The sequence below is a fragment of the Clostridium sp. C2-6-12 genome (assembly GCF_009928485.1).
Lineage (GTDB): Bacteria > Bacillota > Clostridia > Clostridiales > Clostridiaceae > Clostridium.
In genome coordinates this window covers 1-115,343 of the sequence record NZ_JAABNP010000009.1, presented here as the reverse complement: position 1 = coordinate 115,343, position 115,343 = coordinate 1, and the positions used below count along the sequence as shown (strand labels likewise).

Below are 115,343 nucleotides of genomic sequence, written 5' to 3'. Positions count from 1 at the left end.
TTAGAACCTGTAATCAATGATACTTTTTGCTCATTTTTTAAAGAGAAAGTATTTCTAACAGCCTTTTTCCCTAGCAAAGGATGCGCAACATTAAATCCTTCTATTTCATTTTCTTTCAAAATCACTGGATAAGCCCAATTGGGATTTTCAAAGGAAAGATTAGCTATACTGTTTAAGGCATCTATTTCATGCATTACTTCAAGCCATTTTTCAAGTTTATCACCATTCTTCTCTCTCCACTTTTCTAGGTTTTTCATTAAAAAAACATCTGAAAATAATAAAACATTTAAGATTAAATAATATGCATTGTATTTACTATTTCCTGCCCAATCTAATATTTTAGAGAATTTTTTCATTTCTTCTTTACAGCTTAAATTATCATTTTTTAATTTACTTTTTAATTTTGCTAAATATATAGAATTAAAACTTTCATCTTCTATTAATTCTAATATTTTGCTATATCCTCTTATACTTCTTTTTATTGAATCAAATAAATTAATGTCTTCTGCCATTCCTTTAGATAGTATTTTTAAAACAAGAAAGTTCACCATTAAATCAAGAAGTATAAAGGATTCTGGGACTACCTTTCTAGAAGCTAAATATATTGAAATAATTGTTACAAGTATAAAAGTGCAAGCAATTGCAACTCTCAAAGGACTTGAAGATTCTTTTTCCTTGCTCCATTTCAACAAACTTTGTAAATCTATACTAGGTGAATTGTTTAGTTTTCCTTCAACAATTATTTTTTGCCTCCACTGAGCTTTATCTCCTAATTCTTTTATAGCTTCTTGCCTTTCCTTTATTTCCGCATTATTAAAAACCTTTTCTCTCTTAAGTATTCTTACTAGCTCTTTTCTTCCACCTTTCGTTACTGTAGAGTTAATACGCTGAAAAATGGAATTGTGTCCAAATACATCTAGATCATTAATAAAAGGATGGTTTTCTTCTAAATATTCTAGTCCATTATCCTTAAATTCTTTAAATTGTCCTAATATTCTCTTAAGGCCCTTTTCGTTGATCTTTACTAATAAATCAAATCTTTCTTTATATTCAAAAATATTATTATGATAAATCACTAATCCTATAAAAATAACTATGAAAAGTATAGTTGCCATAATAATTACATATATTTTATCTTGCTTATACGAAAAATAATCCACCAATAAACATAATATTATTACAAGTAGTCTGCTCCAACCAATGACATTGACCTTAAAACTTAAAGCACTACTTGCCTCACTGTTTTTTTTCACATTGTCTTTGTAAAACTCTTCTGCTATTCTCATTATTCCTCCTTGTAATTTTATTTCTTAACTTTATTTCTAACAAGTAAATTTCTTTTATTTGTTTTTTCAGCTTCTATTTCAAATCTGTTTAAGGACAATATAAATGATGATAATTTTGAATGCCCATAATTTCTTGTATCAAAATCCGGATAACGCATGTTAAGTTTAGTTCCAACCTCACCTAGCCCTACCCAGCCTTCTTCATCTGACCTCTCAGCTATTATATTCTTTATTGATTTTATAAGTTCTCCCCGATTGGCCAAAACTTCTTTAGAAACCTGCTGCTTTTCTGACATTTCTTCATTAACACTGACATCTGTAACTAATCCAGCTAAAACTTCAAGATATTTAAATTTTTCGCAGGCTGCTATAAAAGGAGTAGGTGTTTTCTTTTCTCCCATTCCAATAACATACATTCCTGCTTCTCTTAGTCTTGCAGCTAATCTTGTAAAATCACTATCACTAGAAATTATACAGAAGCCATCTACATTTTTAGAATAAAGTATATCCATAGCATCAATTATCAATGCAGAATCCGTTGCATTTTTGCCTGTCGTATAACTGTATTGTTGAATAGGTGTAATAGAATAGTTAAGAAGCACACTCTTCCACGAAGCAAGCTGCGGCTTAGTCCAATCTCCATAAATCCTTTTATATGTTGGTGTTCCATGATTAGAAATCTCATCAAATATATACTTTATATATTTATCAGATACATTATCTGCATCAATTAGCACTGCAATTTTTTTATCATTCTCCATCTCTCATACCCCACACTATTTTAATTTAAGTTCTTATAATCATTTTATCATGGTCTACTTAACTTTGGAATTTATTCTCTATTTTTTATACAATAATTATTATTCCCCATTCTAATATATTTTCATTAATCTTTATAAAATACTCACATATCATAGCAAAACTTAGTTCATACTCCAACAATAATTATACTATTATTTGTAAATTAATTAAGCATTTTATAAATTATTCTATAGATAACAATTAAATTAAATTGAATTTTAACTTTATTAGAAATTAGTAATTAATATAAAATTAAAAATGTATCCTATAAGATAAAACGAATTTATTCTATAAGATACATTTGTTAAATTATTTTTATTTTATTCTTTTGACAAGCATCTATATATTTCATCTAAGTTATATTTAATTGCTTGTATATAATTTTTATCATCTTCCTTAGACTCTAAAGTTAATATAGGCACAACTTCTGCTCCAACTTCCTTTGCTAAGGTTTGCGAAACTTTAGGACTTGCTAAAGCTTCTGAGAAAACAGTTTTTATATTATTTTCCTTGCAAAACTTCACTAATTCTTCTAATTGTTTTGGTGTTGGCTCTCCTTCAGCAAATAAATTTTCTACTGATTTTTGAGTTAAGCCAAAGTCTCTGCATAAGTATCCAAAGGCTGCATGACCTGTTACAAAATTCTTTTTATTTAAAGAATCAAATTTAGGCTTATATTCATTATATACACTTTCTAATTCTGCCTTGAATTTATTATAATTTTCTTCATAATAGTCTTTATTTTTTTCATCTAATTTAACAAGAGTATTTTTTATATTTTCAGATTGTATTTCTGCATTTTTTACGCTTAACCAAATATGAGGATCAACAGTGTCTTCTTCTTTCCTAACATCGATACCGCTGCTTGAATCTACAATTGTTACTCCTTTTTCCTTAATAGTCTCATTAACTTTATCTACCCAAGTTTCCATACCTAAGCCATTATAAACAAAAACCTTACTTTTAGTTAAAGCTTCAAAATCCTTAGTCTTAGGTTCATAATCATGAGGCTCTACATTATCTGGCACAAGACAAGTCACTACAGCTTTATCTCCTGCTATTTTTTCAGTGAATTCTTTCAATGGATATATTGAAACAATAATGTTTAATTTGTCATCTGTTACGCTTTTAGTAGCACTCTCCGTTTTTGCACCATTACAGCCAATTAACATAAGTCCTGTTAATAAGGCTAAAGCACCTGATATAATTTTCTTTTTCATAAATCTCCTCCGCTTTTTGCATTTGATTTGCATTTGCAACCCTGTTTATTATATTACTTTTATTATTCAAATATGTCAAGCTAGAGAATTCTTTAAATTAATTATTTATTTTTGATTTAATATTACACAATTATACTGATACATATTATCATCTAAAATCTTTTGTTCTATTTCCTGACAAGTAAATAAAAGCACTTGCGCAAAGTTTTCATTAAATAAAAGTTCTAATGCTTTTTTTCTTCTGTCATCATCATATTGGACAAAAGCATCATCTAAAAATATTGGAACTTCTTTATTTTTAAAAAGCATATTAATAAAGGAAAACCTTAAAGAAAGATATAATTGGTCTTTAGCACCATTGCTCAATATGTCAGCATCAAACAACATCCCATCATTTCTCACCTTTAATTTATAATCTTCTGATATTTTAGCTTCTTCATATTCATCACCAGTCAATAAATTGAATTTCTCTATAACTTTTTTATTTAATTCAGGACCAACATTTTTCCTTATTTCATCAAAGGATTCTTGAAATAATTCGTTAGCTAATTCTACAGCTTTCAATTCCTTTTCAAGCTTTAAAATTCTCTCATCATTTATTAATATTTCCTCTTCTATTTCTGGGATTTCTCTCTTTCCTAAAAATCTTTTTTCTATAAGATGCTCTAAATCTTTTATTTCCTTTTCGACCTTTAATAATTCATCTGATTGCTTTCTTATTTCAATTTCTATTTCTTCTTCAGATTCATATGAATAATTTATTTCTTGGTTTATTATCTGCTTCATTTCTTCCTTAATCTCATCTATATTTCTATCTTTAAGTAAAACCTTGTAAGTTTCTTCAACGCTTTCAAGGGCACTTTTTATTTCCTTCATTTGATTAAGTTTATCTTTATATTCTTTTAATTTAATGTGCATATCAATTATTTCTACTTCCTCTAATCCAAGTATAGAAACTTTTTTTCTTATTTCCTCTTCTTTATCTGCTAATTGTTCATTAATATTTTCTATTTCCTTCTTGATTCCTTCAAACTCATATTCACTTCGATTAATATTAGCTTTCAACTCTTCATATATTTCTACTTGTTCAAGTACTTCTTCTAAAGATTGACATGATAATACATTAAATAGAGAAGCTATAACTCCCTTATTTCTATTATAAGTAGATTTCAATTCTGTAATATTGTATTTATTAATTTCCTCTTCTTTGTTTTTTATCATTAACATCATACTATCTTTATAATTTTTATACTTATCATATTGGGCAAGCATATTTATGAATTCTTCATACTCTTCAGTTTTAGTTTCTTTGAGATATAAATTCAACTCATTTTCGTATACTGTAATTTTATCTTTTAAATTTTCAATTTCTTCATTGTTCTTTTTAATATTATCTAAGTTTTTTATTTCTAAAGAATATTTCAAATACAAGCGAACTAGAATTATAAATACAGGAATACATATTATAACAACAGGAATCATCTGTTTTATTACTGATAAAATAAATAATAATGTACAAACAAATCCAGCTAAATAAATAAAATTTATTTTTCTCTTAGAATCCTTTAAGTTTTCTTTTATTTTAATGACACCTTGATTTTCTATTTTATATTTTAATTCTTTCAAGCCTTGTTTATATGAATCTAATAATTCTTCAATTTCTTTTCTATGTTTTTCTATAAAATCTAAATTGCCTATATCAATGGCCTGCTTATTAATTTCCATTTTAAACCTAGAGATTGTATTTTGAATATTAACAATATCCGTTAACTTTTCCTCAAGATTCTTCTGATCTACCTTTAAAGTATATATTTTTTCCTTAATGTTATTTCCCATAGAAGCTATAATCTTATAGTTTTTAACACTTTCTGTCTTTTCTTTTAATACACCTTTAAGTTCATAAAATTTATTTTCTTTTTCCTGCTTTATATCTAACAAACTCAAATATCTTGAACATTTTTCGTTAACTTCTTCTAAATACTCAAAGGTTATATATTTATCACCATTTTTAAGTTCTTCGCTTATAACTTCTTGTTTTCTTTTTAGTTCCTCGCCTTTTCTAAGGTAATTGCTTATTTCCTTATAGTCTTTTTGAAGCTTGACCTTTCTTAAATATTTTTTATATAAATCCAATTTTTGGATTTGTTCTTTAATATTTACTTTATATTGCTTTTTCTTTAATAAACTTTCCTCATTATCAACATTCTCCTCTGCTAATTTATACCCTTCCCATAATTCTGCTTTAAGAGAGTTTTGGCTTTCTTTTAATAAATCCAACTCTCCTCCCTTTCTTACTGCTGCCAGCTGTTTTTTTCTCTTTTCCAGCTTTTCAATAATTTTTCTTACAGAAGTATTTTCATCTCCGGAATTATATATATTAGTTATCTTTTCCATAATTTCTTCTTCTTTATCCTTGGATACCATAACTCCCAGCTGACTTATAAATAAAGTCTTCACAAAGGTTGCTAAATTTATACCAAAAAAATATTTTCCCGGCTCATTTTTATGTTCAATTTCTATTTCTTCACCTGTTATCTCATCTAAAATTTCGCAGATATCTTCTTTCTTGCTTACACCAAAAACTCTTTTAATAATGTAACCTTTTCCTTTGGAGACTACTAAAAGTTCACCGGATATCTTTTCTCCAGTTAAAGGCATATATTTTTTTCGCTCATTTCTACCCCTTGAATCAATACCATAAAGCCATATTTTAATAAAGTTTTCTATTGAACTTTTTCCTTGTTCATTTTTCCCATAAATCAAATTAAATCCTTTAGTGAAATCTATACTTTTTCCCTTTATTCCAGCAAAGAACTCTATGTTAACTTTCTTAATCATTACATCATTCATAAATCTTTACCTCTTCACCTGAAATACTTTGAAGTCCTATCTTTAATGCTAAAGTTATTATTTCTCTTTCTTCTTCTGTTTGTACTTCTTCTAACCGCTCATATATTTTTTTTGCAAATATACTCTTTAGTGAATATCCTTCAAGTAGTTTGTTAATATCTAATTTAAGTTCACTTTTATCTATAACCTTCGCAAAATAAAATTCATTCGCAAGTAGTTCTTCTAAGAATTCTTCATTTATTGTAAATTCTTCTGATATTTCACCTATTAAAATTATCTTATAAAAGTTCTTTTTTCTATCCTCATCTGAAATAGAGCTTATAATCTTATTTTTCACTTCATTATAGCCAAAACAACCTTGAATATTTACTTCTTTTTCATAATAATTCCTAATTGAAGTTCTAATAAAGCTAGTTTCTAAAAATTTATTTTGAAGTTCTATAAAAACTACACCTTTATCTTCAAGCTCATCAAATCCTCTTCCTTGAGGACATCCACTATAACAATAATAAGTATTTTCTATTTTTTTTATTTCTGAAAATTTATGTCTGTGCCCTAAAGCTACATAATCAACATTTGTCTTACCTATCTCTTCTTCTGTAATAGGATTATATTCATTGCCCTCCTGAGTATTTGCTATTTCCCCATGAAGTACTAGTATATTATTATAACCTTCTGCTCTTTTAACATCTTTCAACAAGGATTTCTTCACATGTGGAACATTAAATCCTGCCCCCCACACCACAGTATCCAAATCCTCTAAAATTACCATTTCCATACTACCTTTAAAAATATGAACATTATTAGGCCATTCTACAATGCTGTAAAAGGATTTTTCATTATAAGGATCATGATTCCCTGGACTTATAAATACATGTACCTTACTTATGCTCTCAAAGCAGTTTTTAATGAAATAAAGAGTGGTCTTGTTTACTGATAAATTATCAAATATATCTCCAGCAATTAAAAGAATATCTATTTCTTTTTCCAAAGTTATTTTTATTATTTTTTCAAAAACCTGTTTTAACTCCTCTTTACTTTTTAGAGCCTGTTTCGGTGTCATTCCACTAAACGGTGTATCAAAATGTATATCTGCAGTATGTAAAATTCTTATCTTTCTCATAATAATCACCTGTTATTTTTTATTTCAAGACTATTTACTTATATTTATTGAAATTTAAATTATTTTAAGCATTATATTGCGAACCTTTGTTCTAATTCTAACATGAAATCTATTAATAGTCCAAAAGTATATGATTTTGTTATAGCAATATCTTCAGTAACTAATATACAATAACCTTATACTTTTACAAACAAAAACAAGAGATGCATTACACATCTGTGTAATGCATCTCCCGTTTTAGAATATGATTATGTTATTTAATAACATATCTACATTTTGAATTAATCAAGAACCTTTTGATTCTCATTATATTCTATGCTCATATTCCTCTACCATTCTCTTTACCATTTCCCCGCCTACTGAACCACATTGTCTAGAACTTAAGTCTCCATTATATTCTTTAAATGGAACGCCTAGTTCTTGCGCTACTTCATTCTTGAATTTACTCAAGCCTTGTTTTGCTTCTGGAACTAAAACTCTACTATTACTCTTTGACATAACGATTCCCTCCTTGGCTAGTATGGTATTATCAGTAGAAAAAACTATATTTAATTCTCCCTGCCGACAATATTATTTTAACCGACAATGTATTTTATATTCTAATAAATATAAGGATAAATTTGAAAATTTATCCTTAATCGACCGAAGTAAATTGCATCTAACTTACTTTATATTAAATTTTCTTATACTTTTATATCATTAACACTTTTTGTTACCAATGCTTTTAATTGTAAGCATTTATACAACTAAATGCTTCAAGGTTGCTTCTATATCTTTTTTGATATCGACAAAACTGTTGGATTTTTCCTTTATGAAATAAGTCAACAGCTCAATAGCTATTAAATTATATTCAGTAATATCCTCTTCAGAAATTAAATTTTTATCTTTTATTTTCATGAAATATCTATTCATATCTTTAAAGAATCTGACTATTTCATCTTTAATCAATTCTTTTGATAGCACATCTTTGCTTATAGTTAATAATCTATTTTTAAGGTCTAATACCTTCATTGGAAATAATAAATACATATTCTTTTCGGATAATTGTTTAAAATCATATTTCCAACTTTTCATTACATTTATTCTATATTCAATATTCTTTCCATCTGCCTCTTCTTTGAATTCAAAAACATCTGGAACTTCAATATTAGAATTAAACATTATTAAAACTCTATTATGACTGTCTTTTGATCCTTTGCTTAAATTAGCTGAATCCTCATCCTTATATTCTTTTTTTATTTTATTGAGATTTATTATATTTGTGAAATTACTTTCTAGATTTATTTTAGATATTACTATTGCTATATTTTGATCATCTACAGTTTCTAATTTAATTTCGTATTCAAATTTTCTATAATCATCTTCCGCTAAAATTCTAACATTATAATTGGAACTTTTTAAGCTTCCTTCCTGATTATTTTTTATATATTTAATTTTAGTATCTTTACTTAATTCATCGTTGTATATAGAATTAATAAATCCTATTAATGGTAACTTATTATTGAAAGAAAAAATTCTCTTTATTATACTATTTAATTTTTTTTCGTATTTATTTTGACTGTTTTTCAAATCAAAAAAATAATTATTATTCTTTAACGAATCAAATTTTTTTTCAAAATTAGCATAAGCCTTTATATTTTTTATTTGTTCACGTTCACTATTAACTTTTTTATCTTCTAAAAATCTATTATTAACATTTGTTTTTTCTTTTCTTATTTCACTTAGTAATACCACTTTATTCATCATAGTTTTTCACCTCACAATGGATTATTACCATTTTATGATTATAATATACGAATATTGAAAATTTTGCAATGTAATTTTATTCCAGTTAGACAGTAAACGACATTTATTTTGCATGTAAACCTTTAATTTCACCATTATGTTTTATCAAATTAATATTTTTTGTTATTTTTCACAAAGAATTCGTAAGTTTTTTGTCTTTTTATTTCCTAAATGCAAAATTTTATCTTTTTAGACATAAGTTATAAATTATGTTATATTTATTTTGTTATTTTGTCAAATACAATCTAATAATGTTTAAAAACTTGATACTTCAAGTAATATGATTTTATTTGGATCACTTATTTATTTTATCTCTTTTTTGTACTATTATATGTTGACAGTTACTTAAAGTGAAGGTTTAAAATATATTCATGGAGGTACTTCTTAAATATATTCAATAAATATTCTTTGTTTTTACTGCATTCTATTTTAATCCAGTAAATTAATTAAAATTTATAAGAAGGCAAATAAATTAATGAGGAGAAAAATTACTATGAATAAACTAATGCTAATAAGTGAAGTTTCTCAAAATTATCACGTAACGAAAAGAACTTTAAGATATTATGAAGAAATTGGGTTATTAACAAATGTAAAAAAGAACAACTCTAATTATAGGTGCTACGACAATGAAACATTGGCTAGATTGGAGCAAATTTTACTTCTTAGAGAATTAGATTTTCACATCAATGAGATCAAAGAAATATTATTATCAAACGATGAAAAAATTACAAATGATATATTATTCAATAAATTAAGGGAAACTGAAGATAATATAAAAAACTTAATATCATTGAAAAATATAATTACTTCTATTATTAACATTCAAAATCAAACAGGGATGCAAAGTGTTAATCTTTATGAGATTTTAAAAGAACAAATTTATATTCATAAAAATATGGAAAGGATGTTTGAAATGAGTCAATTTGTTGGAGATATAATATTAGTTGAATTTGGGATAAATATTGTTGAATCTGCAAATACAATAATAGACAATATAAAATTATTAAGAGAAGATATAAAAGATAAATTAAATAAAGAAATCCCTTTAATCAGAATTAAAGATAATATTGAATTAAAAGATAATGAATATAGAATTATCATAAAAAATATTACGGTAAAACAAGAATTATTGGATAACATAACTAGTAATGAAAGAGCAAGTATTATACTTAGTAAATTAAAGGAATCATTGATTTGTAACATCCGAAATTTAACAGAATAAAAAATCATTAAAAAGGTTGTAGGTGGACAAGTTCACCTACAACCTTTTCTAATATTTTAATGTAATCATTTCTACTTTTATGTTATTATCCAAAAACTCACAATTAAATTTGTAAAAGCATCGCTAATTAATTATATTTATCAGAAAGAATTTTTCCATCAGATATTTCTAATACTCTATCTGCTCTTTCTGCAATCCTCTTATCATGAGTTATTATTATAAATGTAGTTTTAAACTTTTCATTCATTTCTCTCAAAATTCCATATACATTTTCTGTACTTTGAGAATCCAAGTTTCCTGTTGGCTCATCTGCCAAAATAATTTTAGGATTATTTATCAAAGCTCTTGCAATAGCTGCTCTCTGTTGCTGTCCTCCAGACATATTTGTTGCTAAATTATTTTTCACTTTTGACAACCCCACCAAATCAAGCAACTCTAAAGCCCTTTCTTTGATCTCCTTAGGAGGTTTAACATCTTTTATCATATATGGAATAAGAACATTTTCTAAAGCTGTAAAATCAGGTAAAAGATAATGAAATTGAAATATAAAACCTATCTTTTGATTTCTTGTTTCAGCTAATTCATCAGCAGTCATAAGATCTGTTCTTTGTCCATCTATATAGACTTCTCCATTAGTGGGCCTATCCAAAGTTCCCATTATATTTAACATAGTACTTTTTCCTGATCCTGATTCTCCAATAATCGAATTAAAAGATTTTTCTTTGAAGGCCACATTAATATCATATAAAACCTGTGTCTTCATAAGTTTTCCATATATTTTATTTATATTTTTCAGTTCAATTATATTTTGCTCAATATCCTTATCCATTTTTTATCACCTCTATAGGATCTAATTTTGCAGATTTTTTTGCTGGTATTAAAGCAGCAATAGAAGATGAAGTTATTGCTAAAACTGCAGATAAAATTATAAATCTAGGATTAACATATAATTGAACTATAGGTGTCCCATCTGCATTGACAGCAAATTTTGTAAACATTATAGTAAGTCCAAGTCCAAAAGCTATTCCTAAAATAGCGCCAAATACTCCTAATATAATTCCTTGAAAGAAAAATATGCGACTCGCAGGACCATTTTTTATGCCCATAGCCTTTAAAATCCCTATTTCTTTTGATTTTTGAATAACTGTAATAGCCAGTATAGATGCAATTGCTAAAACTACAGAAACAATTACAAAAAATTGTATCATATAACTAGAAGTACTCTGACCGCTTAGACCGCTTAACAATTGTTTATTTTGTTCCTTCCAATTTTCAACTTTCACGTCTTTATCATTCAAATTATACTGAATATTTTTGCTTACACCATCTGCATTAAACACCTCCTCTGCTTGTATTTGAGCTTCTATTGAAGTTATTTTGTTTTCAAAACCAAAAGTATTTTGAACTGTACTTAAATCAGTAATAATCCATGATTTATTTATGCTGCTCACTTCTAAATCATAAAATCCACTAATAGTGAAATCTTCAACTTTGCCTTTTGGTGTTGTAATTTTAATTTTTTCTCCAACCTTCTTTTTTAATTCCTTATTTAATTCTCTTCCAATAAGAACCTTTTTCCTCGAAGAATCTATGTCTCTCTGCAAAATCCAGTTACCTTCGTAAATTCTACTTTTTATATTATAAATTTTATCACTATCTTCTAATTGGAAGCCTCTCATTAATACAGGATAACTTTTAGTTCCATCTTTTATAAAGGCTGAAGCATCAAGAGCTGGTGAAACATTTTTAATTCTGCTATCACCTTCCCGAATTTTTATCATTTTTTTCTCCCAATCATCTATTGTTTTATCATCTTTAGTTGATGAAACAGTAATTTGAGGAGAATTATTTATAGTCTTATCTATTAAGCCTTTTTGAAGTCCATCAATTAATGTACCTATGAAAACCTGAACTGATACACCAATTCCTATTCCTAAAATAATAAAAAATGTTTGTAGCTTATTGCTTAATAAAAATCTAACTGCAACCTTTAACGGGAATCTCATAATATTCCCCCTTTCCTATGCATATTTATTTTTGATTTGCAGAAGTTTTGCTAGAAACTCCCTGTATAACTATATCACCTTCTGCAAGAGATTCTGGCGGATTTAATATATAACTTTCATTTTCCTCTAAACCTTCAGTAATCTCAACATAATATTCACTTTCTATTCCAGTTTTAATATATCTTTTTGAAATTTTATTATCAGCACCCACAACAAAAACATATCTTTGATTAGTTGCCTTATCTTCCTTTATTCCATCAAATCCAATGGCTATACAGTTATTTTTTTCTTTAAATACAAATTGAACATCCGACTCATAACCAGCCTTAACTTCTTCTTTTGGATCATTTATGATTACAGAAACCTTTACCTTATATTCATCATCACTACCTACTGAAGTTGCTTTAGCTTCTGCAAATTCACCTATTTCATCTACAGTTCCCATGTAATACATTTTAGATCCCTTTATATTCACATTAGCTTTTTGTCCCCTTTGAACTTTCAAAGCATCGTATTGTTTTAAATCAACAGTCACCTTATACTGTGATACATCATCTACTATAATTTCATCACCCTTAACTGGGAATTGATTTTCTTTAGCATTTATTTTTATAACTTTACCATCAATATTTGATGTAATTTTACTGTCTTCTATCTTTTTCTTATAATCATCTATATCCTTTTGAATTAACGCTATCTGATTTTTTTGACTTACAATTTTATTCTCACTGCTATTATTAGTATCCTTTAAAGAATTTTCTGCATTTTTCAAAGCATCTTTTGCACTGTTAACACCAGTTTCTGAATCCTCTAAATTCTTTTTTGATTCATATAATTGACTTTGGGCTATTGCTCCACTATTAAATAATTCCTCATTTTGTTCATATTTTTTCTTAAAATCATCATATTTTCTTTGTGCTGTTTCTAAATTATATTTAGCTTGAGAAAAAGAATTTTCCGAAGCACTTTTTTCTGAAGTTACTCCTGTCTCAAGCATTTGATTTAAAGTTAAATTAGCATTTTCTAAATTAATTAATGCTTTATCTAACTTAATTTGATAATCAGAACTATCTAATTCCAATAATAAATCACCTTTTTTAACAAGTTGTCCTTCTTTTACTGCTATTTTTATTACTTTTTGCGAAGAATCTAATGCAATATTACTCCTGTATTTAGCCTCTACATTCCCTGTAGCTATTGCAGTTTCGGAAACTGTTCTATTTAGAGCTTTGTCTATAGTTACTTGTTTAGGTTTGGGTCCACTGTTCTTTACACTATAAGCCACACCTATTAAAACAATAATTATTAAAAAAATTATTATTCCTATTCTCTTCTTATTTAATAAAAAATCTTTAGGCCAAGCTATTTTTTTATCCGAAAACATTTCTTCACCTTCTCTTTAATATAATTATTCTATATTATATGTATAATTATTAATAATGATTATCTAATAATAATTATACATTTCACAAAAGCAGTATTCAATATTTTTTTACTACTGAGTCTAAATTTTATTAAGATACCTTTAATTAACAATTAATTCAAGTAACAAAATATCTATAGAACATAAATATAATTGCAATAAAAAAAGAGTAAACTATGTTTACTCTTTTTTGGTGGAGGAAGATGGATTCGAACCATCGAAACTAACGTAACAGATTTACAGTCTGCCCCCTTTGGCCTCTCGGGAATTCCTCCATATTTTGTTTTATTAAAATATAAGTTTTCTTATATTTATATTGGAGCTGGCAATAGGAATCGAACCTACAACCTGCTGATTACAAGTCAGCTGCTCTACCGTTGAGCCATGCCAGCATATTATTTAGTTAGCATTATCAATTAATACTTTGCAGCTAAGAGTTTAACTTAACAATTAACAGCAGATACATTTTAACAAAATTCTTAATATTTTGTCAAGTAAATAATTTTTATACTTTCTTAAATGGTGGGCACAACAGGGCTCGAACCTGTGACCCCCTGCTTGTAAGGCAGGTGCTCTCCCAGCTGAGCTATGCGCCCATTTAAGTGGTGGAGGAAGATGGATTCGAACCATCGAAACTAACGTAACAGATTTACAGTCTGCCCCCTTTGGCCTCTCGGGAATTCCTCCGTATTTTGTTTTATTAAAATATAAGTTTCCTTATATTTATATTGGAGCTGGCAATAGGAATCGAACCTACAACCTGCTGATTACAAGTCAGCTGCTCTACCGTTGAGCCATGCCAGCATATTATTTAGTTAGCATTATCAATTAATGCTTTGCAGCTAAGAGCTTAACTTAACAATTAGCAGCATATATATTTTAACAAAATTCTTAGTATTTTGTCAAGTAAATAATTTTTATACTTTCTTAAATGGTGGGCACAACAGGGCTCGAACCTGTGACCCCCTGCTTGTAAGGCAGGTGCTCTCCCAGCTGAGCTATGCGCCCATTTAAGTGGTGGAGGAAGATGGATTCGAACCATCGAAACTAACGTAACAGATTTACAGTCTGCCCCCTTTGGCCTCTCGGGAATTCCTCCGTATTAAACTATTTAGAATGTGTTGCATTTGAATCAACAATGATTAGTATATCTGCAATACGCTTTTTTTTCAACCTCATTTATAGCCCATATAATGAAATTAAATCAATATTACTTCTAATTAATACTCTTTTCTTCCATTTAATACACAATCCATTTATTTTCTATGCAATATCTAAAACCATCAAAACCATCCCAACTTACAACATAATTTGCTGTCCTATACATTATGCTACGCTAATTTAATATTGAAATATAAATAGATTTTTTAATAATTTATTTGTTTACATAAACTACTTTTATAGACTATATCTCTTTTATATTTCATATATATTTTATAAAAGGGGGTATAAATCCTTGAATAAATCAAATATTAATATAAACTCAAATTTTCCTTATGATCTCGTTATGGATATAAAAAACTATATAAAGAAAGATACTGTAATAGTATGTATTGGCACTGATAAATGTATAGGCGACTGCTTAGGTCCCTTAGTCGGATCAATTTTGACTGATCATTTTTTCCCTCTACCTGTTTATGGGACTTTATCCTCTCCAATTCATGCACTAAATTTAAAAGAGCGCTTGGATGAAATACATAAAAATCATTCAAAGGCTTCAATTATAGGTGTGGATGCCTGTTTGGGTGACGAAAATGATATTGGTGAAATTCGCATAAGAGATTATGCTATTAGACCTGGAAAAGGTGTTGGTAAGGAACTTCCTGAAGTTGGTATAGCCTCTGTGATTGGCATTGTTGATTCGAGTGATAGTTCTGAACTCTTTTTTTCCCGTAGCATTAGGCTTTCTTTTATAATGAATATGGCAAAAACTATTTCTAGAATACTTATTGAAGCTTATAACTTAAATCATGGAAACTTTCCAATTATTTAGCACATAAAAATACTTCTAAATCCATATAAATTAAATTTTCCATATTTAAAAAATTTCAGACAAATTATTCTAATCTCTCCAATAAAAAAATAACAGTCAAAGCATATTTTGACTGTTATTTTTGGTTCTATTCTATAAGCACTATTTGTTGTGAATTTACTTCACTATTTAATTTATCAATATAGCTCAATACTTTACCAGTTCCCTTAGCAACACATTCAACAGAATCTTCCGCAATAGTTGTTGAAACTCCTGTTCTAAATTCTATTAGCTTATCTAATCCATGTATCAAAGCTCCGCCACCAGTCATTAAAATTCCTCTTTCAATTATATCAGAAGCTAATTCTGGTGGCGTTCTTTCTAATACTCTTTTTACTGTTTCAACTATAACATCAACAGGTTCTTTTATTGCATTTCTTATTTCTTCTGTACTGATTTCAACTTCGTCAGGTAATCCTGTTATAAGATTTCTACCCTTCATCATACATGTTAGATTTCTAGAATTTTTAAACGCTGACCCTATATTAATTTTTAAATCTTCAGCAGTTTTTTCACCTATCATTAACTTATATTCATTTCTAACATATTTTATTATAGCATCATCGAACTTATCTCCAGCTACTTTTATGGATTCTCTTTCAACCACTCCACCTAATGAAATAACTGCAATATCACAAGTTCCTCCACCAATGTCTACTACCATACATCCATTTGGTTTCGTAATGTCAAGACCAGCACCAATAGCTGCTGCTAATGGTTCTTCTATTAAATGAACTGTCTTTGCACCAGAATTCATAGCCGCATCTATAACAGCTCTCTTTTCTACTTCTGTAGCTTGTGATGGCACACAAACAATTACTTTAGGCGCTCTAACTCTTCTTGTACCACATGCCTTTTTTATAAATTCTTTTAGCATTTTTTGTGTCATATCATAATCTGAAATCACGCCATCTTTCAATGGCCTTACAGCCACTATATTACCAGGGGTCCTACCTATCATTTTTCTTGCTTCGTCACCTATAGCCAATATTTTATTATTGTTTCTATTTATAGCAACAACAGAAGGTTCTTTTAAAATTACCCCTTTCCCTTTTACATAAACTAGTACAGTTGCTGTTCCTAAATCAATTGCAATATCTGTCCCTGTTCCAAAAAAGCCCATTTTTTATTCACTCCTATAATACATATTAATACCTATGTTTACATAATTCTACTAATATTATATTATAGCCTTATTCTCATTAAGATTCAATAATTTTATACTTCATTTGTGTAGCTTTTCCGCCTCGAATATGTCTTTCTGCCTTATTTAATTCTAAAATCGAATGAGTTTCCTGTGCAATTTCAGGATTAATTTTTAAAAGTCTTTCCGTCATATCCTTATGAATTGTACTTTTACTAACCCCAAAAACTTTAGCAGTTTTTCTTATTGTAGCCTTTGAATCTATAATATATTTTGCAACATCTAAAACTCTTTCTTCAATATAATCTTTCAAAATACCACTTCCTTGATTTGATCTTTTATTATATAGTAGTTTTTTTCTTCATCTACTCATTATTAATTCTGAAGAACATTTAGTTAATTTCTTTATAGATTTATTTAGTTTTTAAAGTAAAATATTTTTCTGGATTAACTTGATCACCATTAGCATTGATTACTTGTAAACTTAAAAATTCTCCAAATTGATCTTTGCTGAATACCTTTGCAGTTTCACCAACTTTGCCAATAACCTGCTTGGCAGCTACTTTATCACCCTTTTTTATTGATAGGTTTGGATCAAGATTTCCATACCTAGTTTTTAAACCATTAGCATGTTTAATTTCTACAACCACACCTTCTTCAACTCCTGTATTTTCAGCAAATTCTACTACACCATCAGCTACTGCTTTAACTTCTGTCCCTATCTTTGCTTGTAAATTTACTCCTCTGATAGTTCTGTAGGTTCCTTCACTTATTTTTACTGGAGTAGGATAAGAATATTTCCTACTTTCAATACCATCTACTGGATTTAAAAAACTCACTTTGTTGTTTGTAGATACTGTTGCAGACTTTTCTGTCTTTGACTTTTCTATATTTTCCTTATCATTATTAGTAGCATTTTCCACTCTCTCAGCATTTGGAATTTCATTTATAGTTTTTTCATTACTATCAGAATTTATTGCTACTTCTTTATTTATATCTTCTGTCTTATTAACTTCATTATTATTAGACATCTTATAGGAAATAGTTCCAATGGTAACTATTATGCAAAGACAAAGGAATAAGGCGATGTAAAATCCCTCCTTCCTGATTAAAGTTTTAAATCTTTCTTTTAAATTTTTGTTCAATATGAACACCTCCTGTTGTTATGATTCCCTTTTTATGAAAAATAATACATAAATATATTTTTTTATTTCTATTTTTTGTATTTATATATAAAAGTAATTTTATAACTTGTATAAAATTCTGATATTCTAAATTATCTCCAGTTTTCCATTTTCTAAACAAAAAAATCCTTAAACTGAAAACTTTAAGGATTTTTACAAAAGTCATAATTATAATGCTTTTAATTTTTCATTTTTTGTTTGTGTACCTAAATTCTGTTGATATAATAGAATTTGTAATAAAGTATCTACATCGTGGGCTTACTAATTAGTAACGCGAAACAATATGTGTCCATTATTGATCTCAAACAGGCAATTAAATTGAACAATATTTAAGTTTTTGATTATAGGTAAATTTCCTATTTTGACAAAGCCACTCTTTTTATTAGTGCATAATTACTTCTATTATAGGTAAAAAGTTCTTGGTTGCAGCATAGCTGCTTTTTTATAGGTGTATATTTTAATTAAGAAAGGATGGTTAAACTAGATGAATTCTATGAAATTATTAAATGAAAAATACAGCGTATGTCGATTAAACAAAAACAATACAATCCCAACTTGGGCTATGCAAGGAGATTTTTTTTCAATAACAAAAACTGAGGATGAATTATCAATTGTCTGTTTACAAGAAAATATACCTAATAATATAAAATGCGAAAAAGATTGGAGAATATTAAAAGTAGAAGGGCCATTAGATTTTTCATTAGTGGGTATTTTGGCTTCTATAAGTAGTTTAATGGCAGAAGCTCAAATCTCTATATTTGCTTTATCTACATATGATACTGATTATATACTTGCTAAAGAAAATAAAATAGAAGCTGCCATTTGCGCTTTAACTAAAAATAATTATTATGTAATTAGATAAATTCTATATTGTAACTCTTCTATGTATTAATTAATTATTTATTTATGTAAAAAAATAGTACCATATATTAGTTAGTTATTAGCTAATATATGGTACTTGTAATCTTGCAGTTTTAAAATATTCTGCATTACCTTATCCTTAGAAAATATTAATCTATTTTTGAACACACATTAATATTTGTAGAGAAGTTCCGCATTGTGGCATAGCCTCTCTTTTTATAAGCGCATAGATACTTTTTTAGAAATGCTTTTCTTTTTTCTTTCTTAGTATAATATAGCTTAATCACAGTTCTATAGTTAAGTTCTTGGTTGCAGGAAAGATCCGTATTGCAGCATAGCTGCTCTTTATTAAGGTGACAAGATCCGTATTGCAGCATAGCTGCTCTTTATTAAGGTGTGTATTTTATTTCCTGGATTTCAACTCCATTATAGTAATGTTTAAGTATTTCATTGTATTTAGCTCCATTTTTGGCCATTGCATTTGCTCCCCATTGGCTCATACCTACACCGTGCCCATAACCAGTACAATTTATTTTTACTGATTTATCCCCAAAATCAAACTTGAAATTAGTTGAATTTAAATTAAATAAAGTACGGAATTCTGTACCTTTTATAGTTTCTCTACCTATTTTTATTTCCTTTATACTTCCACCTTCAGTATAACTTTGTATTTTTATTGATGAAGATAAATTTCCTTTTTTCAAATTTGCATTTTTGTATTGTGAATTAATTTTACTTATAAACTCACTTATTGGCACTTCTAAGGTTGTTTTATATTTAGGAGCATTTTCTTCACCTTTGCTTTCCTCTGATTTTAGATATGGTACGTTTATGGAAAATACATCTTTTGCATCTTCAGTTTTACCTGAACTTACTGAAAAGAACTGCGGATATTCTAATACTGAATTTTCATAGGTAAGAATCTGTCCCTTTGTATCTAAAACAGCTTTTTGTATTTTGTTCCAATTATTCTCTGCCTCACTTTTACTCCATTTACTGAATCTATCTGCCTTACTCATATAAACCTGACAATTGGTTGTATCACAAATTTCAGCATTTTTACTTTTAGCATCCTTACAAGGGCTATTTCTCTTGCTCATATAAAATGTCCTTGCTGCCACAGCCTGAGCTTTCAAAGCTTCTTCATTAAAATTTGCCGGTACTTCACTTGCTACTACTCCCATAATATAATCTTCTAAATCTAATTCTTCTACAGTATCTTCTGCTTTATGATAAAGTTTAACTTTCCCATTGAGAGGAAAAGTTACTTCTGAACTTTTTCTTATATTTTCACTGTTCAAATTGAATACACTTATATTTTCTTTTTCTACACCTAAAAATATTAATGGTAATATTATTAATATAATAAAAATAATTAAAGTCATAATAGTAATAATTTTCATATTTTCGCTTATTCTTATGTTTATTCTTCCAAACTTTATATTTGAACATTTTGAATTAACTACTTTCATTTAGTTCTTCCTCCTAAAACATACACCTTAAAATATATGCCTTAGTTTTTTTATTATGATAATTATGTTAATTAACCGGCAAAGTTAAAATTATAACCTCAACTCATTTAAATTTATTATTACCTTTTAAAATCCATAATAATTCCAAACATTTTAAATACATTAACATATTATTCTGATTTGAAGTAAGAAAATAATGTTAATGTATTTAATTAGTATTTATTAAACTTATGCAAAAAATTTAAGAACCCAAATAAAAAATCAGGTTCTTACTTTTTCTATAAAATATCTTCACTCTAGATCTTATATTAGAAAAACTAATAAAGCTTTTCTGATATAACTTTGAACTATGAACTCACAACTTTTAACCAAACTAAACTTCCACCCTATAAATTTCTGCTCCTAAGTTTCTAAACTTTTCTTCAATATTAACATATCCTCTATCAATATGGTAAATATCACTTATTTCCGTTTCACCCTCTGCAGCTAATCCACTTAATATCATAGCGGCCCCAGCCCTTAAATCTGTTGCTTTGACCTGACAGCCTGTAAATTTGGGTATACCTTCAATTATTGCGATTCTTCCATCAATTTTTATATTAGCTCCCATTCTATTAAGTTCAGCAACATGCATAAATCTATTTTCAAAGACTGTTTCTGTAATAACACTGACCCCTTCAACTATGGCTAGTAGTCCCATCATCTGGGCCTGCATATCTGTAGGAAAACCTGGATATGGAAGCGTCTTTATATCTAGTGGTTTCTTTGTTCCCCTTCCATCTACTACTACGGAATCATTTCTATAATCACTAAAAACGACCCCACATTCTTTTAATTTTTCTATAACAGGCCTTAAATGCTCTTCATTAGCTCCATTAATTCTTATTTTACTATTTGTAATAGCAGCTGCTATCATAAAGGTTCCAGCTTCTATTCTGTCGTATATAGGAGTGTATGTCACTCCTTTGAGAGATTTCACTCCATCTATTGTTATCTTTCCAAGACCAGCACCTTTTATTTTAGCCCCCATCTTATTTAAAAACCTTGCTAAATCCCAAATTTCAGGCTCTTCAGCCGCATTTTCTATTATTGTTGTTCCTTCTGCAAAAACTGATGCCATCATGATATTTTCAGTAGCACCTACTGACGGAAAATCTAAGTATATTCTGCTTCCAACAATTTTCTTCGCTTTCACCTCTACAAAACCATGACCTGTTATCACTTCAGCACCAAGAAGTTTAAATCCTTTTAAATGCAAGTCTATTGGTCTGCTGCCTATATTGCAGCCTCCTGGCAATGATAATTTACAATATCCAAACCTAGCAAGCATGGGACCCATAATTAAAAATGATGCTCTCATTTTTCTCATAAGCTCTTCATTTGCATCCATTTCCACTATGTTTTTTGTATTTATACTTAATCTGTTGTTAATATTTGAAATATCTACATCACAATTTAATTCACTTAACAATTTACATATAACTTCTACATCTTCTAATTTGGGCGCATTTTCTATAACTATAGGCTCTGAACACAATATAGTTGCTGCAATTATAGGTAAAATTGAATTCTTTGCTGAACTTATATCAACTTCACCCTTAAGTTCTTTTACCCCTTTTACCACTATCTTCTCCATATTATCCTCCATATTGAATTGTTAGGCATCATAAAATAATCTTCCAAATCTGCAATGCATTTCTGTGTTAAACAAAGATGTAAATTTCACCACTTCCAAGCGTAATATGATGCAATTATTCTCTTAATTTTATTTTCTTAGTATAATTCAAATATTGTCGGTGTCCCTATTATTATATTTGAACCGGTATCATACCGTATTAATGCAAAATTAATTCTCTCCCCATCACTTAAATCCCCAATTCCAGCGTATCCATTAGCAATTTCTAATACATTTGTCTTTTGTATGCCCTCTTCATTTGATAATTTATTTAAATAATAATCCATATCTCCTTTTATTTTCTTGCCTTTATAATAAAGAAAATATTGTTCATCATATGACTTTTCATCCTCTATTTTTTTTAGCATATCTTTTAAATATAATGTTTTATACTTTGGATTTTTATTAATTACTTTAATTTCAAAATAATTATATTTATCTTCTTCCCATGTTTTTATATCAATATGAAAATTATCCCTTGAGATCTCAAATTGCTTTTTACTTATTTCTCTATAGTTTCCATCATTATTATTATTTAATTGTCTTTTTATCTTAGAAATTTCTTTTTGGGCATCTTCTCTTGTTTTATATTGAAGTTTTACTCCATTTTCTTCAAATTCACTTATATTCCTCATATCTGCTTCTATAGCTCCAAATGATTTTTTTTGCTCATTTACCATATCAGTCACAGCTCCAAGGTTAAAAAAAGATAACAATAAAAAGACTGCTATACTTAATTTTACATTCATAATAATCCCCTTAACCCTCCTTTATACCTTATCCTTTTTTAATTATGACCATCTCTTTTATCTTTTATTCTATTTTAAATTATATAACCAATGTATTTTTAACATTATTATATATATTCTAAGAAACATTATTGTTCAAAATAGAACATAGGCATTAATTAAAAAGTAAGAAATAAACCTTTGTATTATATCATCATAAAGGGATTAGAAAAAAGTTCCGTATTACAGAAAAGCTCCGCATTGTGACATAACATAATCACTCCTTTTAGAAGTGCAAAGCTACTCTTTTTATAGGCGAAAAGTTCCATATTAACAGCATGTCTGCTCTTTTTATAGATGAAAAGTTCCTCATTGTGGCATAGCCACTCTTTTTATCGGTGAAAAGTTCCTAATTGCAGCATAGCTGCTCTTTTTAGAGGCGAATAGTTCCTCATTGTGGCATAGCCACTCTTTTTATCGGGGTATATTTATATAGTATAAATTTATTAGAATTTTGTGATAGCATGTCAATTATTATTAATATTTAATGATGAATAATGAATAATTGAGGTAGAATTAATTATTCATCTTTCATTTATTGTAAAAAAATAAAGCGTACATCTTTATATAGGAATCCTATATAAAGGTGTACGCTTTAAATCAAAATTATTTTCCGGATTTTTTTAATTTTATTCTTTGAGTTGCTCTAAGCAATGCTGATTCAGCTCTTTCTCTGTTATATCTTTCAGCTTCTGAAAGTCTCTTCTTCGCTCTTTGCATTGATTCCTCTGCTCTTTGAATATCAATATCTTCTTCAAATTCAGCTGCATCACTGCAGATTGTCATTTTATTTTCATTGATATATACAATTGATGTTGAAATGAATAACTCATCTTCAGCACCTTGAGCATCTTTAAATCTTGCTATACATGGAATAGTACTCGCTATCATGTTTTCATGGTTTGCTAATACTTCAAAGTCTCCATCAATATTCTTTAAAAATACTTTTTCAACTTCTCCAGTATAAACCTCATGACTTGGTGTAGTCACTGTTAGTAAAAAGGTATTAGCCATAATTGCTCATCCCCTTTATCCTAAAGTTTTTGCTTTTGCTATAACATCGTCTATAGTTCCTGCAAATAAGAATGCTGATTCTGGTAAATCATCATATTTACCTTCAAGAATCTCTCTGAATCCTCTTATTGTTTCTTTTACTGGAACGTATTTTCCTTGCATTCCTGTAAATTGTTCAGCAACTGTAAATGATTGAGATAAGAATCTTTGAATTCTTCTTGCTCTAGCTACGACAGCCTTATCTTCATCAGATAATTCATCTACACCTAGGATAGCTATAATATCTTGTAATTCTTTATATTTTTCAAGAACGTGTTTAACGTCTGAAGCTACTTTATAATGTTCTTCTCCAACTATTCTTGGATCTAATATTCTTGAAGTAGATTCTAGTGGATCTACTGCAGGATATATACCAAGCTCAGCTATACTTCTAGATAAAACTGTAGTTGCATCTAGATGGGAGAATGTTGTCGCTGGCGCTGGGTCAGTTAAGTCATCGGCAGGAACGTATACCGCTTGAACTGATGTGATAGAACCATTAACTGTTGATGTAATTCTTTCTTGAAGTGCACCCATTTCAGTTGCAAGTGTTGGTTGGTAACCAACGGCTGATGGTGTTCTTCCAAGTAAAGCTGAAACCTCAGAACCTGCTTGAGTATATCTAAATATGTTATCTATGAATAGTAACACGTCTTGACCTTTATCTCTAAAGTACTCAGCCATAGTAAGTCCTGTTAAAGCAACTCTCATTCTAGCTCCAGGTGGTTCATTCATTTGACCAAATACTAGTGCAGTCTTACTGATAACCCCTGATTCCATCATTTCATGGTACAAGTCATTACCTTCTCTTGATCTTTCACCAACTCCAGTAAATACTGATAATCCACCATGTTCTTTTGCTATATTGTTAATTAATTCTTGAATAAGAACTGTTTTACCAACTCCAGCTCCTCCAAATAGACCTATCTTACCACCTTTTTGATATGGTGCAAGTAAATCTACAACCTTAATTCCTGTTTCGAACATTTCTGGTTCAACAGATTGATCTTTAAAGCTAGGAGCTGGTCTATGAATTGGATATTGTTGTTTAATATCAACATTTCCACAATTATCAATAGGTTCCCCTAAAACATTAAATAATCTTCCTAATACTTCTTCCCCTACTGGTACAGAAATAGCTTCTCCTGTATCAACAGCTTCCATTCCTCTTTTTAATCCTTCTGTAGCTGACATGGCAATAGTTCTAACTATATCATCACCAACGTGTTGTTCAACTTCAGCTACTAATGTACTCTCTCCCATATTAATATTAATAGCATTATATAAATTTGGAAGAGAATCTGAATCAAATTTTATATCTATTACCGGTCCAATTACTTGAACTACTTTTCCTATCTTTCCAGGCATAAGATACCTCCTTACTAATTTTGAGCTGCTGCTCCTCCAACAATTTCACTTATTTCTTGAGTGATAGCACCTTGTCTAATTCTATTAAACCTAAGTTTTAATTCAGATAATAAATCTTCTGCATTCTTAGTAGCTCCATCCATAGCTGTCATTCTAGAACTTTGTTCACTACATTTAGAACTTAATAAAATGCCTCTGATTTTTCCCTTTAGATAGATATTAAGAGAATTTTCTAATACCAATTCTAAATTAGGTTCAACATGACTTTTTTGTACTTTACCTTCAACTTTTTGTATAGGTAAAATTTTCTCTGCTTTTTGCACTTGTTTAACTGGTGATACAAAATCAGAATACACAATATTAACTTCAGAAACTTCTCCATTCAGATACATTTCAAGAGCTTTATCGAATATAACCTTTGCTTCTCTTACTGTTGGAATATCTGAAATATCCACATATTCTGCTACAGTTTGAAGCTTAGTTCTCTTGATGTAGCTAAGTCCCTTACTTCCAACTACCATTACTTTAGCAGTATCTTTATCATTACCTATTACAGAATCTAAATAAGCTACTACATTAGCATTAAATCCACCACATAATCCTGAATCAGATGTCACTACTACATATAATTTATTAGGACTGTTATTTCCATCAAAATAAACGTTAGCACCTTCTTCTGACGCAGTTGTTGCAAGATTTCTTACTATTGGTTCAGTCGATTCAGTAAATTTTTTATTTACTAACAACTCTTTTCTAGATTTTCTAAGCTTTGAAGTGGCAACAAGCCCCATGGCATTTGTAATTTTCTTTGTGTTTTCTACTGACTTAATTCTCTTTTTTATATCAAGAAGTCCAGCTGCACCCATGATTTCCACCTCCTAAAGAAGGGCATAGCTCAATTTAAGCTATGCTTCTTGTAAAAATACCTTTTTAAATTCAACTATTGCTTCTTCTAATGATGATTTAATTTCATCAGTTAAAGTTTTTCCAGTAATAATTGATTTTTCAATATCTCTATAATGAGTATCTAAATACTCTAAGAATCCTTTTTCAAATTTCTTAATATCACTAACTTTAATGTCAGATAAGAAGTCATTAACTGCAGCATATAAGATTACAATTTGCTTTCCAACTTCAATTGGACTATATTGGTCTTGCTTTAATACTTCAACTAATCTCTTACCTTTTTCAAGTCTTCTGCTAGAATCGGCATCTAAGTCAGAACCAAATTGAGCAAATGCTTCTAATTCTCTGTATTGTGCAAGTTCAAGTCTTAATGTACCTGAAACTTGTTTCATTGCTTTAATTTGAGCATTACCACCAACTCTGGATACTGATATACCTGCATTTACGGCTGGTCTTTGTCCTGCATAGAATAATCCTGATTCTAAGAATATTTGACCATCTGTAATTGATATAACGTTAGTTGGAATGTACGCTGTAACGTCTCCAGCTTGTGTTTCTATTATAGGAAGTGCTGTTAATGAACCACCGCCTAATTCCTTAGATAACTTAGCTGCTCTTTCAAGTAATCTTGAGTGAATATAGAAAACATCCCCTGGATAAGCTTCTCTTCCTGGTGGTCTCTTAAGTAATAATGACATTGATCTATAAGCTACCGCATGTTTAGATAAATCATCATATATAACTAAGACATCTTTTCCTTGGTGCATAAAGTATTCACCTATACTACATCCTGCATAAGGAGCAAGATATTGAAGTGGAGCAGATTCTGATGCTGTAGCACTTACTACGATACTGTAATCCATAGCACCAAATTCAGTTAAAGTATTTACTATATGTGCAACTGTAGATTGTTTTTGACCTATAGCAACATATATACAAATAACATCTTTACCTTTTTGGTTTATTATAGTATCTATTCCGATAGCTGTTTTACCAGTTTGTCTATCTCCTATTATAAGTTCTCTTTGTCCTCTACCAATTGGAATCATTGAATCGATAGCTTTAATTCCTGTTTGTAGTGGTTGATTAACTGAACTTCTGTCGATGATACTTGGAGCATGAACCTCAATAGGTCTATTTTCATTTGTAAGTATTGGGCCTTTACCGTCTATAGGCATTCCCAATGCATTTACAACTCTTCCAATCATTGCATCACCAACTGGAACTTCAACTATTCTTCCAGTTCCTTTAACGATGTCACCTTCTTTTATTCCTTTTTCTTCTCCTAAAAGAACGCATCCAACATTATCTTGTTCAAGGTTTAAAGCCATTCCATATACTTCGTTAGGGAATTCTAATAATTCCCCTCCCATACAATTATCCAATCCATAAACTCTTGCAACACCATCACCAATTTGGATGATAGTACCAGAATCTACTGTTTTTATTTCTTTTTCATACTTTTCTATTTCTTTTTTTATAATAGAAGTTATTTCTTCTGGTTTAATATTCATGGATTCACCTCTATTCCTTCTTAAGCATTATTTCTTTCATTTCTTCTATTTTTGATTTAATAGTATCATCAATAACATCATTTCCAACACTTACATAAACTCCACCTAAAATGCTTTTATCCACTTGAGTGTCGAAGATTATTGTTTTATCATACTTTTCTTCAAATATAGCTTTTAACTTTTCTAATTCTTCTGGCAAAAGTGGTATAGCTGTTTTTACTACACCCTTTATGATATTCTTTCTTTCCAGATCAATTTTTTCCATCTGGTCAAGCTTTCCTCTTAGTTGAAGAATTCTATTCTTTTCAATTAAAACAATCATAAAAGAAAGTAAATCGTCATCTATATTGCCTTTAAAAATGTCCGTAAAAAGCTGTTTCTTTTTAGTTGTATTAACATGAGGATGTCTGATTACTTCTTGAAAATCTTTATTATTTTCAAGCAAATCACATATTGATCTCAAGTCATTTAAATATTCATCAACTCTGCCCTTTTTTTCAGCAACTTCATAAATAGCTAAGGCATATCGCCTATCTAAATATTCATACATACTACATACCTACCTTAGCAATAAAATCACCAATAAGTTTTCTATGTGTATCTTCATCAATTTTTTGATCTAATGCTTTAATTGAAAGTTCTACTGCTAAATCTACTGCTTGTTTTCTAATTTCGAATTCAGCTTTTTCCTTTTCTCTTTCAATTTCAAGTATAGCTCTTTCTTTTAATGAGTTTGCTTCATTTTTGGCATTATCAATGATTTCTTCATAAATTTTATCGCCTTTTTGCTTTTGTCTTTCAGTAATCTTTTTACCTTCTTCTTTAGCCGATTGTAATATCTGTTCATTTTTTAGAAGGTACATTCTAGCCTTTTCAGAATCTTCATCTGCCTTAGCTAATTTATCATCTACATATTTTTGTCTTTCAGCAATTATTCCTTTGATCTTATCCCAAAAGAAATATTTTAAGATTAAAATTATAGCAATTAAATTAACCCAGGTCATTATAATTGTTGATAATTCCATTTCCATATTTACCTATATCCTCCCTTCGGAGTCAATATTATTAACTCATACGAATTCATCATTTAATAATTATCTTCCCATTACCATGAATGCAACGATTAATCCATAGATTGCTGTTGCTTCTGAAAGTGCTGCTCCTAAAATTAACATTGTTTGAATTTTTCCTGATGCTTCTGGTTGTCTTCCTACAGCTTCTGCTGCCTTTCCAGTAGCTATACCTATACCTATTCCTGCTCCAATACCTGATAATACAGCAATACCAGCTGCTAATAATCCTAAACTCATTAATACTTCCTCCTTAAAATAACAATTAATTTTTTATAGTTTTTAATGTTCTGCGATTACCTTAATGTTAATCATTGTTAACATTGAGAATACAATCATTTGAAGTGCTCCATCGAACAAATCAAAATATGCGTGTACTATAATTGGCGAACCAAATTGAGCAAGCATACCAATTGAACCTAGTGCATGATACACTAATTCTACTAGTACTACTGCTGCCATCATATTACCAAAAAGCCGTAGTGATAAAGATATCAAAAGTACGAATCTTTCCATAATATTAATTGGTAACATGAATGCATATGGGTGCATAAAACCTCTACCATAAGCAACTAATCCATGTTTCTTGATAGCATTTAGATTTACAACCAAAAATGAAGTAAATGCTAATGATACTGTTACACTTAAATCTGCTGTAGGTGGTTTCACACCTAGTAATCCAGTGAAATTTAAGATAAGAAGATAAATCATCAAAGTACCTATATAAGGTAAAAACGATTCATATTCTTCGCCCATAATGCCAACTTGAAGGTCACGTATACCTTGATAAAGTTTTTCTAAAGCTGACTGCGTTTTGTTTGGCTTTAGCTTTAGATTTCTTGTTAATAGAAAAGCACCTATTCCTAAAATTAAAATAACACACCATTGTATTAATATACTTGAAGTAATATTAATGGTAATGCCAAAAATCTCAGGTGAAAATATAGGCTTTACGGATTCCAACCTAAACACTTCCTTTCCTATTTTTTATGCCCAAAACTACCAACAGTATATAGTGTGTAATAAATCCTGCGACATAAAAAATCATAAGATTCATACTTTTTGCCATTGGTATTATAGTAATTACTATAAATCCCAATCTCAAAAAATAGCTAGCAGTAATTAAAAATTGCTTTTTATTTTGCTCGAGACATGTCGAAATAACATACCCACTTACAAAATAATTTACCGCCGCTACACATATTCCCGCCAAATAGCCTCCAGCATTCATGAAAGTAGAAATTATCCCTATAACTAAAGCTATAAATAATCCGCTTCCTAAATCGAATTGTACTTGTTGCAGAAGTAGTTTATTCATTACTTTATTCATGCATAACCCCCTTTACCCTCAATATGACATATTATATCTTTTTATTTATCTTTTAACAAAACGCAATTTTAGATTAAATTTACTCCATTATGCGCCTTGAAGAAGATTAGCTTGTTAATACTCCAAATTTCTCATCTAATATTGCACTTTTCTCTATTTTGCTTCATTTTTGAAATTTTTCATTTTAAATTATTCATTTTTTTCAATTTTCTATCACATGATTTTTTTTTGTTTTTTTAGTGTTAACAGTTACATTCCATAAAATGTAATAATAAATTAAAAATATTATCGCTTTTTCAACATAAATACCATTATAATCCCTTAATACTATTGTATTTAATGTTATAGCTTTTATACTAGTGAATATATAAACTATTTCTTATTCAATATTTATTTTTTTTATAACCTTAGATTCAATCACTAATATTTTTATTCAATTCCAATAAGTCCTTGAATAAACTGCACTATAGCGTATTTAAAACGCCTTTTTAGTGTTTTTTTGTTTAAAATTTTAATATACAAAATCCAAATTAATTTAATCAATAGTTTAATTTATACATAACCACTTATAAATATTCATGGAAATTCTTTTTCAAACAAAACAATGTTTATATATTGAAATTTTTACTATTTATATAATCTTAACTAATCTTATAGTCATTTTCAATAGTTATTTCCAATTAAATTAAATAAATATATATAAAATAAATTTATATTTAACATTTTTCAATAAAAATGTTGAAATTCATCAAACATTTCTACTAAGTTCTTCTATTCTATTTCGAAATTAAACACCTATTAATGACAATTGACTTAACTCTTTCCCAGTTCAATAATCTTTGCTATTTCTATATAAGTGAAAAGGTTACTATGAATATCACAGTAACCTTTTTATTAACTAGAGCAGGAAACTTCTTATACTCTTTCAACTACAAGAGCAGTTCCCATTCCTCCACCTATACAAAGTGTTGCAAGACCTTTCTTAGCATCTCTCTTTTCCATTTCGTGAAGAAGAGTAACTAAAATTCTTGCTCCTGATGCTCCAACTGGATGACCTAAAGCAATTGCTCCACCATTTACATTAACTTTTGACATATCAAATTTTAAATCTTTAGCAACTGCTAAACTTTGAGCTGCAAAAGCTTCATTAGCTTCAATTAAATCTAAATCTTCAACAGTTAAGTTAGCTTTTTCTAAAGCTGCTTTAGTTGCATGGAATGGTCCATATCCCATTATAGCTGGATCTAATCCCTTAGAACCATAAGAAAGGATTTTAGCTAATGGCTTAATTCCTAATTCTGCTGCTTTTTCTGCACTCATAACAACGAAAGCTGCTGCTCCATCATTAATTCCTGATGCATTACCTGCAGTTACTGTACCGTCTTTAACGAAAGCTGGTTTTAATTTTGCTAAAGATTCTGCAGTTGTTCCGAATCTTGGGAACTCATCTGTATCAAATACTTTTGGTTCTCCTTTTCTTTGTGGAATAACAACTGGAACTATTTCATCTTTGAATTTTCCTTCTTTGATTGCTGCTTCAGCTTTAGCTTGAGATGCAGCTGCAAATTGATCTTGTTCTTCTCTTGTTAATCCCCATTGTTTAGCTATGTTTTCAGCTGTTTGACCCATATGATAATTGTTGAATGCATCCCATAATGCATCGTTTATCATTGTATCGATCATTTTTCCATCGCCCATTCTTTGACCAAATCTAGCTGTTTTTAAAGCATATGGTGCAGCAGACATGTTTTCCATACCACCTGCAACAATAACATCAGCATCTCCTGCTTTGATCATTTGAGCTGCTAAACTAACTGCTCTAAGACCTGATCCACAAACTTTGTTTATTGTCATAGCTGAAACTTCTTGTGGTAATCCAGCTTTAATTGTTGCTTGTCTTGCTGTATTTTGTCCAAGACCAGCTTGAATTACATTACCCATAATTACTTCTTCAATTAATTCTGGTTTAACTCCAGCTCTGTTTACTGCTTCTTTAATTACTAAAGCTCCTAAATCTACTGCTGGTACATCCTTTAATGCTCCCCCAAAACTACCTAATGCTGTTCTTACTGCACTTACAATAACTACATCTCTCATTGTTGACCTCCTAAAAATTCAAAAATTATTTTATTAACTTTCGTTAAATTATTAACATAATCTAATTATAACCATTATCAAATTTTTTATCAAGAGTTTATTGTTAAATTTTAGACAAACTTTATCTATTAAATTCTTTTACTTCTTTAGTACTTAATTCAAAGTATTTTAATATAGCATCAACTATTCTTTTTGATGCTATTCCATCACCATATGGATTGATTGATTTGCTCATTTTAGAATATGCCTCTGGATTCCTTAATAATTCATTTGCTTCATTCACTATCTTTTCAATATCTGTTCCAACTAATTTAACTGTTCCAGCATCAACAGCTTCTGGTCTTTCTGTAACATCTCTTAATACTAATACTGGCTTTCCTAAATGAGGTGCTTCTTCTTGTAATCCACCTGAATCTGTCATAACCATAAATGACTTATTCATTAAATTATGAGTTTCTTTAGTATCTAATGGAGCTAATAAATGGATTCTATCATTTCCTCCAAGCCTTTCAAACACTACATCCTTAACAACAGGATTTAAATGAACTAAATATACTAACTCTACATCTTCATTTTGTTCAACAATCTTATTTAATGCAATACAGATATTTTTAATTCCTTCTCCCCAGTTTTCCCTTCTGTGAGCTGTTATCATTATTACTTTTTTATTATTAAAATCAATATCATTCAATACATCATTCTCAAAAACATAATTTTCTTCAACAGTATGTTTCATAGCATCGATTACAGTATTGCCTGTAATATATATATCGCTTTCTGGTATTGCTTCTCTAAGCAAATTGTCTTTCGACCCCTTTGTTGGAGCAAAATGCAAATCTGCTAAGCTTCCTGTTAATTTTCTATTCATTTCTTCTGGGAATGGAAAATACTTATTAAAAGTTCTAAGCCCTGCTTCAACATGACCAACTTTAATTTGTTGATAAAATGCTGCAAGCGCTCCAGCAAAAGTAGTTGTAGTATCTCCATGAACTAAAATCATATCAGGTTTTTCGTTTTCAAATACTTCCTCTAAGCCTTCTAAAACCTTTCCAGTTATTCCTGTTAACGTTTGTCTTGTTTGCATTATGTTTAAATCAAAATCTGGTTTAATATCAAATAATTCTAAAACTTGATCTAACATTTCTCTATGTTGCGCTGTCACACAAACCTTTGATTCAATTTCTTCTCTTTTTTCCAATTCCTTTACTAAAGGTGCCATTTTAATAGCCTCAGGTCTAGTTCCAAAAATAGTAATAATCTTTTTCTTACTCAAATTATTCCCTCCATTGATTCAGTTAACAGTTAACAATTAACAGTTAACAATTATAGTAGAAATATTTCTATTCCATTTCTACCTATTTCTATTAACTGAAATCATACTGTTAACATTTATAAGTTAACTAACACTTAAAAATCTCTTAACCAATATTTGTTATGATTTTTAAAAAAATATATATATCTTATCAATTATATTTTTAATTCAATCATTCTGCTGTATTTAAACATTTTCTTAACTACAAAACATCTAAAATCAGCAAATCTAAATTAACTGTTAACTATTCTCTGTTAACTCCTAACTGACCTAATATCCTGCTTCTTTTACCATTTGTAAAGAATCATCATCATTTATCCAGGTCTCTACACTTATTTCTCTGCATTCTTCCTTTGATTCTCTTATTACTACATGTGAAATTCCTGCGTTAATAATTAATCTCTTACACATGGAGCAAGAATTGGCATCTCTGACATATTCCTTAGTCTTTGCATCTTTTCCAACTAAATATAACGTAGCACCAATCATATCTCTTCTGGAAGCACTAATAATAGCATTAGCTTCACTATGAACACTTCTACAAAGTTCATAATGAGTTCCTCTTGGAACTTTAAGTTCCTCTCTTACGCATTTGTTTAAATCAATACAATTTTTCCTACCTCTTGGTGCTCCAGTGTAGCCTGTTGAAATTATTTCATCATTTTTTACAATTATAGAACCATAATTTCTTCTAAGACAAGTTCCTCTTTCCAAAACTGTTTCTGCAATATCTAAATAATAGTTTTCTTTATCACGCCTATCCAATTTTATCTTCCCCCATAGTGTTTTTAACTAATCTAAATATATCAGATTTATTTAAAATTAACTAATCTTTATCTAATTATATTTCAGGTTCTGATTAAGTCAAAAACTTTAATCAGAACCTTATATTTATAAGTACAATTTTTCTTAAAACAAAATAAATTTATTTAGTACCAAATAATCTATCTCCAGCATCTCCTAGACCTGGCACTATATATCCATGTTCATTTAATTTTTCATCTACTGCTGCTAAATAAATATCAACATCATCATGAGCTTTTTGAACTGCTGCTATTCCTTCTGGTGCTCCAACTAAACACATTAATTTCAAGTTTTTAGCTCCTCTGTTTTTTAACATAGTAAGAGCATCTATTGATGATCCACCTGTTGCAAGCATTGGGTCAACAACTATTATATCTCTTTCTGCTATGTCTTGAGGCATTTTGCAGAAATACTCAACTGGTTGAAGTGTCTTTTCATCTCTATATAATCCAATATGTCCAACCTTAGCTGCTGGAATTAAATTAAGAACTCCATCTACCATTCCAAGTCCTGCTCTTAAAATAGGAACTACCGCCATCTTTTTACCTGCAAGCATTTTACATTTTGTTAAGGCTACTGGAGTTTTTACTTCAACTTCTTCCATGCTTAAATCTCTTGTTACTTCATAAGCCATTAACATAGAAATTTCTTCTACTAGTTTTCTAAAATCCTTTGAACCTGTTTTTTCATCTCTTAAAAACGCCAACTTATGTAATATTAGTGGGTGACTTATTTCTACAACTTTACTCATTATTTATTATTCCTCCAAATTTCACTTTTTTTATTTATAGCCCTATATATTAAATTTCAACTTATTTTACGCTTATTTTATATTTTAATTAACAATGAACAATTCTAAATAAAATCTAACGAGAATACTTTTCCTCAATAGCTGTAATTTTATCTATTCTTTTTTGATGTCTGTCACCTTCAAATTTTGATGTTATGAAAGTTTTTACTATATCTAAAGCAAGACCGCCCCCAACTACTCTTTGACCCATTGTTAATATGTTGGCATTATTGTGTTCTCTAGTTGCATGTGCACTAAATGTATCTGAACATAATGCAGCTCTGATTCCTGGAACTTTATTAGCTGCAATTCCTATTCCTATTCCAGTGCCACAAACTAAAATACCAAATTCATATTCTTTGGCAGCAACAGCTTCCGCTACTGGCAGTGCAATGTCTGGATAATCACAAGAATCTGTTGTATATGTACCAAAATCTTTTACCTCATGATTTTCACTTTCTAAGAATTTAATGATTTCTTGTTTTAACTCAAATGCACCATGATCGCATCCAATTGCAATTTTCATAATTAAATCACCCTCCGAATTATAGTTTAGTCTTAACAGTTATATATAAAATATTCTAGCGAATATTAATTAACATTTAATTATAATAGTAAATCATTAGCAACTTAAGTTCTTAATTTAGAAAGAAGTTTCTAATTTCATCCTAGCCACTTTTTACAGTTAATTATCAACGGATATAACGTCAAATCCAGCTGCCTTCTTTAATCTATTCATAATGGCTATCCCAACACCTTTTTCTTCGTAACCTTCTGCTAAAATCAAGTCAGCACCTAAATCATCACATTTTCTTAAGGCTTCAAATAAACTTCTTGCAACGGTAGATAAATTTTCTCTACTTCCCAAAACTATGCTTATTCCTTCTGTATATTGTTTTACATTTTCTTCTACAGTCAAAATACACACTTTTTTACCGTTTTCTATATTATAGTGTACCATTTCTTTAATTTTTTCAATAGTTTTTTTTCTATCTCCAGAAATTATTGTAACTTTTGCATTAGGTGCATAATGTCTATACTTCATTCCTGGTGCTTTAGGCTTTAAATCCTTGTTTGGTTTCTGCATTACAGCCTTGTCAATTTCAATTCTTGAATCCACTTCTTTAAGCATTTCTAATGTAATTCCTCCTGGTCTTAAAACCATTGGAGGGTCTAAAGTACAATCAACAATAGTTGACTCTACTCCTATATGGCTCTGTTCTCCACCTATTATGCAGTCCACCTTTCCTTCCAAATCTTCTATACATCTTTGGAAATCAGTTGGACTTGGCCTTCCACTTATGTTTGCTGAAGGTGCTGCAATAGTTGTATCTGAGAATTCTATTAGCTTTCTAGCTATTAAATCATCTGGCATTCTAATACCAATAGAATCTAAATTAGCACTAGTTACATTTGGTATTATATCCTTTTTTCTTAGAATTATAGTAAGTGGACCCGGCCAAAATTTATCCATCAATTTCTCAGCTGATTCTGGTACTTCTTTTGCATACAATTCCACATTTTTAGATGCAACATGAATTATAAGTGGATTATCTTGCGGTCTTCCCTTTGCTTCAAATATCTTCTTTACAGCTTCTGAATTGAGACCATCAGCTCCTAATCCATAAACTGTTTCTGTTGGAAATACTACAGTGCCTCCTGCTTTGATAATTTCTGCTGCTTCTCTTATTTTTATTTCATCTTCTTTTTCATTTTTAATTACAATAATTTTTGTATCCAAGCTAGTTTCCCCCCTCTTTAATTAGTAAATAATTAATGGTGAATAGCAATTTTTATTATTTTAGAAAAGCCCTTACGCTTTTCAGCCTTAAATACTAACTAGTTCTAATTTCTGAATTGCATAAAAGGTTCTAGATTGTGACAGAACCACTCTCTTTTTATAGTTTTAACTCTTAACTGATTTTTTTAAACTATAAGCTGCCCTCTGGCAATCTTTATATTTTGTATACTATCATCTGTATAAATTGCTTTAACACAGTTTTTATATATAGAATCCAGCAAAAGATATTTTTTTAAGCCGCCTCTTTTTACTATTTGAAAATAATAATCTTTTTTAGGATTCTGTTGTTTTATAGCTTCATATTGTTCACTAATCTGTGGATACTTCTTAAGAAAATTTTGATCTACTGGTCTTAATGCTCTATTTTTAAAAGCGATACTAGCAATTATAACTATTTCTAAGTCATAGTCAGATTTACCAGTATGCACCAAAGCTACCTTATCACAAATAATTAAATACTCCTTAGAAGAAATACCTGTTTTAAATATAAGTCTATTATTTGAACATCTATATTCAACTTTATAACCATTTAGCTTAATTATAATTGCTGCAATTATTAATAACTCAATAACCCCTACATAGCTAACATAAAACATACTAGTTAATCCTGTTAATGCAATTGTCATTGGAAGAATAAATGCAATAATAGCCATCATTATTAAGAATATCTTCAAATTCGATCGTTCTTTTTTTATAGCTTTATATATATCCATCTTAAATCCTCCATAGTTAAAGTCATATTAATCTATATTACTATAAATGTTATAAAATCTTAGATTCAAATAGGGACATACCTTCATTTAAATTAAATTTTCAAATCAAAACAACTAAATAATAAATATAATATAAACTACCTATTAATTTATTATTCCGACATAATTAAAAACAAATATTATTTCTCTACATACACCTAAAGCCCTACATTTTTAATGCAAGGCTTTTAGAATATCACTACACTTGTGTATTTCCCATTAGTTTCATTTTTTCAGCTTGGTCTGCTGTAATTAGGGCATTTATCATTTCATCAAGATCCCCACTTAAAAATGTTTCTAACTTATATAATGTTAGTCCTATTCTATGGTCTGTAACTCTTCCTTGTGGATAATTATAAGTTCTTATTCTTTCGCTTCTATCCCCAGTTCCAACTTGGCTCTTTCTATCTTCAGCTATTCCTTCAGCTCTTTCCCTTTCTGCTGCTTCATAAAGTCTTGATTTTAAAACCTTCATAGCCTTTTCTTTATTTTTTAATTGTGATTTTTCATCCTGACATGAAACTACAAGTCCAGTAGGTAAATGTGTAATTCTAACAGCCGAATCTGTAGTATTAACGCATTGTCCTCCATTTCCTGAAGCTCTAAATACATCAATTCTTATATCTTTATCTAAAACTTCTATTTCAACGTCATCAACTTCTGCAAGCACTGCAACTGTTACTGTTGAGGTATGAATTCTTCCACTTGATTCCGTATCTGGTACTCTTTGTACTCTGTGAACTCCACTTTCATATTTTAATTTAGAATAAGCACCGTTACCTTTAATCATAAATACAACTTCTTTGAATCCACCAAGATCTGTTTCATTTAAACTCATGATTTCTGTAGACCATCTTTGAGTTTCTGCAAATCTTGTATACATTCTAAATAAGTTGTATGCAAATAGTGCTGCTTCTTCACCACCAGCACCACCTCTAATTTCAACAAATACGTTCTTTTCATCATTAGGGTCTTTAGGTAATAATAATATTTGTATTTGAGTTTCTAATTCTGCCTGTCTTTCTGTAAGATATGCTATTTCTTCATTAAGCATTTCTCTCATTTCCTTGTCACTTTCGCTGCTCAACATATCTTTGTTAGCTTGTAAGTCTTCAATAACCTTCTTATATTCTCTATAAGCATTTACTATAATCTCTAAATCAGAATGCTCTTTACAAAGCTTTCTCCATTCATTTTGATTTTGCATTATTGATGGATCACTGATTTTTACTGATAATTCATCATATTTATTTTCTATAAATTCTAATTTATCTAATAACATTTAATCACTCCGTATATCATTTTTCACATTTCTACATTATAACACAGATTAGGTCAGTTAACAATTAACTGCTATAACCATTCTGTCTAAAGATGCAAAGTCCTTAATAACTCTTATATCTTTAAAACCTTCTTCTTCTACCAAGGATTTTATGGCTTCTCCTTGATTATATCCTATTTCAAATGCTAATATGCCATTTTCTTTTAATACCTTCTTGCTTTGAACAATTATTTTTCTATAAAACTCTAAACCATCAACACCTCCGCTTAAAGCAGTATGTGGTTCATAATTTTTAACATCCTCCATAAGCTTGCCTATTTCCGCTTCTTCTATATAAGGAGGGTTTGAAACTATTATGTCATACATTTTTCCATCTTCTATAGGCTTTTCTAACAAATCGCTCTTTATAAAATCAACCCTATCCTTCAAAGAATTTTTTTCTACATTAATTAAGGAAACTTTTTCTGGAATAGGATAATAATCTATTAAATCCACCTTTATATTCTTTCTTAAATGAGCTAGAGCTATACCAATAGCACCAGAACCCGAGCATAAATCGCAAACATTTTTTTCTTCATTTTCTTCTATGTTTTTAAGCACTTCTTCAACTAGAAGTTCTGTATCATCTCTTGGAATCAAAACACCTTCTTCAACGTACAACTCAAGACCCATAAACTCACATTTATTTAAAATGTATTTTACTGGCATCTTTTTTCTGCGTTTTTCAATAAGTGCAAAATATTTTTCAGCATCTTCCGAATTTACTGTATCATCATTGTGACTTATTAAATAAACTCTGTTTTTTTCAATTATGCTTCCAAGCAATAATTCTGCATCTAATCTTGCTGTGTCAATTCCATTGTCTTTCAACGTAACTGTACCAGTATTTATTAATTCTTCAATTGTTTTATCTGGATCTTTAATTCCTTCTGCTGCCTTTAAAGAAGCAATTGCAACTTCAATTTGAGAATCGTCTGGTTCTTTAGTTGTTAATAATTGAAGCTTAAGACCTGGATAAGCAATTATTTTAGCCAAGGCATTTTCATTTCTTCCAAGCCATTTGATAAGTTCATAGCTTATTCCTGTTACTACAGGTATCATTAATATTCTTATTGCTAATCTTTCTATAATTCCTCCCCAGCCTGTGAAAGAAAAAATTGCAATACTAACAAACATTATTAAAAATAAAAAGTTAGTTCCACATCTTGGATGAAGTCTTGGCTGTTTTCTAACATTTTCTACTGTTAGCTCCTCCATTGCTTCATAACAAAAAATAGTTTTATGTTCAGCACCATGATATTGAAATACTCGGTATATATCACTAAGTTTGCTTATAAGATACATATATAATAGTAGAATTATTATTCTTACAGCTGCTTCAATTAAATTTAGTGCCACATGGGATATTCCCGTATTTTTAAAAAATGATGCTATTCCTGTTGGCAGTGCAACAAAAAGACCTATTGCAAAAATAAATGAAACAAACATTGTAACACTTATTATTATGTCATTAGCTTTCTGACCAAATTTTTTCTCAAGCCAAATTTCAAATTTTGTAGGTTCTTCAGTTCCATCATCTATAAATGCAGCTGAATAATTTAATGAATCCATCCCAACCTTCATTGATTCTATTAATATAAAAAATCCTCTAAGGAAAGGAATATTTAAAAACGGATATTTTTTAGTTATTGGTCTATTGTCCTTATATTCTATTTCTATATTTCCTTTTGGAGTTCTAACAGCCGTAGCAAGACTTTTACTTCCTCGCATCATAACGCCTTCAATAACAGCTTGACCTCCAACATCACATCTTCTCATTACAAAAATCACTTACTCTCTTTATATTATTTTTGTTTATATTTGTAATAGCAATCTCCACATAATGATTCATATCTCACATCATCCTGCTCATCAATTGCAATTTGTTCTCCTTCAAATACAAACCTTCCATTTATTTTTCTTCCGTTAAATATAGCTTTTTGACCACATGCACATATGGTTTTCATTTCTTCTATACTATGAGCTAATAGTAACAATCGTGTACTTCCTTCAAAACCAACCATCTTAAAATCTGTTCTAAGTCCATAACAAATAATAGGAATATCCAATTTAATTGCAATTTGAAATAATTCATCTATCTGATTACTTTTCAAAAACTGAACCTCATCTACTAATATGCAGTCAATTTGTCTATTTTCATGAATAAGGCTTTCAATAATTTGAAAAACATCATCTTTATCCGAAACCAATAAGTCTACTTCTCTATTTACTCCAAGTCTTGATACAAGAGTATTTCCTCCCTTTTTATCAACTTTAGGTTTTAATATAATTACCTTCATGCCACGTTCTTCATAATTATAAGCCACCTGCATTAAATGAGTTGACTTACCAGAATTCATAGCACCGTATCTAAAATATAATTTACTCACTCTTAAAGTTCTCTCCTTTGTTTAAGGTATCATATTCGATTATATCATTTAATACTCAGCATAAAAAGATATTTTTATATTATTTTTCATCAATTATGCTTTCTACTTATTGACGCTAAAATAGGGTTATGCTATAATCTAATGGTTGTTATTGAATATAATTAACGCAAGTTTATATAATTGAAAGAGGTGAATAATAATGAGAGAAGGCATACATCCAGAATACCACCACGAAGCAGTGGTTAAGTGTGCATGTGGAAACACTTTCACTACAGGTTCTGTTAAAGAAGAACTAAAAGTTGAAATATGCTCTAAATGCCACCCATTCTTCACTGGTAAACAAAAAATTGTTGACATTGGTGGAAGAGTTGATAAATTCAACAAGAGATTCAACCTTGGCAACAAGTAAGAAACTTAGGGAAAGACATTGTCTTTCCCTTTTTCTTTAAGGTTTATTTCAAAAATCCTTTAAAATTTCTCTTTTACAATTAATATAAGATACTGTATAATCGCTAATTGAAGTATATAAATATATTTAAATTATATATCCTTTAAATTTAGTTTAAATATCAAACAAAAAAGCTACGAGCTTTTTATTCTTAACTTTTAACTTATCTAATGCTATTTTTTAATTTAATATTAATATATTGGTAAGTTAATTTTAATATTTTAAGAGTATAATAAACATGTTAAAATATTTAATATAAATATTGCGGAAATGAGTGACTTTCATGAAAAAAGTTTTGATTTTGACAACTTCCACAGGTCAGGGACATAATCAGGCCGCTGCTTCTCTAGCAGAATCTTTTGAAAATGCAGGATATGAAATTACAAAGCTTGATTTTTTGGCTAAAAACAGTACCCTTCTCAATAATTTAATCGTAGCAGGGTATGAAATTTCAGCAGCAAAGTTCCCAAGAACCTATGGATTATTTTATAAATTGACGGATAATAAATTCATAAACGACTTCTTAAAGTTTCCTTTTTTTCTTACAAAGAAAAAAGTTGCAAAGCTAGTCTATGAAATTAATCCTGATGTAATTGTTGCCACCCACGCCCTAAGTATAAGTGTTATTTCTGATTTAAAAAAGAAGGGCCTAAAAGCTCCATATATTTTAATAGTTACAGACTTTAAAGCTCATTACTTATATGTAGACTCATATGTAGACGCTTATATAACTGGAAGTAATTATACTAAACAATCTTTGGTAGACAGAAATATTAGGCCTGATAAAATACATCCTTTAGGAATTCCTATAAACAGTAAATTTTACACAGAAGTAACCACTGCTGATGATTTAAAGGATCATGAGTATTTCAATTTGCTGCTTATGAGCGGAAGTCTTGGATTAAATACTATTTTCCTCGTTCTTAAGGAACTTCTAAAAAATCCAAATAAATTAAGAATAACAGTTGTCTGTGGAAAAAATGATAATTTAAAAAATAAATTAACAAATTATTGTAGCAATCACAAATTTGAAAATAAAAAACTTCATATTCTAGGTTTTACTAAAGATGTATCTTACTTAATGGATTATTGTGACATAATAATTTCAAAGCCAGGAGGCCTTACAGTTACAGAATCTATTGTTAAAAATATCCCTTTAGTTATTCCTTTTGCAATTCCTGGTCAGGAAAATGAAAATATAGATTTTCTCACTAGTGAAGGATATTCAATATGCGTTAAAGATTTAAACAAATTAAATGATACTGTAAACCACTTAATAGAAAATCCAGATGAATTATTAAAAATGAAGAATAAACTTAAGGAATTATCCTCAAAATATTCCCTAACAAAAATCGTTGATCTTGCAGATCAGCTTATGGAAAAGAAATAAAGATGACCATCTAAAATTTTAATGGTCATCTTTATTTTTATTTTTATTTTTATTTTTTATATTTCCTTCTTAGGAAAAACATTTAAAAATTCTTCATTATTTTTAGTTTTGGATAACATATTGATTAGATTTTCTGTAACACCATCTGCATTTTTCTCTTTATACATAGTTCTTCTAATTGAAAATGCAACTTCTAGTTCTTCTTTAGAAAGAATCAAATCTTCTTTTCTTGTTCCAGATTTATATATATCTATAGCCGGGAAGATTCTTCTTTCCTGTAATCTTCTATCTAAGTGAACTTCCATATTTCCTGTTCCCTTAAACTCTTCAAATATCATATCATCCATTCTCGAACCAGTTTCAACTAGTGCAGTAGCAAGTATTGTTAAACTTCCGCCTTCTTCAATCTTTCTTGCTGCACCAAAGAATTTCTTAGGCATTATAAGCGCACCTGGATCAAGACCTCCAGATAAAGTTCTACCAGTAGGAGTTATTGTTAAGTTATATGCTCTTGATAATCTAGTTAAACTATCCATTAAAATGACAACATCTTTACCTTGTTCAACCATTCTCTTAGCTCTTTCTAAAACCATTTGAGAAACCTTAGCGTGGTTTTGTGGCTCTTCATCAAAAGTAGAATAAACAACATCTCCATTTATAGATCTCTTCATATCTGTAACTTCTTCAGGTCTTTCATCTATAAGAAGTACAATTAATTTAATCTCCGGATGATTCTTAGTAATATTTTGAGCAACCTTCTTTAATAAAGTAGTTTTACCTGCCTTAGGAGGAGCTACTATAATCCCTCTTTGACCTTTTCCTATTGGGCAGATTATATCCATTAATCTTGAAGATAAATCAGTCCCATCGGAAGTTTCTAATTTAATTCTTTCTTTAGGATATATTGGAGTTAAAGTTTCAAAATATTTTCTACCAATAGCTTTTTCAGGAGATTCTCCATTTACCTTTTGAACAAATAATAGAGCCTTAAATTTTTCCGATTCTTTAGCTTCTCTTACTTTACCTTCAACTTCATCACCTGTTCTCAAATTAAATCTTCTTATTTGAGATGGAGAAACATAAATATCTTCACTGCTAGTCAAATAATTCTTACATCTTAAAAAACCAAAACTGTTGTTTTCTAAGATTTCAAGAATACCATTTGCCATAGTTGAATCATTTATCATTTCTTTTAAAATTTCTTTTTTCTCTGCATTTTGAGCTTCAGTTGTTGTTCTAGTAGCTTCTAGATTATTATTTGTTCTAGTCTCATTAGTAGTTCTTATGTTTTCTCTATTATCAGTAGTTCTAGTCTGATTAACTGCTGTTTTTTCAACCTCAGGTTCCGCTGTTACTTTAGGAGCTATATTTTCCCTTAATATCACACCATCTTTTTTTATAGAATTTGGGGAATTTTTAATTATTTCCTCTATTAATTCATTCTTCTTATATTTAGATATATTTTTAACACCTAAATCTTTAGCAATATCCTTTAAAGATGTTAAAGTCATACTTTCATATTCTTGTTTTGTCAAATTGGCACCTCCAATTTATAGATTTAAAATCTATAAAAATCACTTTTATTATTTATATATTCTGCAAAATCAAATATAAATAAACCATATTATTCATATATAATACAACTTACATCATAATTATTAGTTAAAAAATTTAACGTACTATATTTAACAAATGATTTTGATTAATATATTTAGATTTTTGCACAATATATATTTTTTAAATTTATATTAGGAAATTTATTAATAAGATATTTAGATATGATATGAGACTTTGAATATTTAACTTTTATATAAATAATAAAACTTGAAAACAGTTTAAGTTTATGCAGATAAACTTACATATATAAATATTTTTTCTTTAGATACATGAAAATGCAAATTCGCTTTTCCCTTATACCTTAACCTTAATATAATTTTGAACTGGTAAACCCTTTTAAAAATTCACCAGTTCTTATAAATCATTTATTCAAATTTAATTATATATTAATCTTTTGAATAAAACAATTATTTTGTTTTGCTTTGTTCTAATGCAGCTTTTATAAATCCTATAAATAATTGATGTGGTTTATTGGGTCTTGATTTCAATTCAGGATGGAATTGAACTGCTACATACCAAGGATGATCTTTAACTTCAACTATTTCAACTAATCTATCATCAGGACTAGTTCCTACGATTTGCATTCCTGCTTCAGCTAATTGCTTTCTGTAAGTGTTGTTGAATTCATATCTATGTCTATGTCTTTCACTTATAAGTTCTGAATTATATACCTCAAATGAGTTAGTATCTTTTTCAAGCTTACATGGGTATTGTCCTAGTCTCATTGTTCCACCAAGATTTTCGATGTCTTTTTGATCATTCATAAGATCTATTACAGGATATTTTGTATCTGGATTTATTTCCGAACTGTTTGCATCTTCAAATCCTAATACATTTCTTGCATATTCAATAACAGCACATTGCATTCCTAAGCAGATTCCTAAGAATGGAACTTTGTTTTCTCTAGCCCATTTTATAGCTAAAATCTTACCTTCGATTCCTCTATCACCAAATCCACCTGGAACAAGAACTCCATCTACACCTTTAAGTGTTTCATTAACATCACCTTGTTCAAGTTCTTCTGCATTAACCCATTTAATTTCTACCTTAGAATCATTAGCATATCCACCATGACTTAAAGCTTCAACTACAGATATATATGCATCATGTAATTCAACATATTTACCAACTAAAGCGATCTTAACATTATCTTTAAGATTCATTATTTTATTTACCATTTGAATCCATTCAGAATTATCTATATCTTTGCAGCCTAAATGTAATTTTTCACATACTAAGTTATCTAAACCTTCATCATGTAACATTAGTGGCACTGCATAAAGATGTTCAGCATCAAGGTTTTGAATTACTGATTCCCCATCAATATTACAGAATAAACCTATCTTACCCTTTATGTCATCTGATAATTCTTTTTCCGTTCTACAAACAATGATATCTGGTTGAATACCAATCATTCTTAGTTCTTTTACAGAATGTTGAGTAGGCTTTGTTTTTAATTCTCCTGCTTTTCCCAAGTATGGTACTAAAGTCACATGGATGTAACAAACATTTTTTGCTCCAACTTCACTCTTAATCTGTCTAATTGCTTCTAAAAATGGTTGTGATTCTATATCTCCAACTGTTCCACCAATTTCAGTTATTACTACATCTACTTCTCTCTCTTTTGCTACTTGATATACTTTATCCTTTATGGCATTTGTTATATGAGGAATTACTTGAACTGTAGCTCCAAGGTATTCTCCTCTTCTTTCTTTTTCTATAACTGAACTATATATCTTACCAGTTGTAACATTTGAATTTAGAGTTAAATTTTCATCTATGAATCTTTCATAATGACCTAAATCTAAGTCAGTCTCAGCTCCATCATCAGTTACAAAAACCTCTCCATGTTGATACGGACTCATTGTTCCTGGATCTACGTTTAAATATGGATCAAATTTTTGAAGTGAAACCTTAACGCCTCTATTCTTTAATAATCTTCCAAGAGATGCTGCTGTTATTCCCTTACCTATCCCCGAAACAACTCCACCTGTAACAAAAATGTATTTAGTGCTCATCTTTATCCTCCCATGTTAAATAATATTATTATATTTATGTTGACTTTTTTTTCAACTAATGCTATAATGTGAATTACCCCATAAAATTACATATGGGTTATTTGCGTTTCTTAATAACATAGGTAATATAATATCACAGATTTTTATTAATATCTAGTCTTTTTTTTATTAATTTCGTCACATCATTTTGTCTATACTATTTTCCAATTCAAAATATTTTTCTCTAAATAATCTATTCACCAATAATTTTTCTTCTGCTAATCGTAAACTACTGTTTATGGTCTTTGAATTTTTTAATCTCAATATCTCCTTAATCTTTTCCCTATCTAAACAATTATTATTTTTTAAAATAAGCAGTAATATATACTTATCATCTCTATTCTTTATTAATTCTATAAAATTTTCTTCTTTTATCCCATAATAGCTGCATATGACTTTTAATATTTTTATATATTTTAGTTTACTTTGCATACAACACCACCTTACTTAGATCAGTTAAAAATTATGAATTTAGAGTTATAATTTTAAATATTTGGAGATATAGTTTGTAATTATTTATATTAAGTTATAAAAACTCTCTTTCTCTATCTTATTTTCTATTTTCTTAAATTATAGCCACTTTTTTCTTCTATAATCACTTTTAAATAAATATTTGCAAATTTACTAAATGTCATTTATTAATCATGATTCATGTGTTTAACTTTACAAATAAATACATATAAGACTGTTTTTTATATTTTTTTGATAGTATAATATATGAATGTAGTTATTATTAAATATAAAATTTTTACACTAATTTATTTCCTATGTCATTAGTATAAATAATTCTTCAAATATAATAGGAGGAAAAATGAGTAGATTAAAATTGATTTTACCAACCCCTAAATATAAGAAAGAAATTTTAGAATATAAAAATGAATTTCTTGAAAGTGGAGACAGCTTAGATGGTACTGCTGGTTTAAAAGACATTGAAACCTTTGATGAATGGTATGAACTCCTATGTTCTAATTCAAAAGGAGAAACATTGATAGATGGTTTTGTTCCAGCAACTTTATATATGGCCTTTTCCAAGGAAGACATGCGCTTAATAGGCATGATTCATATTAGACATTATTTAAACAACTATTTACTTAACTATGGAGGACACATAGGTTATAGTATTCGAAAATCAGAAAGACAAAAGGGATATGCTTCTGAAATGTTAGGATTAGCCTTAGAAAAATGTAAAGAATTAAATTTAGAAAAAGTTTTAATTACCTGCAATAAAAATAATATTGCTTCCGCTAAAACTATGTTAAAAAATGGAGCTCATTTAGAAAATGAAATCCAAAAAGAAAATGATACTATACAAAGATATTGGATAACTCTTAGTTAAAATAGAAGCTGTCGGCAAAGTTAAAAGGCAATTAAGAATATGTACTAGTTATGGATGAAATCCCTAAGAGGGATTTCTAAGTTAATTTCTTTTCAAAACAAATTGCATTAGGCTGGTCAACATATTTTCCATAGTTAGGAATCTTACTATATCCACTCTTCTTATAAAATGATACAGCTTTTTCATTTATTAATCTGGTTTCAAGCCAAATAGCAGAATATCCAAGCTTTTTTGCCTGCATTTCTAAATATGATAAAATTTGAGTTCCAACTCCACTTGTTTTTACTTTCGCAAACATCCTTTTTACTTCAGCTATATTTTCATCAATAGGCTCGTCCTTTTCATCATATGCGATTACAAATAGTGAACGCGGTACACAAACATCTTCTGAATTAAAGGAATTCTTCCCGCTTGCACCTGTAATAGTTTCTAAAGTCTGAGATAATTCCCCCATTAAAAGAATTGCATCTGATTCATTTGGATCTTTTTCAATAATTCTCATTTTATGTTCTCCTATTCCATATAATAAGTTCAAAATCAGCTAAATAACTTGCTTTTATAAAAATAAATTTCCAATTTCAATTTCTTATGGTATTCACGCCTTTATCCAACCCTCATTAATTAATCATAGCATATTTTTTAGTATATATAATCAATTGAATTATGCCCTAATTCAATTTTCAGTTTAATTTTCAAGTATATTTTGTTATTATTCTAATAGAAAGTTAAACTAAGTTTTTAAAGTGGTGTTAATCAAAGGATATTTAAAAGAATTTCTTATTAATTTTTAACTTAAATTTTGGAATTCTTAATAATGCTAATAAATTTGGAGGTACAAAAAATGAGTATAGAATTATTAAAAACCGATAATAAAAATACAGATTTCATTGAGCTTACAAAACTCTTAGATGAAGATCTTTGGGCAAGATATGGAGATATACAAGCGAATTATGATAAACATAATACAATTGATTATATAAATGAAGCAATAGTAATATATAAAAACAAAATACCTACTGCATGTGGTGCATTTAAAGAATATAGTCATGATTCTGCTGAAATAAAAAGGATATTTGTAAAAAAAGAAAATAGACAAGAAGGTTTAGCAAAACTAATAGTTGGTAAATTAGAGGAATCAATAAAAAAACAAGGATACAAATATTCTATCCTTGAAACTGGTCAAAAACAACTTGAAGCAATTAGATTATACAAAAAACTCGGATATGAAATAGTAGAAAATTACGCTCCATATGTGGGGGATTCAAACAGTGTCTGCATGAAAAAAGTCTTATAAATAGGATATTATTGAATCCATGCACCACTTTCATCAACTCTATATCCATCTGGAGTTGTACAATTTACATATAGTACTCCATGTTCATTAAAACAATAGCATTCTCCATCAACCCAAATCCATTCTGATTTTGCCATGGCACAATTGTCCTTGAGATAATACCATTTTTCCTGTTCTTCTAACCAAGTAGATTCTCTTGCATAGCCGAAACTATCAAAAGAATACCATATGCCATCTATCATTTCCCATGAATCCTTATAAAAATTTTTATCATTTACATTAGTATAATATCGCCAGCCTTTTAAATCCTTATTCCAGCCTAACTTCAAAATATTAGGTTCTTTAGGGATATTACTATCTATTGAATTTGAAAACATATATGCTAGTTTTTCCCATGAATATTTATTATAAATATCTATATCTGTTTGACTATCACAAAAACAAATTTCAAAGATAATATTAGGAGCACTAATATACTTCATTTCATATAAAGTTTTTGAAATTTTAACCCCTCTGTTTGTAAAACCTAAGCTACCAAAATTCATACATAAATTATTTGCTATACCATAAGCCTTGCTGTTTATACCGCTAACCCAAGCTTCTACTCCATGACCATTGCCATCACTAGCATTCATATGCAAAGATACAAATAATTCAACATTGTTACTATTAGCCTTATACGCTCCTTCTGCTAATTCTTGACCAGAAGTATTTCCATTGCTATTGCAGTCTATTACTGTATGTCCATAATTCTCTAAAACATTTTTTATTGCTGAATAATAAACTTTCATTTGTTCATGCTCATCAACTATTCCTATAGCTCCTGTACAATTATCTGAATGTCCTGCTCTTAATCCAATTTTCATAATTTCACCATCTTTCTTAATATTTAAAATTATTTTTTCTTTATTGTATAGAAAAGAGAATAACCTCAAAGGATACCCTCTTTTCACAAATGAAATAAATTATTAACCCTCTCTATTTTGATCTATTGTTTTATCAATACTTTCTTTTTGATCACTTATTCCAGGAGTACTAGGATCAATAACTATACCAAGCAAAATGAATATAGTTAATATAGTATTGAATATATCTGCCCAATTTTCTGGGAATATACTCAAACCTAACTGTTGACTTAATAGGACTATGGTACTTACCACTGATATTAAAAATGCTTTGTTAGTAAATCTCGCTTTCCAATTAATATTCATTTTTACTCCACTTCTTTCTTAATATCTTTTTATTTAGTAACTTTTCTTTATTACATAATATGAAGAAGTAACTCTAAGGGTACTCTCTTTTTATTGATTCACTAAAATTACAATATAAATCTAACTATATTTCATCACTTTATAAATTGGTGTTTTATCAGTATGAAGCCTTAATATACTCTTTCTGAATTCAGCTAATCAACAAATTTTCAAACTATACTTAAATAATATCTTTCTATTCCATTTATCACACTCTTTGTGATAATTCTTTATCTAATCCAAAAAATTATTATACTTGTTTTCTTCCATAACTTTTTATTCACTAGCTTTTTGGTCACTTATTCCAGCAGTACTAGGGTCAATAACTACACCAAGGAGAATAAATATTGTTAATATAGTATTTAGTACATCTCTCCAATTATCTGGGAATAAGCTTAGCCCTAACTGCTGTGTTAATAGTACTACAGCACTTGATAAAGCAATCAAAAATGTTTTGTTAGTGAATCTTGTTTTCCAATTAATATTCATTTCTACTTCCCTTCTTTCATAAATACTTTATTTTATTAATTTTTCTATGGAATAAATAAAAAAGCCCACCAAAGTCGTTGTTCCAAGTCCTATTAGTCCTTTTAACACGCTGGTTAAAGCTTTTAAATTATCACATAGATTTTTTAATTCAATTTTAAAACTGGCACTGTCTTGTTCTAATTTATCTAATCTGCAGCTATGATTATTTAAGCGAATTTCGTGGGTTTCTAGCTTGTCTTTTATTAGTTCTTCATTCATATTACACTTCCTTTCTTGGATTTACGTAATGAAATAAATACTTTTTTTGAATGTTTGTATAGATTTTTTGTTCATCTTATGTTAGTTCGCTGTTTCTTCCTATTGTGTAGCATTTAATTTAGTTTCTACAGCAGTTTTATATTCTGCACTCTTAATATCGCCTACCTTAAAGGCTTCATTTGTATTAGGATTAATTTCACCACTATTAATTTTATTAATTAGTATTTCTACTAAGATTGGATTAACCATTTAAATTACCCCCTCTTTTTGTAATTGTAAGTTTTCAATCATTGCAACTCTTTCCTCCAGAGTTAATTGGCGAACTGGTACCGGAAATAACTTTCGTTTTTCTTCATCTGTCATCTCTACTGGCTTATTATCAACAAGCTTGTAATTATATTTTCCTTGCAGATCTATTAAATACTTGTCTAAATAATTTCCTTGAGCATGTGAATATTTATCACCATATCCTTCATCTATTAATATCCAATCAGTTAAATCTGAAATAAATATACTACTATTTATACTTGTAATAATATTATTACTATTTACTTGTACATAAACTTTAATTGTATTTTCGTTCATCTTTCATACCTCCTAATGTATTTCTGCGTCAGCTATCCAACCAGTTATAAATCTTCCAATTCCTGTTGCCGTTGCAATACGCGATTCAACAAAACCAAATGGTGTAGCTTCTACTAATCCTGCAGTTGTTGAAAATTTGTCACTCCAGTAAACATTGCTAGTCATTGTTGGTGTAATACGCATTTCAACTGGAAATTTCATATTTGCTAAGTACGTATTTCCACTAACAACCTCACCTGCCCAATTGACACATTTACTTCCTTGTGCTGTATATGGCATTGAATTATAATATCTTAAACAATCTAAATATTCTTCTGTATAACTTTTAGAAACAAAAGGAGTAGATATAGAACCAGCTTCTAATTTCACATATTTTATAATATGATAACCAAATAAAGATGCATTTGCTGCTCTATATAATTGAAAATGACAAGCAGTTACAGAATCATCGATACTAGTTATTGTAAATGTATGAACACGTTTTGTATAACCATTAGACAATGCAGTAGAACTTGTTTTTATTGTTGCAATGTTTACATTACCACCACTAGCAAATATAATAATAGGAGTTTCAAATATGCCACCATATTCATTTTTATATTCAGTTGAAAATGTCAATGTTTTACCTACGAGTTTTCTTAATTCGGTCATATCCCAGTTATATCTAAGATTTGATGAATTAGAAACATCTTTATCAAAACATATTCTAATTCCACCAGAACATTCCTTTGTTATTGTACAATTACATGTAACGTTATACTCGTTAACTAACAGGTATCTATCAGCAGTATATGTGCCTTGTCCATTACTAACTACAAAACTTGTACCTCTTTGCCACACTTGGAAGTCACCATTAATAAGTAAATTAGGATTACTTAATTGTGCTAAATTAGCATTTGTAGTATTTAAGTCTACTTGTTTTACTTTTTCGGACAAGGACGTCTCAATCTCCTTAAAGTTTTTATTTAATTTGTCTTGAGCATCAAACTCTCCTTTTATAAATTGTTCCATTTTTATCCTCTCCTTCTTATCTTGTAATTAAATCTATTAGAATACTCATTACTGAGTCACTAAACGTTAAAACATATTGAGTTTCTCCTATACTTTTCAAAATAGGATTTTTAAGAAAATACTTATCCGGTACATATATTTTTATATTATTTCTATCTAGAAAACAGGTCTTACATTCAATAGAATAACTTTCAGTACCTCCTATTGGAGTAATTCCAAGTTTTCCAAGTCCAAGTCCATAATTTGATACAATTGCTCTTACACTAGGATAACAATTTAAATTATGATTTATAGTTATTAACTGATTGCTTGGAAATATTTCATCAGAAAGATTATCAAAATCCTTTTTTGTTATAAATATTAGTGTTTTATCTATTTCTAACTTGACAGCTTCTACATTTGAAACTGCTAAAACCAACTCTAAAGACATTTCCTTTGCTGCCCCATCAACCATCAGTGGTTTATAACTTTCAGGGCATTTTGCTATAGCTATCATATCTCCTTCATCATCGAAAATACCATATTCACGAATAAAAAAACCACCAACATTAGAAGGTAATACCAATTCAAAACAAATCCAATTAGGATTTTCTTCATTTATTTTTATGTTGTTTATTTTCCCCTCATATACTGGATGTAGTAAATCTATTTGCTGCTCTGAAGGTTCATAATATTGACCGCCTCCATCTCCAATCTTATATTTGCTAATATTAACTTTAGTTCCAAATCCAGCGCTATTAGCTATTTTAGCCTTTCCTATACTTGTTAAAATTGTATAAAAACTTTCAGACATTAACTTTTTCCCTCCTTCGGATAAATTGTCACTTTTTCCATTTGTAAATAATCACTTATAGGAACAAAAACTTGAGATTTTATTTCTATTTTTTTCGAAACATATGGATAAACTATTATTCTTTCACCAACTAAATTTCCTGCTGCAACATAAAATTTAGATTGTAATTCAGATGATATTTTATAATTCACTCTCAAATGAGCAGGCTTAACTATCTCTATAATTTCATATAAACTATCTATAGCCTTTGGAAACCCTAACTTTGTAGATAAATTTAGTTCAAAATAATATTCTGAATTGTATTGTATAACATCAGATTTTTCAAAGTAGATTTTACAAATTTCCTGTATTACTCTAACTGTAGTTGTACTTTTATTTATAAGCTTTGCTAACACTCTAGCTCTTCTTTCCACAAGCGATCTTGAATTATTAGTTGTTAAACCAATACGCTTTTCCCAAAGACTTATTCCCCATTCCGAAGCCGTTTGAGGCAGGATTTGCAAAAATAAATCTGAAATATCTACTTCTAATTTCTCAAACATATCTCCATATGCTTTAAATATTTCCTTAAAAACATAACTATTTTGTATTTCTTCAGGAACATAGCTCTTTAATTTTTCTGCACAATTAATATTTTCTGCTTCATTTTTTAGGGCTTTATTTATAAATAAATTCACTTCTGATTCCTTACTCATAAATAACCTCTCCCCATAATAAATAACATCTTCTAAAAGGCAGCTTATTCATAAGTTATACCTCCTAAAGATGCTTTATTTTCATCAAGAACTCGTATATTTTGGGTTTGATCATTTATCTTTATTGAAGCTAGATCATTCACTCCTTCTGTCATCATTATTACAGCTTCAACAGCATTTATCTTAACAGTGCCTCCAGCTGGTAACTTTTTAAAATATGAATCAAGTGATTTTTTAATATTAATCTGTACATCTTCCAAACTGAATTTATTCTCTATGATTAACCCCTGAATTTTTACATCTATTTTTATAGGAGTCACTGATATTACAGTAACCGTAGCACCTATAGGAGCCTTTCCAAATCCCTGTCCATCGTGTGGGTCAATATATTCTTTTACTTTTTGAAGTATAGTATCATCTAATTGAGTGCTATTGTCTCCTGCAACTATTATTTTTACAGTGCCATTTCCATTCCAAAGTGGTTTTACCTTAACAGACTCAACACCAGACACTTCCATTGCCCATTTTTCATAGTCATATACATTTCCACTACTACTTTCATCTCTTTCTTTTGATATTATTCTTACAAGCAGTTCCTCACTAGTTTCTGTATCAGTACCACTAGTAGTTGGATTTACATTACTTACGCTAATTATTCCATTAATTTTAATTGGAATTTGAACTATAGTATTTGATGGTACATTATATTTTGAGCCAATTTCCATTGCTTTAATTCCTAAAGTACATTTACCATTTACTATTTTCCCTTGAGCTGTTACTTGGTATCTTAATCCTTCAATAGTTTGGACAATGCTGTTTTCATTAATCATAGAATTATCAATACCAGTAAAGGTTACTTCACCTATTGAATGTATTCCTTGTTTTCGCTTTAATCCATGTCTTGCTGCATCTTTATCTATAAATTTATCGTAATCTTCTTGAGGAATATCTGGTGCTGGATCTCCAAACATTAATTTTAAAATTGTATTTAAAGCAGTGTAACATTCTGATATTTTTTTTGCAGCTGGTGCAATTGCATCATAAACAAAATATCCTTCACTTTTGGATATACCTGAATCAATACTACTTAGCATTTCCTCTTTTAAAACTTTTTCTGTATTATTTTCATACATCAATTATCACCTCCCCACAATCAGTTATTGCTGTAAATGTAATTTTTAATATATCATTACTTTTATCAGCCCTAAAATTACTAATACCTAGAATGTGTTCATTTTCTTTTAAACATTCTAAAGTTAATCTTTCCGCCTCACTTTCAGCCAAGCTTTTACTAATCCCTTTTCCAACCAACTGCTCAAATTCCTGTCCATATTTGTCACTATAAATTGGATAAATATATTTACTTGTTTTAAGAGCTTTCCATATCCAAATCTTTAAAGCCTCTATTCCTTCTACTATTTGAAACTTTCCATCCTTTAGCTTAAAATCATTCTTTTCAAAATCCCAAGCATACTCCTTTGGGATACTTCTTACTTCTGTTTCCTCTGCTGTAAATGAAGCAATTACATTTGCTAAATTTGAATTAGCTTCTGGCAATATGTTAACCATCACATTTCACCACCTTACAAAGTATTATCCATGTTTGATTATCCACCGTAGGTAAAACCGCAAGTTCGTCACCAACTTTAATTGTATCCTTAGCTGTTATTATATTTCCTGTACAATTAGGCGCTATGGATACATTTCGAGAATATCCTTGTAATAAATAATCAGCTATATAAAGATCATCCTTATATAGCTGTATATTATTTGTTTGGATTATAATTTCAGGGGGCGGCGATATAACCTTTCCAATACAAATGCTTAATGGATTAGATTCTGCACCTTTCTTTGTCATTAAATTTAAAATTTTCACATAAGGATCCATTAATTATCCACCTCCTGTAAATCCATTTTATTTGTTAAACTTACTGTCAGCTTCATAGTGTATTTTCCTGTTCCACATTCCCAAGTATGAGAATCTGCATTGATATATACTGTAGCATTTTGCAATAAACCTAAATACCATATCTTGGTCTTAGCTGCATATCCTGTTATGCAGCTATAATCCCCAATAGCTTCAATTGATATTTCTTCATTGAAGCCATATAATTTATTTTTCGCTACTGTATAATTATCCTTATCATCTTCTACTCCATAACTTGTTTGGAAAACACCATAGTTTTTTATAGCTTCTGTATTTTCAACTTTATCTACATAATTTCCATTAACATCAAACATAACAACCCTATTCACCATATTTTCCAAAGAATCTTTATAATTCAAATCTATAATGTTATTGTTGTATACATCCTTATTACTGGATTGAAGTGTGTAATTTGAAATAACTTGTCCTTTTTCAATTATGCTTAATTGATCAGCTTTCATTATAGGAATATATTGTTTTCCATTTAGTTTACTTACCTCGCTATAACACTGCATTATTATGTTATAATAGGTTTTATCTAAACATAATCTATTGATTGGAACACCTGTAGTTACTATATTCCCTTGTTTTATATTGACCTCTTCACAAGCTTTAGCTGCAACATTTTCAGGTGGCATATTTTTAATATTCATGCTCGTTGATGAATTCATAATAAATCTCATATAGTCATAGCAAGTGAAGGTTTCCTCCTGATTTGAGCTGCCTAAGGTTCTATCCACCACTTCTCCTCTAAAGATCTCTCCATGCTCCTCTTCAACAATGCTAATTAAGGTACCTGGACCTATTTGAACTCTAGGCTGCTTTTCATCTAATATTGAATAAATCATACTAAATGAACATCTTCTGGCTGGCTGATCTACAGATGCTGATAATTCAACACTTTTACATACTGGGGTTATATCTGTTAAATTCCAGCCATCATATAAACTATATATTTTAATCATATTCTTCACCTAATATCTTAAAGATATATTGGCATTTAGCTTTTTTATCTAACAATTTAATCATACGTTACCACCCAATATATTATTTGAATCTGTAAAACTAAAACTTGCCCCCCATTTACCTACAAGCTTTTGATTCAATTTGATTACCTTGTATTGTTTCAAATTCAAAGTAAAATATACATCTCTAGTACCATCTCTTTCACCATATTCAAAGGTTTCTATTGAGAATAAATCATTAATAGGTGTATTTGTGAGAACTACCCTTATAGGCTTCTTACTTTTCCTCCACTTTTCTATTTGTGCTACGCACTCAAAAGGTGTAGGAATATCTGAATATGCACAAAAATTATATTCTTGTGCAGGAAAAAAGCCTTCAAAAGATATCTCTGAAAGCTTTGAGTCTCCTAATATATTTACTTCTCCAATCGATTCAACATTAATTACTGAATTATTATTACCTAATTTAAGCGAATAACTAGAAGGTGGTACTGGCAGTTGCAGCCAGGTTCTCCCTTGATTAAACCAAAATTCTATCATATAAAAATACCTCCTATCCCATTCCAAGTGCTGTTTGAGTTAATTTGTTTGCTAGTGCTGTAGCAATTTTATCTATATCGCCTTCTTCCCTAATTATTATAGAATCCGCTAGTTTTGCTATTGTTATTGCAAAACCATTTTGTCCTGAGTCTTCCTTAGCTGCTCCTGTTGCTATTGAGTTTACGCCTACAGCTTTGCTTCCACCAGATAAATTCTTATTCATATTGGTTTTAATACCAACAGAAAGGTCTTTGACAGGATCAGTTACTAAATGAGTATTAACTTTAATACCAGTTCCCATGCCCTTCATAAAGTCTGGCATCCAGGTTTCGTAATCTGTTACAAAATTATACCGTTCCTTTCGGAATACTTTAACATTCATTTTAATCATACTAAGAAAAGCGAATTAATATATTAGTTTTATTGGCTTGTTATTTTGCTTTGTATGATTAAGAATCGGATTAGACTATCTCATGCTCTTAAAAAGAGCCCATGCACTTCCAAACTACGATTTTCACGTAGAATGTACTTCCTCTCGGAATAGTCGTTACACCTTCCTATTTCTAGGCTTGGCACGATATTGACATATTTATATTTGTTTAAAATAATAAGAGTGCTATGGTATTGCACTCTTTAAAAAATTATCTATATTCTTTAATTCTGTGTAAGGTATTCTAATCAATGTAATATTATTACTTTTGCAATAGTTTGTTTTAATTTCATCTCTAATTTGTATTATGCTTAATTTTTTTATTGCCTTTTCTCTATCCGAAAATCTATATGCTTTAAAATGTTGCTCACCATCATACTCAATACAAATATTATAATCTGGTAAATAAAAATCAAATGGTAATAATCTTTTATATTTACAATCACAAAACTTATATTCCTGAATATATTTTATTTTTTTCTTCTCTAAATAAGCGCAAATCTTCTTTTCTCCACGGCTCTCATTACATTTAGGGCACCCATACCCACTTAATATACTTGAAGGACTTACTCTCCAAGTATGATTGCACTTATTATGCCTTATAAGTATTTTACTCTTACTATTAACATATTGATCCAAAATACTATATTCATCATTATATAAATCAAATATTTTTTCTTCAAACCTTTTTGTAGTATATCTCTCATTGCCTTTACATCTAGGGCAACTAGATCCTTTTAGTAGATTATAAGGATATGCTTCCCATTCGTAACCATCAACGGAACATTTAACTTTAATTTTAGTATTTGAATTTTTATACTCTCCAATTATAATTATTTTATCTTTATATATATGGAATATCTGTTTCTTAAATTTGTCTGTATCCTTTTTTAAATTACCACCACACATTGGACATAAATGACCGGATAATAAATGTCTTGGAAGTGAATACCACTTATAATTACATTTAGCATGTTTAATAAGTATCTTATCGTTATTAGTTTTATATTCATCTAAAACTTTATACTCATCGCCAAATTTTCTAAAAACTTCTTCCATGAATTTCTCTGTAGTTTTCTTAGGAGTTCCAAAACATTTAGGACATCTTCTACCTTTTAGAAAATTACTTGGTAACACTTCATATTCATATCCACATTCATTATGCTTCATTCTAATTTTTATAGAATTTTTTTCATAATGACCAAGCACTGTATATTCATTTTTAGATAGTGAATAAACTTCATTGCAAAATTGTTCATGTGTCTTTTTTATCATAATAAACACACCTTAATTATTAATCTATTTTATTTATATAGTATACCTTTTATATATTTATTTTAAACAAATAAAACTTAGTTTTCATCGTTAGCATATGATTTTTTTTATCATACACACCCTATATTTATAGGTTCACATGGTTTTTCGAAATACATTGCTGCATTAAGCCGCTAACATTAACGGACCTTGATCTGGAACTGAAAAATGAAGGAAGGATCTTATTTTATCAGCAATTCCTGTAACTGCTTCAGTAATTCCTTCAATTTTAGATTTTATTCCATTTATAATTCCATCAACAAAATCTTTTCCCCAAGTAATTGCAGTTTTGGCCATATCTTTAAAGACTGCACCTATAGCTGTTATAATATTTTTCACTATGTCTACAGCTCCATTAAATACTGTTCCTACAGTACTTTTTATAGTATTCCATGCACCTGACCAATCTCCATTTATAATTTGCATCACAGTTTTAATTACTCCTGTAACTACACTAAGTACAGTTGAAATTATTGTTTTTATATTATTAAAAGCTGCACCTACAACTGTTTTTATAGTTTGCCCATGAGCATTCCAAAAAGACATTATTACATTTAAAACTGTTGTAATAACAGTTTTAATAGCAGTCATAACTATTGTAATAGTTTGTTTTATAAGTGGCCAGTTAGATATTACAAAGCTTATTAACTTACCGAAGATTTGAATTGCAAAAGACAAAACTGGCTTTAAAATAGAATTCCAAACTGATTGAATTCCTTTAAATACATTTTCAATTATACTCTTTATTTTAGGCATATTAGCTTGAATAAATGTTACTACTGATTTAACTACTGCTATTATTTTATTAATTGTCTGTGTCACAATATTTCCAACCTTAGCTCCAAATAAATTAGTAAATAATGCTCCTATTCCTTGAGCAGCGCTTCCTGTTTTCTTGAAGATGTCTATTGCAGCTTTTACAGCACCTGAAATTTTATTAAATACTCCCATAACTATATCTCTTATTCCACCAAAATTTGTAGCAAATGCTGCTGCTAACAATCCAACTACTCCAATTACTACTAGAAGAGGTAATGGCAATTTAGTAAAAATTCCAAATATAGATGAAAAGCTCTTTGATACTACTCCTTTAATTTTTTCAAAACTTCCAGCTAGCCCCTGTAATGGTGCTGATAGAGAAGGAGTTAACGCACCAACTTTTCCCATTGATTGTTTAGCTATATTCACGGCATTTGACACTTTACCACCAATTCCAGCTGATTGTGCAGTCTTTGATGCTTTAGCTCTATTTAATTTAGGAATTTTTTGAGCTACTTTTGAAGCTTGTTTTCCTATACCGTTAGTGGCCTTTTTAACCAAATCATTATCTTTGAAGGTTTTAAACAAATCCGATACAGTACTTTTTACATTAATAATCTCATCTTTTGCATTTATAAAATTAGTTGCCAAATCTTCAACTGTTTTTGATGCATTAGATACTGATTTAACTACCTCTTTAGCTTTCTCTCCAATATTTCCAATAGATCTTTCCCCACTGTTATCTGTAAATGCTTGTATTAAATTTGAAACAGAGGTTCTTACATTTCCTACTGCATCTTTTGTATCATTAAAGCTGTTTTTAACTTTACCTACTGATTCTGACGCTTTAGATATTGCTTGTACACTTTCCGATGCTTTTGAACCTATTGGCGCTAAACCTTCTATTGCCTTTTTAGTTTTCTGAACTCCATCAACAACTTTTCCTATTGATTCCCTTCCAGCATTCAAAACTCCTGAACCTTTACCTCCATTTGATTTAGGAAATTTTTGAGATACCTTGGAAGCCTGTTTCCCTATAAAATTAATGGATTTTTTACCCAAATCTGTACTTGCAAAAGTCTTATATAAATTTGATGCAGTGTTTTTTACATTTTCAATCTCAGCTTTTGTATTCTTAAAATTAGTTTTCATGTCATTAACTGTTTTTGATACATTAGATATTGATTTAACTACATCATTAGCTTTCTCTCCAATATTTTGAAAAGATCTTTCTCCGGTATTATCTGTACATGCTTGTATAAAATTAGAAACAGCTGAGGTTGTATTTCCTATTGCATCTCTTGTATCTTTAATGCTACTTTCAAGTTTACTTACTGATTCTGACGCTTTAGATATTGCTTTCATACTTTCTGATGCTTTTGAGCTTTTTGAGCTCCATCAATAACTTTTAACAATGCTGAATCTAGTTCAAACGCCATTAATCATCACCCCCTGAATACAAGGCTTCCATTTGTTTCATTTTTTCTTCAATTTCTTGTTCAATAAAAGCACTGATGATAATCTTTTCTCCAAATCCTCTATTTAAAGTCTCCGCTGGCCACTTATCATGTAGCTTCCAACAGTGATATAGAAGATTAACAGTTTCATCAGTGCTTATAAGTTTTTTATGTCTTCTTTTTTATTTGAGGTGGATTCTACTCCTGATATTTCTGTTACAGTATCTGCTAAAATATCAACTTCACCAGGTAGAAATATTTTATTCATGAGTTCCTTTGGCGTTGGGGCTTTAAAATGTTTCATAAGCTCTTCAGATCTAAGTTCTGAAACCCCTGCTAAAACTGTTTCTATTTTTGCTTGTGCTGTAGCAAAACCTTGAATATTTCCTTTCTTATCTACTTGAAGAACTCTTTCTTGGATTTCATTATATCTTTCCATTGAAATAGCATTACAAGTGAATGTGATTTCAGTGTTGCCTAATTTAGCAAGTTTAAGTTTTACCTCCTTTGATGGCACCTCAATTTTACCAGCATCTACTTTTAATAATTGTTCAACTAAATTCATAATATTCATCTCCACTTTCTTATAATAGTTTAAATAAAATTTTTTAACCTTTTAATAACTAGACATATGTTTTTTAACTTAATTCTATTAGAATAAACATGTATCTAATTACAATTTATCAATACTTAATTTAAAGCCTTTTAGGCACCTGAAAATAAATAAGCAAGTTCGAAGTTGCCATGACTATTTGTCATCAGACAAGAAGGCAAATTGCCCTGATAGCGGGCCTATTAAGTCAATTTGCCAATGAGCAGAGAACCAAAATCTATGATTTTGTGTGAATCGCTTACTCAGTGAGCGTAGCGAGTCGAGCTTCCTCTATGATGGAAAATAGACTGGCAAATTGACTTGTTATTTTTTGATTGTGCCTTATTGTGGCTCTATTAAGTCTAAGAAATCATATCCTGAAAAAGTAAATGGAAGTGTTTCTTCAACATTCTTTTTAACTTCCCAATCTGCTACTGTTAATTCATCAAAAGTAACATCCTTAAGCACTACTCTTTCAGCTCCCAATGCATCTGGATCTGCTAATTTAGATATAATAGTACATACTGTTTGCTTTCCTTGTTTAATGTTATCCTTCATTAAAATTGCCATCCTTGATGATACGTGGTGTAATTTCAATGTTCCCTTTCCTTCTATTCCTGTTACTTTACTTCTTTTCCATAAATCTCTTGTAAAATTAACATCTACCTTTGTTAAAGTAACCTTTGCTTGAAGAGCTGATACCTCTGAAACGTATTCTCCATTGATCCAAACTTCTCCCCATGTTCCGTTTATAACTTGTTTTGCTTGTGGCATAAATAATCCCTCCTATATTCCTATATATATATTTGAAATTTAATATCTTCAATTGCATCTAAAATAATAGCTTGTCCTCTAAGGAATACTTGAGAACCTGTATTACTTTCTTTTATTTCTTGATCCTTCATTGCTCCAATGTCTATTCCTTGACTTTTTAAATAAACTTTTTGCGCTTCTAAGTCAATTTCAGCTTTATTTTGACCTTCAATGCTGCTATCAAGTAATCCATCCAATTCTAACCCTTCAAAATAGCCATTAATAGCTGTAATAAGTAAGCACTTATGGTCATAATCATTTGGATATTTACCAATATAACTATCTTCAGCTGTTGTCTTAATATCATCATGCATTAAGTCCATAATATCTACGATTTTAATTTTCTTAAAATCATCGCCTTTATTTTCAATTGTAGTAACAAAACTGTTTACTGCTCTATCAATCTTAACTTTCTTTCCATCATTAAATAAGATTAATTTACCTGCATCAACAGCAGCATCTCTTTCCTCTTTCTTTAAATGTGGAACATCGACAACTTCTGCAAGTGGTGCAAAAGTAGCACTAATAGTTAGTGGTGTTCCTGCCAGCATCCCTGCAATTCTTGAACAGTATTCTGCTGCAGTATAAGTTTTATTTGCTGTCTTTATATCATCAGTAGAAAAATTGATAATTCCTTCATTATCTGCTGGACAATGAGGAAGTACTGCTTTTACTTTAATATCCTTAGTACTTCTTAATTGCTTAATCCAAGTAGCAAAATCTGTTGCTCTTGCAGTAATATTTGCTTCTGTATCCACCTTACCATCTGCTGTTAAACCAATTCCTGGCACTACTACATAATCCCACTTTATTGTTTCTAGGTGGCTTTGAGCATCAGAATAATCATGTGAATCTGGTGCTATTACATAAGCAAGCACTTTCTTAGGTGGATTTTGATATCCTATCATAGCAAGTTTAATTTGTTCTTTATTAAAATCTGATAAGCCTTCTGGAATTTCATCTATAGTCTCCATTTTGATTGGATTACTATAGGATGTTGGCATAGTATCCTTTAATATAAGTACTACTACTCCTCTTTCTCCTCTTTTTATTGCAGTTATTCCTGCTTGTTTAAATACAATTTCAATTGATGGTTCTCCCATTTTCTATTCCTCCTTAAAAATTTAGATTAATTTTTTCAGCTTTAGGACTTTGAGATTTATTAAAGATTCTATCTTCAGTAAATTCTAGCTTAAGCTTGAGATGTATTTCTGTATTTTTTGCCCTGCCTCTTAACCTTCTTATTTTTGCAGCTCTATCTAAAACCTTTATATATCCACTGCTGAAGGTTTCCCGCATAATATCCCAAACTTCATTTTGTGCTATCAAGTCAACATTCATAGATTCATCTAATGGTGGATAATAAATAATTTTCATAGTTATTATATTTAAATAACTATTTCTATTTAAATCTATCTGCCTGCTAGTAATGAAATGAATAAAAAAAGAAGGTCTTGCAAAATCCTTCTCTAACTTTGATGTATATACTTTTGTGTTTGGGAATTTTTCAATTAACATTCCATTAATTGAATTAATCAATTCATTAATCATGAACCTCCTCCTATAATTTTATAAGTTATAATTTAGGATTAATAAAAACTTATACTGCAAATTTCTCCCCCTTTCCTTAAGTACCATTTTTTTATAAATTCAAAGTACCTTGCTTTGAGTTCAAGATATTTTTTCAACATAAAAAGAACCCCTATTCCTAAGAGTTCTTTAAATAGATCAAATATATATGATAAGAAATAATTGTTTTGTAATATTAATATCTACATGTTTCGTTTTAGTTATCTTTATATTTTTATTTCCAACATATATAATTGCTTTAATTATTTTTATTTGCTTTGGTTTTTAATGCTTAATAAATAATAATGTTTGAAATTTATCTTTTCTTCTCACTTACTATTATATTACGTATTATTATTATTTTCTTATACACTTTATCTAATATACCTATAATTTTTCTATAACTTTTCTATACCAGCGCTATTTAGGACATTTTATAGCTTCATATTTCACTTAAATTCATATATTTATTTTTTTCTCCAATTAATAATGAATGCATCATATAAATTGCAGCCTTAATAATTTTGAATATATTATTTATAAGTAATTAGTAATATAAAAGCAATCTAATCAAACTTTCCTCCAAAATTTAATATGACTTGTGAGAGCTGAGACGGTCGTTTATATATATTGGGGAATCTAATTTGTATTTTTGGCTTGAATAATTGTGCATCTAAAAAAATTAAATTCTTATTTAACGAAAAGAAACCCACAAGTAACAATTAAGTTACTTGCAGGTTAATGTATTATTGAATGTAAGGCACTAATAAAAATTTACTGAATTATTGTTGTTATTTTCCACCAATATTAATTGACATACTGTACACATCTGCTTTTCCACTACTTTGATATCCTTCTACATTGAATGCAACTTCATACATTTTGCCCAATTTCATTCCTTTATTTGCCCATGCGTCAAAATGCTTTGTAACAGATATAGTTCCGCTTGTACGTTTTGATTGACGAACGCTCCAATACTGCTTAAAAGTAGTTTTGTTTCCTTCAATTGAAGGTTGATCAACTCTAGTAGTTTCATATATATCATACGTACCGCCATCAATATTAACGGTTCCCTTTGATGTTGCTCCAGGTGGTCTCCAGCTGCCCCAACTATCTACGATATAATATTCTACTAATGGACTAGTCGACCATCCATAAACACACAAATATGAATTACCAGATGGTTGATAATTACAACCGTAATTTACTGATATATTTCCAAGCTGTGAGTAAGTCTTGGTTTTGTCGAATAGCCTGCCTTTACGAAATAGGGCATTCCCAATATTACTCCACTGACAACTAAACGTTCCACCGTCATTAAGAGTCATACTTGTATTCCCATAATCCTTCCATAGTGAATAGTCATAACCACCATGAGTACCAACACCATTTGATGTGATTGTTTTGGAGGCTGCCTGTGCGTTTACTGAAAACGATGTAAACAAGATGGAAAAGCACATTAATTTTGCAAAAATCAACACAATTTTTTGTTTCAATTTGCTACTCATTTTAATATCACCCCTCGTATTTCATTTTTATACATCTTAATATTTTGTTTGGTAAATTGTCCTTAAGGATTGTAACAATATTAACAAGATTTATACTATTTTACAATCAATTTATCGCAAAATGGTAATTTTTAGTCTTGATTAAATACTCTCTCTTTAATACAACAAAATTTGCTATGAAACATACCTTTCCATTTTTTTAGCTGCTTGCTTCTCCAATTGCTTGATTCTTTGGTAAGATAAATTTAATTTATCTTGCACAACATAATATTTTCTACGTTCTATATGAATTATTTGTATTATATCCTTTTCTTCTTCTGTCAATATTGTCATTGCATTGTTTATTCTTTCTAGTTCTCTTTTTTTAGCTGCCTGTTCTCTATATAATTGCTCTTTCCTTTCCATTAAAAGTTCTGCTTGCTGCTCAACACTAGAAGTAATCTTATAAGTTTTTCCTGTTCGTTCTTCCATGCTTTGTCCACTTGTTCCTAAGATTTCTTCTTCCAATTCTTGAACTCTTATGTTTATATCTGCAATATCGGCTAACATTTCCTTATATCTTCTTACTTTATCTATAGTATTATTCATAATAAATACCCCCTTAAAATTTTATATTTTTCTAACTTAATTTAACTCGCCATTTATCTTATAATCTCACAAGTTATTTTGAAGTAACTTGTACTTGTACAACTATACCTATTAGTTAGTCTTTCTTCTTTCCACTTATCTTTAAATCCCTAAATATATCATCAGTAGTGCATTCATAAATTTCAGCTATCCTTTTGATTAACTTTGGTGAAGGATTTGCCCAGCCCTGCTCCAATTTATAAAAAGTACTTTTACTTATGTCTAGTAACTCTATGACCTCCTCACTATTAAAACCCAATTTTAATCTTCTTAATCTTATTGGTGTTAATTTCATTCCCACTTCTCAGCTCCTACTCTTTATATATTTATTTTTATTAACTAATCTAGTTTTCTCCTCATTAACATAATATTATTTTATCAGCAAAACTGATAATACGAAAGTATGTTCGCATTATAAATACTGATATTTTTAATAAATATATGACTATTCCTTCCATTATCTTTCATTTTCTTAAAATCTCCATTGATTTTATCAGTAAACATGATAAAATTATCAGTAAGAGGTGATTATATGTTAGGTGATAAAGTTAAGCAGCTAAGAAAAAATTTAGGGCTCACTCAACAAGAATTAGCTGCATCTATTGAACTCAGCCAATCAGCCATAGGTATGATAGAAGGAAATAAACAAGGTGCCAGCAACGATACTTTAATAAAACTAGCTCAAGCCTTAAATACAACCGTTGACTATTTACTTTCTACCGACACGGCCAAATCTACTAATGATAACACTGATGAATCTATACTAGAAATTGATGATGATATAAGAAGAATTGAAAGAGCTCGAAAGAAAATGGATCCTAAAAATAAAGAAAAAATGATGAATATTCTGAGATCTGCTTTTGATGAGTACTTTGACGATTAGATATAAATACATAAAAAATATTGTTAATGATATTTATATAAAATTAAATATCACTGAATTTCCTATAGATATATTTAAAATAATTAATTCTTTCGATAATATAAAAATAGTTTCTTATCATCAATTTATGATTGGTCATAACTTAACTAAAGAAGAAACTTTTGAAATATTAACCTCTGAAGAAGGGTGTACTGACTATTTTAAGCCTTTAGATAGATATATTATTTATTACAATGATTTAGACGATAAATCTGAAGGACGAATTAGATGGACATTAACCCATGAATTAGGTCATATTTTATGCCGACATTATTCAAATAATACAAAATTATTTTCGAAAAATTTAACTGAAGAAGAATATAGATTTAAAGAAGCAGAAGCCAATCATTTCACTGGGCTTTTACTATCAAATCCAATTATATTAAAAAAATTAAATGTTAGATGTTCATATGATATAGAAATTTTTTGTGCCTTATCTTCACAAGCTGCTAAATATAGATATGATAATTATAGAAAATGGTGTAAGCATGAAATTATGACCAGCTCTGATAGAAATATCATAAGAAATTTTCAAAATTATTTAGATAAAAAGAGACAGGATTATGAGGAATATCTCGCATTTATGAATTCTTTTTAATTCATAAAAGTTAATGGCGAATTTACTTTATCTGCTAAAACCATATTTTATTTGAATTTAATCTACTTACCTTTTGGAACTAATAAAATTTAAAATATAAAAAATAGCAAGTAAAATATCTTCATCAATTTTACTTGCTATTTTTTTGGATCAATATGATTATGAGTAAAAAACCTATTCTAGTAGTTTTACTTTTTCAATTCTCATTTTCTTTATAGTCAACTACATCAAATACTAATCTCCTACTTTTTCATCCAATCTCTGAAAATCCCTTTAAAATATAAGCTTTTTAATAGTCTTCTCTACCTTCTACCAGTTTTCATTTATAGAAAAATCCATTTAATTTATTAATTTCGTATATTTATGGAACCTACTCCAGCTTTTAAATCAAAGGTATAGGTTTGTTCACTTGAAGTTTTTGCATCAATTTTACAGCTTCCAACTCCCTTTTCCACATCAAACTTAACTGGTGAATTCTTAGGAATTGTAATATTAACATTGCCAACTCCTCCTCTATATTTAAGATTACCACCTACTTCTGCCATCCTAATGTTAGTTTCACCAATACTTCCGTTTATTGCAATATCGCCACATTTCTCATTTAAATTCAAATCAACCATTCCTACTCCTGAATTCAAATTTAATTTATCAAATTTAACTTCATTACATTGCAATTTGCCAGCTCCTCCTGAAATATCAATGTTTTTTACCTTTAATCCTTCTATATCAGCTAATCCCGCACCTTGTTTAAAAGTAAGATTTCCTTTAAATTTTGAAGGAATTAAAACATCAATTACAGATTTATCATCATCACTTTTAAAGGACCCCACTACATTATATCCCTTTTCAATAATTTCAAATTTTGAATTCTTTTTATTAATAGTCATGCCTTTACTTTTTTCAGAAAGCTTACCAGTTATCTTTATTTCTTCACCATCATATGATTTAATAGATACCTTGGCGGCTGAAACTTCAATATTAACATCATTTATTTCTTCCATGGCAATCTTTTCATCTATTGTTTCATTACTATTTATAGTAATACTTATATCTTCAGTTGCTGCTGCTTTATTGTCATTATTATCTGAGCTATTGCTTATTTCAGCACTTATATTATTACTTTCATAATTAGACTTAGAATTTTGTGTAGTTGAATTTGCATCACATCCTATAATTGAAAGTGTTATTATACTTATAATTCCTAAAACTAATATTCTTTTCACAATATTTCCTCCCCATTTTCCATTTATTATAAAATTACTAACTATATATGAAATTATAAGCTTCAAATCTTAATATACTTACATTAATTTCTTAAATTTTCCTTATGACTGTAAATTTTTAACTTACTATTTTTATACATATTTCAATAACATTTTTATCGAAAAACAATAAATATGTATTGTTTTCTAATAAAATTAGTGATATATTATTAATACCATATTTTATAAGGAGTGGTTTATTTATGAAAAAGCATTTTGCTTTAAAATTTTTAAGGGCATTATTAAACATTTCACAGTTTTCTGCAGGATTATTTTTATTAATGTTTATGATAGCGCCGTTTGTGTATAAATTTTCAATACAAATAATTATTTATTTATTGGTCTGCTTAACATATTATATGATCGTTATTTCAATTTCTGATGCTATAATTAATTATAGAGTTCCAAGTAACTTTGAACTGTTTGCAAATAAATATGGTTCTATTAAAGGAAGTTTCCTAATATATCTTGTAATAACTTGTATGGCTTTTGTTTTAGCTGAAATATTTGAAAAAGCTGTTATACTAAAGAATGAACACGATCTTACTATTTAAAGGAGTGAAACGGTGGGTATTATTATAAATCTAGACGTTATGATGGCAAAAAGAAAAATCTCACTTACAGAATTAGCAGAAAGAATAGACATTACAAATGCAAATTTATCTATATTAAAAAACAACAAGGCAAAAGCTATAAGATTTTCTACTCTTGAAGCTATTTGCCGTGAATTAGAATGTCAGCCTGGTGATATATTAGAATATCAAGATTAGATTTTACGGAGTGATTTTATGAAAAAATTAAAATTTCTAAAGTTTATTTCAATTATCTTTATTAATTATTTTATACTTAGATTAATTTCATTCTTTATTTCACACTTTTATTCTTACACCTTAAAAGATACAGCTTTCCTATTAGGATTAATCGTATTTATAATTGAATTATTCATAAATATATCTGGTAATTCATTAGGACTTTCACTTAGCTCTTTAGGGCAAGTTAACTCTCAATATGTATCTAATATTGATTTTAAAGCATATGAACATGAAGATATAAAAAATAAGCCTGAAGTAAATATTAAAAAGCTTCTTAACTCAGCTTTACTTTTTTCAAGTATATTTATTTTAATCACAGCATATTATCTATAGAACAACTTAAAATAGGAAATTCAAAGTATAATTTATAAATCAAATTTCTTTCTTATAATCTAAGAACATGAAAGCATATAATTAAAAATTTATATAAATTATGATTGGAGAAATTATTATGGTTAGTAGAATGTTAGATAAGAATTTTACACCAACAAAAGCTGAAATCTTTAAACACATTGGGAATACTGGACAACTTCTGCTTACTAAATTTGATGAAGCTTTTTCAAAGCAATATGATATGAAAAAAGAATTGAAATTTCCGTTTGGAAATAATTATGGATGGGGGTATAAATATTCTCACAAAACAAAACACTTATGTTATGTATTTTTCGAAAAAGGTCAAATAGATGTAATGCTCCAATTAAGTTCAACTAATAAAGAAAAACTCAATCAGCTAATTGAGGAAGGTCTCCCTTTAACAAAAGAATTGTGGAAAGATAAATATCCTTGCAGTGATGGTGGTTGGATTAATTACAGGCCAAAAACTGAAGAGGATATTGTTGAATTAATGAGATTGCTTGCTTTTAAAAAGAAACCTGTTTTAAATACAGTAAGTTCCATATGTTCCTAACAGCATTAGCCAAAGCAAATATGTAAAGGTTTTTTCGTAAATATCTTTCCTTGATAAAAACGTAAATAAGCAGTTTTTAAAATCACTTGGATTTAAAATGGCTGCTTATTTTTCATTTGAAGTATTTTTAATTAACTTTTATATCAATAGATAAATTAGTTTTCATGGCAGGTTGTCCACCTATTTCTAGCACATAAAGAGCATCAATATTTCCACCTTGTTCACTAACATTGATTTTTAGCTTTCTAGTATCTATTCTAATGTCCATTACACCATAAGGTGTTTTATATAAGGATGTTGTTGTTTTGTTATTTTCAAATTCCATTTTAGTTTCTGTAGTACCTTCTCTTATTAAATCAAAAGAATCTTTTCTTATTAAAATCGTAGTTTTAGTACCCTCCATTCCAGAAATCTTTGTTTCATCATACTGTACCTTATAACCATATTCTGTTTCACAAAAATCTCCAGGTGTAACTACGCTTATTGTATCCTCTTCTTCATTAAAAATAGCACTATCAACGGTGATAACTGCTTTTTTGTTCATTAATTTCCCTCCAAAATTTTAAATTCACGTTATTTTATTAATTATATACTTTATGTTCACAAATTTATATATGCATATATTGGAACAAGAAACCAAAATGACCTTAGATAGCATTAATCAATTTATAAAAAATCATTTTTCAACACACATACCAATATATAATATTAACTAAATAAAAATAATAATATTCTAATTAACTATATACTTGTCCAACTCTTCTTGAGTCATAGAATTTACTTCCTTAGTATCAGTAAATTCAGTTGATACTTTACCAAATTTAACTTTAACCAAAGCTTCATCTCGGCCTTTACTATATCTAACAGCCAATCTGCAAGCAAATGTTAAATCTTCATCGTTTGGAGTCTCACCTTCTGGAATTATAACCATAGCACCATTGAAATTACAAGTTATAAACATTATATCCTTGTTGTTTAATAATTTCTTTAATTCTTCTCCTTCTTCTCCAGTTCTTGATACTATGATTTTCGTTTTATTGTCTGTTATAAAATGTCTTCCAAATTTTAATAAGTGTAGGTCTTTTTCAGAAACCACTTCTTTTCTATCTATAGTTTCCTTTAATCTTATTGAATAATTTGGTTCTGTTAATTTACAGCCTCCTGCTGGAGATGGATAATCCTTTATTCCCCATTGCTCTGCTAATGCCATTTGTGGTTTTCTATTTCTTCCTGAAATACTTAAAAGTTTTTCTCTATCAACTAATCCATCAATCTCCATTTGAGTTTCTTTTAAATTTTTTGCACATAATGGTCTTAATATTTTATCACTAAAACCAGATTGTTTTTTTACAACATCTAATGCAGATCTATTTTGTGACATAGGTCTTTGATTTAAAACCTCACCTGTAATAATAAAATCAGCATTAAATTTTTGAAGCATTTCACCTGAATATCTCATCATCATAGAATGGCAATCTATACATGGATTCATATTTTTCCCCCATCCATGCTTTGGGTCTTTAACCATCTCAAAATGTTCCTTTGAAAAATCTATAACCTCTAAAGGTATATCTATCTGCTTTGTCATTCTCTTTGCATTTTCTTCATTGAAAAAATAAGATCTAAAACAAATTCCTATTACTTCTATTCCTTGTTCTTTAATCAACTTAGCTGCTAAAATACTATCTAGCCCGCCTGAAACCATAGCTAATGCTCTTGTCATCTGTTGTGACCTCCTAATTAAATAAATTTTTTATTAATTCTACTATTTTAAATTTTATCTGTACTTTCTCTTTATCTCCAGCATCTATTTTATCTGATTTTTCTTGATCACTAGTCTGCTTTTCTGTATTGTCCTTATTATCTTTTTTATGGTCTTGATCTTTACTATTCTTTTCCTTGTCAATTGTTTCTGATTTTTTCTCTCCACTATTTGATTTTTCATCTTCTCCATTTAAATTTATGCTAAAATCAAAGTCACCCTTTTGAGAATTTATTTTCTTTTCTGTTTTATCATATTCAACCTCTGCCTTAGTCTCATCTACAAAGCATAATGGTGGAAACATTACACACCACCAATTTTTCCCTTGACCATTCCCTATTATTATTCTAAAGGCTTCATAATTTCCTTGAGGCAAAGTTATTTTCCCATAAGACTTTTCTGGAAAGTTTTCTCTTGATAATTCAGTTTTTACACCATAACTATAATTATTATCCTTAATTACTTCTTCTGCAAGCTTTTTAACTTGCTCCATCTTATCTTTTATAATATTTCTAGATTCTTCTAAGGATTCAGAAGCATTTAAATAAGGATATAAGTAATCTATAACTTTATTTTTTATTTTTAATTTTAAATTTTGGTCTTCTTCAGTATCACTGTTAGCAATAACATGAAATCTTATTAAATTATTCTTAACTTCATCATAATCTAGAATTCTATTTTTATTTTGAGTTTTTGAATTTACATCCTTACAATCATCATCTGTATTAACCATTTTATTTCCCATATTGTTCCAGGGGTCTGTCCCCATGCTTGTACACCCTTGGAATACGCTCATAATAATGCATATTAAAACTACAAAAATCATTCTTTTTAATCTTAAAATTTGTCTCATAAACAAACCCCCTCGCAGTTAAAATTATTACCACTTAGGAGGCTTTTATACGTTATATCTAAAAATAATTTTATATTAAATAGTTCTAGTTATAAATACATCCTTATATTTCTTTTTCATATTGTCATAACACATTTGAGCCTTTAACATATCATCAAAGAAAGCAAAAACTGTAGGACCACTTCCACTCATCATAGTTCCAATACAACCATTTAATTTGACTTCTTCTTTTATGTTAGTTATAGTTCTATGCTTTTTAAGTGTTACATTTTCTAATAAATTCTTCATATTATTTGCAACAAAATAAATATCATCATTCTCCATAGCATTGATCAATTCTTCTATCCTAGGATGAAAAATCGCCCTGCTTAAGTCAAATTCTTTATAGACTTCTCTCGTTGATACTCCAAATGGTGGTTTAATTAAAATTAATATCTTATCTTTAAATGGTTTTAGTTGGGTAATTTTTTCTCCAATACCTTCACATAATGCAGTTCCTCCACTTATACAATAAGGCACGTCTGCTCCAAGCTTTAAGCCCAAAGCTTTTAATTCCTCTTCTGAAGCATTAACATTAAAGATTGTATTCATAAGCTTTAACACACCTGCTGCATCAGTGCTTCCACCTGCAAGTCCTGCTGAGACTGGTATGTTTTTGACCAAATCAATTTCAACACCTTGATTTATAGAATAAGTTTCAATAAATAGCTTTGCTGCTTTATATGCTAAATTCCTTTCATCTGTAGGAACATAATGTTTATTACATTTTAATATTATTCCTGAATCTACTTTATCAATTATAATTGTGTCATATAAATCTATACTCTGCATTATCATTCTAAGCAAATGATAACCATCTTCTCTTTTCCCTACTACATCTAAGGCAATATTAATTTTTGCATAAGCCTTAATCTTCATTTTCATATATCCTTTCAGCACATTTTAACAATATTTTATCATAGGTAAAATATCTTGTCTAATTAACTTAAGGAAAAAGATTTAGGCATATTAAAAACTAACAAATCCCAAGTGATTTTTTACTTCATTAGTTTTTTATATGCCTAAAATTACTATACAGTTTCACATTTCTTGTCTGTAATTTCTAATTCATCTATATATTCTTTGGAATCTCCTTTTACAATATCCAAAAGTGGTTCTAGCTTTTCGTAAAAAACTATAATTATATCACCTTTTTGGCTCATTCTTATAGCGTTCTTTAATGCTTCTACCTCATCTAAACACACTTTTAAATTTGCATTTTTTTTCGTATCTAATACAGCCTTTTCTAATATAGCTGCAACCTCTCCAGACTTTCTTCCTCTTTTATCCTTATCTTCCTTTATGATTATTTTATCAAAATTATTAGCACATATTTCCCCAATTTCATATCCTATATCATTACTTCTATCTCCTGGAATACCAATTACCCCAATTAAATTATTTCCTTTTTTAATCTTTTTCAAAGAAGATATTATAGCTTTATATCCTTCAATATTATGAGCATAATCTAAAATTATTTTTCTATCTCCATAGGTATATATATTAAATCTTCCACTATTATGTTCACTATTTAATTTAAAGTCCATAAATCCCTTTGAAATCATGCAATAATCAATATTTAATCCTACAAGCCCTGCACAAGCTGCCATTGCATTTTCAATATTATATTCAAGCTTTCCATCATAGGATATGGGCATTTCTTTTATTGAAACTATATCATATTTTCTATGATTATTAACTACACATATCTTGTTATCTTCAATAAATACAGCTATTTTCCCCTTTGATATATTTTCCTGTATCAATGGATTTTCTTTATACTTAGAGAAATATATTATTTCAGCTTCAAATCTGTTTATTATAGTTTTACTGTATTTATCATCAGCATTTATAACTACAAAGCCATCCTTTTTTACTGCTTCACCTACTAATGCCTTTGCAAAGCTTAACTCCTCAATTGAATTGATTTCATCTAACCCCAAGTGATCATTTGTTATATTTGTTATTATCCCTACATCAGCAAGGTTATAAGCGAGACCTCTCCTAACCAGTCCTCCTCTAGCAGTTTCTAGTACAGCAACATCTACTTCATTATTCATTAATACTGTCTTTGCACTGTCAAACCCTGTATCATCACCTTTGTGAACACACCTATCATTTAAATATACACCATCAGTACAAGTCATACCTACACGATTTCCCATCTTCTTTAGTACATGACTTATTAAACGTGTAGTTGTAGTTTTTCCATTAGTCCCTGTAATAGATATTATAGGAATACTTTGGGGATTATTATCATAAAGCATTTCTAATATTGCTTTTCCAACATTACGCTTTTTGCCCTTCCAAGGATAATGATGCATTCTTATTCCAGGAGCTGCATTTACCTCCATTATGATTCCGCCATTTTCTTCAAGCGGAACACTTATATCCTTTGTACAGATATCAATTCCACATATATCAAGGCCTAAAGCCTTAGCTGCATTTACACAACATTCTATATTTTCTTCACAAATTTCCTCTGTACAATCTATGGCCATACCTCCTGTAGAAAGATTAGCATTTTCTCGAAGCAATACTTTCTCTCCATCCTTAGGTATATAATCCAAATTTAGTTTTCTCTTTTCTAAACATGAAACCAATTCTGAATCTATTTTTATTTTGGTTAAAGCTTTTTCATGATCTTCTCCTCTTGATGGATCTTCATTTAAAACTTCAATTAATCTTTTAAGATTATCATTTCCATTTCCAATAACAAAAGGAGCTAACCTTAAAGCTACTGCTTCCACTTTGTAATTTACAAGACAAACTCTGTAATCATTACCTTCGAAATATTTTTCAATAATTATATCTTTAAAACTTTTTTGCAGATTTATATATCCCTCAACTAACTGCTTTTGATTTTTTATGTTTAAAATTACGCCTCTTCCTTTGTTCCCACATTGAGGTTTTAGCACTACTGGATAACCTATCTTTTCTGCATCCTGTAATAAACCAATTATGTTAAATACTTTAGCTCCCTCTGCTACAGGAATATTCTGCTTTTTAAGCAATTGCTTGGTTAAAAGCTTGTCGCAAGAAATATCAACTCCTACACACTTTGTACTACTTCCTATAGATGCTTCTATAAATCTACTCATTTTACCATAACCTATTTGATAAATATTGCTATCTTCTAGCTGAGTAACTGGAAGATTATATTCTTTTGCTGCATCACAAATTGCCTTTGTAGTACATCCTATATGCTCATTTTTTAATATCTCTTTTATTATATTCATTCTACCTTTAAAATCTATAGGCATTTGATTAATTAATGAATCGACCAAATCTACAGCAAGCTTAGCTACTTCAACTACAGTATTTTTATATTCATATTGAACAATAATATAATACATATCACCTTCAATTTCTCTTGCTTTCCCATAGGATACATCTATCCCTAAGTTATTTTGTATAGCAATCATTATATGTTCACAAATATGAGCCAAATAAGTTCCTTCTTCAAGTCTTTTAACAAAGCCCTCATCTTCATCAATTCCACATCTATGAGTTTTCAGCTCTGGTATCATTTTTACAAGGTTGAAATTAAAATTTGGTATATTTTTGCTTGGTATTTCACAGTAACCTTCTAAATCAACATCTATTCTTATGCACTTCTTATGAGAATAAATATTCTGTTCTTCATATATTCTCTTTTGTATTATCTTCATGACTAACCTGCTCCTCCTCAAAAGGTAACTTTTTTATTAGGTCAAATTTATTTCCATCAGTTAATATATGCAATTTTACATTGTGCATACTTAAAATTTCATCAGCTTTTAATTCTGATACATTAGTATATGTAATTGTGCTCCCATCAACAAAATAAACCGCGCCTTCCCCTATAACCTCAATAGCTCCAGACTTATTTACTACTATTCCTGTATTTTCATCTATACCTATTCCTAAAATTTCAGGGTTTTGTGCAATTCCAGTTAAAAGTCTTCCAAACCTACCTCTTTGGGCAAAATGCTGATCAATTATAACATCTTTTATCAATCCAAAACCTGGTGACATTTTTAACGTACATTTTCTTGGCGAATCCTCCTCCTTACCTTCAACTATCATTGTGTCACTCATAACAGAGGCTCCTGCTGATGTACCTACAATAAAAGTATCCTTATGACAAGCTTCTTTCAAAGCATCATAAATAGGAGTACCACCAATCAAACTTGTTATCCTTAATTGATCTCCGCCTGTAAAAAATATCAGTGAAGCTTCCTTTATTAATTCTACATTAATTTGATCAAAAGCATCCTTTCTTTCACTAATATCAAGAACTTTTATATTCTTAACCTTAAGTTCCCCAAAAACCTCTTTATATTTGACTGCTACTTCCCTAGGGTATTCAGTTGCAATTGTTGCAATTAATAATATATCCTGATCTTTATTAATTGAATTACATACCCTGTTTAATATTTCTTTTTTGCCTTCTTTGTCCTCGGCACCTCCAATAATTATCAAGTTGCCACTTAAAACATCTTTCAACTATTATCACCTCATATCATGCAATAAATATTATTACCACTGATCTGATATTTATTCAAAAAATAAATAAAAATAAACACCCCAAAATAAATTAACTACGTAATTTATTTTGAGGCATTCTCCACAAACTTAATTCTATATTATATTTTAAAAAACCAGAAAAGCTCCGCTTTTCCTCCTTAACTCTAGGCTGATTTTAAGGTCCTCGTTGCAGATAAGTTCCGCATTGTGGCATAGCCACTCTTGTCAGAAGTGCATAGCCACTCTTTTTATAGGTTTAACTCTTAACTGATTAAAAAATTGCTCTTCCAGGAATTATTAGTTTTTGTCCTTCCTGAATATGTTGCGAGTCCTCAACCTTATTTACTTTAACTAAATCTGCAACCGTTGTATTATATTTTTTAGCTAATTCCCATAAGGTATCTTCTGGTCCTACCACATAAATAGTTATACTTGCTTTTTTTTGAGACATATCGCCTTCTTCTTCAAATGCATCTGAAATGAATTCTTTATTCACTTCATATAAAATTTTACCCGATAGTATTATTACTGCTTTAACTGCTATACTATTGCCTTCAATTGCTGCCTCTATGTTCTCTAAATTTGCCTTTACTATAGACTTCATATTTTCATCAGCACCAGAAATTTCAATGGCTGCTGTAAATGGAATTTCAGCTTTAACACTTGCTAAGTATTTCTCTTCATTAGTCGTTTTATACAATATATCTGCCTTAACAATTCCTTCAACAACAACTCTGTCCTTCATGACTTGCTTATCAGTTAATATTATAGCTGCATTAGCTGAAATAATATGATCAGGTCTCATATCATTTTCTTTTAATTGAACGTTTTGTTTAACAATAGCTTCTGAATTGTTTACCCCATGAAGGATTCCAACTTCATACTCATCTTTTCTGAGCCCGATTAAACACTTATTAGAATAAGCATCCTTAATTGTATCTATGTTCTCCTTTGAAAATACTTTAACATTGGCCTTAACTGTAAACTCATCATTTATTATTCTTATTTCACCTAAATCGTCTTCCTCAAGCATCAAGTCATTATCTGATATTTCATAGCAAACAGTTGGTATCATATCAGATGATATTCCTTGAACCTCCTGTTCCTTGGATAAATAAATATCATCCTCTAATGGAATTACTTCCTTAGAATCTTCTCCCTTATAAAGGATGTTTAATTTACAATAACATCCAAGATAAATTTTATCGTCTGTAATCTTAACTTCTTTTTTGTGAAGTTTTAATGAACAATTCAATATCTTACCTACCTGAGGCTTATCCATTCCAACCCTAATCATACACTTTCCAGTTAAATCCATATCTTCATTTGCACTTATTTTATTTATTGTTTCTGTTTTCTTTAAAACCTCTACTTGATCACTACCTTGAATGTCTTTAACAAATTCAAATTCATTACTCTTATAAAGCTCCCAATCTATAGTAATTACACCTTGAATGGATATCTTTCTTTCATTCATAATTGCAGCTTCAATATGTTCTACATTACATTGCGCTTCACAAATAACCTTATATTCACCTTGATTTAAATCAATATTATTTGTGAAGTTTTGATTATAATTAACTGAATTTACAACAAGTCCATCTTCTCTAGCTAAATATATTACTGTATATTCAACCTTGCCTTCTAGGATTATTTTATCTCCTATTATTTCTTTGTTAATTATCATTGGTCTAGCTTCAACAGTTAATATTTCTTGTACATCAGGATGAGTGTCTGGAATCAAATATTCATCTTTTAATACCGTATTGGAATTACTTTCCCTAAGCAATTTTTCGAACTGTACATTTTCTTTTATAATATCTATCTCTGCCATACTTTATACCTCCATAAAATTCCTATTATTTATTTATATACATGCACCTTGAACTTTATGATTAAAAAATGACCATATTTATATTAATTTTGACCAACGATTCTATCTAATTCGCCCAATATTTCATTTTTTTAAATTTTTTTTCGTTTTTTTATTGACATATCTATTTTTTTGTCGTAATATAGTAATTGGTTATTGACCATATAACCTCTCATAAATTCTCAATACCCTTTTATACCATAGTTGAAAGATGGAAACCCACCATCTTTCTTTTTTTGTTTAAAAAATTACTAAAGACATCCTTTCTAACTATAATTATGATACATCTTTTCCATAAATGATCTTTTTGAATTTTCATTGATCAATTTTAATTTATATTATATATACATTTTTAAATACTTAGATTCTTAGGTTATATTTTATTTAATTTAAGTCAATTTCATGTATATATTTTTTCAAAATACAATTTTAAAATAAAAAATAATTATTTACACAAAAAGAAAAACTTCGATAAAATCGAAGTTTATATCCTAGTTGGAAATACCAATTGTACAGTCTTTGTTAATACATCTGAATAACTATATGTCACAGTCCTTTGGGTGTCATCTTTTAATCTTATTACAAAAATGCTTGGGTACACGCTTTCAATGATGCCATCATTAACTAAAATCTTTTTCCTTCCACCATTTGCCTTTAGAGTGACCTTTTGACCTACATGTCTCTCTATGTCGTTTTTAATGGAAGCAATAGTTTTTATTCTTTCCATGTATACACCCTCTTTCTCATACAATTATACCCCAACCCAATTATTTTGTCAAGCAAAATTAATATTTTATCATTTTCCACCTATACTTGTCAATGTAAACATTTTTCCAAATAAATATTTTTTTACGGTATTTCATTTTATTATCTGCATATTTCTAAATATTATTCTATTTAATAATAAATTTTTATAGTACATAAGTTCTAAATAATTAACTTCATAAATAATATAAAAAGCAAACTGTAGAAATAGTTTTTACAGTTTGCTTTTTATTTAACTCCATTCATATTTATCAACTAATTTTTGAACCAATTTCTTAATAGCACTTGCTTCTGATATCAAGAATATAACTAATAAGAAAATTCTTATTCTTTCCTCGTCATTAGCTTTTAAATCAAGTTCTTTTATGATTTTTTCAAATTTTTCTTCATGGTTTAACACTGGATTTAGGGGAGTACTTAAACTTTCATTTTGTACTTGTATAAATATTTTATACGTTTCTTCCCATGACAATATATCATCATTGTGATCATTTATTTCATTAAAAGCAAGTTTAAACACTTTTTTAATTTCTTCTGTTGTTAAAAGCGGCCTCATATAGCTAATTAAAATTAGTTGAATCAAATGAGTTTTAGTATAACCTCTTTTTTTTCCGTCTTCTGGTTTAGATATAACCTCACTTTTAGCATAATTTTGCACTATATTCTTTGTAAATTCTTCCTCTTCGAATTTATCATTCAAAAAATCTATAACTTGAGATAAAAATAAGTCGAATTGAGGTAAATCTTCATATGAAACTAAACTGTTTTTAGTCATTTCCTTAACTAATTGTTCTATATAATTTGAATAAAAATCCTTTTCCATATCTTAATACTAATACCTCCAGTCTCAATTAATAGTATTTTCTTTATTACTCTTTTAATTCATAAGACTTTTATCTATACCTATATTATACCGTATTAATTAACTTATCACAAATCATTTCAAACTCTATACCTTTATATTGATCACTTTATAAGATTATATTCAATGTTAATCATTAAATAAACATGATGTAGTAGTTTTATTTATTAGTATAGTTTTTACCATTTAGTAAAAAACAATCAAAAAATACTAAATATATTTTCTATTCACTTTTAATCTTTATAAGTGCAAAAACTATAGCTCCTACTGCTGCAGCTAAAATTGAAGCAATCATAATGCTTATTTTTGCTTCAGTCAATATTCCTTGATCTGCAAATGATAAAGATGAAACAAATAGTGACATAGTAAAGCCAATGCCTCCAAGTACACTTGCACCATATAAATGTCTTTTAGTTACTTGATGTGGAAGGCTTGCAATCTTTAATTTCACTAAAATATATGAAGCTCCAAAAATACCTATTTGTTTTCCTACAAACAATCCAAATATAATTCCTAGGCTTACTGGTTCAAATATACCTGTTGATACACTATTAATATCTATAGCTATACCTGAGTTAGCAAGAGCAAATATTGGCATAATCACAAATGAAGACCATGGTGCTAAAATATGCTCAAGTTTATGCAAAATTGAGACTTCAAAATCATGAACACTTTTTCCTGATGGCAGAACCATTCCAAGGAGTACTCCAGCAATTGTTGCATGTATACCTGACTTTAAAATACAAATCCATAAAACTATGCCCAAAATAATATATACCGCTGTAGATTTTACATTAAATCTATTAGCGATTATAAGTAAAGCTAAAATAATCCCTGCAATAATTAAAGCAATCCAAGAAATTTGGTTAGTATAAAATACTGCAATAACAATAATAGCACCCAAGTCATCAACTATAGCCAAAGCTGTTAAAAATACAATAATTCCTTTAGGAGCTTTCTTTCCTATTAGAGAAAGTATGCCCAATGCAAACGCAATATCTGTTGCCATAGGAATTCCCCAACCTGTAATGGTTGGCTCATTATAATTAAATACTGCATAAATGATTGCAGGTACAATCATGCCTCCTATAGCTGCTGAGACAGGAAGTATTGTCTTTTTTAAAGATTTAAGCTCTCCAAATTTTATTTCTCGTTTTATTTCCATACCAACTACAAGAAAAAATATAGCCATTAATCCATCATTAATCCAGTGCAGAACTGACATTGATAAAGAGAAATCTTTATATCCAATAGTTATATATGTATGAAGTATATTTTCATATGCTCCAGCCCAACCTGAATTTGCTATTATTATTGCAATAACTGCACAAGCTAAAAGTATTACTCCACTTGAAGCTTCATTTTTAAAGAAATATATAAATGGATTTAAAATTTTTCTATATATCTTATGTAACATAATTTATCTCCTCATTTCTTATTATCTAAGTGAAATATTAATTGTTATTTTCAGTGTTTCACTATATTTTAATTTTATTTATATTGGTTAATTATTTAAAATCTTTTATACATTATTATTTATTTCCAAAAACATTATTTTTTCACCATTTAATATCTATCATTCCTAAAAAATTTAACAAAAAAGATGGGAAACTTAAATAGAGTTTCCCACCCCAGAAACTAAATTGCTTGAAAGCAAATTGTAAAATTTACCCAACCGAATCCTTTTAACTAACAGTTAATAATTAACCTTTTATAATACATATTATACTATATTGAAATATATTTATCAAGTTTTTAACTTTAGTATAAGGTAATTGGCACTTTAATTAAAAAAAAGCCAGAGGCTTTTCAACCTCTAGCTCTGAACTTATAACTCTTAATTCATAACTGAATTAGATTTCTGTTATTACAGGTAAAATCATAGGTTTTCTCTTCATCTTTGTATAAACGAAGTTATCTACATCTTTTCTTATGGCATTTTTGATTTCAGACCATTGAGTTAAATTACCTTCAAGGCATCTATTTACGCCATTAGCTACAACATCTCTAATTTCTCTAATCAACGCTTCTGAATCCCTTACATAAACAAAACCTCTTGTTATTATGTCAGGCCCAGATATTACAGTTTTGTTTGCTCTGTCTATAGCAACAACCACTGTTATAATTCCATCTTGACCTAGATTTTTTCTATCTCTAAGCACAATATTACCTACATCACCAATTCCTGCACCATCTATTAAAACTCTTCCAAAAGGAACTTTTCCAGTTATTTGCGCTTTAGTTCTTGCTACTTCTAATATATCTCCAGATTCCATTAAAAATATATTTTCTTTATCCATCCCCATGTTTTCTGCAATTTTACCATGGCTTCTCAAATGTTTATACTCACCATGTACTGGCACGAAAAATTTAGGTTTTAATAATGCATGAATCAATCTAAGTTCTTGTTCACAGGCATGACCTGAAACGTGTATAGCTTCTATTGCTTTGTATATTACATTAGCTCCTCTTTCTGTAAGATCATTTATTACATTAGATACAGCCTTTTGATTTCCTGGTATTGGAGTTGCTGAAATAATAACAGTATCTCCTTTTTCTATTTGAATATGCTTATGAGTAGCTGCTGCTATTCTTGTAAGTGCTGCCATAGGTTCCCCTTGACTTCCAGTAGTTATTATTGTAACTCTGTCATTTGGGTATTTTTTAATATCATTTAAATCAATTATCATATCTTCTGGTATAAATAAATATTCAAGCTCTCTTGCAACTTCATTTATCTTTTCCATGCTTCTTCCGCTGAAAGCAATCTTTCTATTATTTTTTATAGAAGCATTTGCAATCTGCTGTACTCTGTGAATATTAGATGCAAATGTAGCAACTATTACTCTTCCTGTTGCTTTAGAGAAAAGATTTTCTAATGTTTCGCCAACTTTCTTTTCAGACATTGTATACCCTGGTTGAAGAGCATTTGTACTTTCAGCTAATAAAAGAACAACTCCCATTTTCCCAAGCTGAGCATATCTTTGCAGGTCAATCACTTCTCCATCAATAGGTGTAAAATCAATCTTAAAATCACCAGTATGAACAACAATTCCTACTGGAGTATGCATAGCAATAGAGCAGCTATCAGCTATACTGTGATTTGTTCTTATAAATTCAATTTTTATTTTATCTAATTCTATAAATTCACCTGGCTTAACAATATTTAATGTACAATCATGAAGCATGCCATGTTCTTCAAGCTTACTCTTAATTAGACCTATTGTTAATTTTGTACCATATATTGGCGCATTAATTTGTTTTAAAACATAAGGAAGTGCTCCTATATGATCTTCATGACCATGAGTTATATAAAATCCTTTTATCTTTTCCTTATTCTTTACCAAATATGTTACATCTGGAATTACAAGATCAATTCCATAAAGCTCTTCATCTGGAAATGCAACACCGCAATCAATAACTACTATTTCTTCTTCGTATTCAAAGGCAGTTATATTCTTTCCTATTTCCCCTAATCCACCTAAAGGTATTACTTTCAATTTACTTTTAATTTTGTTTTTATTTTTGTTTTCCATTTTATCTCCTAACTTGTAACTAAGTTCAATTACTTCTTAACTTCAAATAAAAATACTCCAAAAAAACATTTCAACTTAAAAGTTATAAAAACTTATGCCTTAAGTCAGCACATCATACTAAAAAATACAATAGCTCAGTACACTTTCTATAAAGCGAAGCTTCTTAGGTGAAGCTTTATATTCCACCTAAATTTATTTAAACTTATCCGTAAGCGTCCACTGTTATTTCCACCTTTAAGAAAGTAGGAATACTACAGCTGCCAGCTATCAAAGAAATTTTTTACCATAAAAAAATTCACAATATACTTCCTCTAACAACCTAATATCAAGACGCATATTGAAGTCTACAAAGCATAATATTCTTTTCAGAATAACAATAAGAACTCAGTTACCACTAAATTTTCATTATTTCATAATCTTATTTTCAATGTACTTAAAATGCTTTTCTCTCCGATATGTAGTATCATGACAACATGAAAATCCATCTAATTTGTCTCTGCATTATCTTAATAATTCCTGCAAAGATTAAAATTATACTAATAATCACTACACCTTAACATTTCTTCAATACATCTTTTTATACTATTATAAAAAAACTTGAATAAATACAAACTTATTATTGTCAGCATTTATATTCATTCATCTTTTTTTATATATATAAAATATACCACATCTAACATGAGTGTAACAAGAAACTTATTCTTAATTACACTCATAAATTTATAAATTTGTTTTACATCCTTTAAATTAAGCAAACCAAAATATTATTTATTCTAAAAAATAAGTATAGCTAAATTTAGGTTTTTATCATATCTAATAGTGACTCATAGAAGTTTTAAGATATAAATTCCTTATATGGTATACGTACAGAAACTCCAGTATCATCAAATTTATATAAAGTTCCTTCTAGAGGCGGTCTACCATTTGCTAAATTCATTCCCATAAGATAACATGCTTCTGCCATAGCAGATGCATCTTGAAGTACTGTGCCTGCCATTTCACCTTTTCTTATTAATTCCTGAGCTGCTGGAATTCCATCAACTCCAACCACTGTTATTGTTTTTGAAGGATCTCCAAGATTATATCCATATTTTTGCAATGCTTCAATAGCTCCTATTGCCATTTCATCATTATTAGAAATTACAGCTTCAATCTTATTTCCATAATACAAATATAGCTGCTCAAATTTATCTCTTGCTGATTGCCTCTCCCAATCACAAACTGTTGATGCTAGTTCATTTGTTTGAATCCCAGCATCATTAATTGTTGAAATAGAATATTGAGTTCTTGCAATTGCTTCTTTATTATCTGCTTCACCTATTAACATAATATATTGTAATATATTATCTCCATTTATATCCATAACAGTTTTTGTTCTTATTCCATTCATTAATAATAATATTACCTTCTAAAATTCCTGCCTCTGCTACAGTAGTTCCTACAAAATATGCTTTATTATAGGATTGAACCGCACCAATATCAAGTGGTTCCCTATTAAATAAGACTACAGGAATATTAGAGTCCTTAATTCTGTTAATAACCTCATATGAATTTTTAGTATCAACTATGTCTAACAATAAAAGCTCTGCATCATTATTTTCGATTATATTATCAATGGTTTCATTTTGTATTCTCTGATCATTTTTTCCATCGTAAAACGTAAACTCAACTTTTCCTTGATTGTTTTTTTGAATTTCCTCTAAACTTTGACGAACAAGAGAAATATATGCATCATCAAATCTATATAATAAAACTGCTGCCCTAACAGGCTTTTGTCTTTTATTCAATGTTTCACTATAAATTGGATTTTCATTAGCTGAGAATATTATAATAAACGAAATAATTATATCTATAATAACAAATATCTTTCTACCCTTCCTCATTATAATACCTCTCTTTATCAAATATGTATTTTATTCTATTAATATAATCCCAAGCTTTTTATAAAACTCATAATCTATATTATTATTTACTGTTAGCTCATGATCTTGTTTAAATTCCATCACATAAATTTTCATACCTTCTCCATATATCCCATCTGGCTTTCCTAGATAATACCCCTTTTCCTTCATTTTTCTCTGTACCTCTAAAACTGCTGCACCTCTATCACCTGGCTTTAAAGTTACTAATCCTTTTTCAAAACCTCCGTAAGGTCCTCCATATATGGCTACTATCATTCCAACCCTTACATATTCATATAATTCTTCAACATCTTTATTTAACATTCTAATACAGCCATGAGATGCTTCCGACCCAATTGAACCTGATTTATTTGTACCTGAATTCCAAAGGTTCCCCATGACACATTTAAGCCAATCCACCTTGTACCAAATCCGCCGCTCCATTTACCCATACCAATAACTTTCCACGTACCTATTGGTGAAGGTGTTTCCTGTGAATCTTTTATTCTATGATACCTATTTATTTTTATATTAAATTACTTCTTTTATACATTTTTATTTTCTAAAATTTTTAAAATCTTCAGCTATGTTTGGATTTTTCTTTATAAATTCAACAAAATCCTGAAAACATTTTGTTGTTTCTTCACTTATTGTATGTTCGATTTTTTCTGTTTCTTTTAATATTTCACCTTCAGGAATATTTAATATTCTTAAAAATTTTTCAATTGTATTATGTCTGTTAAGTAAAACTTCTCCAAGCTTTTTCCCATTTTCTTCAAGGATTATAATTCCATACTTTTCATACTTAAGCATTTTTATTTCACTTAACTTTTGAACCATTTTCGTAGCAGATGGTGGTTGAACATTAAGTGCACTAGAAAGTTCATGAATTCTCGTAAATCCATTATTTATAGATAATCTATATATCATTTCAAGATAATCCTCCATAGATGGTGTAAGTGAATTTACTTCTTTTTTCATATATTCATTAAAGGTATGAAAATCTTTTTTAGCCATATTACCACATCTCTCTTACGATTTATTCAATTTATTATATGCTTACATGAATAAAAAGAATACATAAATGTAGCATTCATTAAACTAATGCATAATTTATAGTATAGAAATAAATTTAGCTTAAGCTAAGAAATTTAATTAGCAATAACTATGTTAACCATATATAAAATAAAATAAGAAAGGGATGTGTTTTCTTGGAGAACGAAAGAAATTTAAAAAACACAGGTATATTCATATCTAAGCTTTCACCATCAAGAGAAGGTCTAGATACGAATATAAATAAATTAAGACAATTAACTAAATTTTTAGGTCCCGCATTTGTTGTAAGTGTGGCATATATAGATCCTGGAAATTTTGCTACTAATATAAGTGGTGGTTCAAAATTCGGATATTCACTCATCTGGGTTATTTTATTTAGTAATTTAATGGCTATTTTTTTACAGATAATGTCAGCCAAGCTAGGTATAGCAACTGGATGCAATCTTCCTGAAATGTGTGCTAAAGTATTTTCTAAACCTACAAACTGGTTATTTTGGTTTATAGCAGAAATAGGTGCTATGGCAACTGATTTGGCAGAATTTCTTGGAGGCACCTTAGGATTATATTTATTATTTCATATTCCCATGATTTACTCAGCACTTATAACAGGCTTAATAACTTATATTATATGTTATACGGAAAAATATGGCCAAAAAGCTGTTGAAGTAATAATAACAATACTTGTCTCCATTATTTGCATAGCATATACCATGGAATTATTCCTTGCTAAACCAGATTGGTTTCAAGTAGGAATGCATACAATAATTCCCTCATTGCCTAATGATGAAGCAGTATTAATTGCTGTAGGAATGCTTGGCGCAACAGTTATGCCCCATGTAATTTATCTACATTCACAATTAGTTCAACACAGAGGCATTGATTCTTCTGATGAAGGAAAATTAAGGCATTTAAAAATGGAAAAACTTGATGTTACTATTGCCATGAACATTGCCTTTGTAGTAAATGCTGCAATGGTTGTAGTATCTGCTGCTGTATTTAACAAAAATGGATTAATGGTCGATACAATGGAACAGGCACATACTTCATTACAGCCTTTATTAGGATCTTTATCAAGCAGTGCCTTTGGAATAGCACTTCTTGCATCTGGATTATCCTCCTCAGCAGTTGGTACAATGGCAGGTCAAACCATCATGAAAGGCTTTGTAAATCTAAGTATACCTGTAAATATAAGAAGATTAATAACCATGCTGCCTGCACTAGTCATAATTGGACTTGGAATAAATCCAATGAAATCACTTATTTTAAGTCAGGTAGCACTTAGCTTTATACTCCCTTTCCCAATTATCCAAATGCTTGTTATAGCTAAACGTAAAGACTTAATGGGCTCTTTAGCCAACACTGGCTTTGTAAGATTCTTGGGTATTATAATAGCCTCAATAATAATAACGCTGAATATAGTACTCATATACCTTACCTTTACTGGCAATCCTTTTTAACTAAAATGATCTAAAGATTATTTCTCAGAATATGTACTTTTATAAAATTTAAGTCTTTACCTGAAAAAAGCCGGTAGAATAATAATTATTCTACCAGCTTTTTTTCACTTTGGAGGAAATCTGTGATTATTAGGGAATATGGTTGCTATGTACTTAGTTCTTTAATTATTTAAGACCTTGTTCATAGCTTTCAATCATGTGTTTAACCATGTAGCCGCCAACACTTCCATTTTGTCTTGAAGAAAGGTTTCCTTTATCTTGGCTTTCATAGTTTTGTAATCCTATTTCTGAAGCAACCTCAGTTTTTAATCTGTTTAAACCTGCTTTTGCTTCTGGTACTACTACTCTGTTTCTTCCACTATTGTTTGAAGACATAATATCTACCTCCCTTAATATATATAAATTTTGCTTGGCAGTAATATATTAACCATTATGAAAAATTATAATCTATTAAATTACTGGAAAAATTGGTATGGCTAATCTAAACTTAGATAAATAACTCCAAGGTTCCATTTTTTAATATTACGAATATAAATACTTTATTTTTATCTTTTAACCAAAGGGAATGCAATAACATCTTTTATAGTATTTGCTCCAGTTAAAAACATTATCATTCTATCAATGCCAATTCCTAATCCGCCTGTTGGAGGCATTGCTGTATCAATAGCTACTGCAAACTCTTCATCCATCGGACTTGCTGTTTCTAATCCTCCTCTTAATTTTTCAGCTTGGTCATGTAATAATATACGCTGCCTTAATGGATCATTTAATTCTGAATAAGCATTTCCAAGCTCTACTCCATATGCATATGGCTCAAATCTTTCTATTAAATCAGGATTTTCTCTATGAACTTTACAAAGTGGTGATGATTCTTTTGGAAAGTCTATTACAAAAGTAGGTTGAATTAATTTCTTCTCACTATATGCTTCAAAAAGATTTACTATTAATTCTCCTTTTGAAACTTCATTTATGTTTAAACCTTCATTTTGTTCTTCAATTAAAAGAGAATTTTCTTTAATTTTATTTACAATTTCTTCTTTAGTTAAGTTCTCTACATCAATACCTGTATCTTGTTTTACAAGATTACACATAGTTTCTCTTTTCCATGGAGCTTTAAAATCAATTTCTTCTTCACCATATTTTATTTTAGTAGAACCATTAACAGACATAAATACATGTTCATATATGCCCTCCATAATTCTCATCATCTCTTCATAATCTGCATAGGACATATAGCATTCCATCAAAGTAAATTCTGGATAATGCGTTCTATCAATTCCTTCATTTCTAAAAGATCTTGCAAATGTATAAACCCTTTCTATTCCTCCAACAATAAGTCTTTTTAAATACAATTCTGGAGAAACATTCATATATACTTCACAATCCAAATCATTAACAAAAGTTTTAAATGGTTTTGCTTCTCCTCCACCATATTTCGTATCAAGAACTGGTGTATCGCATTCAATGAAATACATATTATTTAAATATTCTCTAATTGCAGTAATTGCTTTGGAACGTTTTATGAATCTTTCTTTAACTTCTGAATTCATTATCATATCTAAAGATCTATGTCTTTGTTTTAGATCAGAATCTTGAATTCCATGATATTTTTCAGGAAGTGTTCTTATTGATTTAGATAAAAGTTCAAATTTATTTGCCCTAATAGTTATTTCTCCTGTCTGAGTCTTAAATACACTGCCTTTTACACCAATAATATCGCCAACATCAATTAATTTTAAAACATTATAATTTTCATTTCCAATTAGTTTTTTACTAAAAAATATTTGTATATTCCCTCTTTCATCTACTATATTAGCAAAAGTAGCATTTCCCATTCTTCTCAGAAACATTATTCTTCCAGCTAGAGAAAATACTTTATCTTCATCAATGTTATTAAAATTATCGCATATCTCTTTTGTATAAGTTTTTTTATCAAAATCATAATTATATGGATATGGATTGATTCCTAACTCATAAAGTTTATTTAATTTTTTTATTCTTTCTGTTATAAATTCATTTGAATTTGTCATTATATTTTCTAGTTCATTTAAATTTTCATATTGCTCATACATTTTTGTTACCACCTTTACTTATTTATTGATTAATTTAGGCACATGAAAAAATATCATGCTAGATATACTAGCCCATTGATTTGTTATCTTTTTGATATTGCCATAATACAAATAAAAAAAAACCTTCACCTCCAAGATTATTAATCTTGAGGACGAAAGTTATAAATTCGTGGTACCACCTCAGTTTATGCATGCGTTGCCGTATGCACCTCTTCAAGTACATCAAAATTGAGATACTCTATACCTATAACGGGGTATTCCGTCACATCCTACCTCTATAAATAGACTCAGTGTGCAGCTCCAAGACCTTCTTCAACAAAAATACATTACTCCATTCCACCATCTAGAGCTCTCTAAAAATGAATCTCTTGCCTACTCTTCTTTTCTTTGCCTTTACTGCATTTTACAATAAAATGCCTAATCTGTAAATATATTTTTATCATTTTTTATAAAACTCTTTTCTTATATTCCTTCAAAAATTCATATCTAAATTCTTCGTTATTAAGTTTTGTCTTAAATCTATTTAAATACACTTCGTAGTCCCACTTCTTTCTCTTATAATAATAATCTCTTGAGATATGATAAAAATCACTTGGAAATTTTATCAAAATATATAGTAATTCTTTTTCTTCTTGTTTTAATGGTGAAATTTTCTCATATCCATTAATACATCCTAGAGTTTTCTCAATATTAAAGGCTGCATTTTTTATAGACTTTAAAATGAAATCACCTATGTCCATTATTCTTAAATCAATGGTCATAAAGTCAAAATCAATAATGCTTAATTCAGTATCCTTAATTAAAAAATTATGATAAGCTAAATCATTATGACAAATGCCAATTGTATCTCCTGAACTTCTTAATTCTTCATATTTACTCTTTAATAAATTTTTTTGAACTTCTTCAATTTCAATCAAATATTCATCCACATTATTATTAAATAATATATCAAATTCATTTTTATATTTATAATTTTTGACCAAATTCTTCATCCACAGTAATTCGTCATAAGCTTTTTGAAGCTTATCTTTCAATGGAATATCTAAAAAATCCTTATTATATTTGCTTTTTAAATATTCCCTAAGCCCCTTAGATGCCTTATGAAGCAGTGCTACATTTTCTGCACAAAGATTTATCTCCACTGGATTTGAAAAAGCAGCTTCCCTTCCATCTAATATATCCATAACAACATAAATTTCATCCTTCCATTTCTTATAATTTAAATTATCTTTAAATTTATTGTATGTTATTATGTTTCCATAACTCTTTTTTACGTAATCCAAAGCGTCACTTATTAAATTAACCCTATCTACGTCATAATTTACTTTTTTTAAGATCTTATTTCCTTCATCTGTTGATATTACAAATACCTTTCTAAGGGGTGCAATATCATTTACCTTTATTCCTAATTCATTAAAAAACTTCAAGCTCAAGTCATAATCACATAAATAGCATTTTTCTGAATATCTGATTTTATTCATGGTTTTATCCTCCTGACAACTATAGCTTAAGATAAATAGTTTATTTATAATCAATTACATTTAATAAAATTTTTACTTTCATACTTTAAATCCTTTTCAAATTCTGCTAAAATTGCCTCTTCTGTCTTACCTTTTTTCATTACTGCTTCATCTTCTATTTCCACATATTTAGTCCATGTCTTTAAGAAATCTCTTGGATAGCTACAGAGACCTCTTAAATAATCAAAACTATTAAATGAAAGATGAGATTCATATATAAACGCTCTTATTATTTCTTCCTCGTCTATGTTAATCTCTGCTTTTTGCAATTTCTTAATATAATTATATAAATCCTCCTCAACTAAGTTGTATGCCATATTTTTTATCAGCCCAACTTCAATTTTTTCACCATTTCTTTTTAAATTGTTAGGTTGAACTTTTTCAAGGCATACTTCTTCTCTATTCATACTCCTCCTTATAACACCCAAATAATCATGTTCATGAATATAATTCAGAGCTGTTTCACCTTTTTTTAACATAGCTTTTCCATTTGCTAAAATTAATTTATCCACTTCATTAGGATAAGACTTATGAACTATCTGATTATAATTCCTCTCAAGTCTTTTTATTTGAACTTTATAGTCTTCAATTTCCTTACCAATAATACTCTTTATGCCACTCAAACCTGTAAAACTGCATCCAACTAATATTTTGTGGAAGTCCACTATTAAATTAACTTGAGAAATGATATCTTTATAAGTAATATTTCTATCATAATGAAAATAGTGTCCAATAATAGTTATTCCCTTTTTACTTAAATAATTTTTTATTAATACCTCATCCATTTAATTTCCCCCGTTAAAATAACTATTAATAAACTTTTCTCTAAACTCACAATCTTCAAGATATTTTTTTAATTTATTTTTGAAAAACTCTTCTCCCCAAGGCTGTTGCTCCCAATAAACTTGAAGGCCTATTTGCCAAAATGCTTGAGGAAATCTTATAAATTCTCTTATAATGGGAATCTCCTCAGCTCTAATCTCCATATTATTCTTGTAAGCTCTCAAAATTAGATCTGCTTTTTCTTTTTCCCATTTCCCATCTTTCATAGTCCTTATGAGTAATGAACATAAATCATGAAGATGTGAATCCAAAATACAATAATCAAAATCTATAATATTAATCTTCTTATTATTATCTACTAAAATGTTATGATGAGCATAATCATGATGGCAAAAGCTTCTTTTAAAAACCTCCTTTTCCATAAGCTTAACATAATTATTTTTTTGAAGACCTGCTATACTTTTTTCTGCTCTCTTTATTTCCTTTTCAACATTGTCTAAATATAACAAGTCAAATTTAGATTTATGAGCCTTTTGACTTATTCTATTTTGAAAATCAAGTACTTCATTTTTTCTTGTTTCAAAAACCTTAAGCCACGAAAACCAGCCAATTCTTGGCTTCATATTCTTTTCTATATTGAAACCCTTACTGCATTCATGTAATTTTCCAAGCTCTCTAGCTACTATTTCTAATTCTAAAGGATTATCATAATTGCTCACTCTTGATGGAATCCACCTTGTTAAATAAACATATTTTCCATTTAGACTTCCGTATTCTATCTTATCTTTATTAAGAATAAACTCTGGAATATTATTAAAACCATTTCTTTGAAGATGTTTAATTGCAGATAAAATAAAATAAAAATGAGAGAATTCATATTTAATTACTTTTAAACAATATCCCCCATCTTTTGTATCAATTTTATAACTATTTTTTACTTTTTCTATATTATCTGTTTTCAAGCCGTAACTTTCTTCAACATAGCTTTTAATTTGAAGTATCTCCTTATTATTCTCCATAAAACTTTCCTGCCAGCATTATTTATTTTCATTATATGTACTTGAATAATTTATTGTGATTTATATTCACCAAAATTAAAAAGCAGTAATATTTTATAATATATATGTGTTTTAGGGGTGTTCATATGAAAATTGCCATTGATGCTCGTAGTGCTGCTTTACATCATGGAACTGGTATAGGTACTTATACAGAAAATCTCATATCAGAAATACTTTCTTTAAATTCAAAAGACGAATTTACTTTATTTTGCTCTGGAAAGATTAATGAAAGCTTTAATAAAAAAAACTCAAATATAATATATTCATCTGGCAGGCATGGCACTTTCTATGAAAAATATTATATTCCTAATGAATTAAATAAAACCAATATTGACTTATATCATATCCCACAAAATGGTATAGGCTTTAATTTTGATAGTGAAGTTCCAACTTTAGTTACAATTCATGATTTAATACCCTATATAATGCCCGAAACAGTTGGCATTGGATATTTAGATAGATTTTTGCGTGATATGCCAAACATAATTGCTAAATCAAGTGGTATCTTAACTGTATCTGAGCATTCAAAAAAAGATATTTTAAAATTTTTTAGTTTCTATCCTGAAGATAAAGTATTTGTAACACCTCTTGCTGCAAATAATAATTTTAAACCCTTAAACAAAATGGCTTGTAAATTATATGTAGAAAAAACTTTTGGAGTAACATCTCCTTATATTCTTTATATTGGAGGTTTTAGTTTAAGAAAAAATGCTTTAGGATTAATCAAAGCATTTAATAAAATTCACAAAGATTTGAATTTGCCATATAAGCTACTTCTTGGCGGATCACTAAAAGATGAAGGTGCAAAATTATCAGCCTTTGTTAAAGAAAATAAAATGGAGGATAAAATAATTTTTGCAGGCTATATAGAAGATAAAATACTGCCAATTCTATATAATGGCTGCGAGGCCTTTGTTTATCCTTCTTTTTATGAAGGCTTTGGATTACCTCCTTTAGAGGCTATGAGCTGCAAGACGCCAGTAATAACTTCTAATTTAACTTCAATTCCAGAAGTAACCGAAGATAATGCTATTTTAATAAATCCATATGCATTAGGCGAATTAGAAAAAGCCCTTGTGACTCTATTAAATGATGAAGACTTAAAAAACTCATTAAGTGAAAAAGGCTACTTAAGAAGCTTAGAATTCACCTGGAAAAAAACAGCCCAAAATACGTTAGAAGTTTATAAACAATTATCAATGCTATAACAAAGTGGCTACGCCACATTTAATTAATGATGAATGGTGAATGATTCATTTTTCACCATGTAATACATCCATAAGCATTGATATCACTAAGTTTCAAAATTAATCTTTTTATACTTTTCTATAAAATAAAAAATGGAGTATCAAAATATTTCTATAATTTTGATACTCCATTATATATTCCTCAGAAAATTCTTCGAGAAATTTCATCATTAACTGTTATTATTGTCAGACCTAAGTTTTTGTTTTACTTTTATATATTTATCATACTCCTCAATCTTAGGTGTTTTTTCTTCCACATTGCTTAACATTACAAGAGGACTTTTACCAACAAAATTTTTTACGTTATCTTCAATTTCTTTACTAGTGTAAGTATATAAATAACTTGAAAAGAATTTTCCTTCTTTCACATACTTAACAGCTTGTTTATTATTAGTTATTACATAAGTTATAAATTTTTCAATTAACTTTTCATTATCAGCATTTTGATTATATACTAATAAATTATCTCCCTCTGTTGCAAAAAATTTATTGCCTCCAGGTTTAATGCTTGGTACATTTCCAGCACTCCACTGGCATGGTGTTTCAATCTTCATTATTTCGCTCATAGCATTAATAGAAGATATTCTTCCTATAAAATCCTCATCACCTGTTACCTTTAAAATATTATTTTCCTTCAATTTTTTAACCATGGCTTGAACTTCTAGCTGTATAGCTTCTACGCTTTTATCTTTAGTAAAAATTTGCATAGTTAATAAATCTAACAAATCTTCATAATCTTGCCCAGTTGCATTTATTATACATACTTTACCACTGCTTTTTTCATAAATTTCCTTACCGATCTTTATGATATCATCCCAGGTGTTTAAATCTTCTCTTTTATATTTATATTGCTTTAATATATCTTCCCTTATATAAAAAACTAATGGTCTTGAAGTCAACGGTATTCCTATTGAATCCTCATCATGCTTAACTTGATTTATTCTATATTCGGAAAAATTTTTAGCATAGTTATCTAAAAGTTTATCATCCTTGTTATAATATGCATACTCATCTAACTTTAATTGTTGGAAATTAAATCTGTCAATTTGTGCAATGTTAGCACTTTTCACCTTAGTATTTTCTGATGTATTGGTGATTTGATTATAATTTTCTAATTTTTTTATGTTAATTACAGTTTTATCATTCACTTTCATAAAACCATTTGCACATTCTACTAGATAATCATAAGCATTTTCACTTACTAAAAGTTCAATACTTCCTTTAACCTGCTGTTCCTTATTAGGTTGAAATAAATTAATACTTATTATTCCTAATACTAATAAAATAAATGAAACAACAAAATATTTTATTTTATTTCTCATATTTTATCCCTCTAATTAATGGAGTTTATTTTTTCATGTACATCTATTAATTCTAATGCCAAATCCTTAAATGTCATAGTTGTCATTAAATGATCTTGAGCGTGTACTAAAAGCAAGGAAAAATCTATTTTATCACTTGCCGCCTCACCTTGAATTAAACTTGTTTGTGAACTATGGGCATACCCTAATTCTTCATCAGCTTTTATTATTAATTCTTTTGCTTTATCAAAGTCACCTTTTTTAGCTAAAGCAATTGCTTCCATTGAGCAGCTTCTTGCTTCTCCGCTATGCATTATAATATTTAATATTATTTCTTCCATGTCTTTCTCCTTTAAATTTTTAAGCATTTAATAATAAAAACTAAAGATTTCAATTCCCCCTTATTTTTTTATATTACTACTTTTCTTAAACTTTTTAAAGTAAAACTTTACATAATAGGCATCTAATTGAAAATAGGATTAACAATTGCTTACGACACAATCATCAATCCTATTTATTATAAGTTAAATTTAATTTGCTTTTTCCTCTAATACAACTGATAAATTAACATTTTTATTATTTCTCACTACTTCTATATTAATTGTATCGCCTGCAGATTTAGTTTCTTTTATTGCCTTAAGTTCTTTAAAAGTCTTAACTGATTTTCCATCACATTTAATAATGATATCACCAATTTTAACTCCTGCTTTCTCTGCTGGTGAAAATTCATCAACTGCCATTACATATATACCTTCTTGCAAATTGTGTTGTTTAGCAGTAGTACTATCAATTTCTCTTATTTGAATTCCTAAGTTTAAAATAGGTTTTGATAATGCATCAATTTTATTCTTTACTTCATTTATAGGAATTGCAAAGCCTATACCTTCAATACTAGTTTCCCCTAAAGTTTGAGTTCCTAGCTTTAGTGAATTTATTCCTATAACTTGGCCTTTAGCATTTACTAATGGGCCCCCACTGTTTCCTGGATTAATAGCCGCATCTGTTTGAATTAAGTTTACACTTGTTCCACTTTGACTTTCTATAGTTCTATTGCTTCCACTTATAACTCCTTTTGTTAGTGTTTGAGCAAAGTTTTTAGAAAGAGGTGTTCCAATTGCTATAACTTCTGCGCCAGGATATACTTCATCTGAATCTCCAAGTTCTGCAACGGCTGGAACCTTTGTTCCTTCTTTTAATTTAAGCATTGCAATATCTTTTTCTGAATCATAGTTTACTATACTTGCACTAACATCTGTGTTATTACTTAAAGTAACTGTAATTTCCTTAGCAGTTGAAATAACATGATAGTTAGTTAAAACATATCCTTCTTCATTTATAATAAAACCTGATCCCATACCTTCTTGGCCTTGTGTAAATCCATTAGATGCCCCTTTAGTTGAAACAATAACAACTGCAGGTGCTACCTTATTAAATGCATCTGCTGCTGACATTGCATCAGAGCTGCTTGCCGTAAATGATTGAGGAATAGAGCTGACTATTTGTTTTGTAGCCACAACATTACTTGACTTAAGCAATGAATAAGTTATTGTACTTCCAAATACTCCACCTATCATAGTAATAAATAACATTCCAGCAATTTTTCCTAAAACACGTAAGCCTTTTCTCTTTTTCTTTTTAGGTTCTGTATAATTAATATTTTGAAAGCAATCATCCCATGCAACTTGTTGTCCTTCATTTACTGGAAGTGATTCAACATCAATAAATTTATTATTATTTTCATTATTGTTATTCATAAAAGTTTCCTCCTAATTATATAATTATAATTTATTTCACTAGTCTAAATAATATGTTTCAAGTTTCAAAGTACTTTAAAACTTATTTTTCAGTCCTACTTTATATTTTTATTATAAAGTGGTTGTGTGTCAAACAAATGACAATTATATATAATTTTCTTAGACATATTTTATGATTTTTTATTGGATAATTTTTTCGCTTCTTTCATAACGTTATTTATTCCATTAACAATTGTATCAGGGTCTAATAAGGAAACTGGCGAATCACTTGATTCTTTTTTATATAATGTTGTAAGTGCTGCTTCCCCTAATTTTATTGCTGGATCATTTTCATTGCTAGTTATTAAATAAAATGGCATAGCTTCAAAAAGTCCATCTTTTTGACTATCTGAAGAGCCTTCATATAAATTTCTTAATTCATTTGAAACAGCTTCTTTATAGTTTTTTTTGTTTTCAAAGCCAACAAATTCATTTAATTCATTTTCGCCTAAATGTTCTTTAAACACCTTGTTTTCAGTAGTTAATCCCATGCTGCTTAATAATGAAGTTAAACTGAAGTTAGTACCTATAGTTTCAAATTTACTCCTATAATATTTAGACTTAATACTTTCTTTAAATTCATTGGTCTTAATAACTTCTTCTGACATTGGATCAACAAGAATTACACCTGCCACTGACTTCGGATATAACTTTATAAAATTTGTTATAACCAAACTTCCATATTCTTCACCTACCAAAACATAAGGTTCTGAAACTCCAGCTTTTCTAAGCAAAAGTTTTAAATCCTTAGCTTGGTCTTCTGGTGTTCGAACTTCTCCTCCATCATTAAATCCATACCCTCTTCTATTATATATGAAGGTTGACATCTTTTTATCCTCTAGAGTTTTACAGATATTTTCCCATTCATACATATTGTTTCCCAATGCTCCATCAAATACAACAGTATAATCAGTGCCTGACTTAAACTTATATTCCATCTTTTTGCCATCTATTCTACCGTACTTAAATCGTGATTTTAATCTTTCGCCGTCTATAAAATTAGTTATAATCTGAGCCACAACTCCTACAAGAAATAATGCAACAAAAAAGATTACAATTTTTTTTAATATTTTTCTCTTGCTAACTTTATCTTTTTCAAGTTTATGTACCACATTAGAGTGTGCTAATAACTTCATCTTAGAATCTACCCCTCCCCTAACTTTAAATTAGGTTTTGCGTTTATATCTAAATCAGATATTATTCCTTCCTGATAATTAAAATACGCTGCACTTCCAATCATTGCTGCATTATCAGTGCATAATATAGGTGATGGAAATAATATTTCAATGCCTCTTTTTGCGCCTTCATCTTGAAGCGTCTGTCTCAAACACGAATTAGAAGCAACTCCCCCAGCTACAGCAATTTTTGTAATTCCTCTTCTCTCACAAGTTAAAAATAAATTAGTTTTTAAAACATCAACAATTGCCTTTTGAAAAGAAGCTGCTATATCTGCTACGTTTATCTCCTCTTCTTTCATTTTAGCCTTGTTCAAATAATTTAGTACAGCAGATTTTACTCCACTAAAAGAAAAATCTAATGTGTCATCTTGAAATTTAGCTCTTGGAAATTCTATTGCATTTTCATTTCCTTCTTTAGCTATTTTATCAATTTTAGGCCCTCCTGGATATCCAAGCCCTAATGCTCTAGCAACCTTATCATAAGCTTCCCCTGCCGCATCATCTCTTGTCTGAGCTATTACTTCAAAATCTCTATATCCTTTTACATGCACTATAAAAGTATGCCCTCCTGAAACGACTAAAGAAACAAATGGTGGCTTTAAATCCTTATGCTCTATAAAATTAGCACTAATATGTCCTTGAATATGATTAACTCCAATTAGTGGCTTGTTTGAACCTAATGAAAGACCTTTAGCATATTGAAGTCCTACTAAAAGTGCTCCAACAAGTCCTGGTCCATAAGTAACACCTATTGCATCAATATCCTCTAGTGAAACTTCTGCTTCTCCAAGGGCTGCTTTTACAACACTATCTATAACTTCTATATGCATTCTTGATGCAACCTCAGGTACAACTCCACCATATTTCTTGTGAGTATCTATTTGAGATGCAATTACATTTGATAAAACTTCCCTGCCATCTACAACAACTGCTGCAGAAGTCTCATCACAGCTTGATTCTATTGCTAAAATTATTTTTTTACTCATTTTTATTACCTCTTTTTTATTTAACTGATTTAATTCTATCCTATAATATAAATAATTTCTCTATTCTTTGACATTGTTAATATATTCGTAATATTGTTTAATATATTTGTAATATTTTAGTAAGTTTCTAACATTGAACCTTATTGAAATATATTTAATTCCTAAAATATTATACTTTATATATTAAATATTATCAAAGTTCAATTTAATAATACAACTCACTGCAATTGTATAAAAGACACATATGCTGTATATTTTAATTAATACTTATTTTTTATTTAAGGAGATTTTAAATGTCTAATTATGCTAAGGTAGTAATTAATGGTTCACCCATTACTAAATCAAATTTTAAATTACACAATATGGACGGTCGTGCAATTTTACCAATTAGTTCTGGAAAATATCATGATAGATATGCATTATATGAACAAGAAATAGCACTACTTGCAAGGAGCCAAAATCCTGATATAGTTTTTTCTGAAAGTTTAATAGCAATATTAAAGGTTTATTATAAAAGTGAAAAACGTCATCCAGATACTATTAATATTACTAAAAGTATATTTGATGGAATAGAAAAAAGCGGTCTTATAGTTAATGATGCACAAATAACAAAGATTTTTACTGAAGAATATTATGACAAGGAAAACCCTAGATTTGAATTAGAATTGTTTGCTGAAAGTGAATATGATTTTGGTTATAGCATTACAAAAAAAGCTACCCCAACAGCAGCAAAATTATATTCTCCAATAAAAAAAACTTTAGTAAATAATATTTCAAATAACAATGCCTTAGATAAAAAAGTTCCAAATAAAATAAAGCCTAAGTCTATTATTAATACCACTACAGATATAAATAAAACTAATAAGAAAAATACCTCAAATCTGAATAATTCCTGTGATATTTGCAATAAAACTATTATTTCAGATGATTATATTAAAGCTGATAATGGAAAAACAATAATCTGCAAAAAATGTTTTAAAAAATTATTTTAAAAAAGGAAACTCGACTCGCATTCGCTCGTTGAGTGCTCACAGAGTAAGCGACCATCATCAAATCATAGATTTGAGATGTCTGCTTAAGTTCAAGTACCCAAATATAAAATTTGGACTTTCACTTAAAGGAGGTTGTATTATGAATAATCATTTTGATATTATTTTTTTTGGTGATAGCTTAACTTTTGGATATGGAGTTCCAAAGCAAAATTCCTGGGCATATAAAGTAACTCATGAACTCTATCCTTCATCATTAAATAAAGCATGTAATGGTGATACTACCACTTCCATGCTTTCTCGTTATTATGACGATGTCTTAAAATATAATCCTTCTAGACTTTTTATAATGTGTGGTACAAACGACCTTCTTTTAGGAAGATCTGTAAATTCAATAATAGATAATATTGAATTAATGATTAAAGATGCAATAAATATTAACTCAAAAATTATAATAGGTATACCACCTAAAATTATAGGATCTATGGCAAATAAACTTTTTTCTCCATCACATTTATATGATTATGCAGAAAAAGAACTTCTCCCCCTAAGAGCTGCGCTTATTAATCTCTGCGAGAAATATAAACTAGAGTTTATTAATTTTTATGATTTGACCTTAAATGAAACTGACATATATTTAGATGGAATTCATCTCACCTCATCAGGGCATAATTTAATGTACAAAGAATGGCTTAACATTTTTAATAAATCATGAATTAATAGATGTACTTTTTAATATATTCCGCTGCTTTTATTCCACATTCAATACCATCAGTTTCTTTCATATGCATAGCATTTTCTCCATATACTATATTACCACATGCAAAAAATCCATCTAAAGATGTTTTATAATCTATTACTTCTGGTCCTAACAGTTCATTATTAATATCAATTTTTAATTTTCTTAAGATAGCACTTTCAGGAATGAATCCAACTGATAATAACAAGGAATCACATTCTTTTTCCTCAATCTGATTATCTTTTAAATTCATTATTTTTACCTTTTGAATTCTTGTATCTCCTTCAATTTCGATTACTCGTGAATTTTCAATTACAGGGATATAAAAACCATCTATTATATCATGTATTTCCGAATCAGCCATTTTATCATAAGAATTTTCAATAACTACCGCTTCTATATTTCCACCTTCTATTATAAACCTTCTTGCAACTATAAATGCCCATTTGTCCTTAGCTATAATTATTGTTTTCCTGCCTGGAAGATATCCCTCTAGATTAATTATTCTATGAGCCTCTCCAACGGTAAATATACCTGTAAGACCATTAGTAGGTATAACAACATTTCCTGAATATCGTTCCTTTGATCCCATAGCAAATATTATTGCTCCAGCTGTAACATCTTCAACACCTTCATTAGAATTTACATATGTAACTGTCTTTTCTCTTGTAATATCTAATAATGTAGTATTTAACAATATATCTATTTTTGATTTGTCTAATTGTTTTTGTATATAATGGATATATTCTGGCCCTGTTACTGGCTCGCCTAAAAATTTCTCTCCAAATCCATTATGGATACATTGGTTAATTATTCCTCCAACAACAGATTCCTTTTCAATAATAAGTATTTTTTTTATTCCTGCATTTGCAGCACCCATTGCTGCAGTCATTCCAGCTATTCCAGCTCCAATAACAATCAAATCATAAGTTGGCATTTCAATCCCCCATTAATAAAATATTTTTTCTTTTATTATAATTTTATTAGCTTTTTTGACTTCTTCATAACAATTAGCATATCATACATACCAATTATTTCTCCAAAAGTTATTTCCTCCTCTAAATTATAATACTTTATTGATGTATCATTTAATAAAATTGATACACCTTTTTTATGTAACATCTTTATTTCTTCTAAGGCACTAGAATCCTTTTTTAATAATTTAACTGCAGAATTTAAAAATAAGATTTGTCTAGGAAGCTGTTCACATTCATTTAGCAACTCAAAATATTCCTTCATTAATATTATGCCTAATTCATCGTCACCTTGACCTAATTTTTCACTTGTAATTAATATAGAATAAATATTTTCCTCTTCTTCAAGCTCTAAACATCCTCTTTTTTCTATTTTTAAAGCAAATATATTTTCTTCTTGTTCTACATGATATCCCTTATGAGCTGCATATCTTATTACATTTGAACGCTCTAATTCATTAGCAACTAATACAATTGCTTCCCCTTCACCAATTGTATTAAAATATTTCTTCATTTCTCTTATAATCTGTAAATATGCAAAACCTCTACAATCAATTTCCTTCATAAGTATATCCCCTTTTCACTATTTGATTTAATATATTAAGATTTCATTACAATCATATATTAAATTAACTTAATTTATTATAATCATATTATACAAATTTTCTTAGATTTATGACATACTTTCTTTAATTAATCATTAATTATTAATGATTAATTTAAAGAAGATATTCATTCATAATATCTTTAAACATAATTCAAGAAAAAACAATAGGCTTTTCCGCCTTAACTGTAAACAGCTAACTGCTAACTTTAATATTTCCATTTGTTTATTTTATAAATTTATGTATACTATATTGTAGCAATATATATTTTTTGAGGTGAATCATGAGTATTTTAAACTCTAAATTTAAAGATTTTTTAAGAAATACTATGACAAAGGATACAATTATAAGAATAGCCTTTTTTATAATTCCCTTACTGTCAATTGTCTTTAAAGGAATCCTATTCCAAGGATTTGTTACTAATCAAGACCCCTATAAATTTGATTTTTCTGCAGGCTATTATGCAGCTAAACCAAATTTAAATTATTATATAGCTTTTACTTTAATATTTTTAAGTTTTTCTCTATTATTTAAAGGAAAAGGTAGAATAATATATACGTTTTTAATGGACGGCTTATTAACCTTATTAATCCTAATTGACCTATGGTATTTCAGAGGATTTTTAACGGTTCCATCAGCACTGGTATTAAGTCAAACTTCTAATTTAGATAATATGTCTGGAAGCATTCTTTCTATGCTTAGTAAATTAGATATTATTTTCTTATTTGATTTTGTTATACTAGCCATATATACATACTTAACTAGGCATTCATTTACAGCAAAGCATCATAGAGCAATAAAAACTTCAATTGTTGCATTTGTTTTATCAATAGTATTTGTAGTTTATGTCCCATTTAGTATAACTGTACTTAATAATAAAAATGTTGAAAATGCTTATTTATTCGATGGTTATGATAAATCTAATACGGCAAGATATTTTTCACCTATTGGCTATCATATCATTGATTGTTATACAGTATATAATGATTCTAAGCAGTATAAACTAACAGACACAGATAAAGCTGATATTAAAGAATTATTTGAAGTTAAGAAGGAAGACCTTCCTAACAATAAATACTTTGGCATGGCAAAAGGAAAAAACTTACTTTATATTCAAGTTGAATCCTTAGAAAACTTTGTTATAGGACAAAAAATTAATGGAAAAGAAATCACTCCAAACTTAAATAAATTATCTCAAGCTGGATTTTACTTTCCAAATACTTTTGAACAGGTTAATGAAGGGACAAGCTCCGATGCTGACTTAATGGTTAATACTTCTATGCTTCCATTAAGAAAAGGAAGTACCTTCTTTAGATATCCTAATACTAACTATAATTCACTTCCAAATATTTTAGAAGATGAAGGTTACTCAACAACAGCAATCCACCCTGATAAAGGTTCCTTTTGGAATTATGCAAATGGACTAATTGGAATTGGTTTTGATAAGTTTACTGACTATTATTCCTTTAATACTGAGGAAATAATCGGACTTGGAATTAGTGATAAAAGTTACTTTGAACAAGTTGCACCTATGATAAAGGAAAAACAGCAGCCATTTTATGTTGAAACTGTAACACTAACAAGCCATGGACCTTTTGATTTACCTGAAAAATATAGGGAACTTGACCTTGATCCTGAACTAGGCCAAAGTGAGCTTGGAGGATATTTTGAAAGTGTTCACTATACTGACAAACAAATAGGAAACTTCCTTGATTTATTAGATAAGGAAGGACTTTTACAAAATACTATGGTTGTAATCATGGGAGATCATACAGGTGTTCATAAATACTATAATAGCAGTATAGATCAATTATCAAATAAAGAGGATTGGTATTTAAATACTGGAAATCCAGTAGTACCTTTAATAATTTACAATCCATCCTTCAAAGATGAAGCTAAAACCTTTGATTTATACGCTGGGCAAATTGATGTTATGCCAACAATACTGTACTTACTTGGTGTAGACAAAGATAGATACGAAAATACTGCATTAGGCAGACCTTTGTTAAATACACAAAAATCTTTTGCTGTAATAACAAATGGAACTCTTAAAGGCGGAGAAAATCTTACAGATAAAGAAAAGGAAGTTTATAAAAAGTCTCTAGAAATTTCTGATAAAATGATACGTGCCAATTCGGCTCATAATTAAATATAGTGGAAAAAATACCATCTCTGCTTATAGCTAATTCAGAAAATATGCTAGTTTTAAATATATCAACATCCTTATCTTATTTCCTATATTATATCCTATAAATTACTGCCTTAAAACAAGGTTTTAAATTTTCTATATACAAATTAAAATTGATAGGCTGTTGCAAATAAAATTTATGTTTTGCAACAGCCTATTATATAATATTCTCAATATCTACAAATTTAATATCCTAATTATATTAAATTTATTTTTTCTTTATCTTTTTCAATTCATCCTTTAACCTATCAAGAGGAGCATTGTATTTTAAAGATTTCATATTAGGAAAAGCCTTAAAAATACGCTTATTAACTGATTTATTTTTCATTATTGTGCTTTCTAATTTAGTTTTTAAATTTCTAATTAATTCCTTAGTATGGGCAATTTTTTCATTTTCCATTAATTCATCAAGCTTTTCTATATTTTGCTGTACTATGTCTTTATATACTTCGCTCTTTTCCTTAATTTCCTGATAAAGCACATTTATTTCTTTAAGTTTTCCACTTAACTGTAACATTTTATAGCCCGTAATTATTGTATCCATAAAAAAGCTTATAGCTAATATTCCTAATACAAATATATCTATGCTATTTGGAATACTTTCAATGATTTTGGTTATAACAGGATTTATAAAGTTAACAGTAATAACAGATAAAATTCCAAATAGAACTGAATTCAATAAACAAACTCTTCCCTTTAGATTAAATTTATGCTCAGAATAATCCCACCATTTAAGATTAAATATTACCTCTAATAAAAATCCTGTGAAGTATTCTAATATGCTGGTAAGAATCATCCCGCATAAAAATAATAGTATAATATTATCTGCAACTGGATTTAATACACTAATTACTATAACAGCTCCAACTCCATAAATCGGACATACTGGCCCTTTCAAAAATCCTCTATTTACAAACTTTTTATCTATTATAGCACAGTAAGTTGTTTCACATATCCATCCTAAAAAACTATAAACTGAAAAGTAAAAAAAATACATACTAACTATATTCATTCCATAACCTACCTTGGCAAGTATATTATTTTCCTGCTACTGAAAGTTCTTTTACAACTATTGACGGACACCCTATGCTGCTCATTGGGAATTTCAAATCACTTCCAACTTCCTCTATATCTTTAAGCAAAGTAAAGAAATTACCTGCTACTGTAATTTGTTCTACTGGAAAACTCTTCTTGCCATTTTCAATCATAAAACCTTTAGCTGCCAAAGAAAAATCTCCTGTTACCGAACTGGCCCCTGAATGTAACCCTGCAAATTCAGTTATAATTAATCCTTCCTTAACTTCCTCACAAAGTTCCTCAAAAGATTTTTCTCCTGGCTTAATGTAAAAGTTTGTTTCACTTACACCTACAGTTGATGCATATGAACCTTTAAATCCATTTCCTGTAGACTTTACTCCTGCTTTATGAGCAGTTTTTAAATTATATAGCAAAGTGTTTAATTTACCATTAGTTACAATTTCCTTTGTATAAGTTGCAACACCTTCATCATCAAAAGAAGTTGTTCCAAGTCCATCTTCTAAATGAGGATCATCAATTAAGGTAAATATATCCGAAGCTATCACTTCACCTTCTTTTCCTTTTAGTAAGGACAATCCTTTTTGTGCTTGTTCTGCATTAAATATTCCTGAAAAAGTTCCAAGTAAAGATACCATTGCTTCATTATTTATAATTATCTTATATTTCCCTGATGGAATACTCTTAGCACCAATTTTAGCAATTGCTTCTTCTAAGCCTTGCTTAGCTAAGTCCATTGGTTTAATATCTTGAACCGTTTTAGCTAAAACATATCCCATTCCATCATATTTTTGATTATTATCTTCAACTATTGGTACTACATATGCAGTCAAACTATTTCTTTCATTCTTTAAATTAAGACCTTTGGAATTTATTATTCCATAAGTAGACTTACCATATACAATTCCACACCCTTGAAAATTAACAACTTTATCGCATTGTTTTTTACATTCCTTTTCCATTTCCAAGGCCAATGAAATAAGTTCATCTGGTTTCACATGGTCTAATTCTTTTTTGTAAGAATTAATTTCCTTATACTCTTTATCGCCTTCGTATATAAATTGAATATCCTCATTTTCTATAGCTAATGCTGCACCTTTAGCATTATTAACTAGAGTTTTTATTGCATCTTCATCCAATATTTCAGTATAAGAATATCCCATTTTACCATTTACTTTTCCTCTAAAAGAAAGTCCAAATGCATTAGTTAATTTATATTTTTCAACTTCACCTTCATAAATATTTAAACTCAAATTTTCAGAATCAGCATAATATATTTCGCATTCTTCAAAGCCAGAATCTTTAGCCTCTTTAAATAATTCTTCCTTAAATAAGTTAAAATCCATATCTATCTACCTCCTACTGTCATTTTCTTTACTCTTATCATAGGCTGACCTACATTAGTTGGTATACTTCCTGATGATGAACCACACATTCCCTGAGCTACTTCTAAATTATCTCCAACCATATCTATATCCATAAGCACTTCGCTGCCTTTACCAATAAGACTTGCACCTCTTACTGGTTCTTGAATTTCTCCATTTTTAACTAAATATCCTTCTTGAACAGCAAAATTAAATTCACCAGTTACTGGATTAACTGAACCTCCACCTAGCTTTTTAGCATATAAACCATCTTCCATTGATTTAATTATATCCTCTGGCTTATCACTTCCAGCTGCTATATAAGTATTAGTCATTCTTGAAGTAGGTTGGAATTTATAGCTTTGTCTTCTAGAACTTCCTGTTGCCTCCATATTCATACGTCTTCCATTTAATTTATCAATCATATATCCTTTTAATATACCATTTTCAATTAATATATTTTTTTCAGTCTTATTTCCTTCATCATCAATATTCAATGATCCCCATGCATTAGGCACTGTCCCATCATCTATTGCAGTTACTTTAGTAGATGCTATTTGCTCTCCAAGCTTATTTGCAAATACTGAATTACCTTTGGCCACAGCACTTGCTTCTAAAGCATGACCACAAGCTTCATGGAATATAACACCACCAAACCCATTATCTATTGCAACAGTCATATTTCCTGCTGGACAATTCTTTGCATGAAGCATAGTATGAGCTATTCTAGCTGCTTCTCTTCCATGATATTCAGGATCAATATTATCAAACATTTCAATTCCCATATGTCTTCCTGGACCTTCAAAACCTGTTTGATTTTCTGAACCCTTTGATGCTATTGCACTAACTCCAAGTCTTGTTCTTATTCTTGTATCTTGAACATATAGTCCTTCTGTATTTGCAATCAAAACCTTCTGTTCTTTATCTGCATAGCTTGCAACCACCTGTGAAATCTCGTCACTAAAATTCTTTGCAGCTCCATATGCGCTTTTTATAATAGCTATTTTTCTATCATAAGCTACGTCTTTAGGGCAATAAATTATTGGATGTATTGTTACTATCTTCTTTTCATCCAATACAATTTCACTATTACTATTTTCCTTAGCTTCTCCTAAAGCTAAAGCTGCTCTATATGCAGTATCTAATAAACTGCTCAAGCTATTATTATTTGTATAAGCATATACACTATTAAATCCTTTAAGAATTCTAATTCCTATACCATAACTTCTTCCTCCTATAGCATCGTCCACTTTTCCGTCTACTAATGATATAGAATTGTTTATTGAATCCTCTTCAAATATTTCTGCAAAATCTCCACCTGTTATTAAGCATTTTGCTAGTACTTCTGATACAACATTTTTTGATAACATATCGTTCCTCCTTGCTTCACTACATTCTTATTATCTTACATACTATTTTATCCAAATTATATAGGGTAAAAATATTTACTCAGATAGATTGGTGACTGTCACCATATTATTTTTTAGTTAATAATTAATATTATACACTTAGTTTTATCAATATTCTAATATATAAGATAAATTAATCTACTTTATTTTATATTTTAAATACTGCACTAATAATAAAAAAATTAACTTAGAAATGTCTAAATGATTTCTAAGCTAATATTGTCTTACTTATGTCTAACTTATATATAGTTTTATTTCAAAACCCTAAATTCATATCCTTGTTCTTTTAAATATTTTATTATCCCTGGCAAAGCTTTTGCTGTTTCTTCTTTTCCATAAGTATCATGCATTAATATAACTGCTTTTTCTCTTTTTCCTAAGGTTTTTATACATTCTTGCGTTAATTGCTCTGCATTTTTTTTGCCACCTTCTTCTGCATCACCTGAAAGTGTATTCCAATCTACTTGATGCCAATCTTTTTCATGCAATGCTTTTTCCACAGCCTCTGCCCCTTTAGGATCATCCCTATTCCATGATATTAACCCTCCTGGAAATCTAATAGCTCTTGTTGAAAAATCTTCTCCTAAAACATTTTTTAATGACTTATCTGTTTTTTCAAAATCAGACATGCAATTTTCTAAATTTATCTTTTTTATCTTTCCAGTTCCAAATAAATAACCGGTATCATGTGAGTAAGAGTGAATACCTATTGTATTACCTTCCTCTAATTCCCTCTTTACCAAATTCTTACTTGCTTCATTTTTATCAATTAGTTTACCTATAAGGAAAAAAGTTGCATGTACATTTTCAGCTTTCAGTATATCCAATATCTGAGGTGTTACTGTTTCTGATGGTCCATCATCAAAAGTTAAATAAGCCACCTTCTTACCATCTGCACCTTCTGGCATCTGATTTTTCATTTGCTGTGCTAAATATTTTTCAATAAATGCAACATCTTCTGTATATCCATTATCTGAAGATTGTTTACTAGAATTATTGCTTAATGGATTTTTATCAGTTGTGTTAATTTGATCATCGTCTTGTTCAACAACCTGGACAGTTTGAACTGCTTTTTTACCTTCTGCAAACTTAAATGCCATAATAACACTACCACAAACCATAAATGCAACAAGTATACAAAATAACACTCTAACTCTAGCCTTTTTAATTTTTTTTGCTCTATTTCTACCTTTTTTATTACTATACTTCACTGTATACTCCTCTGTATTAACTAATAACTATTTATTCGAAATGTTTTTATATATTAGTATTTATACTTTATAATTTCAAACGACAAACCTTATTTCTTTATTGGAATTTATATATGTTTAGAATGGAAAAATTAACCTAGAAATTCTTTAATAATTTCTAAGTTAATTCTTATTTTTGATTTTATTAATATACAGTTTTATTTTAACACTTTAAATTCATATCCTTGTTCTTTTAAATATTTTATTACTTCTGGTAAAGCCTTTGCAGTTTCTTCTTTTCCATAAGTATCATGCATTAATATTATAAGCTTTTGTTTGTTACCCATAGTATTTATAACTTCCTGCTTTAATTGTGCTGCATTCTTATGAGGGCCTTCCGCATCCTTAGATAATGAATTCCAATCTACTTGATGATAATCTTTATCTGCTAATGCCTTATCCATTGCTTCCATGCCTTTGGCATCCTTCTTTGCCCATGTCATATGCCCACCAGGAAATCTAATAGCTCTTGTAGAAAAATCTTCTCCTAAAACACTCTTTAGTGATTGATTAGTTTTTTCAATATCTGCCATAATATTATTTACATTGATAATATTCTTTGGATACAAGTAATTATAATTATGTGAGTAAGTATGATTTCCTATTGCATTTCCTTCTTCAAACTCACGTTTAACTAAATTTTTATTTGTTTCACTTTCATCTATTGCTTTTCCAACAAGGAAAAAAGTAGCATGTACATTTTCAGCTTTTAGTGTATCTAATATTTTAGGGGTTACTGTTTCCGATGGACCATCATCGAAAGTTAAATAAACCACTTTTTTACCATCAGCACCTTCTGGCATTTGGCCTTTCATTTGTTGTGCTAAATACTTTTCAACAAAGGCTACATCTTCTGTATATCCATTATCTGATACTTGTTTATTTGAATTGCCACTTAATAAACTTTTATCTGTAGTTTTAGTTTCATTATTTGAATTTGAATTATTTCCTTCTTCAACAACTTCAGCAGCTTGTACTGCTTGTTTATTTTCTGTAAATTTTAATGCCATTATAGCACTTCCACAAACTACAAATGCAGCAGTTATACTAAATAATATTATAGCTCTAACCCTTTTGATTTTTTTTGCTCTATTTCTACTTCTTTTATTACTATACCTCATTGTATACTCCCTATACTTTTAACAAATATTATTTTATATTATTACTCCAATTCAATAAGAGAAAAACACTTTATTATCTATATATAGTATATGTTTTAACTTGAATTTATACAAGAACCAAGTTATTATATTAAGATTTATTTAAGATTCCTCTATTTTCAAGCTATTTATAATATATCCAAAAATATTTTATCCTTAATATTTTTGACTTTAACATAATATATTTGGACATAAAAAAAAGTCGACTACTCGACTAAAATTTCTTTTGTTTATATTATTAAAACTTATTATAAAATAAAAATGGCTCCGCGAAGAGGACTCGAACCTCCAGCCTATCGGTTAACAGCCGAGTGCTCCACCATTGAGCTATCGCGGAACGTTAAGTGATTTCCCAAATCTATGATTTGGTTGAAAGAACTTATGCAAATCACTTTAATGATTTGTATTCCTTTATTCTTTCAAAATTGCACACAGTTTTTAATGTATTTTTTACAACTTGATTATATTGGTCAAGCCCTCGACCTATTAGTATCAGTCAGCTAAATATGTTACCATACTTACACCTCTGACCTATCAACCTTGTAGTCTTCAAGGGGTCTTACTAGCTTATGCTATGGGAAATCTCATCTTGAGGTGGGCTTCACACTTAGATGCTTTCAGCGTTTATCCCTTCCCGACTTAGCTACCCAGCTATGCTTCTGGCGAAACAACTGGTACACCATAGGTCAGTCCATCCCGGTCCTCTCGTACTAAGGACAGCTCCTCTCAAATTTCCTACGCCCGCGACGGATAGGGACCGAACTGTCTCACGACGTTCTGAACCCAGCTCGCGTGCCGCTTTAATGGGCGAACAGCCCAACCCTTGGGACCTACTTCAGCCCCAGGATGCGACGAGCCGACATCGAGGTGCCAAACCTCCCCGTCGATGTGAACTCTTGGGGGAGATCAGCCTGTTATCCCCGAGGTAGCTTTTATCCGTTGAGCGATGGCCCTCCCACGAGGTACCACCGGATCACTAAGCCCGACTTTCGTCCCTGCTCCACTTGTAAGTGTCGCAGTCAGGCTCCCTTCTGCCTTTGCACTCTACGAACGATTTCCGACCGTTCTGAGGGAACCTTTGGGCGCCTCCGTTACATTTTAGGAGGCGACCGCCCCAGTCAAACTGCCCACCTAACAATGTCCTGTCACCAGTTTCATGGCATCCAGTTAGAACCTCAATACTATCAGGGTGGTATCCCAACAACGACTCCACCAAAGCTAACGCTCTGGTTTCCCAGTCTCCCACCTATCCTGTACAGACAATACCGAAATTCAATGCTAAGCTACAGTAAAGCTCTACGGGGTCTTTCCGTCCAATCGCGGGTAGCGAGCATCTTCACTCGCACTACAACTTCGCCGGATTTGCAGTTGAGACAGTGCACAAGTCATTACGCCATTCGTGCGGGTCAGAACTTACCTGACAAGGAATTTCGCTACCTTAGGACCGTTATAGTTACGGCCGCCGTTTACTGGG

The 115,343-nt window shown here is 29.2% G+C and carries 110 protein-coding genes, 8 tRNA genes, 1 rRNA gene, 3 pseudogenes and 2 other annotated features (1 of these 124 running past the window's edge); of the genes and pseudogenes, 18 read left to right on the top strand and 104 right to left on the bottom strand.

Annotation, left to right across the window (positions count from 1 at the left end; genetic code table 11):
• From GXK56_RS09685 to GXK56_RS09655, 7 genes are all read right to left on the bottom strand, one after another.
• Positions 1–1,286, bottom strand: partial view of a MutS family DNA mismatch repair protein gene (locus tag GXK56_RS09685; RefSeq protein WP_160687253.1) — the 5' portion only. 505 nt of this gene lie to the left of the window's left edge; the window shows 1,286 of its 1,791 coding nt (coding positions 1–1,286); it begins with the start codon at positions 1,284–1,286; its stop codon lies beyond the left edge, outside the window.
• 17 nt (positions 1,287–1,303) lie between these two features.
• A complete protein-coding gene (locus GXK56_RS09680; RefSeq protein WP_160687252.1) occupies positions 1,304–2,047 on the bottom strand; it encodes an NYN domain-containing protein in 744 nt (247 codons plus the stop codon).
• Positions 2,048–2,407: 360 nt separating this feature from the next.
• Complete coding sequence (locus GXK56_RS09675) at positions 2,408–3,307, bottom strand: zinc ABC transporter substrate-binding protein (protein ID WP_160687251.1); 900 nt, start codon at positions 3,305–3,307, stop codon at positions 2,408–2,410.
• A gap of 105 nt (positions 3,308–3,412) precedes the next feature.
• Positions 3,413–6,157, bottom strand: a complete 2,745-nt coding sequence (locus GXK56_RS09670) for an AAA family ATPase (RefSeq protein WP_160687250.1) — start codon at positions 6,155–6,157, stop codon at positions 3,413–3,415.
• On the bottom strand, positions 6,150–7,280 hold the full coding sequence (locus tag GXK56_RS09665; RefSeq protein WP_160687249.1) for a DNA repair exonuclease: 1,131 nt from the start codon (positions 7,278–7,280) through the stop codon (positions 6,150–6,152). Before GXK56_RS09665 ends, GXK56_RS09670 begins: the two co-directional genes overlap by 8 nt.
• A gap of 306 nt (positions 7,281–7,586) precedes the next feature.
• Complete coding sequence (locus GXK56_RS09660) at positions 7,587–7,778, bottom strand: alpha/beta-type small acid-soluble spore protein (RefSeq protein ID WP_160687248.1); 192 nt, start codon at positions 7,776–7,778, stop codon at positions 7,587–7,589.
• Positions 7,779–8,018: 240 nt separating this feature from the next.
• On the bottom strand, positions 8,019–9,026 hold the full coding sequence (locus GXK56_RS09655; protein ID WP_243156073.1) for a hypothetical protein: 1,008 nt from the start codon (positions 9,024–9,026) through the stop codon (positions 8,019–8,021).
• Between the two features lie 532 nt (positions 9,027–9,558).
• Between GXK56_RS09655 and GXK56_RS09650 the strand changes: the two genes are divergently transcribed.
• Entirely contained in the window at positions 9,559–10,287 is a 729-nt protein-coding gene (locus GXK56_RS09650) for a MerR family transcriptional regulator (protein ID WP_160687247.1), read from the top strand.
• A 127-nt stretch (positions 10,288–10,414) separates the two neighbouring features.
• Here the strand turns inward: GXK56_RS09650 and GXK56_RS09645 are convergent, their stop codons facing one another.
• The 10 genes from GXK56_RS09645 to GXK56_RS09600 all read right to left on the bottom strand — a co-directional run bounded on the left by GXK56_RS09645 (position 10,415) and on the right by GXK56_RS09600 (position 14,815).
• Entirely contained in the window at positions 10,415–11,116 is a 702-nt protein-coding gene (locus GXK56_RS09645; protein WP_160687246.1) for an ABC transporter ATP-binding protein, read from the bottom strand.
• Positions 11,109–12,293: an ABC transporter permease gene (locus GXK56_RS09640; RefSeq protein ID WP_160687245.1), complete on the bottom strand. Its 1,185-nt coding sequence runs from the start codon at positions 12,291–12,293 to the stop codon at positions 11,109–11,111. The genes GXK56_RS09645 and GXK56_RS09640 overlap by 8 nt, the downstream gene beginning before the upstream one ends.
• A 25-nt stretch (positions 12,294–12,318) precedes the next feature.
• Complete coding sequence (locus GXK56_RS09635) at positions 12,319–13,677, bottom strand: biotin/lipoyl-binding protein (RefSeq protein WP_160687244.1); 1,359 nt, start codon at positions 13,675–13,677, stop codon at positions 12,319–12,321.
• A 230-nt stretch (positions 13,678–13,907) separates the two neighbouring features.
• Positions 13,908–13,991 (bottom strand) — tRNA-Tyr (locus GXK56_RS09630).
• 42 nt (positions 13,992–14,033) lie between these two features.
• A tRNA-Thr gene (locus GXK56_RS09625) sits at positions 14,034–14,108 on the bottom strand.
• 128 nt (positions 14,109–14,236) lie between these two features.
• A tRNA-Val gene (locus tag GXK56_RS09620) sits at positions 14,237–14,312 on the bottom strand.
• A 7-nt stretch (positions 14,313–14,319) separates the two neighbouring features.
• Positions 14,320–14,403 (bottom strand) — tRNA-Tyr (locus tag GXK56_RS09615).
• 42 nt (positions 14,404–14,445) lie between these two features.
• Positions 14,446–14,520: transfer RNA gene (locus GXK56_RS09610), tRNA-Thr, on the bottom strand.
• 128 nt (positions 14,521–14,648) lie between these two features.
• A tRNA-Val gene (locus GXK56_RS09605) sits at positions 14,649–14,724 on the bottom strand.
• A 7-nt stretch (positions 14,725–14,731) separates the two neighbouring features.
• Positions 14,732–14,815: transfer RNA gene (locus GXK56_RS09600), tRNA-Tyr, on the bottom strand.
• A gap of 357 nt (positions 14,816–15,172) precedes the next feature.
• Here GXK56_RS09600 and yyaC point away from each other — a divergent pair.
• The gene (gene yyaC / locus GXK56_RS09595; RefSeq protein ID WP_160687243.1) at positions 15,173–15,709 is read left to right on the top strand and encodes a spore protease YyaC; all 537 of its coding nucleotides are present in this window, start codon (positions 15,173–15,175) and stop codon (positions 15,707–15,709) included.
• 127 nt (positions 15,710–15,836) lie between these two features.
• Here yyaC and GXK56_RS09590 read toward each other — a convergent pair whose 3' ends face one another.
• From GXK56_RS09590 to GXK56_RS09580, 3 genes are all read right to left on the bottom strand, one after another.
• A complete protein-coding gene (locus tag GXK56_RS09590) occupies positions 15,837–16,871 on the bottom strand; it encodes a rod shape-determining protein (protein WP_160687242.1) in 1,035 nt (344 codons plus the stop codon).
• A 79-nt stretch (positions 16,872–16,950) separates the two neighbouring features.
• Entirely contained in the window at positions 16,951–17,205 is a 255-nt protein-coding gene (gene spoIIID, locus GXK56_RS09585; protein WP_079438897.1) for a sporulation transcriptional regulator SpoIIID, read from the bottom strand.
• A 100-nt stretch (positions 17,206–17,305) separates the two neighbouring features.
• Complete coding sequence (locus tag GXK56_RS09580) at positions 17,306–18,037, bottom strand: M23 family metallopeptidase (RefSeq protein ID WP_160687241.1); 732 nt, start codon at positions 18,035–18,037, stop codon at positions 17,306–17,308.
• A 523-nt stretch (positions 18,038–18,560) separates the two neighbouring features.
• Here GXK56_RS09580 and GXK56_RS09575 point away from each other — a divergent pair.
• Positions 18,561–18,938, top strand: a complete 378-nt coding sequence (locus GXK56_RS09575) for an ACT domain-containing protein (protein ID WP_160687240.1) — start codon at positions 18,561–18,563, stop codon at positions 18,936–18,938.
• Positions 18,939–19,326: 388 nt separating this feature from the next.
• On the opposite strand, the gene spoIID is transcribed toward GXK56_RS09575, so the two are convergent.
• From spoIID to GXK56_RS09465, 22 genes are all read right to left on the bottom strand, one after another.
• A complete protein-coding gene (spoIID, locus tag GXK56_RS09570) occupies positions 19,327–20,409 on the bottom strand; it encodes a stage II sporulation protein D (protein ID WP_160687239.1) in 1,083 nt (360 codons plus the stop codon).
• Between the two features lie 373 nt (positions 20,410–20,782).
• Positions 20,783–22,045 (bottom strand): UDP-N-acetylglucosamine 1-carboxyvinyltransferase, encoded by a 1,263-nt coding sequence (murA, locus tag GXK56_RS09565; RefSeq protein WP_160687238.1) that lies wholly within the window; start codon positions 22,043–22,045, stop codon positions 20,783–20,785.
• Between the two features lie 137 nt (positions 22,046–22,182).
• Entirely contained in the window at positions 22,183–22,833 is a 651-nt protein-coding gene (locus GXK56_RS09560; RefSeq protein WP_160687237.1) for a hypothetical protein, read from the bottom strand.
• Between the two features lie 645 nt (positions 22,834–23,478).
• A complete protein-coding gene (gene atpC / locus GXK56_RS09555) occupies positions 23,479–23,886 on the bottom strand; it encodes an ATP synthase F1 subunit epsilon (protein ID WP_160687236.1) in 408 nt (135 codons plus the stop codon).
• 15 nt (positions 23,887–23,901) lie between these two features.
• Positions 23,902–25,293: a F0F1 ATP synthase subunit beta gene (gene atpD / locus GXK56_RS09550; protein ID WP_160687235.1), complete on the bottom strand. Its 1,392-nt coding sequence runs from the start codon at positions 25,291–25,293 to the stop codon at positions 23,902–23,904.
• A gap of 14 nt (positions 25,294–25,307) precedes the next feature.
• Positions 25,308–26,159 carry an ATP synthase F1 subunit gamma gene (gene atpG, locus GXK56_RS09545; RefSeq protein WP_160687234.1) on the bottom strand — a complete coding sequence of 284 codons (852 nt, stop codon included), beginning with the start codon at positions 26,157–26,159 and terminating at the stop codon, positions 25,308–25,310.
• 39 nt (positions 26,160–26,198) lie between these two features.
• Positions 26,199–27,713, bottom strand: coding sequence for a F0F1 ATP synthase subunit alpha (atpA, locus tag GXK56_RS09540; RefSeq protein ID WP_160687233.1), 1,515 nt, complete (start codon positions 27,711–27,713; stop codon positions 26,199–26,201).
• Between the two features lie 10 nt (positions 27,714–27,723).
• Entirely contained in the window at positions 27,724–28,263 is a 540-nt protein-coding gene (locus GXK56_RS09535) for a F0F1 ATP synthase subunit delta (RefSeq protein ID WP_160687232.1), read from the bottom strand.
• 1 nt (position 28,264) lies between these two features.
• Complete coding sequence (locus tag GXK56_RS09530; protein ID WP_160687231.1) at positions 28,265–28,744, bottom strand: F0F1 ATP synthase subunit B; 480 nt, start codon at positions 28,742–28,744, stop codon at positions 28,265–28,267.
• Positions 28,745–28,807: 63 nt separating this feature from the next.
• Entirely contained in the window at positions 28,808–29,023 is a 216-nt protein-coding gene (atpE, locus tag GXK56_RS09525) for an ATP synthase F0 subunit C (RefSeq protein ID WP_160687230.1), read from the bottom strand.
• 42 nt (positions 29,024–29,065) lie between these two features.
• Positions 29,066–29,746, bottom strand: a complete 681-nt coding sequence (locus GXK56_RS09520; RefSeq protein WP_202127853.1) for a F0F1 ATP synthase subunit A — start codon at positions 29,744–29,746, stop codon at positions 29,066–29,068.
• A 1-nt stretch (position 29,747) separates the two neighbouring features.
• On the bottom strand, positions 29,748–30,113 hold the full coding sequence (locus GXK56_RS09515) for a hypothetical protein (protein WP_160687228.1): 366 nt from the start codon (positions 30,111–30,113) through the stop codon (positions 29,748–29,750).
• A gap of 915 nt (positions 30,114–31,028) precedes the next feature.
• Positions 31,029–32,210, bottom strand: a complete 1,182-nt coding sequence (locus GXK56_RS09510; RefSeq protein ID WP_160687227.1) for an acetyl-CoA C-acetyltransferase — start codon at positions 32,208–32,210, stop codon at positions 31,029–31,031.
• A gap of 121 nt (positions 32,211–32,331) precedes the next feature.
• Positions 32,332–33,483, bottom strand: coding sequence for a UDP-N-acetylglucosamine 2-epimerase (non-hydrolyzing) (gene wecB / locus GXK56_RS09505; protein WP_160687226.1), 1,152 nt, complete (start codon positions 33,481–33,483; stop codon positions 32,332–32,334).
• Positions 33,484–33,792: 309 nt separating this feature from the next.
• A complete protein-coding gene (locus tag GXK56_RS09500) occupies positions 33,793–34,287 on the bottom strand; it encodes a deaminase (protein WP_160687225.1) in 495 nt (164 codons plus the stop codon).
• Positions 34,288–34,447: 160 nt separating this feature from the next.
• Positions 34,448–35,077, bottom strand: a complete 630-nt coding sequence (gene upp / locus GXK56_RS09495) for a uracil phosphoribosyltransferase (RefSeq protein ID WP_160687224.1) — start codon at positions 35,075–35,077, stop codon at positions 34,448–34,450.
• A gap of 115 nt (positions 35,078–35,192) precedes the next feature.
• Positions 35,193–35,642, bottom strand: a complete 450-nt coding sequence (rpiB, locus tag GXK56_RS09490; protein WP_160687223.1) for a ribose 5-phosphate isomerase B — start codon at positions 35,640–35,642, stop codon at positions 35,193–35,195.
• A 159-nt stretch (positions 35,643–35,801) separates the two neighbouring features.
• Positions 35,802–36,857, bottom strand: a complete 1,056-nt coding sequence (locus GXK56_RS09485; protein WP_160687222.1) for an L-threonylcarbamoyladenylate synthase — start codon at positions 36,855–36,857, stop codon at positions 35,802–35,804.
• Between the two features lie 185 nt (positions 36,858–37,042).
• Positions 37,043–37,630, bottom strand: a complete 588-nt coding sequence (locus GXK56_RS09480; protein WP_160687221.1) for a hypothetical protein — start codon at positions 37,628–37,630, stop codon at positions 37,043–37,045.
• Positions 37,631–37,868: 238 nt separating this feature from the next.
• Positions 37,869–38,951: a peptide chain release factor 1 gene (prfA, locus tag GXK56_RS09475; protein ID WP_160687220.1), complete on the bottom strand. Its 1,083-nt coding sequence runs from the start codon at positions 38,949–38,951 to the stop codon at positions 37,869–37,871.
• Between the two features lie 57 nt (positions 38,952–39,008).
• The gene (gene prmC, locus GXK56_RS09470; protein ID WP_160687219.1) at positions 39,009–40,769 is read right to left on the bottom strand and encodes a peptide chain release factor N(5)-glutamine methyltransferase; all 1,761 of its coding nucleotides are present in this window, start codon (positions 40,767–40,769) and stop codon (positions 39,009–39,011) included.
• Between the two features lie 26 nt (positions 40,770–40,795).
• Positions 40,796–41,380 carry a thymidine kinase gene (locus GXK56_RS09465; RefSeq protein WP_160687218.1) on the bottom strand — a complete coding sequence of 195 codons (585 nt, stop codon included), beginning with the start codon at positions 41,378–41,380 and terminating at the stop codon, positions 40,796–40,798.
• A gap of 199 nt (positions 41,381–41,579) precedes the next feature.
• Between GXK56_RS09465 and rpmE the strand changes: the two genes are divergently transcribed.
• Positions 41,580–41,789 (top strand): 50S ribosomal protein L31, encoded by a 210-nt coding sequence (gene rpmE / locus GXK56_RS09460; RefSeq protein ID WP_160687217.1) that lies wholly within the window; start codon positions 41,580–41,582, stop codon positions 41,787–41,789.
• Between the two features lie 322 nt (positions 41,790–42,111).
• Positions 42,112–43,218 (top strand): glycosyltransferase, encoded by a 1,107-nt coding sequence (locus GXK56_RS09455; RefSeq protein ID WP_160687216.1) that lies wholly within the window; start codon positions 42,112–42,114, stop codon positions 43,216–43,218.
• Positions 43,219–43,274: 56 nt separating this feature from the next.
• Here GXK56_RS09455 and rho read toward each other — a convergent pair whose 3' ends face one another.
• The 3 genes from rho to GXK56_RS09440 all read right to left on the bottom strand — a co-directional run bounded on the left by rho (position 43,275) and on the right by GXK56_RS09440 (position 47,324).
• Positions 43,275–44,753, bottom strand: a complete 1,479-nt coding sequence (gene rho / locus GXK56_RS09450) for a transcription termination factor Rho (RefSeq protein WP_160687215.1) — start codon at positions 44,751–44,753, stop codon at positions 43,275–43,277.
• 489 nt (positions 44,754–45,242) lie between these two features.
• Positions 45,243–46,853 (bottom strand): CTP synthase, encoded by a 1,611-nt coding sequence (locus GXK56_RS09445; protein ID WP_160687214.1) that lies wholly within the window; start codon positions 46,851–46,853, stop codon positions 45,243–45,245.
• 177 nt (positions 46,854–47,030) lie between these two features.
• The gene (locus tag GXK56_RS09440; protein ID WP_160687213.1) at positions 47,031–47,324 is read right to left on the bottom strand and encodes a hypothetical protein; all 294 of its coding nucleotides are present in this window, start codon (positions 47,322–47,324) and stop codon (positions 47,031–47,033) included.
• Positions 47,325–47,703: 379 nt separating this feature from the next.
• Between GXK56_RS09440 and GXK56_RS09435 the strand changes: the two genes are divergently transcribed.
• Positions 47,704–48,228 carry a GNAT family N-acetyltransferase gene (locus GXK56_RS09435; RefSeq protein WP_160687212.1) on the top strand — a complete coding sequence of 175 codons (525 nt, stop codon included), beginning with the start codon at positions 47,704–47,706 and terminating at the stop codon, positions 48,226–48,228.
• Between the two features lie 76 nt (positions 48,229–48,304).
• On the opposite strand, the gene GXK56_RS09430 is transcribed toward GXK56_RS09435, so the two are convergent.
• Complete coding sequence (locus GXK56_RS09430; protein WP_160687211.1) at positions 48,305–48,730, bottom strand: GNAT family N-acetyltransferase; 426 nt, start codon at positions 48,728–48,730, stop codon at positions 48,305–48,307.
• A 339-nt stretch (positions 48,731–49,069) separates the two neighbouring features.
• On the opposite strand from GXK56_RS09430, the gene GXK56_RS09425 reads away from it, so the two are divergent.
• Positions 49,070–49,522 (top strand): GNAT family N-acetyltransferase, encoded by a 453-nt coding sequence (locus GXK56_RS09425; RefSeq protein ID WP_160687210.1) that lies wholly within the window; start codon positions 49,070–49,072, stop codon positions 49,520–49,522.
• Between the two features lie 8 nt (positions 49,523–49,530).
• Here the strand turns inward: GXK56_RS09425 and GXK56_RS09420 are convergent, their stop codons facing one another.
• The 24 genes and pseudogenes from GXK56_RS09420 to GXK56_RS09310 all read right to left on the bottom strand — a co-directional run bounded on the left by GXK56_RS09420 (position 49,531) and on the right by GXK56_RS09310 (position 67,399).
• Complete coding sequence (locus GXK56_RS09420) at positions 49,531–50,457, bottom strand: N-acetylmuramoyl-L-alanine amidase (RefSeq protein ID WP_243156072.1); 927 nt, start codon at positions 50,455–50,457, stop codon at positions 49,531–49,533.
• A 33-nt stretch (positions 50,458–50,490) separates the two neighbouring features.
• Positions 50,491–50,733 (bottom strand): phage holin, encoded by a 243-nt coding sequence (locus GXK56_RS09415; protein ID WP_160687208.1) that lies wholly within the window; start codon positions 50,731–50,733, stop codon positions 50,491–50,493.
• A 315-nt stretch (positions 50,734–51,048) separates the two neighbouring features.
• Entirely contained in the window at positions 51,049–51,261 is a 213-nt protein-coding gene (locus tag GXK56_RS09410) for a phage holin (protein ID WP_160687207.1), read from the bottom strand.
• A 27-nt stretch (positions 51,262–51,288) separates the two neighbouring features.
• Entirely contained in the window at positions 51,289–51,519 is a 231-nt protein-coding gene (locus GXK56_RS09405; RefSeq protein WP_160687206.1) for a hemolysin XhlA family protein, read from the bottom strand.
• Between the two features lie 99 nt (positions 51,520–51,618).
• Positions 51,619–51,768, bottom strand: a complete 150-nt coding sequence (locus tag GXK56_RS27750; RefSeq protein WP_202127852.1) for a hypothetical protein — start codon at positions 51,766–51,768, stop codon at positions 51,619–51,621.
• Positions 51,769–52,104 carry a hypothetical protein gene (locus GXK56_RS09400; RefSeq protein ID WP_160687205.1) on the bottom strand — a complete coding sequence of 112 codons (336 nt, stop codon included), beginning with the start codon at positions 52,102–52,104 and terminating at the stop codon, positions 51,769–51,771. It lies immediately after the preceding gene.
• 12 nt (positions 52,105–52,116) lie between these two features.
• Complete coding sequence (locus tag GXK56_RS09395) at positions 52,117–53,115, bottom strand: hypothetical protein (RefSeq protein ID WP_160687204.1); 999 nt, start codon at positions 53,113–53,115, stop codon at positions 52,117–52,119.
• Positions 53,116–53,131: 16 nt separating this feature from the next.
• Positions 53,132–53,908 (bottom strand): phage tail protein, encoded by a 777-nt coding sequence (locus tag GXK56_RS09390; RefSeq protein ID WP_160687203.1) that lies wholly within the window; start codon positions 53,906–53,908, stop codon positions 53,132–53,134.
• Positions 53,908–54,603 (bottom strand): putative phage tail protein, encoded by a 696-nt coding sequence (locus tag GXK56_RS09385; RefSeq protein WP_160687202.1) that lies wholly within the window; start codon positions 54,601–54,603, stop codon positions 53,908–53,910. Before GXK56_RS09385 ends, GXK56_RS09390 begins: the two co-directional genes overlap by 1 nt.
• A 44-nt stretch (positions 54,604–54,647) precedes the next feature.
• Positions 54,648–55,736, bottom strand: coding sequence for a baseplate J/gp47 family protein (locus tag GXK56_RS09380; protein WP_160687201.1), 1,089 nt, complete (start codon positions 55,734–55,736; stop codon positions 54,648–54,650).
• Complete coding sequence (locus GXK56_RS09375) at positions 55,729–56,172, bottom strand: DUF2634 domain-containing protein (protein ID WP_160687200.1); 444 nt, start codon at positions 56,170–56,172, stop codon at positions 55,729–55,731. The genes GXK56_RS09380 and GXK56_RS09375 overlap by 8 nt, the downstream gene beginning before the upstream one ends.
• Positions 56,165–56,491, bottom strand: a complete 327-nt coding sequence (locus GXK56_RS09370) for a DUF2577 domain-containing protein (RefSeq protein ID WP_160687199.1) — start codon at positions 56,489–56,491, stop codon at positions 56,165–56,167. The genes GXK56_RS09375 and GXK56_RS09370 overlap by 8 nt, the downstream gene beginning before the upstream one ends.
• Complete coding sequence (locus GXK56_RS09365) at positions 56,491–57,495, bottom strand: terminase (RefSeq protein ID WP_160687198.1); 1,005 nt, start codon at positions 57,493–57,495, stop codon at positions 56,491–56,493. The genes GXK56_RS09370 and GXK56_RS09365 overlap by 1 nt, the downstream gene beginning before the upstream one ends.
• A gap of 60 nt (positions 57,496–57,555) precedes the next feature.
• Positions 57,556–58,035 carry a hypothetical protein gene (locus tag GXK56_RS09360; protein WP_160687197.1) on the bottom strand — a complete coding sequence of 160 codons (480 nt, stop codon included), beginning with the start codon at positions 58,033–58,035 and terminating at the stop codon, positions 57,556–57,558.
• 13 nt (positions 58,036–58,048) lie between these two features.
• Entirely contained in the window at positions 58,049–58,426 is a 378-nt protein-coding gene (locus tag GXK56_RS09355) for a hypothetical protein (protein WP_243156071.1), read from the bottom strand.
• A 225-nt stretch (positions 58,427–58,651) separates the two neighbouring features.
• Entirely contained in the window at positions 58,652–59,740 is a 1,089-nt protein-coding gene (locus GXK56_RS09350; protein WP_160687196.1) for a hypothetical protein, read from the bottom strand.
• A 165-nt stretch (positions 59,741–59,905) separates the two neighbouring features.
• The gene (locus GXK56_RS09345) at positions 59,906–61,903 is read right to left on the bottom strand and encodes a hypothetical protein (protein ID WP_243156070.1); all 1,998 of its coding nucleotides are present in this window, start codon (positions 61,901–61,903) and stop codon (positions 59,906–59,908) included.
• 249 nt (positions 61,904–62,152) lie between these two features.
• A complete protein-coding gene (locus tag GXK56_RS09340) occupies positions 62,153–62,560 on the bottom strand; it encodes an XkdN-like protein (RefSeq protein ID WP_160687195.1) in 408 nt (135 codons plus the stop codon).
• 369 nt (positions 62,561–62,929) lie between these two features.
• Positions 62,930–63,361 (bottom strand): phage tail tube protein, encoded by a 432-nt coding sequence (locus GXK56_RS09335; RefSeq protein ID WP_160687194.1) that lies wholly within the window; start codon positions 63,359–63,361, stop codon positions 62,930–62,932.
• 20 nt (positions 63,362–63,381) lie between these two features.
• Positions 63,382–64,503 carry a phage tail sheath subtilisin-like domain-containing protein gene (locus tag GXK56_RS09330; protein ID WP_160687193.1) on the bottom strand — a complete coding sequence of 374 codons (1,122 nt, stop codon included), beginning with the start codon at positions 64,501–64,503 and terminating at the stop codon, positions 63,382–63,384.
• A gap of 13 nt (positions 64,504–64,516) precedes the next feature.
• Entirely contained in the window at positions 64,517–64,951 is a 435-nt protein-coding gene (locus tag GXK56_RS09325) for a DUF6838 family protein (RefSeq protein WP_160687192.1), read from the bottom strand.
• 839 nt (positions 64,952–65,790) lie between these two features.
• Positions 65,791–66,465, bottom strand: a pseudogene (locus GXK56_RS09320) (glycoside hydrolase family 11 protein); the annotation flags it as partial.
• Positions 66,466–66,651: 186 nt separating this feature from the next.
• Positions 66,652–67,065 carry a hypothetical protein gene (locus GXK56_RS09315; protein WP_160687190.1) on the bottom strand — a complete coding sequence of 138 codons (414 nt, stop codon included), beginning with the start codon at positions 67,063–67,065 and terminating at the stop codon, positions 66,652–66,654.
• Between the two features lie 115 nt (positions 67,066–67,180).
• Positions 67,181–67,399 carry a helix-turn-helix transcriptional regulator gene (locus GXK56_RS09310; RefSeq protein ID WP_160687306.1) on the bottom strand — a complete coding sequence of 73 codons (219 nt, stop codon included), beginning with the start codon at positions 67,397–67,399 and terminating at the stop codon, positions 67,181–67,183.
• A 237-nt stretch (positions 67,400–67,636) separates the two neighbouring features.
• Between GXK56_RS09310 and GXK56_RS09305 the strand changes: the two genes are divergently transcribed.
• Positions 67,637–67,987 carry a helix-turn-helix transcriptional regulator gene (locus GXK56_RS09305; RefSeq protein WP_160687189.1) on the top strand — a complete coding sequence of 117 codons (351 nt, stop codon included), beginning with the start codon at positions 67,637–67,639 and terminating at the stop codon, positions 67,985–67,987.
• Positions 67,968–68,624: an ImmA/IrrE family metallo-endopeptidase gene (locus GXK56_RS09300; protein WP_160687188.1), complete on the top strand. Its 657-nt coding sequence runs from the start codon at positions 67,968–67,970 to the stop codon at positions 68,622–68,624. The genes GXK56_RS09305 and GXK56_RS09300 overlap by 20 nt, the downstream gene beginning before the upstream one ends.
• Before the next feature lie 347 nt (positions 68,625–68,971).
• Here GXK56_RS09300 and GXK56_RS09295 read toward each other — a convergent pair whose 3' ends face one another.
• Entirely contained in the window at positions 68,972–69,847 is an 876-nt protein-coding gene (locus GXK56_RS09295) for a DUF4097 family beta strand repeat-containing protein (protein ID WP_160687187.1), read from the bottom strand.
• 242 nt (positions 69,848–70,089) lie between these two features.
• On the opposite strand from GXK56_RS09295, the gene GXK56_RS09290 reads away from it, so the two are divergent.
• From GXK56_RS09290 to GXK56_RS09275, 4 genes are all read left to right on the top strand, one after another.
• Positions 70,090–70,440 carry a hypothetical protein gene (locus tag GXK56_RS09290; protein ID WP_160687186.1) on the top strand — a complete coding sequence of 117 codons (351 nt, stop codon included), beginning with the start codon at positions 70,090–70,092 and terminating at the stop codon, positions 70,438–70,440.
• Between the two features lie 12 nt (positions 70,441–70,452).
• Positions 70,453–70,656 carry a helix-turn-helix transcriptional regulator gene (locus GXK56_RS09285; protein WP_160687185.1) on the top strand — a complete coding sequence of 68 codons (204 nt, stop codon included), beginning with the start codon at positions 70,453–70,455 and terminating at the stop codon, positions 70,654–70,656.
• Positions 70,657–70,674: 18 nt separating this feature from the next.
• Positions 70,675–71,031, top strand: coding sequence for a hypothetical protein (locus GXK56_RS09280; protein WP_160687184.1), 357 nt, complete (start codon positions 70,675–70,677; stop codon positions 71,029–71,031).
• A 118-nt stretch (positions 71,032–71,149) separates the two neighbouring features.
• Positions 71,150–71,605, top strand: a complete 456-nt coding sequence (locus tag GXK56_RS09275) for a DUF3788 family protein (RefSeq protein WP_160687183.1) — start codon at positions 71,150–71,152, stop codon at positions 71,603–71,605.
• Positions 71,606–71,732: 127 nt separating this feature from the next.
• On the opposite strand, the gene GXK56_RS09270 is transcribed toward GXK56_RS09275, so the two are convergent.
• The 14 genes and pseudogenes from GXK56_RS09270 to mntR all read right to left on the bottom strand — a co-directional run bounded on the left by GXK56_RS09270 (position 71,733) and on the right by mntR (position 88,722).
• Entirely contained in the window at positions 71,733–72,149 is a 417-nt protein-coding gene (locus GXK56_RS09270; protein WP_160687182.1) for a DUF1934 domain-containing protein, read from the bottom strand.
• A gap of 189 nt (positions 72,150–72,338) precedes the next feature.
• Entirely contained in the window at positions 72,339–73,328 is a 990-nt protein-coding gene (locus GXK56_RS09265) for a tRNA 4-thiouridine(8) synthase ThiI (RefSeq protein ID WP_160687181.1), read from the bottom strand.
• A gap of 271 nt (positions 73,329–73,599) precedes the next feature.
• Positions 73,600–74,220 (bottom strand): annotated as a pseudogene (gene spoIIR / locus GXK56_RS09260) (stage II sporulation protein R); the annotation flags it as partial.
• Positions 74,221–74,295: 75 nt separating this feature from the next.
• Positions 74,296–75,138 (bottom strand): 4-(cytidine 5'-diphospho)-2-C-methyl-D-erythritol kinase, encoded by an 843-nt coding sequence (gene ispE, locus GXK56_RS09255; RefSeq protein WP_160687179.1) that lies wholly within the window; start codon positions 75,136–75,138, stop codon positions 74,296–74,298.
• 152 nt (positions 75,139–75,290) lie between these two features.
• Complete coding sequence (gene cphA / locus GXK56_RS09250) at positions 75,291–77,930, bottom strand: cyanophycin synthetase (protein WP_160687178.1); 2,640 nt, start codon at positions 77,928–77,930, stop codon at positions 75,291–75,293.
• Positions 77,902–78,747, bottom strand: coding sequence for a cyanophycinase (locus GXK56_RS09245; RefSeq protein WP_160687177.1), 846 nt, complete (start codon positions 78,745–78,747; stop codon positions 77,902–77,904). Before GXK56_RS09245 ends, cphA begins: the two co-directional genes overlap by 29 nt.
• A gap of 292 nt (positions 78,748–79,039) precedes the next feature.
• A complete protein-coding gene (locus GXK56_RS09240; protein WP_160687176.1) occupies positions 79,040–80,602 on the bottom strand; it encodes an SPOCS domain-containing protein in 1,563 nt (520 codons plus the stop codon).
• 523 nt (positions 80,603–81,125) lie between these two features.
• Positions 81,126–81,368, bottom strand: coding sequence for a Veg family protein (locus GXK56_RS09235; RefSeq protein ID WP_160687305.1), 243 nt, complete (start codon positions 81,366–81,368; stop codon positions 81,126–81,128).
• Between the two features lie 270 nt (positions 81,369–81,638).
• Entirely contained in the window at positions 81,639–82,229 is a 591-nt protein-coding gene (locus tag GXK56_RS09230) for a DUF1836 domain-containing protein (RefSeq protein ID WP_160687175.1), read from the bottom strand.
• Between the two features lie 262 nt (positions 82,230–82,491).
• Positions 82,492–83,685, bottom strand: coding sequence for a Na+/H+ antiporter NhaA (gene nhaA, locus GXK56_RS09225; RefSeq protein WP_160687174.1), 1,194 nt, complete (start codon positions 83,683–83,685; stop codon positions 82,492–82,494).
• A gap of 203 nt (positions 83,686–83,888) precedes the next feature.
• Positions 83,889–83,945 (bottom strand) — a sequence feature (sodium ion sensor (DUF1646 type); this cis-regulatory element may regulate processes involved in with the transportation of sodium ions).
• A gap of 176 nt (positions 83,946–84,121) precedes the next feature.
• Complete coding sequence (locus tag GXK56_RS09220) at positions 84,122–85,804, bottom strand: ribonuclease J (RefSeq protein WP_160687173.1); 1,683 nt, start codon at positions 85,802–85,804, stop codon at positions 84,122–84,124.
• An 835-nt stretch (positions 85,805–86,639) separates the two neighbouring features.
• Positions 86,640–87,687 (bottom strand): annotated as a pseudogene (locus GXK56_RS09215) (galactose ABC transporter substrate-binding protein).
• A 30-nt stretch (positions 87,688–87,717) separates the two neighbouring features.
• Positions 87,718–88,104 carry a L,D-transpeptidase family protein gene (locus GXK56_RS09210; RefSeq protein WP_243156069.1) on the bottom strand — a complete coding sequence of 129 codons (387 nt, stop codon included), beginning with the start codon at positions 88,102–88,104 and terminating at the stop codon, positions 87,718–87,720.
• A 156-nt stretch (positions 88,105–88,260) separates the two neighbouring features.
• Positions 88,261–88,722, bottom strand: a complete 462-nt coding sequence (gene mntR, locus GXK56_RS09205) for a transcriptional regulator MntR (RefSeq protein ID WP_160687172.1) — start codon at positions 88,720–88,722, stop codon at positions 88,261–88,263.
• Between the two features lie 194 nt (positions 88,723–88,916).
• On the opposite strand from mntR, the gene GXK56_RS09200 reads away from it, so the two are divergent.
• Complete coding sequence (locus tag GXK56_RS09200) at positions 88,917–90,218, top strand: Nramp family divalent metal transporter (RefSeq protein WP_160687171.1); 1,302 nt, start codon at positions 88,917–88,919, stop codon at positions 90,216–90,218.
• 165 nt (positions 90,219–90,383) lie between these two features.
• Here GXK56_RS09200 and GXK56_RS09195 read toward each other — a convergent pair whose 3' ends face one another.
• The 5 genes from GXK56_RS09195 to GXK56_RS09175 form a co-directional block, all read right to left on the bottom strand.
• A complete protein-coding gene (locus GXK56_RS09195; protein WP_160687170.1) occupies positions 90,384–90,593 on the bottom strand; it encodes an alpha/beta-type small acid-soluble spore protein in 210 nt (69 codons plus the stop codon).
• Between the two features lie 170 nt (positions 90,594–90,763).
• The gene (gene lysS, locus GXK56_RS09190; RefSeq protein WP_160687169.1) at positions 90,764–92,290 is read right to left on the bottom strand and encodes a lysine--tRNA ligase; all 1,527 of its coding nucleotides are present in this window, start codon (positions 92,288–92,290) and stop codon (positions 90,764–90,766) included.
• Between the two features lie 145 nt (positions 92,291–92,435).
• Positions 92,436–92,687, bottom strand: a binding site (T-box leader).
• 49 nt (positions 92,688–92,736) lie between these two features.
• Complete coding sequence (locus GXK56_RS09185; RefSeq protein WP_160687168.1) at positions 92,737–93,771, bottom strand: CotS family spore coat protein; 1,035 nt, start codon at positions 93,769–93,771, stop codon at positions 92,737–92,739.
• A gap of 50 nt (positions 93,772–93,821) precedes the next feature.
• On the bottom strand, positions 93,822–94,595 hold the full coding sequence (locus GXK56_RS09180; RefSeq protein WP_160687167.1) for a spore coat protein: 774 nt from the start codon (positions 94,593–94,595) through the stop codon (positions 93,822–93,824).
• Complete coding sequence (locus GXK56_RS09175; RefSeq protein WP_160687166.1) at positions 94,596–95,612, bottom strand: CotS family spore coat protein; 1,017 nt, start codon at positions 95,610–95,612, stop codon at positions 94,596–94,598.
• A 125-nt stretch (positions 95,613–95,737) separates the two neighbouring features.
• Here GXK56_RS09175 and GXK56_RS09170 point away from each other — a divergent pair, with 125 nt between their 5' ends.
• Complete coding sequence (locus GXK56_RS09170) at positions 95,738–96,859, top strand: glycosyltransferase family 1 protein (RefSeq protein WP_160687165.1); 1,122 nt, start codon at positions 95,738–95,740, stop codon at positions 96,857–96,859.
• A 209-nt stretch (positions 96,860–97,068) separates the two neighbouring features.
• On the opposite strand, the gene GXK56_RS09165 is transcribed toward GXK56_RS09170, so the two are convergent.
• The 5 genes from GXK56_RS09165 to tsaD form a co-directional block, all read right to left on the bottom strand.
• Positions 97,069–98,220 (bottom strand): ABC transporter substrate-binding protein, encoded by a 1,152-nt coding sequence (locus GXK56_RS09165; protein ID WP_160687164.1) that lies wholly within the window; start codon positions 98,218–98,220, stop codon positions 97,069–97,071.
• Between the two features lie 11 nt (positions 98,221–98,231).
• Complete coding sequence (locus GXK56_RS09160) at positions 98,232–98,540, bottom strand: PTS lactose/cellobiose transporter subunit IIA (protein WP_160687163.1); 309 nt, start codon at positions 98,538–98,540, stop codon at positions 98,232–98,234.
• 189 nt (positions 98,541–98,729) lie between these two features.
• Positions 98,730–99,953 (bottom strand): trypsin-like peptidase domain-containing protein, encoded by a 1,224-nt coding sequence (locus GXK56_RS09155; RefSeq protein WP_160687162.1) that lies wholly within the window; start codon positions 99,951–99,953, stop codon positions 98,730–98,732.
• A 170-nt stretch (positions 99,954–100,123) separates the two neighbouring features.
• Complete coding sequence (locus tag GXK56_RS09150) at positions 100,124–101,128, bottom strand: alpha/beta fold hydrolase (protein ID WP_160687161.1); 1,005 nt, start codon at positions 101,126–101,128, stop codon at positions 100,124–100,126.
• 8 nt (positions 101,129–101,136) lie between these two features.
• On the bottom strand, positions 101,137–102,156 hold the full coding sequence (gene tsaD, locus GXK56_RS09145; protein WP_160687160.1) for a tRNA (adenosine(37)-N6)-threonylcarbamoyltransferase complex transferase subunit TsaD: 1,020 nt from the start codon (positions 102,154–102,156) through the stop codon (positions 101,137–101,139).
• Positions 102,157–102,449: 293 nt separating this feature from the next.
• On the opposite strand from tsaD, the gene GXK56_RS09140 reads away from it, so the two are divergent.
• A complete protein-coding gene (locus GXK56_RS09140) occupies positions 102,450–103,148 on the top strand; it encodes a RusA family crossover junction endodeoxyribonuclease (protein ID WP_160687159.1) in 699 nt (232 codons plus the stop codon).
• Positions 103,149–103,287: 139 nt separating this feature from the next.
• Positions 103,288–103,860 carry a GDSL-type esterase/lipase family protein gene (locus tag GXK56_RS09135; protein WP_160687158.1) on the top strand — a complete coding sequence of 191 codons (573 nt, stop codon included), beginning with the start codon at positions 103,288–103,290 and terminating at the stop codon, positions 103,858–103,860.
• A 1-nt stretch (position 103,861) separates the two neighbouring features.
• Here the strand turns inward: GXK56_RS09135 and GXK56_RS09130 are convergent, their stop codons facing one another.
• Both GXK56_RS09130 and yedF read right to left on the bottom strand, forming a co-directional pair.
• Positions 103,862–104,821: an FAD-dependent oxidoreductase gene (locus GXK56_RS09130; protein WP_160687157.1), complete on the bottom strand. Its 960-nt coding sequence runs from the start codon at positions 104,819–104,821 to the stop codon at positions 103,862–103,864.
• A gap of 35 nt (positions 104,822–104,856) precedes the next feature.
• Complete coding sequence (yedF, locus tag GXK56_RS09125; RefSeq protein WP_160687156.1) at positions 104,857–105,423, bottom strand: sulfurtransferase-like selenium metabolism protein YedF; 567 nt, start codon at positions 105,421–105,423, stop codon at positions 104,857–104,859.
• Positions 105,424–105,746: 323 nt separating this feature from the next.
• Here yedF and GXK56_RS09120 point away from each other — a divergent pair, with 323 nt between their 5' ends.
• Complete coding sequence (locus GXK56_RS09120) at positions 105,747–107,612, top strand: LTA synthase family protein (RefSeq protein WP_160687155.1); 1,866 nt, start codon at positions 105,747–105,749, stop codon at positions 107,610–107,612.
• Between the two features lie 247 nt (positions 107,613–107,859).
• Here GXK56_RS09120 and GXK56_RS09115 read toward each other — a convergent pair whose 3' ends face one another.
• The 7 genes from GXK56_RS09115 to GXK56_RS09085 form a co-directional block, all read right to left on the bottom strand.
• Positions 107,860–108,663, bottom strand: a complete 804-nt coding sequence (locus GXK56_RS09115) for a hypothetical protein (RefSeq protein WP_160687154.1) — start codon at positions 108,661–108,663, stop codon at positions 107,860–107,862.
• A gap of 25 nt (positions 108,664–108,688) precedes the next feature.
• Positions 108,689–110,032 carry a TldD/PmbA family protein gene (locus GXK56_RS09110; RefSeq protein ID WP_160687153.1) on the bottom strand — a complete coding sequence of 448 codons (1,344 nt, stop codon included), beginning with the start codon at positions 110,030–110,032 and terminating at the stop codon, positions 108,689–108,691.
• 2 nt (positions 110,033–110,034) lie between these two features.
• Complete coding sequence (locus GXK56_RS09105; RefSeq protein ID WP_160687152.1) at positions 110,035–111,420, bottom strand: TldD/PmbA family protein; 1,386 nt, start codon at positions 111,418–111,420, stop codon at positions 110,035–110,037.
• A gap of 290 nt (positions 111,421–111,710) precedes the next feature.
• The gene (locus GXK56_RS09100) at positions 111,711–112,670 is read right to left on the bottom strand and encodes a polysaccharide deacetylase family protein (RefSeq protein WP_202127851.1); all 960 of its coding nucleotides are present in this window, start codon (positions 112,668–112,670) and stop codon (positions 111,711–111,713) included.
• Between the two features lie 197 nt (positions 112,671–112,867).
• Positions 112,868–113,830 (bottom strand): polysaccharide deacetylase family protein, encoded by a 963-nt coding sequence (locus GXK56_RS09095; RefSeq protein WP_160687151.1) that lies wholly within the window; start codon positions 113,828–113,830, stop codon positions 112,868–112,870.
• Positions 113,831–114,131: 301 nt separating this feature from the next.
• Positions 114,132–114,206: transfer RNA gene (locus tag GXK56_RS09090), tRNA-Asn, on the bottom strand.
• 129 nt (positions 114,207–114,335) lie between these two features.
• Positions 114,336–115,343 (bottom strand): 23S ribosomal RNA (locus tag GXK56_RS09085); the annotation flags it as partial.

Coding starts and splice junctions, on each gene's coding strand:
- GXK56_RS09105 (WP_160687152.1), bottom strand. CDS start 111,420: ATGTTATCAAAAAATGTTGTATCAGAAGTACTAGCAAAATGCTTAATA.
- GXK56_RS09365 (WP_160687198.1), bottom strand. CDS start 57,495: ATGATTAAAATATATAGTTTATATGATGGCTGGAATTTAACAGATATA.
- GXK56_RS09135 (WP_160687158.1), top strand. CDS start 103,288: ATGAATAATCATTTTGATATTATTTTTTTTGGTGATAGCTTAACTTTT.
- GXK56_RS09590 (WP_160687242.1), bottom strand. CDS start 16,871: ATGGGCTTTTTTGGAACAGGGACAGATATTGCAATTGATTTAGGAACA.
- GXK56_RS09305 (WP_160687189.1), top strand. CDS start 67,637: ATGTTAGGTGATAAAGTTAAGCAGCTAAGAAAAAATTTAGGGCTCACT.
- GXK56_RS09310 (WP_160687306.1), bottom strand. CDS start 67,399: ATGAAATTAACACCAATAAGATTAAGAAGATTAAAATTGGGTTTTAAT.
- GXK56_RS09405 (WP_160687206.1), bottom strand. CDS start 51,519: ATGAATGAAGAACTAATAAAAGACAAGCTAGAAACCCACGAAATTCGC.
- GXK56_RS09370 (WP_160687199.1), bottom strand. CDS start 56,491: ATGGATCCTTATGTGAAAATTTTAAATTTAATGACAAAGAAAGGTGCA.
- GXK56_RS09195 (WP_160687170.1), bottom strand. CDS start 90,593: ATGTCTTCAAACAATAGTGGAAGAAACAGAGTAGTAGTACCAGAAGCA.
- GXK56_RS09680 (WP_160687252.1), bottom strand. CDS start 2,047: ATGGAGAATGATAAAAAAATTGCAGTGCTAATTGATGCAGATAATGTA.
- murA (WP_160687238.1), bottom strand. CDS start 22,045: ATGGAGAAGATAGTGGTAAAAGGGGTAAAAGAACTTAAGGGTGAAGTT.
- atpG (WP_160687234.1), bottom strand. CDS start 26,159: ATGGGTGCAGCTGGACTTCTTGATATAAAAAAGAGAATTAAGTCAGTA.
- GXK56_RS09270 (WP_160687182.1), bottom strand. CDS start 72,149: ATGAACAAAAAAGCAGTTATCACCGTTGATAGTGCTATTTTTAATGAA.
- GXK56_RS09120 (WP_160687155.1), top strand. CDS start 105,747: ATGAGTATTTTAAACTCTAAATTTAAAGATTTTTTAAGAAATACTATG.
- GXK56_RS09360 (WP_160687197.1), bottom strand. CDS start 58,035: ATGATAGAATTTTGGTTTAATCAAGGGAGAACCTGGCTGCAACTGCCA.
- GXK56_RS09345 (WP_243156070.1), bottom strand. CDS start 61,903: ATGAAAGCAATATCTAAAGCGTCAGAATCAGTAAGTAAACTTGAAAGT.
- GXK56_RS09515 (WP_160687228.1), bottom strand. CDS start 30,113: ATGAATAAAGTAATGAATAAACTACTTCTGCAACAAGTACAATTCGAT.
- GXK56_RS09325 (WP_160687192.1), bottom strand. CDS start 64,951: ATGATTAATGAATTGATTAATTCAATTAATGGAATGTTAATTGAAAAA.
- mntR (WP_160687172.1), bottom strand. CDS start 88,722: ATGGCTAAAAAAGATTTTCATACCTTTAATGAATATATGAAAAAAGAA.
- GXK56_RS09175 (WP_160687166.1), bottom strand. CDS start 95,612: ATGGAGAATAATAAGGAGATACTTCAAATTAAAAGCTATGTTGAAGAA.
- GXK56_RS09110 (WP_160687153.1), bottom strand. CDS start 110,032: ATGGATTTTAACTTATTTAAGGAAGAATTATTTAAAGAGGCTAAAGAT.
- GXK56_RS09265 (WP_160687181.1), bottom strand. CDS start 73,328: ATGACAAGAGCATTAGCTATGGTTTCAGGCGGGCTAGATAGTATTTTA.
- GXK56_RS09375 (WP_160687200.1), bottom strand. CDS start 56,172: ATGGTTAACATATTGCCAGAAGCTAATTCAAATTTAGCAAATGTAATT.
- GXK56_RS09535 (WP_160687232.1), bottom strand. CDS start 28,263: ATGTATGAATATTTAGATAGGCGATATGCCTTAGCTATTTATGAAGTT.
- GXK56_RS09340 (WP_160687195.1), bottom strand. CDS start 62,560: ATGAATTTAGTTGAACAATTATTAAAAGTAGATGCTGGTAAAATTGAG.
- GXK56_RS09315 (WP_160687190.1), bottom strand. CDS start 67,065: ATGAATAATACTATAGATAAAGTAAGAAGATATAAGGAAATGTTAGCC.
- GXK56_RS09165 (WP_160687164.1), bottom strand. CDS start 98,220: ATGAGAAATAAAATAAAATATTTTGTTGTTTCATTTATTTTATTAGTA.
- nhaA (WP_160687174.1), bottom strand. CDS start 83,685: ATGTTACATAAGATATATAGAAAAATTTTAAATCCATTTATATATTTC.
- GXK56_RS09410 (WP_160687207.1), bottom strand. CDS start 51,261: ATGAATATTAATTGGAAAACAAGATTCACTAACAAAACATTTTTGATT.
- GXK56_RS09220 (WP_160687173.1), bottom strand. CDS start 85,804: ATGGAAAACAAAAATAAAAACAAAATTAAAAGTAAATTGAAAGTAATA.
- GXK56_RS09210 (WP_243156069.1), bottom strand. CDS start 88,104: ATGGGGAACCTTTGGAATTCAGGTACAAATAAATCAGGTTCAATTGGG.
- ispE (WP_160687179.1), bottom strand. CDS start 75,138: ATGAAGATTAAGGCTTATGCAAAAATTAATATTGCCTTAGATGTAGTA.
- atpE (WP_160687230.1), bottom strand. CDS start 29,023: ATGAGTTTAGGATTATTAGCAGCTGGTATTGCTGTATTATCAGGTATT.
- GXK56_RS09185 (WP_160687168.1), bottom strand. CDS start 93,771: ATGAATAAAATCAGATATTCAGAAAAATGCTATTTATGTGATTATGAC.
- GXK56_RS09560 (WP_160687237.1), bottom strand. CDS start 22,833: ATGAATGTAAAATTAAGTATAGCAGTCTTTTTATTGTTATCTTTTTTT.
- GXK56_RS09415 (WP_160687208.1), bottom strand. CDS start 50,733: ATGAATATTAATTGGAAAGCGAGATTTACTAACAAAGCATTTTTAATA.
- GXK56_RS09170 (WP_160687165.1), top strand. CDS start 95,738: ATGAAAATTGCCATTGATGCTCGTAGTGCTGCTTTACATCATGGAACT.
- GXK56_RS09240 (WP_160687176.1), bottom strand. CDS start 80,602: ATGGCAGAGATAGATATTATAAAAGAAAATGTACAGTTCGAAAAATTG.
- prfA (WP_160687220.1), bottom strand. CDS start 38,951: ATGTTATTAGATAAATTAGAATTTATAGAAAATAAATATGATGAATTA.
- upp (WP_160687224.1), bottom strand. CDS start 35,077: ATGAGTAAAGTTGTAGAAATAAGTCACCCACTAATATTACATAAGTTG.
- GXK56_RS09155 (WP_160687162.1), bottom strand. CDS start 99,953: ATGAATAACAATAATGAAAATAATAATAAATTTATTGATGTTGAATCA.
- GXK56_RS09510 (WP_160687227.1), bottom strand. CDS start 32,210: ATGAGAGATGTAGTTATTGTAAGTGCAGTAAGAACAGCATTAGGTAGT.
- GXK56_RS09385 (WP_160687202.1), bottom strand. CDS start 54,603: ATGAGTAAGGAATCAGAAGTGAATTTATTTATAAATAAAGCCCTAAAA.
- GXK56_RS09655 (WP_243156073.1), bottom strand. CDS start 9,026: ATGATGAATAAAGTGGTATTACTAAGTGAAATAAGAAAAGAAAAAACA.
- spoIID (WP_160687239.1), bottom strand. CDS start 20,409: ATGAAAGTAGTTAATTCAAAATGTTCAAATATAAAGTTTGGAAGAATA.
- cphA (WP_160687178.1), bottom strand. CDS start 77,930: ATGAAGATAATACAAAAGAGAATATATGAAGAACAGAATATTTATTCT.
- atpC (WP_160687236.1), bottom strand. CDS start 23,886: ATGGCTAATACCTTTTTACTAACAGTGACTACACCAAGTCATGAGGTT.
- GXK56_RS09180 (WP_160687167.1), bottom strand. CDS start 94,595: ATGGATGAGGTATTAATAAAAAATTATTTAAGTAAAAAGGGAATAACT.
- GXK56_RS09640 (WP_160687245.1), bottom strand. CDS start 12,293: ATGAGATTCCCGTTAAAGGTTGCAGTTAGATTTTTATTAAGCAATAAG.
- GXK56_RS09440 (WP_160687213.1), bottom strand. CDS start 47,324: ATGCAAAGTAAACTAAAATATATAAAAATATTAAAAGTCATATGCAGC.
- GXK56_RS09160 (WP_160687163.1), bottom strand. CDS start 98,540: ATGGAAGAAATAATATTAAATATTATAATGCATAGCGGAGAAGCAAGA.
- GXK56_RS09650 (WP_160687247.1), top strand. CDS start 9,559: ATGAATAAACTAATGCTAATAAGTGAAGTTTCTCAAAATTATCACGTA.
- GXK56_RS09390 (WP_160687203.1), bottom strand. CDS start 53,908: ATGTCTGAAAGTTTTTATACAATTTTAACAAGTATAGGAAAGGCTAAA.
- GXK56_RS09330 (WP_160687193.1), bottom strand. CDS start 64,503: ATGGGAGAACCATCAATTGAAATTGTATTTAAACAAGCAGGAATAACT.
- atpD (WP_160687235.1), bottom strand. CDS start 25,293: ATGCCTGGAAAGATAGGAAAAGTAGTTCAAGTAATTGGACCGGTAATA.
- GXK56_RS09230 (WP_160687175.1), bottom strand. CDS start 82,229: ATGGAAAAGGATTTTTATTCAAATTATATAGAACAATTAGTTAAGGAA.
- GXK56_RS09575 (WP_160687240.1), top strand. CDS start 18,561: ATGAATTCTATGAAATTATTAAATGAAAAATACAGCGTATGTCGATTA.
- rpiB (WP_160687223.1), bottom strand. CDS start 35,642: ATGAAAATTGCAATTGGATGCGATCATGGTGCATTTGAGTTAAAACAA.
- GXK56_RS09115 (WP_160687154.1), bottom strand. CDS start 108,663: ATGAATATAGTTAGTATGTATTTTTTTTACTTTTCAGTTTATAGTTTT.
- GXK56_RS09275 (WP_160687183.1), top strand. CDS start 71,150: ATGGTTAGTAGAATGTTAGATAAGAATTTTACACCAACAAAAGCTGAA.
- GXK56_RS09670 (WP_160687250.1), bottom strand. CDS start 6,157: ATGAATGATGTAATGATTAAGAAAGTTAACATAGAGTTCTTTGCTGGA.
- GXK56_RS09290 (WP_160687186.1), top strand. CDS start 70,090: ATGAAAAAGCATTTTGCTTTAAAATTTTTAAGGGCATTATTAAACATT.
- GXK56_RS09660 (WP_160687248.1), bottom strand. CDS start 7,778: ATGTCAAAGAGTAATAGTAGAGTTTTAGTTCCAGAAGCAAAACAAGGC.
- GXK56_RS09645 (WP_160687246.1), bottom strand. CDS start 11,116: ATGGATAAGGATATTGAGCAAAATATAATTGAACTGAAAAATATAAAT.
- GXK56_RS09380 (WP_160687201.1), bottom strand. CDS start 55,736: ATGTATGAAAATAATACAGAAAAAGTTTTAAAAGAGGAAATGCTAAGT.
- GXK56_RS09400 (WP_160687205.1), bottom strand. CDS start 52,104: ATGAACGAAAATACAATTAAAGTTTATGTACAAGTAAATAGTAATAAT.
- GXK56_RS09665 (WP_160687249.1), bottom strand. CDS start 7,280: ATGAGAAAGATAAGAATTTTACATACTGCAGATATACATTTTGATACA.
- GXK56_RS09445 (WP_160687214.1), bottom strand. CDS start 46,853: ATGAGCACTAAATACATTTTTGTTACAGGTGGAGTTGTTTCGGGGATA.
- GXK56_RS09355 (WP_243156071.1), bottom strand. CDS start 58,426: ATGATTAAAATGAATGTTAAAGTATTCCGAAAGGAACGGTATAATTTT.
- lysS (WP_160687169.1), bottom strand. CDS start 92,290: ATGTATGAGCAATATGAAAATTTAAATGAACTAGAAAATATAATGACA.
- GXK56_RS09150 (WP_160687161.1), bottom strand. CDS start 101,128: ATGAAGTTATTAGCACACTCTAATGTGGTACATAAACTTGAAAAAGAT.
- GXK56_RS09455 (WP_160687216.1), top strand. CDS start 42,112: ATGAAAAAAGTTTTGATTTTGACAACTTCCACAGGTCAGGGACATAAT.
- rpmE (WP_160687217.1), top strand. CDS start 41,580: ATGAGAGAAGGCATACATCCAGAATACCACCACGAAGCAGTGGTTAAG.
- tsaD (WP_160687160.1), bottom strand. CDS start 102,156: ATGAGTAAAAAAATAATTTTAGCAATAGAATCAAGCTGTGATGAGACT.
- GXK56_RS27750 (WP_202127852.1), bottom strand. CDS start 51,768: ATGGTTAATCCAATCTTAGTAGAAATACTAATTAATAAAATTAATAGT.
- yedF (WP_160687156.1), bottom strand. CDS start 105,423: ATGAAGGAAATTGATTGTAGAGGTTTTGCATATTTACAGATTATAAGA.
- GXK56_RS09530 (WP_160687231.1), bottom strand. CDS start 28,744: ATGGAAATGGAATTATCAACAATTATAATGACCTGGGTTAATTTAATT.
- GXK56_RS09235 (WP_160687305.1), bottom strand. CDS start 81,368: ATGGAAAGAATAAAAACTATTGCTTCCATTAAAAACGACATAGAGAGA.
- atpA (WP_160687233.1), bottom strand. CDS start 27,713: ATGAATATTAAACCAGAAGAAATAACTTCTATTATAAAAAAAGAAATA.
- prmC (WP_160687219.1), bottom strand. CDS start 40,769: ATGAGAAGATGTGATGTTGGAGGTCAAGCTGTTATTGAAGGCGTTATG.
- GXK56_RS09395 (WP_160687204.1), bottom strand. CDS start 53,115: ATGGAACAATTTATAAAAGGAGAGTTTGATGCTCAAGACAAATTAAAT.
- GXK56_RS09635 (WP_160687244.1), bottom strand. CDS start 13,677: ATGTTTTCGGATAAAAAAATAGCTTGGCCTAAAGATTTTTTATTAAAT.
- GXK56_RS09350 (WP_160687196.1), bottom strand. CDS start 59,740: ATGATAAAAAAGACACATGAACAATTTTGCAATGAAGTTTATTCACTA.
- GXK56_RS09435 (WP_160687212.1), top strand. CDS start 47,704: ATGAGTAGATTAAAATTGATTTTACCAACCCCTAAATATAAGAAAGAA.
- GXK56_RS09300 (WP_160687188.1), top strand. CDS start 67,968: ATGAGTACTTTGACGATTAGATATAAATACATAAAAAATATTGTTAAT.
- GXK56_RS09140 (WP_160687159.1), top strand. CDS start 102,450: ATGTCTAATTATGCTAAGGTAGTAATTAATGGTTCACCCATTACTAAA.
- GXK56_RS09280 (WP_160687184.1), top strand. CDS start 70,675: ATGAAAAAATTAAAATTTCTAAAGTTTATTTCAATTATCTTTATTAAT.
- GXK56_RS09675 (WP_160687251.1), bottom strand. CDS start 3,307: ATGAAAAAGAAAATTATATCAGGTGCTTTAGCCTTATTAACAGGACTT.
- GXK56_RS09430 (WP_160687211.1), bottom strand. CDS start 48,730: ATGAGAATTATTGAAAAAGATCCAAATGAATCAGATGCAATTCTTTTA.
- GXK56_RS09480 (WP_160687221.1), bottom strand. CDS start 37,630: ATGGATATATATAAAGCTATAAAAAAAGAACGATCGAATTTGAAGATA.
- GXK56_RS09425 (WP_160687210.1), top strand. CDS start 49,070: ATGAGTATAGAATTATTAAAAACCGATAATAAAAATACAGATTTCATT.
- GXK56_RS09095 (WP_160687151.1), bottom strand. CDS start 113,830: ATGAGGTATAGTAATAAAAGAAGTAGAAATAGAGCAAAAAAAATCAAA.
- GXK56_RS09335 (WP_160687194.1), bottom strand. CDS start 63,361: ATGCCACAAGCAAAACAAGTTATAAACGGAACATGGGGAGAAGTTTGG.
- GXK56_RS09130 (WP_160687157.1), bottom strand. CDS start 104,821: ATGCCAACTTATGATTTGATTGTTATTGGAGCTGGAATAGCTGGAATG.